The organism is Kitasatospora sp. NEAU-69 (assembly GCF_057158765.1).
Genome location: NZ_JBWXUE010000003.1, coordinates 170,466 through 262,132 on the forward strand (window position 1 = coordinate 170,466; position 91,667 = coordinate 262,132).

At 73.0% G+C, this 91,667-nt stretch carries 76 protein-coding genes (1 of these 76 only partly in view); 41 read left to right on the plus strand and 35 right to left on the minus strand.

Going from position 1 to position 91,667, the window contains the following annotated elements:
• Nucleotides 1-632: the 3' portion of a VOC family protein gene (locus tag AC060L_RS05050; protein WP_483797240.1), read on the plus strand. Its footprint begins 109 nt before the window's first position; only the last 632 of its 741 coding nucleotides appear in the window; the start codon falls outside the window, past its left edge; the stop codon is at nucleotides 630-632.
• A gap of 41 nt (nucleotides 633-673) precedes the next feature.
• Here the strand turns inward: AC060L_RS05050 and AC060L_RS05055 are convergent, their stop codons facing one another.
• On the minus strand, nucleotides 674-1,207 hold the full coding sequence (locus AC060L_RS05055; protein ID WP_483797241.1) for a GNAT family N-acetyltransferase: 534 nt from the start codon (nucleotides 1,205-1,207) through the stop codon (nucleotides 674-676).
• 43 nt (nucleotides 1,208-1,250) lie between these two features.
• Here AC060L_RS05055 and AC060L_RS05060 point away from each other — a divergent pair, with 43 nt between their 5' ends.
• Entirely contained in the window at nucleotides 1,251-1,943 is a 693-nt protein-coding gene (locus tag AC060L_RS05060) for an alpha/beta fold hydrolase (RefSeq protein ID WP_483797243.1), read from the plus strand.
• Between the two features lie 55 nt (nucleotides 1,944-1,998).
• Here AC060L_RS05060 and AC060L_RS05065 read toward each other — a convergent pair whose 3' ends face one another.
• Nucleotides 1,999-2,271, minus strand: coding sequence for a helix-turn-helix domain-containing protein (locus tag AC060L_RS05065; RefSeq protein ID WP_483797244.1), 273 nt, complete (start codon nucleotides 2,269-2,271; stop codon nucleotides 1,999-2,001).
• 111 nt (nucleotides 2,272-2,382) lie between these two features.
• Between AC060L_RS05065 and map the strand changes: the two genes are divergently transcribed.
• Complete coding sequence (map, locus tag AC060L_RS05070) at nucleotides 2,383-3,147, plus strand: type I methionyl aminopeptidase (protein WP_483797245.1); 765 nt, start codon at nucleotides 2,383-2,385, stop codon at nucleotides 3,145-3,147.
• Here map and AC060L_RS05075 read toward each other — a convergent pair.
• The 4 genes from AC060L_RS05075 to AC060L_RS05090 all read right to left on the minus strand — a co-directional run bounded on the left by AC060L_RS05075 (nucleotide 3,144) and on the right by AC060L_RS05090 (nucleotide 8,168).
• Complete coding sequence (locus AC060L_RS05075) at nucleotides 3,144-4,430, minus strand: serine hydrolase domain-containing protein (RefSeq protein ID WP_483797247.1); 1,287 nt, start codon at nucleotides 4,428-4,430, stop codon at nucleotides 3,144-3,146. The two genes, map and AC060L_RS05075, sit on opposite strands and share 4 nt — an antisense overlap.
• A gap of 176 nt (nucleotides 4,431-4,606) precedes the next feature.
• Entirely contained in the window at nucleotides 4,607-6,448 is a 1,842-nt protein-coding gene (locus AC060L_RS05080; protein WP_483797248.1) for an alpha/beta hydrolase, read from the minus strand.
• Complete coding sequence (locus AC060L_RS05085; RefSeq protein ID WP_483797249.1) at nucleotides 6,448-6,894, minus strand: hypothetical protein; 447 nt, start codon at nucleotides 6,892-6,894, stop codon at nucleotides 6,448-6,450. The genes AC060L_RS05080 and AC060L_RS05085 overlap by 1 nt, the downstream gene beginning before the upstream one ends.
• A gap of 83 nt (nucleotides 6,895-6,977) precedes the next feature.
• A complete protein-coding gene (locus tag AC060L_RS05090; protein WP_483797250.1) occupies nucleotides 6,978-8,168 on the minus strand; it encodes a methyltransferase in 1,191 nt (396 codons plus the stop codon).
• 129 nt (nucleotides 8,169-8,297) lie between these two features.
• On the opposite strand from AC060L_RS05090, the gene AC060L_RS05095 reads away from it, so the two are divergent.
• The 3 genes from AC060L_RS05095 (at nucleotide 8,298) to AC060L_RS05105 (ending at nucleotide 11,077) form a co-directional block, all read left to right on the plus strand.
• The gene (locus AC060L_RS05095) at nucleotides 8,298-9,506 is read left to right on the plus strand and encodes a serine hydrolase domain-containing protein (protein WP_483797251.1); all 1,209 of its coding nucleotides are present in this window, start codon (nucleotides 8,298-8,300) and stop codon (nucleotides 9,504-9,506) included.
• Nucleotides 9,507-9,641: 135 nt separating this feature from the next.
• On the plus strand, nucleotides 9,642-10,406 hold the full coding sequence (locus AC060L_RS05100) for an SDR family NAD(P)-dependent oxidoreductase (RefSeq protein WP_483797252.1): 765 nt from the start codon (nucleotides 9,642-9,644) through the stop codon (nucleotides 10,404-10,406).
• Nucleotides 10,403-11,077, plus strand: a complete 675-nt coding sequence (locus AC060L_RS05105) for a YdcF family protein (RefSeq protein ID WP_483797253.1) — start codon at nucleotides 10,403-10,405, stop codon at nucleotides 11,075-11,077. Before AC060L_RS05100 ends, AC060L_RS05105 begins: the two co-directional genes overlap by 4 nt.
• A gap of 39 nt (nucleotides 11,078-11,116) precedes the next feature.
• Here the strand turns inward: AC060L_RS05105 and AC060L_RS05110 are convergent, their stop codons facing one another.
• Both AC060L_RS05110 and AC060L_RS05115 read right to left on the minus strand, forming a co-directional pair.
• On the minus strand, nucleotides 11,117-12,205 hold the full coding sequence (locus AC060L_RS05110) for an S-adenosylmethionine:tRNA ribosyltransferase-isomerase (RefSeq protein WP_483797433.1): 1,089 nt from the start codon (nucleotides 12,203-12,205) through the stop codon (nucleotides 11,117-11,119).
• A 1-nt stretch (nucleotide 12,206) separates the two neighbouring features.
• Nucleotides 12,207-13,040, minus strand: a complete 834-nt coding sequence (locus tag AC060L_RS05115) for an SDR family NAD(P)-dependent oxidoreductase (RefSeq protein WP_483797254.1) — start codon at nucleotides 13,038-13,040, stop codon at nucleotides 12,207-12,209.
• A gap of 177 nt (nucleotides 13,041-13,217) precedes the next feature.
• On the opposite strand from AC060L_RS05115, the gene AC060L_RS05120 reads away from it, so the two are divergent.
• The 4 genes from AC060L_RS05120 to AC060L_RS05135 all read left to right on the plus strand — a co-directional run bounded on the left by AC060L_RS05120 (nucleotide 13,218) and on the right by AC060L_RS05135 (nucleotide 19,852).
• Nucleotides 13,218-14,750, plus strand: a complete 1,533-nt coding sequence (locus tag AC060L_RS05120; protein WP_483797255.1) for an AMP-binding protein — start codon at nucleotides 13,218-13,220, stop codon at nucleotides 14,748-14,750.
• Nucleotides 14,751-14,813: 63 nt separating this feature from the next.
• Nucleotides 14,814-15,623 carry a TIGR03084 family metal-binding protein gene (locus AC060L_RS05125; protein WP_483797256.1) on the plus strand — a complete coding sequence of 270 codons (810 nt, stop codon included), beginning with the start codon at nucleotides 14,814-14,816 and terminating at the stop codon, nucleotides 15,621-15,623.
• A 93-nt stretch (nucleotides 15,624-15,716) separates the two neighbouring features.
• A complete protein-coding gene (locus tag AC060L_RS05130; protein ID WP_483797257.1) occupies nucleotides 15,717-16,676 on the plus strand; it encodes a catalase in 960 nt (319 codons plus the stop codon).
• A 332-nt stretch (nucleotides 16,677-17,008) separates the two neighbouring features.
• On the plus strand, nucleotides 17,009-19,852 hold the full coding sequence (locus AC060L_RS05135; protein ID WP_483797259.1) for a helix-turn-helix transcriptional regulator: 2,844 nt from the start codon (nucleotides 17,009-17,011) through the stop codon (nucleotides 19,850-19,852).
• Between the two features lie 24 nt (nucleotides 19,853-19,876).
• On the opposite strand, the gene AC060L_RS05140 is transcribed toward AC060L_RS05135, so the two are convergent.
• Nucleotides 19,877-20,548 carry a TetR/AcrR family transcriptional regulator C-terminal domain-containing protein gene (locus AC060L_RS05140; protein ID WP_483797260.1) on the minus strand — a complete coding sequence of 224 codons (672 nt, stop codon included), beginning with the start codon at nucleotides 20,546-20,548 and terminating at the stop codon, nucleotides 19,877-19,879.
• A 160-nt stretch (nucleotides 20,549-20,708) separates the two neighbouring features.
• Here AC060L_RS05140 and AC060L_RS05145 point away from each other — a divergent pair, with 160 nt between their 5' ends.
• The 3 genes from AC060L_RS05145 (at nucleotide 20,709) to AC060L_RS05155 (ending at nucleotide 24,607) form a co-directional block, all read left to right on the plus strand.
• Nucleotides 20,709-22,253 (plus strand): APC family permease, encoded by a 1,545-nt coding sequence (locus AC060L_RS05145; protein ID WP_483797261.1) that lies wholly within the window; start codon nucleotides 20,709-20,711, stop codon nucleotides 22,251-22,253.
• Between the two features lie 210 nt (nucleotides 22,254-22,463).
• A complete protein-coding gene (locus AC060L_RS05150) occupies nucleotides 22,464-23,636 on the plus strand; it encodes a nitric oxide synthase oxygenase (protein WP_483797262.1) in 1,173 nt (390 codons plus the stop codon).
• A 137-nt stretch (nucleotides 23,637-23,773) separates the two neighbouring features.
• The gene (locus AC060L_RS05155) at nucleotides 23,774-24,607 is read left to right on the plus strand and encodes a hypothetical protein (RefSeq protein WP_483797263.1); all 834 of its coding nucleotides are present in this window, start codon (nucleotides 23,774-23,776) and stop codon (nucleotides 24,605-24,607) included.
• Between the two features lie 85 nt (nucleotides 24,608-24,692).
• Here the strand turns inward: AC060L_RS05155 and AC060L_RS05160 are convergent, their stop codons facing one another.
• A complete protein-coding gene (locus tag AC060L_RS05160) occupies nucleotides 24,693-25,400 on the minus strand; it encodes a TetR/AcrR family transcriptional regulator (RefSeq protein ID WP_483797264.1) in 708 nt (235 codons plus the stop codon).
• Nucleotides 25,401-25,529: 129 nt separating this feature from the next.
• On the opposite strand from AC060L_RS05160, the gene AC060L_RS05165 reads away from it, so the two are divergent.
• Genes AC060L_RS05165 through fabG form a run of 3 tightly spaced genes read left to right on the plus strand, consistent with a single transcriptional unit; the run spans nucleotide 25,530 to nucleotide 28,668 of the window.
• Nucleotides 25,530-26,693 carry an acyl-CoA dehydrogenase family protein gene (locus tag AC060L_RS05165; protein ID WP_483797266.1) on the plus strand — a complete coding sequence of 388 codons (1,164 nt, stop codon included), beginning with the start codon at nucleotides 25,530-25,532 and terminating at the stop codon, nucleotides 26,691-26,693.
• A gap of 14 nt (nucleotides 26,694-26,707) precedes the next feature.
• Nucleotides 26,708-27,895, plus strand: coding sequence for a thiolase family protein (locus tag AC060L_RS05170; RefSeq protein ID WP_483797267.1), 1,188 nt, complete (start codon nucleotides 26,708-26,710; stop codon nucleotides 27,893-27,895).
• Nucleotides 27,896-27,909: 14 nt separating this feature from the next.
• The gene (gene fabG, locus AC060L_RS05175; RefSeq protein WP_483797268.1) at nucleotides 27,910-28,668 is read left to right on the plus strand and encodes a 3-oxoacyl-ACP reductase FabG; all 759 of its coding nucleotides are present in this window, start codon (nucleotides 27,910-27,912) and stop codon (nucleotides 28,666-28,668) included.
• A 68-nt stretch (nucleotides 28,669-28,736) separates the two neighbouring features.
• On the opposite strand, the gene AC060L_RS05180 is transcribed toward fabG, so the two are convergent.
• Nucleotides 28,737-30,809, minus strand: coding sequence for a hypothetical protein (locus tag AC060L_RS05180; RefSeq protein ID WP_483797269.1), 2,073 nt, complete (start codon nucleotides 30,807-30,809; stop codon nucleotides 28,737-28,739).
• Nucleotides 30,810-31,159: 350 nt separating this feature from the next.
• Between AC060L_RS05180 and AC060L_RS05185 the strand changes: the two genes are divergently transcribed.
• A complete protein-coding gene (locus AC060L_RS05185) occupies nucleotides 31,160-32,542 on the plus strand; it encodes a S53 family peptidase (RefSeq protein WP_483797270.1) in 1,383 nt (460 codons plus the stop codon).
• Between the two features lie 127 nt (nucleotides 32,543-32,669).
• On the opposite strand, the gene AC060L_RS05190 is transcribed toward AC060L_RS05185, so the two are convergent.
• Entirely contained in the window at nucleotides 32,670-34,100 is a 1,431-nt protein-coding gene (locus AC060L_RS05190) for a hypothetical protein (protein ID WP_483797271.1), read from the minus strand.
• A 255-nt stretch (nucleotides 34,101-34,355) separates the two neighbouring features.
• Between AC060L_RS05190 and AC060L_RS05195 the strand changes: the two genes are divergently transcribed.
• On the plus strand, nucleotides 34,356-35,318 hold the full coding sequence (locus AC060L_RS05195) for an AEC family transporter (RefSeq protein WP_483797272.1): 963 nt from the start codon (nucleotides 34,356-34,358) through the stop codon (nucleotides 35,316-35,318).
• Between the two features lie 161 nt (nucleotides 35,319-35,479).
• A complete protein-coding gene (locus tag AC060L_RS05200; RefSeq protein WP_483797273.1) occupies nucleotides 35,480-37,489 on the plus strand; it encodes a putative Ig domain-containing protein in 2,010 nt (669 codons plus the stop codon).
• A 506-nt stretch (nucleotides 37,490-37,995) separates the two neighbouring features.
• Here the strand turns inward: AC060L_RS05200 and AC060L_RS05205 are convergent.
• The 13 genes from AC060L_RS05205 to AC060L_RS05265 all read right to left on the minus strand — a co-directional run bounded on the left by AC060L_RS05205 (nucleotide 37,996) and on the right by AC060L_RS05265 (nucleotide 52,668).
• Entirely contained in the window at nucleotides 37,996-42,072 is a 4,077-nt protein-coding gene (locus tag AC060L_RS05205; protein WP_483797275.1) for a LysM peptidoglycan-binding domain-containing protein, read from the minus strand.
• A complete protein-coding gene (locus tag AC060L_RS05210; RefSeq protein ID WP_483797277.1) occupies nucleotides 42,072-42,497 on the minus strand; it encodes a pilus assembly protein TadG-related protein in 426 nt (141 codons plus the stop codon). Before AC060L_RS05210 ends, AC060L_RS05205 begins: the two co-directional genes overlap by 1 nt.
• 90 nt (nucleotides 42,498-42,587) lie before the next feature.
• Complete coding sequence (locus AC060L_RS05215) at nucleotides 42,588-43,043, minus strand: TadE/TadG family type IV pilus assembly protein (RefSeq protein ID WP_483797278.1); 456 nt, start codon at nucleotides 43,041-43,043, stop codon at nucleotides 42,588-42,590.
• The gene (locus tag AC060L_RS05220; protein ID WP_483797434.1) at nucleotides 43,040-43,456 is read right to left on the minus strand and encodes a TadE/TadG family type IV pilus assembly protein; all 417 of its coding nucleotides are present in this window, start codon (nucleotides 43,454-43,456) and stop codon (nucleotides 43,040-43,042) included. The genes AC060L_RS05215 and AC060L_RS05220 overlap by 4 nt, the downstream gene beginning before the upstream one ends.
• Nucleotides 43,453-43,746, minus strand: a complete 294-nt coding sequence (locus tag AC060L_RS05225) for a hypothetical protein (protein WP_483797446.1) — start codon at nucleotides 43,744-43,746, stop codon at nucleotides 43,453-43,455. Before AC060L_RS05225 ends, AC060L_RS05220 begins: the two co-directional genes overlap by 4 nt.
• Before the next feature lie 47 nt (nucleotides 43,747-43,793).
• Nucleotides 43,794-44,681: a type II secretion system F family protein gene (locus tag AC060L_RS05230; RefSeq protein WP_483797279.1), complete on the minus strand. Its 888-nt coding sequence runs from the start codon at nucleotides 44,679-44,681 to the stop codon at nucleotides 43,794-43,796.
• Entirely contained in the window at nucleotides 44,678-45,634 is a 957-nt protein-coding gene (locus AC060L_RS05235; RefSeq protein ID WP_483797280.1) for a type II secretion system F family protein, read from the minus strand. Before AC060L_RS05235 ends, AC060L_RS05230 begins: the two co-directional genes overlap by 4 nt.
• Complete coding sequence (locus AC060L_RS05240; protein ID WP_483797281.1) at nucleotides 45,634-47,490, minus strand: TadA family conjugal transfer-associated ATPase; 1,857 nt, start codon at nucleotides 47,488-47,490, stop codon at nucleotides 45,634-45,636. Before AC060L_RS05240 ends, AC060L_RS05235 begins: the two co-directional genes overlap by 1 nt.
• On the minus strand, nucleotides 47,480-48,964 hold the full coding sequence (locus tag AC060L_RS05245; RefSeq protein WP_483797282.1) for a CpaE/TadZ family protein: 1,485 nt from the start codon (nucleotides 48,962-48,964) through the stop codon (nucleotides 47,480-47,482). Before AC060L_RS05245 ends, AC060L_RS05240 begins: the two co-directional genes overlap by 11 nt.
• Nucleotides 48,964-49,821: an SAF domain-containing protein gene (locus tag AC060L_RS05250; protein WP_483797283.1), complete on the minus strand. Its 858-nt coding sequence runs from the start codon at nucleotides 49,819-49,821 to the stop codon at nucleotides 48,964-48,966. Before AC060L_RS05250 ends, AC060L_RS05245 begins: the two co-directional genes overlap by 1 nt.
• A gap of 119 nt (nucleotides 49,822-49,940) precedes the next feature.
• The gene (locus AC060L_RS05255; RefSeq protein ID WP_483797285.1) at nucleotides 49,941-50,996 is read right to left on the minus strand and encodes a hypothetical protein; all 1,056 of its coding nucleotides are present in this window, start codon (nucleotides 50,994-50,996) and stop codon (nucleotides 49,941-49,943) included.
• Complete coding sequence (locus tag AC060L_RS05260) at nucleotides 50,990-51,412, minus strand: hypothetical protein (protein WP_483797286.1); 423 nt, start codon at nucleotides 51,410-51,412, stop codon at nucleotides 50,990-50,992. The genes AC060L_RS05255 and AC060L_RS05260 overlap by 7 nt, the downstream gene beginning before the upstream one ends.
• A gap of 410 nt (nucleotides 51,413-51,822) precedes the next feature.
• Nucleotides 51,823-52,668, minus strand: coding sequence for a hypothetical protein (locus AC060L_RS05265; protein WP_483797287.1), 846 nt, complete (start codon nucleotides 52,666-52,668; stop codon nucleotides 51,823-51,825).
• A gap of 422 nt (nucleotides 52,669-53,090) precedes the next feature.
• Here AC060L_RS05265 and AC060L_RS05270 point away from each other — a divergent pair, with 422 nt between their 5' ends.
• From AC060L_RS05270 to AC060L_RS05280, 3 genes are all read left to right on the plus strand, one after another.
• Nucleotides 53,091-53,555 (plus strand): pyridoxamine 5'-phosphate oxidase family protein, encoded by a 465-nt coding sequence (locus tag AC060L_RS05270; RefSeq protein ID WP_483797288.1) that lies wholly within the window; start codon nucleotides 53,091-53,093, stop codon nucleotides 53,553-53,555.
• Between the two features lie 72 nt (nucleotides 53,556-53,627).
• Nucleotides 53,628-54,083 carry a MaoC family dehydratase gene (locus AC060L_RS05275; RefSeq protein WP_483797289.1) on the plus strand — a complete coding sequence of 152 codons (456 nt, stop codon included), beginning with the start codon at nucleotides 53,628-53,630 and terminating at the stop codon, nucleotides 54,081-54,083.
• A gap of 207 nt (nucleotides 54,084-54,290) precedes the next feature.
• On the plus strand, nucleotides 54,291-55,499 hold the full coding sequence (locus tag AC060L_RS05280) for an MBL fold metallo-hydrolase (RefSeq protein ID WP_483797290.1): 1,209 nt from the start codon (nucleotides 54,291-54,293) through the stop codon (nucleotides 55,497-55,499).
• Between the two features lie 41 nt (nucleotides 55,500-55,540).
• Here AC060L_RS05280 and AC060L_RS05285 read toward each other — a convergent pair whose 3' ends face one another.
• Nucleotides 55,541-56,506, minus strand: coding sequence for a DUF389 domain-containing protein (locus tag AC060L_RS05285; RefSeq protein WP_483797291.1), 966 nt, complete (start codon nucleotides 56,504-56,506; stop codon nucleotides 55,541-55,543).
• A 160-nt stretch (nucleotides 56,507-56,666) separates the two neighbouring features.
• Here AC060L_RS05285 and AC060L_RS05290 point away from each other — a divergent pair, with 160 nt between their 5' ends.
• From AC060L_RS05290 to AC060L_RS05300, 3 genes are all read left to right on the plus strand, one after another.
• On the plus strand, nucleotides 56,667-57,590 hold the full coding sequence (locus AC060L_RS05290; RefSeq protein WP_483797292.1) for an acyl-CoA thioesterase: 924 nt from the start codon (nucleotides 56,667-56,669) through the stop codon (nucleotides 57,588-57,590).
• 103 nt (nucleotides 57,591-57,693) lie between these two features.
• On the plus strand, nucleotides 57,694-59,358 hold the full coding sequence (locus tag AC060L_RS05295) for a BCCT family transporter (RefSeq protein WP_483797293.1): 1,665 nt from the start codon (nucleotides 57,694-57,696) through the stop codon (nucleotides 59,356-59,358).
• 521 nt (nucleotides 59,359-59,879) lie between these two features.
• Complete coding sequence (locus AC060L_RS05300) at nucleotides 59,880-60,125, plus strand: hypothetical protein (protein ID WP_483797294.1); 246 nt, start codon at nucleotides 59,880-59,882, stop codon at nucleotides 60,123-60,125.
• Nucleotides 60,126-60,215: 90 nt separating this feature from the next.
• On the opposite strand, the gene AC060L_RS05305 is transcribed toward AC060L_RS05300, so the two are convergent.
• Nucleotides 60,216-62,195, minus strand: coding sequence for a DUF2398 family protein (locus AC060L_RS05305; protein ID WP_483797295.1), 1,980 nt, complete (start codon nucleotides 62,193-62,195; stop codon nucleotides 60,216-60,218).
• Here AC060L_RS05305 and AC060L_RS05310 point away from each other — a divergent pair.
• The 5 genes from AC060L_RS05310 (at nucleotide 62,187) to AC060L_RS05330 (ending at nucleotide 67,142) form a co-directional block, all read left to right on the plus strand.
• Nucleotides 62,187-62,345: a hypothetical protein gene (locus AC060L_RS05310; RefSeq protein ID WP_483797296.1), complete on the plus strand. Its 159-nt coding sequence runs from the start codon at nucleotides 62,187-62,189 to the stop codon at nucleotides 62,343-62,345. The genes AC060L_RS05305 and AC060L_RS05310 overlap by 9 nt on opposite strands.
• An 891-nt stretch (nucleotides 62,346-63,236) precedes the next feature.
• Nucleotides 63,237-64,652, plus strand: coding sequence for a sensor histidine kinase (locus AC060L_RS05315; protein WP_483797297.1), 1,416 nt, complete (start codon nucleotides 63,237-63,239; stop codon nucleotides 64,650-64,652).
• A 30-nt stretch (nucleotides 64,653-64,682) separates the two neighbouring features.
• Nucleotides 64,683-65,342, plus strand: a complete 660-nt coding sequence (locus AC060L_RS05320; RefSeq protein ID WP_483797298.1) for a response regulator transcription factor — start codon at nucleotides 64,683-64,685, stop codon at nucleotides 65,340-65,342.
• Nucleotides 65,343-65,403: 61 nt separating this feature from the next.
• The gene (locus tag AC060L_RS05325) at nucleotides 65,404-66,306 is read left to right on the plus strand and encodes a sterol desaturase family protein (protein WP_483797299.1); all 903 of its coding nucleotides are present in this window, start codon (nucleotides 65,404-65,406) and stop codon (nucleotides 66,304-66,306) included.
• A complete protein-coding gene (locus tag AC060L_RS05330) occupies nucleotides 66,300-67,142 on the plus strand; it encodes a lysoplasmalogenase (RefSeq protein ID WP_483797300.1) in 843 nt (280 codons plus the stop codon). Before AC060L_RS05325 ends, AC060L_RS05330 begins: the two co-directional genes overlap by 7 nt.
• Nucleotides 67,143-67,250: 108 nt before the next feature.
• Here the strand turns inward: AC060L_RS05330 and AC060L_RS05335 are convergent, their stop codons facing one another.
• On the minus strand, nucleotides 67,251-68,054 hold the full coding sequence (locus tag AC060L_RS05335; protein ID WP_483797301.1) for an exodeoxyribonuclease III: 804 nt from the start codon (nucleotides 68,052-68,054) through the stop codon (nucleotides 67,251-67,253).
• Between the two features lie 257 nt (nucleotides 68,055-68,311).
• Here AC060L_RS05335 and qcrB point away from each other — a divergent pair, with 257 nt between their 5' ends.
• Nucleotides 68,312-70,021 carry a cytochrome bc1 complex cytochrome b subunit gene (qcrB, locus tag AC060L_RS05340; protein WP_483797302.1) on the plus strand — a complete coding sequence of 570 codons (1,710 nt, stop codon included), beginning with the start codon at nucleotides 68,312-68,314 and terminating at the stop codon, nucleotides 70,019-70,021.
• Nucleotides 70,022-70,136: 115 nt separating this feature from the next.
• On the opposite strand, the gene ctaF is transcribed toward qcrB, so the two are convergent.
• Complete coding sequence (gene ctaF, locus AC060L_RS05345) at nucleotides 70,137-70,526, minus strand: aa3-type cytochrome oxidase subunit IV (RefSeq protein ID WP_483797303.1); 390 nt, start codon at nucleotides 70,524-70,526, stop codon at nucleotides 70,137-70,139.
• Nucleotides 70,523-72,193 (minus strand): aa3-type cytochrome oxidase subunit I, encoded by a 1,671-nt coding sequence (ctaD, locus tag AC060L_RS05350; RefSeq protein ID WP_483797305.1) that lies wholly within the window; start codon nucleotides 72,191-72,193, stop codon nucleotides 70,523-70,525. Before ctaD ends, ctaF begins: the two co-directional genes overlap by 4 nt.
• A gap of 185 nt (nucleotides 72,194-72,378) precedes the next feature.
• Between ctaD and AC060L_RS05355 the strand changes: the two genes are divergently transcribed.
• Nucleotides 72,379-72,900, plus strand: a complete 522-nt coding sequence (locus tag AC060L_RS05355) for an N-acetyltransferase family protein (protein ID WP_483797306.1) — start codon at nucleotides 72,379-72,381, stop codon at nucleotides 72,898-72,900.
• Nucleotides 72,901-72,947: 47 nt separating this feature from the next.
• Here AC060L_RS05355 and AC060L_RS05360 read toward each other — a convergent pair whose 3' ends face one another.
• The 4 genes from AC060L_RS05360 to AC060L_RS05375 all read right to left on the minus strand — a co-directional run bounded on the left by AC060L_RS05360 (nucleotide 72,948) and on the right by AC060L_RS05375 (nucleotide 77,201).
• A complete protein-coding gene (locus AC060L_RS05360; protein ID WP_483797435.1) occupies nucleotides 72,948-74,057 on the minus strand; it encodes an ROK family glucokinase in 1,110 nt (369 codons plus the stop codon).
• Between the two features lie 32 nt (nucleotides 74,058-74,089).
• Entirely contained in the window at nucleotides 74,090-75,082 is a 993-nt protein-coding gene (locus AC060L_RS05365) for an ATP-binding cassette domain-containing protein (RefSeq protein ID WP_483797436.1), read from the minus strand.
• A 5-nt stretch (nucleotides 75,083-75,087) separates the two neighbouring features.
• Entirely contained in the window at nucleotides 75,088-76,110 is a 1,023-nt protein-coding gene (locus AC060L_RS05370; RefSeq protein ID WP_483797437.1) for an ABC transporter permease, read from the minus strand.
• Between the two features lie 89 nt (nucleotides 76,111-76,199).
• Nucleotides 76,200-77,201, minus strand: a complete 1,002-nt coding sequence (locus tag AC060L_RS05375) for a substrate-binding domain-containing protein (RefSeq protein WP_483797438.1) — start codon at nucleotides 77,199-77,201, stop codon at nucleotides 76,200-76,202.
• Between the two features lie 400 nt (nucleotides 77,202-77,601).
• On the opposite strand from AC060L_RS05375, the gene AC060L_RS05380 reads away from it, so the two are divergent.
• Nucleotides 77,602-78,714, plus strand: a complete 1,113-nt coding sequence (locus AC060L_RS05380; protein WP_483797307.1) for an alpha/beta hydrolase — start codon at nucleotides 77,602-77,604, stop codon at nucleotides 78,712-78,714.
• An 89-nt stretch (nucleotides 78,715-78,803) separates the two neighbouring features.
• Here AC060L_RS05380 and AC060L_RS05385 read toward each other — a convergent pair whose 3' ends face one another.
• Nucleotides 78,804-80,396 carry a PucR family transcriptional regulator gene (locus tag AC060L_RS05385; RefSeq protein WP_483797308.1) on the minus strand — a complete coding sequence of 531 codons (1,593 nt, stop codon included), beginning with the start codon at nucleotides 80,394-80,396 and terminating at the stop codon, nucleotides 78,804-78,806.
• Nucleotides 80,397-80,880: 484 nt separating this feature from the next.
• Between AC060L_RS05385 and AC060L_RS05390 the strand changes: the two genes are divergently transcribed.
• From AC060L_RS05390 to AC060L_RS05425, 8 genes are all read left to right on the plus strand, one after another.
• Nucleotides 80,881-81,768, plus strand: coding sequence for an FAD binding domain-containing protein (locus tag AC060L_RS05390; protein ID WP_483797309.1), 888 nt, complete (start codon nucleotides 80,881-80,883; stop codon nucleotides 81,766-81,768).
• Entirely contained in the window at nucleotides 81,765-82,256 is a 492-nt protein-coding gene (locus AC060L_RS05395; RefSeq protein WP_483797310.1) for a (2Fe-2S)-binding protein, read from the plus strand. The genes AC060L_RS05390 and AC060L_RS05395 overlap by 4 nt, the downstream gene beginning before the upstream one ends.
• A complete protein-coding gene (gene pucD, locus AC060L_RS05400; RefSeq protein WP_483797311.1) occupies nucleotides 82,253-84,613 on the plus strand; it encodes a xanthine dehydrogenase subunit D in 2,361 nt (786 codons plus the stop codon). Before AC060L_RS05395 ends, pucD begins: the two co-directional genes overlap by 4 nt.
• A gap of 285 nt (nucleotides 84,614-84,898) precedes the next feature.
• Nucleotides 84,899-86,374 carry an NCS2 family permease gene (locus AC060L_RS05405; protein ID WP_483797312.1) on the plus strand — a complete coding sequence of 492 codons (1,476 nt, stop codon included), beginning with the start codon at nucleotides 84,899-84,901 and terminating at the stop codon, nucleotides 86,372-86,374.
• Nucleotides 86,375-86,551: 177 nt separating this feature from the next.
• Nucleotides 86,552-87,811: an XdhC family protein gene (locus AC060L_RS05410; RefSeq protein ID WP_483797313.1), complete on the plus strand. Its 1,260-nt coding sequence runs from the start codon at nucleotides 86,552-86,554 to the stop codon at nucleotides 87,809-87,811.
• A gap of 245 nt (nucleotides 87,812-88,056) precedes the next feature.
• Nucleotides 88,057-88,758: an RNA polymerase sigma factor gene (locus AC060L_RS05415; protein WP_483797314.1), complete on the plus strand. Its 702-nt coding sequence runs from the start codon at nucleotides 88,057-88,059 to the stop codon at nucleotides 88,756-88,758.
• Nucleotides 88,755-89,816 carry a hypothetical protein gene (locus tag AC060L_RS05420; RefSeq protein ID WP_483797315.1) on the plus strand — a complete coding sequence of 354 codons (1,062 nt, stop codon included), beginning with the start codon at nucleotides 88,755-88,757 and terminating at the stop codon, nucleotides 89,814-89,816. Before AC060L_RS05415 ends, AC060L_RS05420 begins: the two co-directional genes overlap by 4 nt.
• A 587-nt stretch (nucleotides 89,817-90,403) precedes the next feature.
• Entirely contained in the window at nucleotides 90,404-91,576 is a 1,173-nt protein-coding gene (locus AC060L_RS05425) for a globin domain-containing protein (RefSeq protein ID WP_483797316.1), read from the plus strand.
• The last annotated feature ends 91 nt before the right edge of the window (nucleotides 91,577-91,667 follow it).

Here is a 91,667-nt window from a genome sequence, read left to right on the forward strand (position 1 = left end):
CCTATGTCGGACCGGCCGGCGGCCTCGTCTGGCCGGACCCGGTCGTCGTCGGCATCGACGTCGTCCCGGTCCCGGAGGCCAAGACGGCGACGAAGAACCGCACGCACCTCGATCTCGCCACCACCTCGGCGGCCCACCAGGCGGAGCTGGTCGCGCGCCTGCGGGCTCTCGGCGCGACGCTCGCCGACGTGGGCCAGGGCGACGTCCCGTGGACGGTCATGGCCGACCCCGAGGGCAACGAGTTCTGCGTGCTGGAGCCCCGGGAGGTCTACCGGGACACCGGGCCGATCGCCGCGGTGGTGGTCGACTGCCAGGACCCGCGGGCCATGGCCCGGTTCTGGGACGGGGCGACGGACTGGACGCTGCACGAGGTGACCGACGACCAGGCGGTGCTGCGCTCCGCCGGGGGGACCGGGCCGTATCTCGAGCTCCTCCGCAAGGCCGACGCGAAGACCGTGCCGGACCGCGTCCATCTCGACCTGCTGCCGTATCCCGGTGACGACACGGCGGCGGAGGTGGCCCGGCTGCGGACCCTCGGCGCCACCGACCTCGACGTCGGCCAGGCCGACGTCCCGTGGACGTGCCTGGCCGACCCGGAGGGCCACGAGTTCTGCGTCCTCGCCATGCCCTGACGCGCAGGCAGGATCAGCTGGTCAACAGGTGTCGGGCTGGTTCACATCGGCAGTGAGCGCAGCCGCAGCCGGCCGGCGAGCCGGTCCGCGGGGTCGCGCAGCGGCGTCCACATGGTGCGCAGCGGCATGATCACCGGTCCCGTGGGCTGCTCGACCTGGACGTCCTGGTCGAGGACGGTCCAGCCGAGGCGGCGATAGAGCGGGACGAGCGGCGGGCGGCAGAAGAGCAGGGCGTACTGCGGGCCCATGGTGCGCGCGTGGTCCAGGGCGGCGGTCACGACGAGGCGGGCCAGCCCCTGACCTCGCGCGTCGGGGGCGACCGCGACACCGCCGAGGCCGACCATCTCGGTGTCGGCGCCGTCGATCGACACGGGCAGCCGCAGCAGGCCGGCGTGAGCCACCAGGCGGCCGCCCCGGCTGACGCCGAAGTGCTCCTCCTTCGGCAGCCAGGTGAGGCCGGCGTCGGCGACACCGAAGGGGTCGTCGCCGTCACCGAGGATGGCGGCCTGATCGGCCTTCGTGTACCCCGTGAGCCGCGCCACGATGGGCGCGGCGGAAAGCTGATGATCAGTCATTGCCACAGGATCCCGTATGAGCGCGTACCGGTAGCGTGCGGGCATGGTTGATCATCATTCAGTCGTGGTGGCCGGTGTCCGGCTCGCCTACCAGGTGTCCGGAGCAGCGGACGCGCCGCCGCTCGTCCTGCTGCACGCGACCGGCGAACGGGCGGCGGACTGGGACGTCGTGGCGGCCGACTTCGCGCGTCACTGGCGGGTGTACGCGCTCGATCTGCGCGGGCACGGCCGGAGCGCGTGGCCGGGCACGTACTCGCTGGAGCTCATGCGGGACGACACGCTCGGGCTGCTGGACGCGCTCGGGCTCGACCGGGTGACCGTGATCGGGCACTCGATGGGCGGGGTCGTCGCCTACCTGCTCGCCGCCGAGCAGCCGCACCGGGTGGTGCGGCTGGTCCTGGAGGACGTGCCGGCGCCGCGCCCGCGCGAGGCGACCACACCGCAGCGGCCGGCCGGCGAGCTGGACTTCGACTGGGAGCTGGTACCGGCGATCCGGCGGCAGATCGACACGCCCGACCCGGCCTGGCTGGAGCGGCTCGGCGCGATCAGCGCGCCGACGCTCGTGCTGGCCGGCGGCCCGGACAGCCACATCGACCAGGAGCGCGTGGCGGAGCTGGCCGCGCGGGTGCCGAGCGCCCGGCTCGTCACCATCGCGGCCGGACACCTGATCCACGACGCCGAGCCGGCCGCGTTCACGGCGGCGGTGCTGGAGTTCCTGCGGCCGGACGAGCCCTAGGAAAGGCCCTGGTCAGGCGACGTCAGGCAACGTCAGGCGGCCTCAGGCGACGGCCTCAGGCCGCGTGCTCGGCACCGGCCTCGTCCGGCACGGCGCACGCGGCGTTCAGCTCGTCGAGCGAGACGCCGAGCGCGGCGGCCAGTGCCGCGATCGTGAAGAAGGAGGGGGTCGGGGCGCGGCCGGTCTCGATCTTGCGCAGCGTCTCGGCCGAGACGCCGGCCGTCATCGCGATCTCGACCATGCTGCGCTCGGCGCGGGCCTCCCGGAGCAGGGCGCCGAGCTGCTCGCCGCGTCGGCGCTCCCACGGGGTCAGCGGAGTTCTCACCATGACCGTGATACTAATACCGGTATAAGAATTGGGCCACACCGGCTCGGCATGCCCGGCTCGGTGTGCCCTGTTCGGCATGCCCGGACAGCTGAACCTGGAGGGGAGATCACCATGGTGGAGATCAAGAACGCTGCCGCGATCGCGGCGATGCGCGAGGCCGGCCGAGTGGTGGCGCAAGCGCTGGCCGCGGTGCGGGAGGCCGCGGGCGTCGGGGTGTCGCTGCGCGAGCTCGACGAGGTGGCCCGCGAGGTGCTGGGCGGGGCCGGCGCGCGGTCGCCGTTCCTCGGCTACCAGCCGTCGTTCGCGCCGGCCCCGTTCCCCGCGGTGATCTGCGCGTCCGTCAACGACGCGATCGTGCACGGCATCCCGACCGACTACCGGCTGCGTGACGGCGACCTGGTCAGCATCGACTGCGGCGCCGAACTGGACGGCTGGACCGGCGACGCCGCGATCAGCTTCACGGCGGGCCGGCCGCGCGCCGCCGACACCGCGCTGATCGACGCCACCCAGCGGGCGCTGGACGCCGGCATCGCGGCCGCCCTGCCGGGCAACCGGATCGGCGACATCGCGCACGCGATCGGCTCGGTCGTCACGGCGACCGGATTCGGGGCCCCCGCGGGCTTCGGCGGCCACGGCATCGGCCGCCGGATGCACGAGGACCCGCACGTGCCGAACCACGGCAGGCCGGGCCGCGGCTACCGGCTGCGGCCCGGCCTCGTGCTGGCCATCGAGCCGATGCTGACGGCCGGTGGCAACGGCTCGCACACCGCGCCCGACGGCTGGACGCTGCGCACGGTCGACGGCAGCCGGGCCGCGCACATCGAGCACACGGTCGCGATCACCGATGACGGGCCCCGGGTGCTGACGGCGGTCTAGAAGGCTCCGACCAGCGCATTGTGTTCGGCCGAGGACGGTGCCGAAGGCGACGACGGCGGCGACACGACCGGCGCGCCCGGGCAGAAGGTCTGCCCGATCAGGCCGAACACGTCCGGCAGCAGCGAGGCCGACTTGACCGGGTCGTACGGGGTCACCGAGATCGCGATCTGGCGGGTGCCGCTGCGGTCGCCGAAGACGTACGTGGTGTAGCCGTAGATCCCGCCCGGGTGGCCCCAGACGTCACCACAGGGCAGCGAGAGGCGCATCAGCCCCAGGCCGTACTGGGTGGGCGGATAGACGTCGGCCGGGACGGTCGTGGTCATCGCGGCCAGCTGCGCCGGGCCGAGCAGCCGCCCGCCCATCAGCGCGGCGTTGAACCTGGCCAGGTCGTCGGTGGTGGAGATGAGTTCGCCCGCGGCGCCCGCCACCGAGGGGTTGAGGTCGGTGATGTCGGCGGGACCGCCGGTCAGCGGGAGGTAGCCGTGGCTGTGCGGCCCGGGGATCGAGGTGGCGGTCCCGGGGAGGGAGGTGTGGTTCAGCCCGAGCGGCTGCAGGATCCGCTGCCGGACCTCGCTGCGCCAGGACCGGCCGGTCACCTTGTCGATCACCTCACCGATCAGCAGGTAGTCGGTGTTGGAGTAGTGCCAGCCCTGCCCGGGGGCGAAGTACGGCGGGTGGCTGGTGGCGACCGCGACCAACTGCTGCGGGGTGTAGGTCTTCCAGCGGTCGGTGGCGACGAGCTGCTCCTGCTCGGCCTCGGTGTCCTCGGCGAACTGGGGATCCTCGGTGAAGTCGAAGATGCCGGCGGTGTGGCCGAGGATCTGGCGCACGGTGATCGCGCCGCCGTTCGGGACGACCCCGGGCAGGTAACGCTCGATCGGATCGTCCAGGCCGACCTTGCCCTCGGCGGAGAGCTGCAGCAGGACCGTGGCCAGGAAGGTCTTGGTCACGCTGCCGGCCCGGAACCGACCGTCGACCGGCGCCGGCGCCTTGTCGCCGAGCTCCCGCACGCCGGACGTGCCACGCCAGGCGACCTTGCCGTTCTCCCGCACCTCGGCGATCGCGCTGGTGGCGCCGGCCTGCGTGGTGATCGCGTCCAGCGCCTGCTGGAGCGCGGCACCGTCGGTGCGGGACGCCGCCGTGGCGGCGGGCGGCGGGGTGCTCGCGCCGCCCGGCGCCGCGCTGGCACCGGCCGCCGGTGCGAGCGCGAGGACGGTGGCGCCCGCGATCAGCCCGGCGGCGAGGCGCAGACCGCGCTGCGGCATGGTCCTGCCGTTCGTCATGGAGTTCTCCTTGTCAACGGTCACCGGAGCGTCCGGCTCACGCCAGCTTCACGGTTCTCTCACCGTTCCCGCGTCACTCTCTGGGGGGAGGAGCCAGGGGGGAGAAACCAGGGGGGATCTCATCCTTTCGGATTGAGTGACCTGGCCTCAACTCCTGCGACCAGCGGCTTGGTTCTTCAGCGCGGGGCCTGCCTGGTCACGTCCTCATAGCTGCCCGACACGATCCGGCCGACGTTGCTGACGGACTCCGTGGCGCCGCCAGCGGGGGTGTCGACCCTGCCCAGGTACTCGGAGTGCGACTCCATCGAGAGGAACGGCCCGTCGGCGACTGCGAACCGGTTGGCACCGAACGGCGCGCTGGCCGGGTCCTGCCCGAAGTGCAACCGGTCACCGCTGGCAGCCTGGTACACCTGATCGCCGAAGTAGCCGCCGGCCAGCGCCCCGACCGGGCCGAGCGTGCCGAAGGCGGCCGCCGCCCGGACGTCGGTCGTGGCACGGTCGGCCGACGGCACATGGGTGACCGGGTCGTTGTCCGCGGCGCCGACCCAGACGTGGCCGGGATCGATGCCGAGGTTGGCCGCCCGGTCCGTACCGGCGCCGGGGCTGCCGATCAGCACGATGTCGTCGGCGCCGGTGCCGCCCGGCAGTTGGGCCGCCAGGCCGACCGTGGTCGATCCGTAGCTGTGGCCGATCGCCGTGAGCCGCGCCGGAGCGCCCTGGTGGGTGGCCCGCAGGCCGTCCAGGAAGCGGTCGTAGGCGACGGCGCCGCGCTCGGCGCGGCCGGTGCCCCGCACGTCGAGCACGGCCAGGTCGCCCGCCGCCAGCTTGTCGAAGCCCGGCGGCGGGTCGTAGCCGAGCCAGACGATCGAGGCGACCGGTGACGCGGCGGTCCGGCCGCCCGCCGCCGTCCAGAGGTTGTGGGCGCGGATAGCGTCCTTGCCACCGAGGTTGGCGAGCACCGTGCTCATGCCGGGGACGTACGCGCCGATCTGCTGCGCGGTGTCCGGATCGCCGTACGACAGGATGCCGCGGCCCTGTCCCTCGTCACCGACGCCGAGCAGCAGGAGCGGCGCCCGGTCGGGCGTGAGCTCGGCCAACTTGTCCCGGATCGCGCGGAACCCGGCCAGCTTCGCCTGGTCCGGCGCGGCGAGCGGGTGCGTCCGTTCGTAGCGGTCGATCAGCCGGTCCAGGTTGATCCGGTTCGCCTGGTCCCGGGCGGCCGCGGGGATGCCGTCCCGGTTGCCGATCAGCTCCGGGCGGGTCCGGATCAGCCGCTGCTGCCCGGCCGGGGTCAGCCCGCGCCACCAGGCCAGGACCTGGGCCGGTGGCGCATCGGCCGACGGCAGGGACTGCGTCAGCAGGTCCGCCGCCAGCAGGTCGACCGACTCGCGGTCTGCGGCGGCCTGTTGCCCGTCCGGGCCGGCGCCGGTGCGAGCGGTGCGGGCCAGCGCGTCCAGCTGATCGGCGACCCGCCGGTCGGCCGTGTCGGCCGTGCTCAGCGCGGCGGCGATCCGGTCGGCGAGGGCCTGGGCCTGCTGCCGGGCGTCGCGGGGCGGGTCGTCGGACGGGTTGCGGAACGGGTCGGCGCCGGGGGCGGGGTCGGCGCCGGGCTGCTCGGCGGCGGGCGGTGGCGCACTGGGCGACGGCACGGCGAGCGGTGGCGGGCAGCCGACCGAGCCGTCGGCGGCGACCGTGAAGCCCGCGGCCGCCGCCTCCTGCAGCGTCTCCAGCAGCTCGGACTGGGCGAGCCGCAGGTCGTCCGAGGCGGCCCGGAGCAGCGTGCCGACCGAGGCCAGCTCGGCGTGGGCCGCTTCGAGCCGGTTGCCGGTCGCCTGGAGCGAGGCATGGGCGGCGCCCGCGGCCGCGCCGCTCCAGGCGCTGTCCAGCAGCTGCCGGATCAGCTGGGCGTTGACCTGGTCCAGCCGGGTCCTGAGCTCGCCCGCCAGCGCGTCGAAGGCGGTGGCGGCGGTGTCCAGCGGGTCGAAGGCGGCGTCCCGGAGCCGGGCGAGCGCCGGCATCAGCGGGGCGCGAGCAGGTCGCGGCCGCTCGGCGAGAGCAGCACCGGCGGGGGCGGCGCCGGGCGGACCAGCGGCGCCCGGAACCCGTCCGCGCCGCTGCTGTCGGCGGTGCGGTAGTTGTGCGCGGTGCCGGTCAGCTTGTCGGCCACGCCGTCCAGCTCGGCGGCGAGCTTGCGCAGGCGGTCCTCCCAGCCCGCGCTGCAGCCGCCGAGCGCGGCCGCGATTCGCCAGCCGGAGAGCGCGGCGACGGCCTCGTCGCTGGGGTGCCGGAGCTGCCGCAGGGCCTCCGGCAGCGCCGCCCCGGCGGCGCGGGCGACCTCCGCGGCCGCGTCCAGCTCGGCCGGGACCACCGTGAAGGCGCCCGTGGGGGCGCCCGTGGGGGCGCCCGCCGGGGCGCTCGCGGGAGCGTTCGCGCCCCGGCCGACCTGGTTGACGTTGTTGCCCATCCCTGCCTGCCCCCGCACTCGCCGGCGCCACGGTCAGCGGTGAAGCTAGCAGAGCGCCGGACAGCCGCCGGACCGCAGGACCGCTACCGCCGGACGGCCCGCAGGATCACGAACTTCGGGTTGCCGCTCACCAGTTCGCAGTTCCCGAAGAGCCGGCGCAGCTTCACGTGGTAGCCCAGGTGACGGTTGCCAACGACCCAGAGCTCGCCGCCGGGACGCAGCGCGCGGCGGGCACCGCTGAACATCCGCCAGGCGGTGGCGTCCGTGGTGGCCTGGTGCGAGTGGAACGGCGGGTTGTTGAGCACCAGGTCCACCGAGCCCGCGGGCACTGCCGAGAGCGCGTCGCCGGCCAGGAAGTGCGCCCTCTGCCCGTCCGCCGCGGCGTTCGCCCGAAAGGTGGCCTCGGCGGAGGCGACGGCCTGGAAGGACTCGTCAATGAAGGTGACCTCGGCCGCCGGGTTGACGAGCGCGGCGGCGGTGCCGACCACGCCGTTGCCGCAGCCCAGGTCGACCACCTGCTCGGGGCCCTGGCGGTGCGGCAGGTGCTGGAGCAGGAACCGGGTGCCGATGTCGAGGCGGTCGGCGCAGAAGACGCCGGCGTGGTTGACGACGGTCCGGCCGGAGAGCTTGCCGAGGCCCACCGGCAGCGGGTAGCGCAGCGGCCACGGGTTGACCGGGCGGGTGGCGGCCACCGCCTCGTCCGGGGTGCAGAAGATCAGCCGCGCCTTCTTCCGGGCGAGCGAGGTGCGGGTCGGGCCGAGGATCCGCTCGAAGAGCTGCAGCGTGGAGGTGTGGATCTCGGTGACCATCCCGGCGCCGACCACCAGCGTGCCGGGGTGCACGGCCGGGGCCAGCCGGTGCAGCTGGTCCTCCAGCAGCGCGAGGCTCTTCGGGATCCGGACCAGCAGCACGTCGATCCGGGACGGCGGTGCGTCGGCCGTGGTCAGCAGCTCGACGGCGCCGGGCGCGACGCCGTGGCGGTCCAGGTTGGCGCGGGTCGCCTGCTGGCCGAGGTAGGAGTCGGTGATCTGGGTCAGCCCGCTCGCCTCGGTGCTCGGCGCAGCCGCCAGCGCGGTGCTCAGCGCGCCCCAGCGGTCGCCGAGCAGCACGACGGCGCCGCCCAGGTCGGCCGGCCCGGCGGCGGTCTCGGGATCGCCGTGCAGGTGGCGCAGCAGGTACTCGTCGGCGGCGTCCCAGGCGCGCAGCTGCTCGCGCGGGTCCTCGGGGAATCGGGTGAGGCGGAGCTCGCCCCAGGGGGTGGTGAAGCTGTCCATGGTGCGATCAGGCTAGCCGAGCCGGCGCGCCGCCCGGCCGGTGCGGGTTCGTCCGCATTGTCGGACCCGGGTGCGACGATCGTCCTGGCAGAGCTGACAGGCAGTCAACGATCGTGAGGACGGCGCCTCGTGACCAAGATCGAATTCGCCCCGGACCGACTGAAGCGGCTGGACGACGTACTCGCCGGCCACGTCGAGCGGGGCGGCGTGCCCGGGCTGGTCGCGCTGGTCGCACGCGGCGAGCAGGTGCACGTCGCCGCGCTCGGCGCCACCGCGCTCGGCGGGCCGCCGGTGGCGCGCGACACGCTCTTCCGGGTCGCCTCGATGAGCAAACCGGTCACCGCGGCGGCCGCGATGGTCCTGGTCGAGGAGTGCCGGCTGCGGCTGGACGATCCGGTGGACGAGCTGCTGCCCGAGCTGGCCGACCGCCGGGTGCTGCGCCGGCTGGACGGCCCGCTGGAGGACACCGTGCCGGCCGAGCGGCCGATCACCGTGCGCGATCTGCTCACCTTCCGGTTCGGCACCGGCATCCTGATGGCCCCGCCCGGCACGTACCCGATCCAGCGGGCGATGGACGAGCTCGACCTCGGTCAGGGCCTCCCGCGCCCGAGCGTGCCGCCGGCGCCGGACGAGTGGGTGCGCCGCCTCGGCACGCTGCCGCTGATGTACCAGCCGGGCGAGCGGTGGGTCTATCACACCGGCTCCGACGTGCTCGGCGTGCTGATCGCGCGGGCCGCCGGGCAGCCGTTCGAGGCCTTCCTGCGCGAGCGGATCTTCGAGCCGCTGGGCATGAAGGACACCGGCTTCGCCGTCCCGGCCGATCGGCTGGACCGGTTCGCCACCGCCTACCTCGCCGACCCGGCGACCGGTGACCTCACGGTGTTCGACGAGCCGGCGACCGGCCAGTGGCGCACTCCCCCGGCCTTCCCGTCCGGCGGTGGCGGCATGGTCTCCACAGTGGACGACTACCTCGCGTTCGGCCGGATGATGCTCGGCGGCGGGCAGCTCGACGGGCGGCGCGTCCTCTCCCGCTCCTCGGTCGCGGTGATGACGAGTGATCAGCTGACGCCGGCCCAGAAGGCCCTCTCCACGCACACGGCCGGTTTCTTCGAGAACAACGGCTGGGGCTTCGGCCTGTCGGTGGTGCACCGGCAGACCGATCCCGGGCACCCGGCCGGGCAGTTCGGCTGGGACGGCGGGCTCGGCAGCTCCTGGGCGGTGGATCCGGCCGATCGGGTGGTCGGCGTGCTGCTGACCCAGCGCTCCTGGACCTCGCCGGTGCCACCGCTGGTCTGCCAGGACTTCTGGACGGGCGCGTACCAGGCGCTCGCGGACTGAGCCGGCCGGCGGAAACGGTCGGCGGCCGCGCTCTTCCGACGACATCCGTGAGAGAGGCCCTATGCTGCGCCGGGGGCGCCGACGATCATGGCGGCGCCCCCGGCGCAGCATAGGGCCACCGAAGGGGACCGGGTGATGGACGAGCGGCTGGCAGTGGTGTCGGGTGGCGGGACGGGCATCGGCAAGGCGATCGCGCGGGAGCTGGCGGCCGACGGCTGCCGGGTGGTCATCCTGGGCCGGCGTCCGGAAGTGCTGGAGCAGGCCCGCGCGGAGATCGACGCGGCCGTCGGCGCGCCCCGGGTGCTGCCGGTTCCGGTCGACCTGACCGATCCGCACCAGGTCACCGCCGCAGCGGCCCGGATCATCGAACTGGGCCCGGTGGACGTCCTGGTCAACAACGCGGGCGCGGTGATCACCCCGCCCGCCGACGACACGCTGCCCGCGCTGGCCGACGCCTGGCGCCGCGACCTGGACACCAACCTGCTGACCGCCGTGCTGCTCACCACAGCGCTGCAGGACGCGCTGTGCCGCCCGGGCGGCCGGCTGATCGTGATCAGCTCGGCCGCCGCCCAGCGCGGCGGCGCCGGCTCGCACTCGGCCGGCTCCTACGCGGCCGCGAAGGCCGCGCTGCACGGCTGGGCGTTCGGGCTGGCCCGGCTGCTCGGGCCGGACGGGATCACGGTGAACGTGCTCGCACCGGGGTACGTCGAGGAGACCGAGATCTTCGGTGCGCGCTGGAGCGAGGGCTTCCACCAGGAGAAGATCGCCGACACGCTGGTCGGCCGGGCCGGCACGCCGCAGGACGTGGCCTCGGCGGTCCGGTACATCGCCTCGCCGACCGCCGGCTACCTGACCGGTCAGGTGATCGGACTGAACGGCGGCGCGGTGCTGGGCCGATGAGCGGCTTCACCGGCGTCACCGGCGTCACCGGCGAGCAGCGGCGCGACGCCGAGTTGCTGTGGGAGTACCTCCAGCTGGGGCATCGCCTGCGCCGCTGCGACGCGGCGATCGGCCTGGGCAGTCACGATCTCGGGGTCCCGGACCGGGCGGCCGAGCTGTACCGGGCCGACTGCTTCCCCGTGATCGTCTTCACCGGCGGCCGCAACGCCGTGCACCCCGAGCTCTTCCCCGACGGCGAGGCCATCCGGTACCGCGAACAGGCGATCGCGCACGGCATGCCGGCCGCGGCCGTCCTGCTGGAGCCCCGGGCCGCGAACACCGGCGAGAACATCACCTTCTCCCGCGCGGTGCTGGCCACCGCGGGGATCGCGGTCGAGTCCGTCCTGCTGATCTCCAAGCCGTACGCGCAGCGCCGCGCCTTCGCGACCTGCCGCCGGCTCTGGCCGGAGGTCGAGGTGGTCTGCGCAGCGCAGCAGGTGGCGTTCGCACCGTACACGGCCGGGATCGGCGACGAGCGGCTGGTGGTCGACATGCTGGTCGGCGAGGTGCAGCGGATCATCGCCTACCCGGCGCTGGGGTTCACCATCGAGCAGCAGGTGCCCGGCGAGGTGCTGGCCGCGTTCGAGCGGCTGGCGGCGGGCGGATTCGAGCGGCGGCCGACCCGGCTCTGACCGCCACGGCTGCGTGGCGCTCGGGGGTGGGGTTGCGCGTCAGTCCGGCAGCAGCAGGTTGACGTCGCCGAACTCGTGCCAGAGGTAGCGGTGTTCCAGCGCCTGCGCGTAACAGCGGTCGAGCAGCGGCCGGCCGGCGATCGCCGCCAGCATCAGCAGGTGCGAGGCGCGCGGCTCGTGCCAGCCGGTGAGCAGGCCGTCCACCAGGCGGACCCCGCGCTCGGGCGTGATCACCAGGTCGGTCCAGCCGTCTGCGGCCCGCGCCCGGCCCGAGGGTGCGACGGCGGACTCCAGCGCCCGGACGGCCGTGGTGCCGACCGCGATCACCCGCCCGCCGCCGGAGCGGACGTGTTCGACCAGCCGGGCGGTGGTCTCCGGCACCCGGAAGCGCTCGGGGTACGGCGCCTCGTGCAGCTCCGGGGAGGCGACGCCGGTGTGCAGCGTGATCGGCGCGATCAGGATCCCGCGCGCGACCAGCGCACTGACCAGCTGGGCCGTGAACGGCCGGGCGGCGCTGGGCATCTCGCTGCTGCCGGGCTCGGTGGCGAAGACGGTCTGGTAGGCGGCGATCGGCCAGTCGCGGTCCACATAGCCGTACCGGATCGCCTTGCCGTGCCGGGCCAGGTAGCCGGTGAGCGAGCCGGGCAGTACGAGGCGGGCGTGCCAGAGGCGAGCGGTGTAGGCGGTGGTGAGCACGGCCTCGCCGCCCATCGGGAGGCTCAGCCGCAGCCCGGGTCGGGCCGGGGTCTCGGCGGGCGGGAAGTACTCCGGCGCCGTGGCGGTGGGCCGGCGCAGCTCGACCAGGTGGAGCCCGCGCGGGTCCGGCTGGGCCGAGCCGAGGTGCAGCGCGACCGGGCGGCCGTCGGGCAGCCGGGCCGGTAGCGCGGCCGGGAGGGTGGCGGAGTTGTTGACCACGAGCAGGTCACCCGGGCGCAGGACGGCGGGCAGATCGGTGAACGCGCGGTGCTTGGTCGCCGGGCCGGCCGGACCGTCCCGGTGCCCGACCAGCATCCGGACGCCGTCCCGGGCCAGCCCACGGGCCTCGGCCGGGGCGTGCGCGGACAGCTCGGGTGGGACCGTGAAGTCGAGGTCGAGCCGGAGGCCGGGGCCGCCGGAGGCCGCCGCCATCTCAGTCACCCACCGCGCTGAGCGTGCCGGCGGGCTCGGCCGGCACGTCGGCGGCCGGCGCGGCGAGCGGTGCGGTGAGCAGGTCGGCGGCGCGGAGGCGGCCGGAGGCGGGGCGCTCGCGCAGCAGCGTCCGGAACGCGGGGACCACCGTGCCCGGCAGCGGCCGGTCGGAGATGTCCTCGCCGGGGAACGCCTCCTGGTGCATCCGGGTCCGCATGTCACCGGGATCGACCGCCCAGACCCGCAGCTGCGGCTCCTCCGCGGCGAGCACGGCCGAGGCGTGGTCGAGCGCCGCCTTGCTGGCGCCGTAACCGCCCCAGCCCGGGTAGGCCGCCACCGCGGCGTCCGAGCTGACGTTGAGCACCGCGCCCTGGTGCTCGCGCAGCTGCGGCAGCACCAGCTGGGTCAGCGCGATCGGGGCGAGGACGTTGACCTCGAAGGTCTCCAGCAGTCCGGGCAGCGGGAAGTCCGCGAGCGTCGGCAGCGGCGCACCGCCGAGGTCGTACCCGGTCAGCGTGGAGGCGTTGTTGATCAGGAGCGTGGCGCCACCGAGCTCGGAGGCGGCCGCCGCGAGGTCGGCCCGGTGATCGTCGTCCACGACCGAGCCGGGCAGTGCGACGACCGGGCCGAGCGGGCGCAGCGCCGCCGCCGCGGCTGCGAGTTCGCCCTGGTGGCGCGCGGTGATCACCAGCTGCCAGCCGTCGATGGCGAGGGCGCGGGCGAGTTCGAGCCCGAGACCGCGCGAGGCACCGGTGACGACCGCGACCGGGCGTGCGGCGCTGCCGGAGTGGGCGGTGGGTGCTGAGTTCGGTGTGGTGGTCGGTGTGGTGGTCATGGGGGAACTGTCGCTCCACGAGGGGCCCGGACGGATCGGGCATCGGCCGGGGAACGGGGTGGTTCCTTGGGCGTAGGGCGCGCGACGCAGGTCCGAGGGTCTCGGCCGTACCCGCACGGTCAACGCGGTGCGCGCGTCCTCTAGCGCGAGGCGGACGGGCGGGGCCAGAGTGGCGGAATGCAGACTCCACTGTCCGTCATGGACTTCCTCGACCGGGCCGAGCTGGTGTACGGGGACCGGATCGGGATCATCGACGAGCCGGTGCAGCCGGCCGAGTCCTGGGGCTCCTTGACCTACCGTCAACTCGCCGCCCGGGCACGGGCTCAGGCGGCCGGCCTGGACCGGCTCGGGATCGGTCCCGGCGAGCGGGTGGCGATCGTCTCGCAGAACTCGGCCCGCCTGATGACCGCCATGTTCGGCGTGAGCGGCTTCGGCCGGGTGCTGGTCCCGGTGAACTTCCGGCTGAAGGCCGAGGAGGTCGCCTACATCGTCGAGCAGAGCGGCGCGAGCCTGCTGCTCGTCGATCCCGAGCTGGACGAGGCACTGGCCGGGGTCGCCTGTGCCAGGCGGTACGTGCTCGGCGCCGCGAGCGATGCCGAGCTGTACGACTTCGAGCACGAACCGGTCCGCTACCCGATCGACGAGAACGACACCGCCACGATCAACTACACCAGCGGAACCACCGCTCGCCCCAAGGGCGTTCGGCTCACCCACCGGAACAACTGGCTGAACGCCACGCTGATGGCGCTGCACTTCGGCGCGAGTGATCGTGACGTGTACCTGCACACATTGCCCATGTTCCACGCGAACGGCTGGGGCATGCCCTTCGGCCTGACCGGGCTCGGCGCCCGGCACATCGTGCTGCGCAAGGTGGACGGCCCGGAGATCCTGCGCCGCGTCGAGCAGCACGGCGTGACGTTCCTCAGCGGGGCACCGGCCGTGGTCGCCACCGTGCTGGACGCGGCGGCCGACTGGGACGGTCCGATCCCCGGCCGCGACCGGGTCCGGATGATCGTGGCCGGCGCGCCGCCGCCGAGCAGCGTGATCGAGCGGGTCGAGGCCGAACTGGGCTGGGAGTTCATGCAGATCTACGGCCTGACCGAGACGTCCCCGGTGGTCACGGTGAACCGCTCGCGCGCCGAATGGGACCACCTGCCCCCCGCTGAGCGGGCCGAGAAGCTGGTCCGGGCCGGCGCGCCGGCGCTCGGCACCCAACTGCGGGTGGACGACTCGGGCGAGGTGCTGGTCCGCTCCAACACCGTGCTCGACGGCTACTGGGCGCAGCCGGAGGCCACCGCCGAGGCACTGGAAGCCGGCTGGTTCCACACCGGCGACGGCGGCAGGCTGGAGGACGGCTACCTGACCATCTCGGACCGCAAGAAGGACGTCATCATCACCGGCGGCGAGAACGTCAGCTCGATCGAGGTCGAGGACGTGCTGTACCGCCACCCCGACGTCGCCGAGGTCGCGGTGATCGGCGTGCCGGACCGGAAGTGGGGTGAGACGGTCAAGGCGCTGGTGGTTCTCAAGCCGGGCCGCAGCGCCGATCAGGCAGCGCTGATCGCGCACTGCAAGACGCTGCTGGCCGGCTACAAGGCGCCCACCAGCGTGGAGTTCCGCGACGTGCTGCCGCGCACCAGCACCGGCAAGCTGCAGAAGTTCCGGCTCCGCGAGCCGTACTGGGCGGCACACACGCGCGGCGTCAACTGAGGCAACCCCGTCAAACCGAGGCAATCCCTGGAACCGAGCTACTCACAACCGAGGAGGTTCGCGATGGCCGAGATCAGCGCACTGCTCTCCGATCTGCGCGAGGAGGGCGACGAACTCGACGCCCTGGTAGCTGAACTGGACGAGAAGGGGTGGAGCACCGGCACCCCGGCACCGGGCTGGACGATCGCCCACCAGATCGCGCACCTGGCCTGGACCGACGACTGGTCACTGCGGGCCGTCCGCGAGCCGGCCGGGTTCCACCCGGCGGCGACCGAACTACTCAGCGGCCCGGCCGAGTTCGACGCGATCGTGGACCACGGCGCGGCCGTCGGTGCGGCGCTCGCACCGGCGGCGCTGCTGGCCGACTGGCGGGCCGGGCGGGCCGAGCTGCTCTCCGCGCTGGCCGAGGTGCCGGCCGGCACCAGGCTGCCGTGGTTCGGCCCGCCGATGAAGGCACCCTCGATGGCCACCGCGCGGATCATGGAGACCTGGGCGCACGGCGAGGACGTCGCCGAAGCGCTCGGCGTCACCCGGGCGCCGACCGCCCGGCTGCGGCACATCGCGCATCTGGGCGTGCGGACCATGGGCTTCGCGTTCTCGGCGCACGGACTGGCGGTGCCGAGCGAGCCGATCCGGGTCGAGCTGACCGGACCCGGCGGCGAGGAGTGGAGCTGGGGGCCGGAGGAGGCCGAGGACCGGATCAGCGGGCCGGCACTGGACTTCTGCCTGCTGGTCGCGCAGCGCCGCCACCCGGCGGACCTCGCGCTGACCGCGCGCGGGCCGGTCGCCACCGCCTGGGTGCCGATCGCCCAGGTCTTCGCGGGGCCGCCCGGCATCGGCCGGGAGCCACAGGGGTGGACCCAGTCGTCCTGACGGATCCGCGCGCGGGCGGGCAGCGGTGAGGCTGGGGTCTGACGACAGGCCCCAGGGCCAGCCCCTGCCCGCACGCGACGCCGAAGGACCGTCATGCCCCACTCCCCCGAGACCAGTGCTGCTCTCGTGGACCGGATCGCCGCGGCCACCGGCCAGGACGCCGCGCCCGGCGGCCGGGATGCCCGCACCCGGCTGCTGCACGCCCGCGGTGTCTGGGCGGCCGGCCGCTTCACCGCCACCGCGCAGGCCGGGCGCTGGAGCACCGCCGCGCTCTTCGACGGCGCGCCGGTGCCGGCCACCGTGCGGTTCTCCAGCACGCTCGGCGGGCCGGGCGGGCACGACGCGGCGCCCGGGGACCAGGGGATGGCGGTACGCCTGCGGCCGGTCCGCGGCGGGCCGGCCGACCTGCTCGCGTTCACGCTGCCGGTCTTCTTCGTCCGGCGCGGGGCCGACCTGGTCGCCTTCCTGCAGGCCACCGCGCCGCTCGCCGCGACCGGTGCCCCGGACCCGGCCGCCATCGAGGGCTTCCTGGCGGCGCACCCCGAGGCGCGCTATGCCTGGCGGTACGCGCAGGCGCGGGCGCAGGGCGGACCGGTCGTCTCGTTCGCGGGTCTGACGTACCACGCGGTGCACGCGTTCGGCCTGCGGGACGGCGCGCAGGCGGTGCGCTGGGCGCGGCTGAGCTGGGCGCCGGAACAGCCGCCGCCCGCACAGCCGCCGCCGGCCGCAGGCGCCGCTCGCGGACCCGCCACCGGCCCGGCCGCCGACCACCTGCGCACCGAGCTGGTGCAGCGACTGCCGGCCAGGTTCCGGCTGACCGCGCAGCTGCCCGCCCCGCAGGACCCGCTGCACGATCCGACCACGCCGTGGTGCGGCGTGGACCGGGTGCCGCTCGGCACCCTGGAGCTGACCGAGGTGCTGCGCGAACCGCCGCTGCCGGAGCCGGAGTTCGACCCGCTGCGACTGCCGGGCGGGATCTGCCCGCCACAGGACCGGCTGGCCGCCGACCGCAGTGCGCTGTACGCGGCCGCCCGGGCCCGCCGCCGAGCCTGACCGGCGCGGATCCGGGCTCAGGCCCGCGGCCGTGCCCGAGCACGCGCCCGCGTCCCGCGTCCGTGCTTCGCAGGCCCGGTGCCGGCCGGGGCGGCTGCTCCCCTCGCGGCAGCCGCACCGGCCCGCACCGGCCCGCACCGCGCCAAGCTAGCCACCAGGTGACCGGCACGTGATCAGTCATCGAATCTGTCACTCCGCCCGGCGCCCGCTCGGCATGCCCACAGATCCCCAGGTCAGCGCCGCCGGGCGCCCCCTGGTCCAGACCTGGCGTGTCCCAGATCACCCCCGATTGCCGAGCCGGGTTGACGGTGATCACTTAGGCTCAGGTCGAGATGTGGGGAAGACGTGCAGAGTACGACCGGGTCGCGGAGCTGACCGAACGGGTCCGCGGCGGTTCCGGCGGGGTGCTGGCCGTCACCGGCGAGGCGGGGATGGGCAAGTCCTTCCTGCTCGACCGGGTGGCAGCGGCGGCATCGGCAGAAGGAGCAGCAGAGGTAGCGGCAGAGGCACCGGCACCGGCCACGGAGCTGACGGTGCTGCGCTGCCGGGGGCTGCGCAGCGAGGCCGACCTGCCGTTCGCCGGGCTGCACGAGCTGTTCTGGACGCACGAGCCGGTGATCGACGAGCTCGCGCCGGCCCAGCGCACGGCACTGCGCGCCGCGCTCGGGCTCGGCGACGGCCGCACCGACCGGCTGGCCGTCTCGGTCGCGGTGCTCCGGCTGCTGACCCGGCTGGCCGAGCAGCGCCCGGTACTGGTGCTGGTGGACGATCTGCACCGGCTGGACCCGGACTCGGTGGCCGCGCTGCTCTTCGCCGCGCGCCGGCTCGCCCACGACCCGGTGGCCCTGGTGGTCACCGCGCGGGACGGCACCGACTGGGACCCGACCGCCTGGGGCCTGCCGGTGGTGGAGCTGGCGCCGCTCAGCCACGCGGACTCGCTGGCGCTGCTCGCGGGTGACGGCTTCTCGGGCCCGCCGGAGCAGCTGGACCGGCTGGTCGCCGCGGCGGGCGGCAATCCGCTGCTGCTCGTGGAGCTCGCCGCGCAGGGCCCGGACGGCGCGCCGACCAGCCGCCGGGTGCGCGGCAGCCTGCTCGCCGACGTCCCCGCGCTCTCGCCCCGGGCCGGCCGCTTGCTGCTGCTCGCGGCGACCGAGGAGGAGCAGGAGGTCGGCGTCCTGCTCCGGGCGGCGGCCGGCGAGGGCATCGAGCCCGAGGTGCTGGACGAGCTCACCACGACCCGGCTGCTGGAGTCCCGGGAGGGCAGGATCGGTTTTCGGCTGCCCCTCGCCCGGCAGGCGGTCTACGAGGAGGCCGGCCCCGCGGCCCGCGCCGCCGCGCACCGCGCGCTGGCCGCGGTGACCGAGGGCGATCGGCGGATCTGGCATCTGGCCGCGGCCGCGGGCGGGCCGGACGAGCAGGTCGCCGGGCTGCTGACCACGCACGCGGGCGACTGCCTGCGCCGTGGCGCGCCGTCCACGGCCGTCCGGGCGCTGGTCCGGGCGGCCGAGATCGGCCTGGCCGGCGAACCGCAGGCGCGCCGGCTGACCGCCGCTGCCGAGGCCGCCTGGCAGGCCGGCGACCAGGCGGCGGTGCGGCGACTGGTCGGGCAGATCGGGCCGGAGTGGTCGGACGGCCCCGAATGGTCGAGCCCGCCGGCCGAGCCGGCCGACGCCGCGAGCCACCCCGGCGACACCGGCAACGCGGGTGGCACCAGCGAAGCCCGCCAAGCGCTGCACGGCCGGGTGCTGGCACTGCGCGGCCTGGGCGAGTACTTCGCCGGCGACGCCCGCGCCGCCCGCGCCCTGCTGACCCGCGCCGCCCGTGCGCTGGCCGCCCCCGATCCCGACCGGGCCGCCGAGCTGCTGGCCATCGCGCTGCGCGCCGCCTGGGCCGCCGACGCCTACCAGTCGGTCGCCGAACTCGGCCGGCTGGCAGGCACGTTGTTCGATCCGGCCGGCCCCAATGCGGCCCGGCTGCGGGCCCTGGTCACGATGAGCGCCGGACGGCCGCCGGAGACCGACGGCGGGCCCGGCCCGGATGTCGCCGGAATCTCCCGCTGGATGGTCGCACCCGCGCCGCTGCTCGCGGTGCACGGCGCCGAGGCGCCGGCCCTGGACCGCTACGCCGAGCAGGAGGAACGGCTGCGCGGCGCGGGCGCGTTGGGCCCGCTCTCGGTGCTGCTCAGTCAGCGGGCCAGCCTGGAGGTGGTCAGCGGCCGTTGGAGCTCGGCCGTCGGCCACGCCGACGAGGCCGTCCGGCTGGCGCAGCAGGCCGGCCAGCACGGCACGGTCGCGGTGGCGGAGAACGTGCTCTCCTGGGTGGCCGCGCTGCAGGGCCGGGCGGCGGACTGCCGGGAGCCGGCCGAGCGGGCCGTCCGGTACGGCACGGCGCACGGCAACAACGCGATCGTCGCAGCCGCGTACTCGCACCTCGGCCTGCTGGAACTGGGTGCCGGGCGACCGGACGCGGCCGTGGAGCTGCTGCTGCCGATCACCCGGCCGCACCACCCGGGCGCGCACCGGGTGTTCGCCGCGCTGACCGGCGTGGATCTGGCCACGGCGGCGCTCTGGTCCGGCCGCCGCGGGGAAGTCCGCGAGCAGCTCGGCAGGTTGGCCGAGCTCGGCGTCGTCTCCCCACTGCCCTGGGCCCGTTCGGCCGCGCACTGCGTGCTGGCGCTGCTCGCCATGGAGAGCGGCGAGGACGAGCCGACCGGGATCGGGGACGGCGACGAGCTGGTGGCCGATCACTTCGCGGCGGCACTGGCGGCCGGAGCCCTGGCCGGACGGCCGTTCGAGCTGGCCCGGGTCCGACTGCTGCACGGCGAGTGGCTGCGCCGCCGTCGGCGCCGGGCGCAGGCGCTGGTCGGCCTGCGCGCCGCGTTCGAGACCTTCGACCGGCTCGGCGCAGCCCCCTGGCGCGACCGCGCCCGCCGGGAACTCGGCCTGGCCGGCGAGCAGTTGGGCACCAGCACGGCCGGCCCGATGGACGGGCTGACGCCGCAGGAGCGGCAGATCAGCCGGCTGGCCGCCCGCGGCTTCACCAACCGGCAGATCGCGGACCGGCTGTTCCTGAGCCCGCGCACCGTCGGGTACCACCTGTACAACGTCTTCCCGAAGCTGGGCGTGCGCTCGCGCGCCCAACTGCGCGAGCTGCCTGGCCTGCTCGGCGAGGACTGACCCTCCCTCTGAGCTGATCCTCCGTCAGATCTTCTCGACAACCAGCCCGTTGAGCAGCAGCCGCAGCGCCAGCTCGAAGCCGCGGTCGTCCAGGCCGCCCGGTCCGCCGCCTCGGGCGGCCGAGGCGTCCAGTGCGCCGGCCAGCGCCGGATACTCGGGCCGGTAGTCCGCGGCCGGGCGGGTGAAGCCCTCGGTGAAGGTCTCCAGCGCCGAGCCGAGCACCAGGTAGTCCAGCGCGGCCGCGGCCTCGGCGGCGTCGGCCGGGGCCAGCCCGGCCCGGCCGAGCGCGGCGAGCAGCGCGTCGTAGCCGAGCAGCTGGCGATCCGCCTCGACCCGGCGACGGGCCAGCAGCGCGATCGTGTTCGGGTGCCGCAGGAAGACCCGCCGGTAGCCGCGCGCGTACTCGGCGATCGCGGCCCGCCAGTCGGCACCGCCACTGTCGACACCACCACCGTCTCCACCGCTACCGACCGCAGTCGCGGCCACATGCAGCGGACCGTGGTCGATCTCGGCGTTGACCAGCTCGGCGAGCGCGTCCAGCAGCTCGTCCTTGCCGGCCACGTGGTTGTAGAGCGAGGCAGCCTTCACCCCCAGCCGGTCGGCGAGCGCCCGCATGGTGAGACCGCCCGGGCCGTCCTGATCGACCACCGCGAGCGCCGCCCGGGCGATGTTCTCCCTGCTCAGCAGCGCTTTCACCGGCCGCCCCACGCCCCACCCCCACTCCTGGTGCCACTCCTGATTCCCGGCGCCAGATTACAGCCCGGTGTCGCCCCTTCCCCTCGCCCGGCCCGGTGCTCTACCGTCCCGGACTAACTAAGTTAGTTTTACGCCCCCACCCACCCCCAGGCGGACCCGCATGACAGAACACCTCCCGCACCGGCAGCCCGGCGACAGCGAACGGCTGGCCGCCCTCGGCTACCGCCAGGAACTGCGCCGCAGCCTCGGCGTCCTCGGCAACATCGCGATGGGCTTCGCCGTCGTCTCCCCCGTCGTCGGCCTCTACGCCGTCGCCCAACTCGGCCTGAGCATCGACGGCGGCGCCTGGGTCTGGGCACTGCCGGTCTGCCTGCTCGGCCAGGTCCTGGTGGTCTGCGTCTACTCCGAGCTCGCCTCGCAGTGGCCGCTGGCCGGCGGTGCGTACCAGTGGACCCGCCGGCTCGCCAGGCCGTCCTTCGCCTGGCTGAGCGGCTGGCTCTGGCAGTTCGCGGTGATGTTCGCGAACACCACGGTCGCCTACCTCGCCTCCCCCTGGGTCTTCGCGCTGTTCGGCGCGACCCCGACACCGGCCCTGCTCGTGCTGGTCTCGGCCGGCTTCACGCTGCTCTGCGCGCTGGTCAACGCCTACGGGATCAACCTGCTGCGCTGGTTCGTCTCGCTCGGCATCGCGGCCGAGGCGATCGCCTCGGTGCTGGTCGGCGTCTCGCTGCTGCTCCTCTTCCGCAAGCACGGCTTCGCGTTGCTCACCGACACGCTCGGCGCACCGGCCGCGAACGGCACCACCGGCCTGGCGGCCTTCCTGGCCGTGGTCGCGGTCGGCGGCTGGGCCTTCATCGGCTTCGACGCCTGTGTGTCGACCGCCGAGGAGACCAAGGACGCGGGCCGCCAGGTGCCGCGCGCGATGTGGTACGCGCTGCTGAGCGTCGGCGCGGTGGTGATCCTGAACGCGGTCGGGGTCGCGCTGGCCCATCCGGACCCGGCCGCGGTGGTGGCCGGCAAGGACCTCGACCCGGTCACCACGGCCGTCACCAGCTCGTTCGGCGACTGGTCGGCCAAGCCGTTCGTCCTGGTCGTGCTGGTCAGCTTCACCGCCTGCCTGATGGCCTCGCAGGGCGGCGCGGCCCGCGGGCTGTACTCGCTGGCCCGGGACGGCGTCTTCCCGTTCTCGGCGAAGGTGCGCAAGGTCAACAAGCACCAGGCGCCGATCGGCGGGCTGGTCGCGGCCACCCTGATCAGCTGTGCGGCACTGCCGCTCGGGCTGAAGGCGACCGCGATGGGCAGCCTGATCACCTTCGGCAGCGCGGCGACCTTCCTGCCGTTCTTCCTGCTGACGCTCGCCGCACTGCTCGCCCGGCTGCGCGGCTGGCGGCCGTCCGGCGAGGTCGTCTACGGCCGGGCGGGTACCGTGCTGAACGCGCTCGCAGTGCTCTGGACCGGCCTGGAGGTGGTCAACATCTGCTGGCCGCGGGCGATTCTGGCCCCGCCCGGAGCGCCCTGGTACCAGGTCTGGGCCGCGCTGCTCGGGGTCGGCACGGTGACCCTGATCGGAGTCGCCTACCTGCTGGTGCGCCGGCCGCACGAGCGGATGGCGGCTGCCGACGCGACCATCGCGGAGCAGGGGCAGGAGTCGGAGCAGGGCCAGGACCAGCGCTCTGACCAGCGCCCGGAGAGTCGGATGGCATGAGCATTACAAAAACTCCGCAAGATCCGCCAGCATAGCGCGTGCCGGGTGGACCCCGTGCAGACTTCGGTCACTCCGGCACACTCATGCGATTACCTGCGGTATTCATAAGGCCGGAAACCGCTGGGGGGCGGGAAAGGACGTCCTGTGATCTTCAGCCGGATACGCACCGGAAGGCGCGCCACGGCCCCTGCGGCAGCAGCGGTCTGCCCGATGGGCCATGGCAGCGGCCCCGTCGGCGGCGGCCCGACCGTCCGCGAGCAGGAACGGCGGGTGTCGGCCGGCCTGTTCACGCCGCCCTTCACCGACTCCGGCGAGGCGGAGGCCTTCATCCGGCAGTTCTACACCGAGCAGCCGGAGGCCGGCGACCCGCAGCCGCGCGTGCGCGAGGTGCTCGACGAGATCGACCGGACCGGCACCTACCAGCACACCTCCGAGGAGCTGACCTTCGGCGCCAAGGTGGCCTGGCGCAACGCCGCCCGCTGCATCGGCCGGCTGTACTGGCGCAGCCTGGTGGTCCGCGACATGCGCGCGCACTCCTCGGCGGACGACATCGCCGAGCAGTGCTTCGAGCACCTGCGGATCGCCGGCAACGGCGGCCGGATCCGGCCGGTGATCAGCATCTTCGCCCCCGACCGCCCGGGCCGCCCCGCACCCCGGATCCTGAACAACCAGCTGGTCCGCTACGCCGGCCACCCGGACCCCTCCGGCACCGGCTGGATCGGCGACCCGGCCGGCGGGCCGCTCGCCGCCCGCGCCGCCGAGCTGGGCTGGAAGCGCGGCGACGGCCGGTTCGACGTGCTGCCGCTGCTGATCCAGGAGCGGCCGGACGAGCAGCCGCACTGGTACGAACTGCCGGACGACAGCACGCTGGAGGTGCCGCTCAGCCACCCCTCGTACGCCTGGTTCGCCGAGCTGGGCCTGCGCTGGTACGCGGTGCCCGCGATCAGCGACACCACGCTGGAGATCGGCGGCATCCGCTACCCGGCCGCGCCGTTCAACGGCTGGTACATGGGCACCGAGATCGGCGCCCGCAACCTCGTCGACGCGGACCGCTACGACCTGCTCGGCGAGGTGGCCGAGCGGCTCGGCCTGGACACCTCGCACGAGCGCACGCTCTGGCGGGACCGGGCGCTGGTCGAGATCAACGTGGCCGTGCTGCACTCCTACCACCGGGCCGGCGTGACGATCGCCGACCACCACACCGAGTCGGCGCGGTTCCTCAAGCACCTGGCCCGGGAGGAGGAGCTGGGTCGGTCCACCCCGGTGGACTGGAGCTGGATCGTGCCGCCGGTGTCGGGCGGACTGACCCCCGTCTACCACCGGTACTACGACCCGGTGGACCCCGCGCTGCGCCCGGCCTTCGTGGCCCGCACGCCCTGGTAGCGCTGGTGACCCCGGCGACCACCGGGGCTCCCCGGTGGTCGCCCCGGGCAACCACCCCGACGTCGTGGCAGGTCAGAGCATCCTCTACGTTTGGATCACACATCCTACGTATTCCAATGCCTGGGGGGATTCTGACCATGCGTAAGACCATCAACCGCCGGATCGCCGGCGCCGCACTCGTGGTGGGCCTGCTCGGCGCGGGCGCACCGGTGCTCGCCGCACCCGCTTTCGCCGACACCGCGTCGACCACCGCCACGAAGACCACCACCACCACCACCACCGACGGTGGCGTGCCCTCGTTCAGCGACCTGCTGCGCGGCGTCGAGGTCAACTGGGCCGAGAGCCACTGGAACTGGACGGCGTGGAACGACAGCACGCCGGTCGCGTTCGGTGCCGACCAGGACAACTACCAGTGCGCCGAGTACGTCGCCCGCGCGCTCGCCGCGGCCGGCCTGGTGCCCGGGCTCGGCCCGGACGACTCGCAGGACGCCTACTTCAACTACACCGCGCCGAACGGCAAGACGTACGACCTGCTGCTGATCAGCGATCTTCCGCAGTACCACAACCTGTACGACTACCTGATGGACAGCCACCTCGGCACCGATGTCGGCGACCACCCCGAGCAGGCCCGTCCGGGCGACGTCGTCGTCACGTACGCCGGCCCGGGTGTCACCAAGAGCCACACCGGCCTGGTCGCGACCGCCGCCGACGGCACGAACGAGCCGACCGTCGACGCGCACAACCGCGCGCGCCTGCACTACGGCTACCACTTCTACGCGCCCTCGCACCTGATCCGGATCGAGCCGCTCGGCCTGCTGGACGGCTTCGCCCCGACCACCTCGCTGTTCGACAGCAAGCTGGCCGTCACGCCGAACAGCGCGGCGCCGAAGGCTGCCACGCCGAAGCTGAACGCCCCGAAGCTGAACGCGCCGCTGTACGGCCGCCAGGACCCGGCGGGCCCGCAGGTCTGACGCATTCTCAGCAATAGCGCCGGCGGCGGCCGCGATCCGGGTGACCCCGGGTCGCGGCCGCCGCCGGTTCCGCCCTCAGTCGCCCTCAGTCGTCCTCGGCAGCGGGCGGACCAGCGGACGGGGCATCGACGGCCGGCTGGGCACCGGCCGCGACGGTCCGCAGGTAGCGCAGCTCCAGACCGTCGAGCAGCGCCTCCAGACCGGTCTCGAACGCGCCCTCGTCGATCTGCCGCCGATGCTCGGCCAGCCGGTGCGCCTCGCCCAGGTGTGGGTACTCCCCCGCGTACAGCTCGGCGTCCTCCGGGAACCCGGCCGCGAACGAGCCGAGCGCCGAGCCGGTGATGAAGTAGCGCATCAGCGCGCCGATCCTGGTCGCCTGCCCGCGCGGCCAGCCGGCCGCGACCAGGCAGCCGAAGACCGCGTCGGCCAGCCGCAGCGCGTTCGGCCGCCGGCCGGGCCCCTGCGCGAGCACCGGCACGATGTGCGGGTGCGCGGCCAGCGCGGCCCGGTAGGAGCGGGCCCAGTCGCGCAGCGCCGTCCGCCAGTCCGTCCCACCCACAGCCCGGTCGGCGCCGAACATCCCCAGGTCCACCTCGCCCATCACGCTGTCGACCACCGCGTCGAGCAGCTCGTCCTTGGTCGCGAAGTGGTTGTAGAGCGAGGGCCCGCTGACCGAGAGCTCGGTCGCCAGCCGCCGGGTGGAGAGCGCGTCCAGCCCGTCGGCGTCCACCAGCGCCAGTGCGGCGCCGACGATCCGCTCGCGGCTGAGCAGCGGAGTGCGGGGCCGGGCCATGACGCTGACTCCTCCGGTCGGGTGGCGGGACGGTCATTCTCGCAGGGCTTCCCAGAGCGCCCCTTCCCAGATCGGTCCCGGGCGGGCTAGAGTCCAAAAAACTTGCACCGCTAGTTTAAGGGGCTGACGATGAACCTGGAACTCTCCGAGGAACAGGTCGCGGTCCGGGCGCTCGCGGCGGACTTCACCGATCGCGAGATCACGCCGTTCGCCGCCGACTGGGACCGCGCCGAGTCGGTCGACCGGGCGGTCATCGGCAAACTCGGCAAACTCGGTTTCCTCGGCCTGACCATCCCGGAGCAGTACGGCGGCAGCGGCGGCGACCACCTCGCCTACTGCCTGGTGCTGGAGGAGCTCGGCCGCGGCGACTCCTCGGTGCGCGGCATCGTCTCGGTCTCGCTCGGGCTGGTCGGCAAGTCGATCAACAGCTTCGGCACCGAGGAGCAGAAGCGGTACTGGCTGCCCCGGCTCTGCTCCGGCGACGCGCTCGCCTGCTTCGCGCTCACCGAGCCCGGCACCGGCTCGGACGCCGCCAACCTGACCACGAAGGCCGTCCGCGACGGCGACAGCTGGCTGATCAGCGGCTCGAAGATGTTCATCACGAACGGCACCTGGGCCGAGGTCGCGCTGGTCTTCGCCCGCACCGGCGGCACCGACCCGGAGAAGCTCGGCCACCGCGGCGTGACCGCCTTCCTGGTCCCGACCGCGACCCCCGGCTTCGAGCGCCGGGAGATCCACGGCAAGCTCGGCCTGCGCGGCCAGGCCACCGCCGAGCTGACCTTCGACCAGGTCCGGGTGCCCGACAGCGCGCGGCTCGGCCCCGAGGGCAAGGGCTTCACGGTCGCCATGGCCGCGCTCGCCAAGGGGCGGATGTCGGTCGCGGCCGGCTGTGTCGGCATCGTCCAGGCCTGCCTGGACGCGGCGGTGCGCTACGCCACCGAGCGCGAGCAGTTCGGCAAGCCGATCGCCTCCTACCAGCTGGTGCAGGAGCTGATCTCGGACATCTCGGTGGACCTGGACGCGGCCCGACTGCTGACCTGGCGGGTCGCCGACCACATCGAGCGCGGACTGCCGTTCGCCACCGAGTCCTCGGTCGCCAAGCTCTTCGCGAGCGAGGCCGCGGTGCGCGCCGCGAACAACGCGCTGCAGGTGTTCGGCGGCTACGGCTTCATCGACGAGTACCCGGTCGGCAAGCTGCTGCGCGACGCCCGCGTGATGACGCTCTACGAGGGCACCAGCCAGGTGCACAAACTCCTGATCGGCCGGTCGCTGACCGGCGTCAACGCGTTCTAGAACGGAGCCCAACGTTGCGTCCCGTCTACTTCGCCGCCGCCCGCCGTACCCCGATCGGGCGGCTGCGCGGTGCGCTCTCCACGGTCCGCCCTGACGACCTCTCGGCCGCCGTGCTGCGCCAACTGCTCGCCGACGTCCCCACCCTGGACCCGGCCCGGATCGACGACGTCTACTGGGGCGCCGCGAACCAGGCCGGCGAGGACAACCGCAACGCGGCCCGGATGGCCGTGCTGCTGGCCGGTCTGCCGGACAGCGTGCCCGGCGCCACCGTCAACCGGCTCTGCGCCTCCGGCCTGGAGGCCGTCACGATGGCGGCCCGCACGATCGCGGCCGGCGAGGCGGAGATCGTCGTCGCGGGCGGCTGCGAGTCGATGACCCGCGCGCCGTTCGTGCTGCCCCGCCCTGACGAGGCGCTGCCGCACAAGCTGGAGACCTTCGACACCAGGCTCGGCTGGCGCCTGACCAACCCCCGGATGCACGAGCTGCACGGCGTGCTGAGCATGGGCGAGACCGCCGAGCAGGTGGCCGAGCGCTACGCGATCAGCCGCGAGCGGCAGGACGCCTTCGCGCTGCGCAGTCACCAGCGCGCGGCGGCGGCCCGCAAGGACGGCCACTTCGACGCCGAGCTGTTCCCGGTGGTCCGCCCCGACGGCGTGACGGTCGATCAGGACGAGTGCATCCGCGAGGACACCAGCCTGGAGCGGCTCGCCAAGCTGAAGCCGGTCTTCAAGGCCGGCGGCACGGTGACCGCCGGCAACGCCTCGCCGATGAACGACGGCGCGGCCGGCCTGCTGCTGGTCAGCGAGGCGGCGCTGCACGAGCTCGGCCTGGAGCCGCTCGGCCGGTACGCCGCCGGTGCCTCGGCCGGTGTGCACCCGGACGTGATGGGCATCGGCCCGGTGCCGGCCACCCGCAAGGTGCTGGACCGGCTCGGCTGGCGGATCGAGGACGTGCAGGAGGCCGAGTTCAACGAGGCGTTCGCCGCCCAGGCGCTGGCCTGCGTGGAGCAGCTCGGCGTCGATCCGGAGCTGGTCAACCCGACCGGCGGCGCGATCGCGCTCGGCCACCCGCTGGGCGGCTCCGGCGCCCGGATCCTGACCACGCTGCTGCACCGGATGCGCCGCACCGGCGCCCGGCGCGGACTGGCCACCATGTGCGTCGGTGTCGGTCAGGGCACCGCCGTTCTCATCGACAACAGCTGAGGAGCAGTCGCAAGATGTCTCGTTTCAACGGTAAGGTCGCCGTCGTCACCGGCGCGGCGCAGGGCATCGGCGCGGCGACCGCCCAGCGGCTCGCCGAGGAGGGCGCCACGGTCGCCGTCGTCGACCTGACGGCCGAGCGGGCGCAGCAGACGGTGGACGCGATCACCGCGAAGGGCGGCACGGCGCGCGCCTACGGCTGCGACGTCGCCGACTACGACGCGGTGGCGGCCGTCTTCGAGCGGGTCAACACCGAGCTGGGCGGGCTGCACATCCTGGTGAACAACGCCGGGATCACCCGCGACAACCTGTTCTTCAAGATGCCCAAGGCCGACTGGGACGCGGTGCTGACGGTCAACCTGACCAGCGCCTACAACTGCAGCCACGTGGCGCAGAAGTACATGGTCGCGCAGCAGTACGGCAAGATCGTCTCGCTCAGCTCGCGCTCCGCGCTCGGCAACCGCGGCCAGGCCAACTACGCCGCCGCGAAGGCCGGCATCCAGGGCCTGACCGCCACGCTGGCGATCGAGCTCGGCCCGTTCAACATCAACGTGAACGCGGTGGCGCCCGGTTACATCGTCACCTCGATGACCGCCGCGACCGCCGAGCGGGTCGGTGCGACGCCCGAGGAGCACCAGGCCGAGGTGGCCGCGCGCACGCCGCTGCGCCGCGCAGGCAGGCCGGAGGAGATCGCCTCGGTGGTGGTCTTCCTGGCCAGCGAGGAGGCGTCCTACGTCAGCGGCCAGACGCTGTACGTCAACGGCGGCGCCCGCTGAGGCCGTTACGCGGGAGTGGGCGGTGGCCGAGGCCACCGCCCACTCCTTTCTTCAGTTATGACTCGGCGTCAGTTCCCGTAGTGCGGGCGCAGCGTGACGCTCAGGATGGTGCGGTACTCGGCGGGCTGGGCGGCCGGCACGGTGTACCGGGCGGCCGGGTCGGTGCCGTACGTCGCGCCGGTGCCCGGCAGCGGCTTCGGGGTGGAGTAGCCGGCGAAGAGCATGGTGAGCGTGCCGTTGTCGTTCTTCACCACGGTCGGGTCGTAGACGCGGCCGGAGTAGTAGCCGGAGACGTCCAGAGCGCCGCCGCCGGCCGCCTGCTTGGCGAGCGCCGAGAAGGTGTAGTCGGTGCCGATCAGCTTCTGCGGGGCGGACCAGGTCTGCCCGTCCTTCGAGGAGGAGTAGAAGATCTGGTTGAACGCGTCGCTGTCACCGTCGGCGGCGTAGGCGCCGGAGAGGAAGAGGCCGTAGCTGCCGTCCGGGTTGGTGACCACGGTGCCGCGCGAGCCAATCCAGCGCAGCACCGAGCCGCTGTTGCTGCCCGGGTCGCCGAGGCCGTTCACCTGGCCGAGGTCGGTGAAGTGCAGGCCGTCGGTGGTGTAGGCGGCGCGGACCACGGTGTAGTCCTCGTTGTTGCCGAAGAGCGACTTCGGCTTGTTCTTGCCCTCGCCGATCGCCGCCAGCTGCGCGTACGGGACGGTCGCGGCGCCCGGTGCGCCGACGCTGCTGCCCTTGGCCACCGTGCCGGTGCCGCCGGTGCAGCCGGTCAGGTCGGTGGCGTCGGCGCCGGTGCAGCTGACCTGCACGATGCCGGCCGGGGTGCCCAGGCTGACCGTCACCGAGCCGCCGGCGGGCTTCAGCTGCGAGGTGTCGCCGACCGGCAGCGTCGCGGCGGGCAGCGTGACGGCGGCCGTGGTGGCGGTCGGCGTGTAGTAGTTGACGATCTTCTCGGTGTACAGCACCGCGACGCTGCCCTTCGGCGCACCCGGGTAGTGCGGGACGGTGCTGATGATGCCGTCGGGCGAGACCAGGCCGGAGGTCTGCATCGCGGTGGCCGGGATCACGGCGTCGGCCTTGATCGCGTCGCCGGCCGCGATGGCCACGCCGCCCGGGGTGCGGGTGGTGCAGCCGGTGAACGCGGTCGCGGTGGCGGCGTTGTCGTTGCAGTCCACGGTCACGCCGTCGACCGAGAAGTGGCCGGGCTGCTCGAAGTTCGCGGTGCTGCCGACGCTGATCGTCACGCCGTCGCCGCCCGGACCGGCCGGCACGCTCACCGCGGCGGTGGCGGCCGTCGCGCCGCCCTGACCGACCGGATCGGCGGCCGGCAGGCCCGCCAGCGGGTCGCCGTCCTTCGGGGTGAGGTGGTGGACGATCAGGTTGGTGCCGAGCGCGTCACCGGACGGGCGGGAGAGCGTGTAGAGCAGCTCGCCGCGGTGGCCGGTGCCGGCGTAGTCGGGCACGGTCAGCGTGAAGGCGTGGCCCTGGCCGTCGTCGTTGGTGTTGCCGTTCGGGCACAGGCCCGCGTTCTGCTCCAGCGCCTCGCCCGCGTACTTCCAGGTCTTGCCGTGGTCGGTGGAGGTGGCGGCGACCACCGCCTCGTCGCCGTCCTTCGGGCGGTAGTCGAACAGGCCGTGCAGCGTGTCGCCGCCGTCCTGGCTGGTCACGAACGGGAAGTAGTACGGCTGCATCGGCAGCGTGGTGCCCTTGGGCTGGCGGACCACGCTCCCGGTCTCCGGCGTGGCGCCACCGCTCGCGCAGTAGCCGGTGAGCGGGCCGGGGCTGCCGGTGACACCGCTGGCGGCCGGCACGCTGCCGGAGCCGGCCGGGTCCACGGCCAGGTTCGGGTAGGTGGTGCCGCCGGCCGTGATGGTGCCGGTGCCGCCGCCCGCGTAGACCGGCAGGCTGTTGCTGTACGAGGAGCCGAGCGTCAGGTCGCCCTGGGCGAGCGTCCACGGGCCGCCCTTGACCTTGTCCACCACCGGGGTGCCGACGCTCCAGCTGACGGCGCCGTGGCCGTGGTGCCGGCCCCAGAGACCGGCGTCGTCCTGACCGTTGGCGAGCGCGGGGGCGGCGGTGGCGGTGAGTGCGGCGAGCGTCGTGACGCCGATGGCGGCAGCGGTCGCGATCGGGCGACGTGGCATGGCTGTTCCCTCCCGGTAGCGGGCCGTGCGGGGGGAACCGCACGGGTCAGCGAGATCCTGGCCGGTGGTTCGGACCATTGGGAGTGGGTCGATCGAGAGTTCACCAGGCGTTCGCCGACGCCCCGAAGGAGCCTTTACCTCGACTTGACGGCACGTCCGATTCACTGATGGTCACGATCACGTCGCTGACCTGCTCCGTTCGAGTGGGCTCCGAACGGCTTTGCGGCATTTGTCGGCATGTCATGCGGGCATGTCAAGACTCCAAAATGACTATAGCTTCATCGGCTCTCCACACGATGGGATATCCGGGCCGACCCCGGTCGGATCCCCCCTCCATCTTGAGGAGTTCCATGGGCACCTCCCCCGCCACCGCGGGTCCCCGACGCTCCGTGACCGCTCGTGCGCTGGCACTGCTCGCCGTCGGGGCCACCGCCCTGACCGCCGGCACCGTCACCGCGCAGAGCGCGGTCGCCTCCGCCGCGCCGGTTCCGGCCACGTTCAAGCTGCACCCCGCGTCCGAGGGGCACATCGACGCTGTCGGGCGCACCGCCCCCATCAGCACCAGCGACTGTGTGACGCAGATCGGCATCCACTGCTACTCGCCGCTGCAGTACCGCAACGCGTACAACCTGAACCCGCTGTACTCGCAGGGGATCACCGGCAAGGGCCGGACGATCGTGATCGTGGACTCGTACGGCTCGCCGACGATCCAGAACGACCTGAACACGTTCGACAAGCAGTGGGGCATCCAGGACACCAATGTCGAGGTGGTCAAGTGGGGCAACGTCCCCACCTTCGACCCGAAGAACTCGGACATGACGAGCTGGGCCGGCGAGACCACGCTGGACGTCGAGTACGCCCACTCCATCGCCCCGGACGCCCACATCGTCCTGGTCGAGACCGCGGTCGCCGAGACCGAGGGCGTCACCGGCCTGCCCGAGATGATGGACGCCGAGCAGGCGATGATCAAGCAGGGCAAGGGCGACGTCATCACCCAGAGCTTCGGGGCCACCGAGAACACGTTCCCGGGCTTCGACAAGGGCGACTACTCCTCGCTGACCAACCTGCGCTACGCCTTCAAGGAGGCCGCGGAGCACAACGTCACCGTGCTCGCCTCCTCCGGCGACAACGGGGTGACCGACTCCGACAACAACAACAACCTGTACCCGTACAAGGTCAACTCCTGGCCTTCGTCGGACCCGCTGGTCACCTCGGTCGGCGGCACCGAGCTGACGCTGGACAACAACGGCACCCGCACGGCAGCGGACAAGGTCTGGCACGACGCGTACGGCGCCGGCGGCGGTGGCACCTCGGCCGTCTTCGACCGCCCGTGGTACCAGACCGGTGTGGCCAACGTGGTCGGCTCGCACCGTGGCACCCCGGACATCAGCATGAGCGCCGCGGTGGACGGCGCGGCCTGGACGTACGAGTCGTACGACCCGACCGCCGTCGGCTGGCACCTGACCGGTGGCACCAGCGAGGCCTCGCCGCTCTTCTCCGGCGTCGTCGCGCTCGCCGACCAGGCCGCCGGCTACCGCCTCGGCCAGATCAACTGGCGGATGTACGGTCTCTCGCTGCTGCCCTCGCAGTGGAGCGGCATCAGCGACGTCACCACCGGTGACAACGGCTGGAACAACGTGACCGGCTACCAGGCCACCAAGGGTTACGACCTGGCCTCGGGCCTGGGCACGATCGACGGCAACAAGTTCGTCCACGCGCTCGCGGGACGCTGACAGCTCGTCGGATTCGTTTGCTGAACGGCCAGTTCGGCAGGAGCGGGGCATCCGCGGCGGTTCACACCGCTGCGGGTGCCCCGCTCGCTTGCTGCCGGAGGGGCCGGGCCCGGTCCGAGGGCGGCTGCTACCGGGCCGCCACGGCGGCGGCGAGCCGGGCGCGGTAGCGTTCGGCCGCGCGCAGCCGGCGCTGCTCCAGGCCCGGTAGCCGGGTCCGCAGTTCGAGGATCCGCGGGGCCAGCTCCAGCGCACGGGCGGGATCGGCGACCGCGCGCCAGCAGGCCTCGGCGTTGGCCACGACCTGCTCGATCTCAGGGACTTGAGCAGGCTGAGCGGGCTGCGGGTCCTGTGCCCCGCGCCCGGCCAGCAGCGCCATCGCCACCCCGTGGTAGAGGTCCGCCGCGGCGGCCGGATCGCCGGCCAGCCTGGCCACGTGAGCCCGGACTTGACGGATCATCAGTACTGCCGCGCCGTCCGGCCCGTCGGCCGCCACGGCCTTCTGCTCCAGCACGAGCGCGAGTTCGGCGGCCGCGGCGTGCGCTCCGGCCTCGGCGGTCCGGACGATCCGGGCGAGCGCGGCACGGTAGTCGGCCGGCGGCTCAGCGGTAGGAACGGCTGCTGGTACGGGAGTTGGCGCGGGGACCGGGATCGGGGCCGCCTTCGCGAGTGAGACCCAGCGCACCTCGCGGACCGTCGGCGGTACACCCGCCTTGACCAGCGTCACCGGCCCACGCGGCACGGCCGGCGCTCGGCCCGCCGGCGGTCCGAGCTGCGGTTCGAGGCGCGGTCCGACCGGCTCGCGCGCCGCGTTGCGGAAGATCGGCCGGCCGGCCGGGTACGAGGCGAAGAGCAGCACGTCCGGCCGCAGCACCGCGTGCACCTGGCCGCGCAGGTGCTCCGGCGCCAGCAGCACCCCGGCCCCCGGCCGGCCGCCGTGCAGCGCCTCGGTCAGCGCCCGGGTGAACGTCCCGATCCGCTCCGGGTCCGGGCTGACCACCGCCCACAGCGGCAGACCGTCCGCCAGCGGTCCCGGGACGTCCCGCAGCAGCGGCCAGGCGGCCGGCTCGGCGCTGAGGTCGGCGATCACCAGGGTGTCCAAGTCGGCCGGGCGCGAACGTAGTTCGGCAGCGATGGCGGCCCAGCTCAGCCCGTCCTGGCGGAGCCCGCCGGGCCTGGCCTCGCGCAGCGTCAGGTACAGTCCGCCGCCGCGCCGGTCGGCGACCAGGTGGCCGCTCAGGTGCAGCAGCAGTGGTCCCGGGTGCCGGGCCGCCGCGCGCAGGTGGGCGAGCACGGTCGGCGGGTCGCAGGCAGCCGGCAGGTGCACGGCGTCCACCGCCGCGGCGGCGAGCAGCGTCTGCGGCGCGACGGCGGCGAGCAGCGTGGCGAGCAGTTGGCCGGAGCCGCCCGCGCCACCCGAGCCGCCGGTGCTCCGGCTCCAACCGCGCCGCCCCGCACCGCCGTAGCCACCCTCGACCGCGAGGATCCGCCCGCGCAGCCCGCCACCGACCACCGCGGATCCGTCCCCGGAGGTCCCGGAGGTCGCTGCACCGTCGGCCACCACCGGTCACCACCCGCCCGCCGCGCTCGGCGCTCACTGTCCGCAGGTCGCGGCGGCCAGCACACCGCTCCCCCTCGCGCGCCACCTTACCGGGGGCGGGCATGCGCGGTCCGGCATCCGGCCGGGCCACTGGCCGAGTCCCCGACCGGGCATCCGACCAGGCATCCGGCGCCAGCTCCTGACCGACCGTTTGGTTGACTGCACACGTCCCACGTCCCACGTGTCCCATGCACCCCACTGGCGAACCGAGGAACCATGCATTCGCTTCAGCCACTGCTGTCCGGTTTCGTGCCGATCTGGCTGCTCACCGCCGTCGGCTACCTGGTCGGCCGGACCGGCCTGCTCGGCCCGGAGGCCGAGGCGGTGCTGGGCCGGTTCGTCTTCCACGTCGCGATGCCGGCCGCTCTCTTCAGCATGCTCGCCAAGGCACCGCTGCGGACCTTCGCCAACACCTCGATGCTGGCCTTCGCCGCCGGAACGCTGGTCGCCTCGCTGCTCGGCTGGGCGGCCGGGCGCTGGCTGTTCGGCCGCCCGCTCGCCGACCAGGCGATAAGCGGGATGGCCTCCGGCTACGTGAACTCCGCGAACCTCGGGATACCCGTCGCGATGCAGGTGCTCGGCGACGCCTCGTTCGTCGGCCCGGTGCTGCTCTTCCAGGTGCTGCTGGTGACGCCGGTCATCCTCGCCACGCTCGACGCCGGAACCGCCGCCGCCACCGACCGGCGGACCCAGCTCCGCCGGATGCTGAAGCTGCCGCTGCGCAACCCGATCATCCTGGCCTCGGCGCTCGGCGCACTGTGCTCCGCCGCCGGCTGGCGGCTGCCCACCGCGCTCGGGCACTCCTGTGACCTGCTCGGCGGCGCCGGCGTGCCGGCCGCGCTGGTCACGCTCGGCATGTCGCTGCACGCCAGGCCCGGCGCGGCGGACGTCACGCCGACGCGGCAGCGCGGCGAACTCGGCGTCGCCGTCGTCACGAAGAACCTGGTGCAGCCGCTCGTCGCCTACACCGTCGGCAGCCTGGTGCTGCACCTGACCTCGCACCAGCTGCTCGCGGTGGTGATCTGCTCGGCGCTGCCGACCGCGCAGAACGTCTTCATCTACGCCCGCCAGTACGGGCTGAGCACCGCGCTGCCGCGCGACTCGGTGCTCTGGTCGACGCTGCTGTCGATGGGCACGCTCTCCGCCATCGACTGGGCCCTGGCACCGACCGGGCACTGACCGCGCACTGCTCGGCGGCGCCCGCAACAGGCCACCACGGTAGATCGTTTGTTCAGGATTTTGTCATGTTCGCGGGCTTCACTCGGCGTCAGATGCCGTGCCTTACTGGGAGGCGCTACGCGCGTTGCTCCCGCCCGACTCCCCCGTCCGGAGGCACCTGAATGAGCGTCACCCGCCGTCTCAGACTCGCCATTGCCGCTGGCGTCACCACCGCTGCCACGGTGCTGGTCCCCGTCACCGCCGCACACGCGGCCAGCCCGTACTCGCTGGTCGTCCTGCCCGACCAGGGCGAGAGCGCGATCTACGACTTCGTCAACTCGGCCACCAAGTCGATCGATGTGACGATCTACGAGCTCCGCGACACCACGCTGGTCAACGACCTGGTGGCGAAGGAGAAGGCCGGCATACCGGTCCGCGTCATCATGGACGCGAAGCAGACCTCGGTGAACTCCGCCGCGTACAGCGCGCTCCAGGCGGGCGGCGTCGGCGTCACGTACTCCTCCTCGGCCTTCGTCTACACGCACCAGAAGACGATCACCGTGAACGGCGCCAAGTCCTACATCAGCACCGGCAACTTCGACACGGTGTACTACGCGACCTCGCGCGACTACGGCGTCTTCGACAACGACGCGAACGACGTCTCCGCGATCGAGGCGGTCTTCAACGCCGACTACGCGAAGACCTCCATCACGCCGAGCGACGGCGACGACCTGGTCTGGTCGCCGACCGACTCGCAGTCGCACCTGCTCGCGCTGGTCAACGGCGCCCAGCACAGCCTCGACGTCGAGGAGGAGGAGTTCGGCGACACCGCCCTGGTCAACGCGATCGTCGCGGACGAGCAGCGCGGCGTGACCGTCCGGGTGGTCGCGGAGAACGAGAACTCCACCTACACCTCGGAGCTCAACCAGGTCACCGCGGCCGGCGGCAAGGTGACCACCTACACCAGCTCCACCGGCTTCTACGTGCACGCCAAGGCGATCGTCGCCGACTACGGCACCTCGACCGCGAAGGTCTTCGCCGGCTCGGAGAACTTCTCCGACAACTCGCTCAACTCCAACCGCGAGCTGGGCCTGATCATCAGCGACCCGGCCGTGCTGAACGGCATCGAGGCGACGTTCACCGCCGACTTCAACCAGACCAGCAGCGCCGGCGTGACCGTGGCCGACCCGGGCACCCAGACCGGCACCGTCGGCACCGCCACCAGCCTGCAGATCAACGCGACCGACACCGCGGGCGGCACGCTCTCCTACAGCGCCACCGGTTTGCCGGCCGGCCTGTCGATCAACTCCTCGACCGGCCTCATCTCCGGCACCCCGACCGCCGCGGGCACCTCCAGCGTCTCGGTCACCGCCAAGGACTCCACCGGCCCGTCCGGCTCCGCCTCGTTCAGCTGGACGGTCAACCCCGTCGCCGCCGGCAACACCGTGACCGTGACCAACCCGGGCACCCAGACCGGCACCGTCGGCACCGTCACCAGCCTGCAGATCAACGCGGCCGACAGCGCCTCCGGCCAGACCCTGACCTACAGCGCCACCGGCCTGCCCGCCGGCCTCTCGATCAACTCCTCGACCGGCCTCGTCTCCGGCACCCCCACCACCGCCGGCGCCTCCACCGCCTCCGTCACCGCCAAGGACACCACCGGCGCCACCGGATCCACCACCTTCAGCTGGACCATGAAGTCCCCCTCCGGCGGCTGCACCTCGGCCCAGCTGCTGGGCAACCCCGGCTTCGAGACCGGTAGCGCCTCGCCGTGGACCGCCTCCTCCGGCCTGATCAGCAACAGCAGCAGCGAGCCGCCGCACAGCGGCAGCTGGGACGCCTGGCTGGACGGCTACGGCACCACGACCACCGACACGCTCGCGCAGACCGTCACGGTGCCGAGCGGCTGCAGCAACTACCAGCTGAGCTTCTGGCTGCACGTGGACACCACCGACCCCAGCACCACCACGGCCTACCACACGCTCAAGGTCCAGGTCCTGAACAGCGCGGGCACCGTGCTCAGCACGCTGCACACCTACTCGAACCTCGACGCCAACACCGGCTACGCACAGCACAGCTTCGACCTGTCGGCCTACGCCGGACAGACCGTCACGCTGAAGTTCACCGGCTACGAGAACGCCTACTACTCCACCTCCTTCGTACTCGACGACACCGCCTTCAACGTGAGCTGACGACTCACCGGAAGCCGGCGTGACCCCCTGCTCCCCGCCTCGACTCGCCCGAGGCGGGGAGCACCCATATCCGGGCCCGCCCGGACACGTCGGCGAGGGCGCGGCCAAGGAGCGGCTCCCGGCTCCGGGTCCACCAGGTCGCCGTCGACCGCGTAGCCCATCCTTTCGCCACCGTTCACGTCGCTACTGACGCTGAACACCCGTTCGCCCTTCGACAACTCCCGGAGGACGCCGGGCACTGCGGAGGTACGGCTGTCCTCCACGATGAAGACCAAGCCGCCCAGCGCTCCCACCCCGACCAGGTCAGCGGCGCGAGTTCCACCAGCGAACTCCAGCGCCTGCCGCACAGTCATCGGCCGGGCCGACTCTGGAAGACCGCCAAGCCGACGGATCACCTCGTCCTCTGCGACGCCTTCGACAAGCGCGACAGTCGGCATTACCCGGGGTGGTGGCCCGTTCTCCAACCGGACCGGCTACCTCCCGGACCCTTCAGAGCGATCATCGGCTCACGGGCTCGCGAGCAGGTCGCGCAGGAGGGCGACGGTGTCCGGGTCGAGGCTGCGGCCGGTGCGGCGGCTGAGGGCGTCCAGGCGGTTGACGGCCTTGAGGAGTTGGTCGCGGGCGCCGGCCGAGGCGTACGCGTAGAAGAGGTCGCGGTGCAGGAGTTCGACGTCCGGGGCGACGGCCAGGCCGCGGAAGACCGCGGCCTCGGCGCAGCGGTGGTCGCCGTACTGGAGGCGGCGGGCGGCGAGTTCGTGGGCGGTGTCGACGATGGTGGCGAGCATGTCCTGGCGGTCGGCCTCCGCCCAGCCGTAGCCGATCGGTGAGGCCTCGGCGAACGGGGCGCCGCGGACCAGGGCGAGGGCGTGGGCCAGGGCCGCGTCGGCGGTGGTGCTGGTGCTGCGCATGCCGCGGCGGTAGAGACTGCGGAACTCGTCCCAGTCGCAGGTGACGGTCGGTGCGAAGGTGGCGCTGTCCGGGGTGTCCTGGCGCAGGAAGGCGCGGCCGTCGGGGTCGCTGCCGACCCAGCCGGCCAGGTCGGCGAGCGAGACCGGCGCGGCCTGGTCGGGCCGGGCGTGGTCGCCGGGGCGCAGCACGCCTTCGATGGTGGCGCCGTCGCTGCCCGGGTGCAGCGCCAGGTAGGCGGCGAGTTCGGTCAGCGCCGGGACGGTGGCCGGGTCGGCCGGACCGGTCGCGCCGAGCACGTCGACCGGGCCGAGCAGCCGGATCCGCGGCGTGGTGCGGATCGCATGCGCCTCCGGGGAGCGGAGGATCGCGAGCAGGTCGTCGGCATCGGTGCGGGTGATGGCGGGGCCGGGGGCGACGAGCGTGGCGGAGGTGCCGTGCGGCGCGGTGGCCGGGACGGGCTCCGGACGGAACGGGACGCGTGGGTCGGCGAGTGTGGCGGCGGGGGCGATGTCGTGGGTCGGGACGGGTTCGGGGCCCGGCGAGGGGGCCGGAGAGGGAGCCTCCGGCGTAACCGCGTCCTGTGTGGGCTCGGTCGGCGGCTCGGCGGGGGGCTCGGTGGGAGGGACCGCGAACGGGTCGGTGGGCGGCTCGGTGAAGGGTTCGACGGCCGACTCGGCAGGCGGTTCGGCCGGGTACGGGCCGTCCGTCGGCGGCAGTTCGGCGGGCGGCTGCGGCGTGGTCGGCTGACTGGTCGCCTGCAGACCGCGGTTGTTGAAGCTGTGCCGGGACCCGTTGGACTCGGCCGAGGGCAGAGAGGGCAGAGAGGGCGGATATGACGGCACGTCAGCACCGGTCATCGCGGTAGGCATCGGCGGCACCGGGAACACGGGCATGACCGGCGAGATCGCCGAGACCGGCGCGGAGGCCGGGTTGATCGTCGCGAACGGGCTGCTGCCGGTACCGATCAGCCGGGCGACCAGCCGCGGCCCGACCTCCGTCTCACCGTCCGGCAGCGAGGCGCCGACGAACGGCGCACTGGCCGCCGAGCCCAGCGCACCGACCCCGGCCAGCACCGGCACGGGCTTGGGCAGGTCGGCCGGCTCCAGCTCCTCGCCGTCCAGCGTCCAGGCGGGCGCCGGCTGCTGTGCCGAGGAGCCGGTGCTGCGGATCAACTCGGTCCAGTGGCCGTACTGTTCGTCCGTCAGGCGCTGGAGCTGCAGCGACAGGTGCAGGCCCGGCAGGGTGGCGGGGCCGGTGCTCGGCAGCGTCCAGCGGGCCACCGGCCCGGCGCCGCGCTCGGGCGCCCGGGCGATCACCGCGAGGCAGGTGCGCGGGCGGCCGTCCAGCAGCCGGCCGAGCTCCGCCGGCACGTCGCCGATCGGCGGCTGGGCCGAGAGCACGATCTCCGGCGTCCAGGACTCGTCCGCGTGGCCGCGGCTGCGGGCGTCGCGCGGGTGCGTGGCGCCGGCGGCGAGCAGGCCGGCCCTGGCCTTGGCGGTCCGCGGTGCGAGGGCGGTGAGCGCCGCCTCCAGCGTCGGGTAGCGGTGCACCCGGTCGACCACCGTGTCGGAGACCGGAAGATCGTCGGGGAACCCGATCAGGTGCAGGTTGAGCCGGTCGGCGAGCGGACTGTGGGCGAGTTCGAGCGCGATGGTGCGCAGCACGCCGCGCGCATCGTCGGGGTGACCGGAGAGGTGCATCAGCCGGACCGTCTCCAGGTCGGCGAGCACCGCCGCACCGTCGGCCGCGGTGCCCAGGGTGACCAGCGCCGGGTACGGCGCCGGCACCTTGGCGGCCTGCTGGACGGAGAGCAGGTCGGTGCTGTCCGCCGAGCACCACCACACGTTCGCGGCGTGGGCGGCGCGGAACGGCGCGATCGGGGCGGCGGCGGCCGCCAGGTGCAGCTCGACCGTGCCGCCGACGGTGACGCGCACCGCGGCGAGCGCGGGCAGCCGCTTGCCCGTGCGGGTGACGTTACGGGCAAGCGTGCGCAGCGACCGGTTCAGCAGGTCGAGCCCGGCACTGCTCTGACGCGCCCTCAGCTCGGACTCGAAGGTCGCGGCGGGCACCGCCGGCATCGGGATCCGGTGCCGCGGGCGGCGGGCCCGCAGCTGCGCGCCGCGCCGGTGCGCCACGGCTCCGATCAGGACGGCGGCGAGCAGCACGCCGACGCCGGAGGCGGCGAGCGCGGCGGTGTAGTCACCGCTCGGATCCTCGGCCTTGGCGACGGGTTCGGCCGCCACCTTGGGCGCCGCGTCGGGGGCCGCGTGCGGGGCGGTGTCGGCGGAGGCGTGCGGGGCGGCATCGGCAGACGCGTGCGGCGCCGGGTCGGCGGAGGCGTGCGGCGCCGCATCGGCGGATACGTGCGGTGCCGAGTCGGCAGACGCTGCCGCGTGCGGGGCGGCTTCGGGGGCGGTCACCGGTGCCGCCCGCGGCACCGGGTGCGGCGGCAGCTGCTCGACCGGCGCGGTGGCGGACGGTCCGGCGGGCAGTGCGGCCTGCGCCGAAGCGGCAGGCGCGGGCGCAGGTGCGGGTGCCGGAGCGGGCGCGGGCGCCGCGGCAGGGGCCGACGCCCCCGGGATCACCAGCACCATGCCCGGCACCAGCACGTCCGGGTCGGTCAGCCGCTCGCCGTCCGGCGCCTGCACGCCCTTGTTCGCGTCGAAGAGCTTCGGCCAGGCGTCCGAACTCCCCAGCTCCCGCTGGGCGATCCCGGAGAGCGACTCGCCGTCCTTGACCGTCACCGTGCTCGCGCCCCCCGCTCCCCCGGACGGCTGCGCGGCCGCCGGGGCCGGGGCGGCGGCCGGAGCCGGCGCGGCGCCGTCCGGCTTGGCACCGGCCGGCATGAAGAGCTGCCAACCCGGCTGGATCGGCCGGTCGGCGTCGAAGACCGTTCCCGAACCGTCCATCGTGCGGCCGGCATTGAGCTTGGCGATCTCCTGCCAGCGGTCCCCGGAGCCGAGTTGGCGCTCGGCGATCGACCAGAGACTGTCCGCGGGCCGGCTGTCCTTCACCGTGTAGGTGGGCTGCTGCGGCTGCGGATCCGCGGCCGGCAACGCGAGCGTGGGCGAGCCGACCGGCCCGGCGGCCAGCGCGGCGAACTGCGGCGCGGCGGCGAGCTGCGCGGGCGCGGTGACCGAGGTCAGCTGCCCGGGCCCGGCGGTCGCGGCGAACGACGCCCCGGCCACCGGCAGCAGCGCCAGCACCGCGCCGACCAGCCCGGCCGCCATCCGCTGGCTCCACCCGAAGGCCGGCAGCCGCGGTGAAACCCGGCCGCGCAGCTGCGCCGGGATCTCCAGCAGCACCGAGAAGGCGAAGCACGCCCAGCCGATCCAGCCGATCCCGACCAGCGCCCAGAGGAAGAGCCGCCCGTCGTCGGGCGTGGTGAGCAGCTCGCGCAGACTGCGGTGCCCCTCCCCGCCCATCCCGGCGACCGCGTGCATACCGTCCAGCAGCAGCGCGGGCACCCCGACCAGCAGCAGGGCCAGCAACAGCAGCGCGCCGAGCGCGGCCGGCAGCGAGCGCAGCGGACTGCGCCGACGGCCCGGCGGGCGGGCGGCACTGCCGCGCGGCGTGCCCCAGGAGGGGCGCGAGGTGCCCGCGCCACCGTCCGGGCCACGGCCCGCGGCCGAGCCGCCAGGACGAGCGTGCACCTTGGCTCGTGGCGCGGCCATCAGGGCCCCACTTTCTGGTTGTTCTGCACCAGCGTGGCAACGCCGGAGCCGGATACGCCGAGGGTCGGATTCCCGAACAGGGCCAGCAGGCCGGTCGGGTACGTGCCGGTGACGGAGACGGAGACGCTGGTCGGGGTGGTCGTCGTGACGGGCGTGAGCCCGGAGCCGGCGAGGTAGGCGGTCACCGCGGCCACGGCGTCCGCAGGCTTGATCTGGATCGCCCCGGTGCTGTCCAGCACGTCCAGGTCGATCTGCTGGCCGCCGACCCGCGCCGCCTCCTCGGCGAGCGCGTCCGCCCGTTCCTCGGCACGCAACTGGCCGCCGCAGTCCAGCACGATGCCGCTGAACAGCAGAATCGGCAACATGCTGAGTGCGACGAAGATCGAGATGGTGCCGCGGTCGCGGCCCCCCCGACGGACCCTCACATCCCCTCCCCGGGCGAACGGTGTCCTGCTACCCACTACTGCTACTGCACTGCCCCTGCGCCGCCAGCGCCACTGTCGGTGCCACGTGCGCTACTTCGCCCGGAAGCGGTCGATCACCGAGGTGAAGGTTCCGCTCACCGGCACCCTGGCCACTTCCCACTGGGAGAAGAGATCATCCACCGGAACCTCACAACTCACGGTCACTTTCACCGCATCGAGCGGCCCGACGGCCGTTCCCGCGTAGATCTTCGTCAGCCGCGCGTGCACTGTCGGGTGCTGGCAGTCGACGCCCTGGTTCTTCAACTCCTCGGTGGCCGCGCTCGTGGCGACGTCCAGGTAGGCATCCGAACGGTCCAGCGAGCCGGCCCTGGCACCGGTCCGGGCCGCCTGGTCGAAGGCGCTGCCGGCCGTCTCCAGCCGCCCGATGCCGATCACCAGCCCGACGAACAGCAGCACCGCCGGCACCAGGATCGCCGCCTCGATCGCCAGACTGCCGCGGTCCGCTGCCCGCGGGTCCGCCGCGTCACCCCGCCGTCGCTCGTTCATGGCTGGTCGACGTACCTCTCCATCGGCGCCTGCGCACTCTGCGAGACGGTCATGCCGTCGAAGAAGGGCAGCAGGATCAGCGGGTGGAAGTGCACGGTGACCGTGATCGACGCTGGGACGCCCGCCGGCGTGTGAACCGGCTGGTCCACCGTCGCGGTGCCGAGCACGCTCTTGCACTGGTCGGCGAAGGCCTGGGCCCGCTGCACCGCGGCGTCGTCGCTGCCGCCGACCACGCGTCCCGCGTCAGCACCCTCCCGGGCCGCGGCCAGGGCCACGCTGTCCGAGTACCAGAGCAGCGCGGCCTGGACCACGAGCAGGACGACGAAGAGCACCGCCGGGAACACCATCGCGAACGAGAGGGCGAGGACCCCGCGATCGCGTTCCCGGCGGCCCGGACCCTGGCGCCGACTCAGTTGCCGGCGGGGGCGGCCGGCTGGGACGTGGTGATGTTGTTGGGCAGCGTGGTGGGCACGGTCTTGGTGACCTTGTCGCCCAGCGTGGACACCGCGGCCAGCACGCCGCCGGCGATCGCGATCACCACGATCACGATCAGCGCCATCTCGATGCTCAGCGCACCGCGGTCGCCCTCGCCGCGCGCCTTCGTCAGCCGTCCGACACGGGCGGGCATCATGGTCGCAAGCAGCCGCAGCGGCAACAGCATCGGTACCAGGAGCAGCAGGCACAGACTGCGCAGGTTCTTCATGGTTCGCTCTCTTCTGAGGACGGGGATCCGGTGGGCCGGACGTGATGTCAGAACGCATGGAGCATCTGGTACAGCGCGGGAAAGACGATCAGGACCGTCATGAGCATGGTGAGCGCCGCGCCCGGCGCCACCATCAACTCGCTGCTGGAGCCGGCCTTGGCCTGCTCGTCGGCGAGAAGTTCGTCGCGCAGGGCCTTGGACCGGGCCCGCAGCGTGTCGTACACGGCCGCACCGTCGGTGCCGGAGAGCCGCATGATGTCGGCGACGTCCTGGAGCGGCGTCAGGCCCAGCTCCTCGGCCAGCGCCTCCAGCCCCTCCCAGGGCGGCAGCCGGTCGGTGGCCGCCCGGTCCAGCGCGTCCCGGATCCGGCGGAAGACGTTGCCCCGGCCGACCGCCGCCGCGCGGCGCATCGCCTCGGCCGGGCCGTGGTCCGAAGCCCGCTCCAGCGCCACCAGTTCGAGGTACGCGGCGATGCCGTGCAGGTACTCGGTGCGGGCCTCCTTGGCCTCGCCCTGGACGATCCCGTCCGGCAGCAGCCAGCCGCCGACCGCCAGCGCGAGGCTGAGCACCACCGGTAGCGCGAACGGCAGGTTGAGGCCGGCCGCGGCGGCCATCGCCGTGATGTAACCGGGCAGCATCAGGCCGATCAGCGCGAAGAGCAGCTTGTGCGCCATGAACCGGGCGGGGGTACGGCCGATCAGCGCCAGCGAGCGCAGCGGTACCCGTGAGCCGACCAGCGCGAGCGAGCGGTCGCCCATCCGGTCGTACCACTTCTCCTCACCGTCGACGACGGTCGCCAGGTGCTCCACCGGCGTCCGGTGCAGCCGTTCCAGTGCCTGTCCCAAGTCGGGCGGCGCCGGCCGCAGTTCGGCGATCAGCAGGGCGAGGCCGGCGGCCACCACGCAGCCGGCCAGGATCGCCCACGGCGAGATCATCGGGTCTCCTCCACCAACGCGCTCCCGAACTCCGCCGCCGCATCGCCGCGTTCGGGCAGTGCGCCGACCTTGCTGCGCCGGTCGCGCTCCAGCAGCCGGGGCAGCGGCGGGTTGGCCGCCAGCGCGCGCATCCAGGCGATGACGCCGACGAACGCGGCGACCAGCACGCTCAGCACGATCTGGCCCAGGAAGGTCGCGTACGGCGCGGTGTACCGCGCGTTGAAGGAGCCGACCACGACCACGCCGAGGATGATGATGATCATCCACCGCATGGTGGTCCGGTGCTTGGCCCGGTCCGCCTCGATCGAGCGACGCTGGCGGACCTCCTCGCGGACCGAGTCGGCCAGGTCGCTGAGCGCCCGGGCCAGCCCGGGGCCCGAGTCGCCGGCCCGCAGCAGCAGGGCGGCCAGCACCTTGTCCGCGGTAGCGTCGTCGAGCTCGTCGGCGAAGACGCGCAGCGCGTCCTCGGCTCGCCAGCGCGCCTGGAGGCGGTCGGCGAGGTCCTCGATCTCGGTGCGCAGCGCGGCCGGGGCGGTGCGCCGGCTGGTGACCAGGGCCTGGTTGAGCCCGGTGCCGAGCAGCAGCACGTCGGAGAGCCGCTTGGTCCAGTCGGCCAGCGCCTCCAGTCGGACGATCTGCCGGGTGTCCGAACGGGTCACCGCGATCAGCCACGGCACCCCGAAGACCAGCAGCGGCGCAAAGACCACGGTGATCGGGATCCCGGTGAACAGCCAGGCGGCCGGCCCGGCCATCAGCGACAAGGCGAGCTGGACCCGGCGCAGTCGGGCCGTGCCGGGCGTCCCGCTCCCCGGGCCGCCGTACCAGAACGAGTGCAGCCGCAGACCCAGCCGACTGGGCGCGGCGGGCTCGGTGTCGGCCGAACCGCGCAGCCCGACGACCAGCCCCACCAGCCCGCCGGCCAGCAGCAGTCCGCACAGCGCGAAGAGCAACATCAGCGCAGCCCACCGATCCGCAGCGCGAGCGGTGCGCTCCAACTGCCGTACGCGGACTGCAGCAGCCCCGCGTCGAAACCGGTCCGGCGCAGGTCGTCCAGGCAGTTCGGCGGCGTGTGCGGCACGGCCCGCGGCTCCCCGAGATCCGGGCGCGGGCCGAAGACGGTGTTCAGCGCGGGCCGGCCGTGCTCACCGAGGCCGGTGACCTCCAGCACGTGCGAGACGAAGCGGTGGCGCCGCCCGCCGACAGCCGTCTCGTCCACCATCGACACGTGCACGATCAGGTCCACCGCGTTGGCGGTGAGCCGGTAGGCGAGCGTGTCGGTCATGTGCGCGCCGTACTCCAGGCAGAGTTCGGCGATCCGGTCGATCACCATGTGCGGGCCGCGGGCGTGCAGTGTGCACATCGAGCCGCCCTCGCCGTTGGTCATCACCCGCAGCATCGGCACCACCTCGCCGGAGCGAACCTCGCCGACGATGATCCGGGAGAGCGTCATCCGCAGCGCGGCCGGGATGAGCTCGCCGATCGTCAGCTCGCCGGCGGACTTGCCGTCGATCCGCTCGCCGTTGCCCTCCCGCGCCTCCATCGGCACCACCTGGCGCAGGTGGCCGAGGGTGTGCAGCCAGAGCTCGAACTCCGACTCCAGCGTGCCGATCCGCTCGTCCGGCGGGATCTCGGCCGCCATCGCGCGCAGCAGGCTGGTCTTGCCGACGCCCTGGGTGCCGGTGATCATCACGTTCTTGCGGGCCCGGATCGCCGAGGCCAGGAAGGCCGCGATCGTCGAGTCCACGGTGCCGAGCGCGACCATGTCGGCGAGCGTCGCGGAGGCGACCCGGTGGCGGCGGATCGCGACGTACGGGCGCGGCGTCACCTCGGTCATCGCCTGCAGGCGCATGCCGCCCTCCAGGCGCAGCGCCAGCGTCGGGTTGGCGGTGCTCAGGCTGCGCTCGCCGCCACCGTGCTGGCGGGCCAGGTCCTGGAGCAGCTCGATGAGTTCGGCATCGGTCTCGGCGACCGGCGGGACCTTGCGCAACGGCTGGTGGACCCGGGAGATCCAGACGTCGTCGCAGCCGTTGATCAGGATGTTCTCGATCTCCGGGTCGTCCAGGTACGGCTGGAGGCGGCCGGCCCGGAAGAGCAGGTCGTAGACGGCCTCGGCGAGCGCCCGGTCGTGCTCCCTGGTCGGGCTGACGCCGTGCGCGAGCGCGTACCCGTCGGACCAGCGGGCGACGGCCTCCTCGATCAGCGCCCGGCCGCGCTGACGGCGGGTCGCCCGGTCGGCGTCCGCGCCCTGGCCGAAGGTCAGCCCGGCGAGCTGCTGGTGCAGATCGGCGGCGACCTGGCGCTTGAGCTCGCGCACCACCTGCGGGTCGAGCACCGGCGCGGTGCCGGCGCCCCACGGGTCCAGGCTCGGCAGCACCGGCAGGCCGCCGGGGCCCACGGCGGCGGCGCCGGCGGGCGCGGGCGCCGGCGCGGACGGCACCGGCCGGGACGGCGGGACAGCCGTCAACGGGACGGCCTGCGGCTGCGCGTACGGGGGTTGGGGCTGCGCGTGGGCCTGCGGCGGCGCGGCCCACGGCTGGTTCGGCAGCAGGCTCGTGGGCCGGCCCGAGGGCTGGCCGGCCGGGTGCGTGCCGGGACGGACCGGGCCGGGGATCACCTGACCGGGAGTCGACAGGCCAGGAGTCGACAGGCCAGGAGTCGGCAGCCCCGGCGTGCTGAACCGGGGCACACCCGGGCGCCGGCCCGCCGCCGGTTCGTCCGGCTCCGTGTGCGGCCGGTCCTGCTGGCTCTGCGGCTCGTCGTCCACAGCCGGATCGGTGGCGGGACGGTCCCGCATCGGGCTACCGCGCACGGAGCACCTCCCCCTGGGTCTCGGCGGCCTCGGTCGGCGCGCGGAACTGTTCGGGCACCGCCGGGTGCGGCGCTATCCCGGCGAGCGGCGGGTACGGCTGCCCGGGGTGTCCGGGCTGCGCTGGCTGCACTGGCTGCGCCTGTTGTCCTGCCTGTCCTGCCTGTCCTGTCGGGGACGGCCGGGCCGACTCCTCAGACGCCGGGTGCACCAGGACCGGGCCGGTCCGCGGCACGTACACCTGACCGACCGCGGGCGCGGCCTGCGGGGCGTACACCGAGGACCCGGTCACCCCGGTGGCCCCGTACGGCACGCCCTGCTGGTCCATCGGCCCGTACGCCATGGTCTGCTGCTCCTCCGGGGGTGCGTACACCTCGCCGGACGGCGGTGCGTACGCCTGCCCGGGCTGATAGCCGGCTCCCCCGCCGTACGGCTGCTGCTCGGCGTCGGCGGACGGCGGCAGATAGACCTCGCCGGACGGCGGCGCGTACGCCTGTCCGTACGCCTGCTGCCCCTGCGACTGCTGCTGTCCCTGAGGCTGCTGCTGCCCCTGAATCTGCTGCGCCTCCGCGGGCCCGTGGGGCGTCTGGTAGCGGGGCTCGTACGGCGCCGGGTACCCCCGTCCGCCCGGCTCCTCGCGCGGCCCGGCCGGCGCGCCGGCGGTCTCCGCCGTGCCCGCGCTGTCCGGCGCCTCCAGCCGGGCGCGCCGGCGCTGCACCACGGCCTGGATCTGGTCGGCCGCCGTACGCGCGGTGCGCATCAGCTCGGACCTGATGAACCGCCGGTCCGTGCTGTCCCCGCCGTCCGAGAGCACCCGGGCGGTGCGCGGCGCGAACGGCAGCAGGCCGAGCACCGGCAGGTCGAACTCCCGGATGACGTCCGCCGCCGGGTACGGCCCCTCGGCGATCAGCAGCAGGCCGAGCGCGTCGGCGCCGCTGCCGGCGGCTTCCAGGTCGGCCCGCAGCGCGGCCAGCCGGGGCCGGGCCGAGCTGAGGCCGCGCAGCGTGGTGCGCACGATCGTGACCACCGCGTCCGCCCGCCGGGCGAGCACCGCGCCGGCGCCCTGCGCGCCGGACCGGCCGAGGTCGAGCAGCACGTCGTAGCCCCGCGCGTCCAGCGCGCGCAGCGTCTCGACGAGCGGCTCCCAGGTGTAGGCGAGCCCGGCCGCCTGGGCCGGATCGGTCAGCCCGGGCAGCAGCAGCCGCACCCCGTCACCGGCCGGTGAGACGTCGACGAGCTGGTCCCAGAGGCTCTGCGCGAGCAAGCCGCGCCGGTCGGCGATCGCGAGGTTGCGCAGCCCGTACACCGCCTCGACCCTGCCCTCCAGCGCGCCGGCCAGCACCGCTCCGCCATCCGGGTCGCACTCGACCAGCAGCGCCTTGCGCCCGGCGGCCAGCGGCCAGGAGAGCAGCAGCGCGAGTGAGGTGCTGGTGGCCCCAGGAGCGCCGGGACCACCGGTGACCGCGATCACCGCCATCAGGCACCCCCGCCCGAGCCGCTCGACGGGTTCGCGCCGGACGGTGTCGCCGATGCCGAACCACCGGGCGAAGCCGAGGCACCGGCGGACGCACCGGCCGAGGCCCCCGCCGACGCACCGCCGGCCGGCGCACCGGCCTTCGGGGCCGAGATGACCTGGTAATGGCCGACCGCGGCCCAGAGCGCCAGCTTCGGCGCGTCGGCGGGCGGGACCGCGAGGTCGATCACCTGGCTGTCCCCGTCGGCCAGGCCGACCTTCGCGACGATCGCGGTCATGATGTCCGGGCCGTGCGGGGTGGTGCCGGTCGCCGTGTCGGTCGAGACGAGTTCGATCTGCTGCCCCACCTGCACGCCCTCCGCCGGCAGCTGGTTGCGGTGCACCGGCAGCCCGACCACCTGCTGCCCCGGCTGCACGACCAGCGCCCGGGTGAGGTCGGCGACCAGCAGCAGCGCGCCGCGGTGCAGGTCGGTGGTGGCCCGCTGACCGACCGCGAGGTCCCGGTCGGCAGCGGTGACGGGCGCGAGCGCCGGGTCGCTGGCGATCCGCGCGACGACCAGGTCGGCGGGGGTGAGCGCCTGGCCGTACGGGACGTCACGGGCCAGCGCCAGGACGGCGATCCGCTGCCCGGTGCTGTTGTAGAGCACCGCGCCGCCGAGCCCGCCGGCCGCGATCAGCGCGGCGGCCATCGCGATCACCGCCGGCCGACGCCGGCGGGCCCGCAGCGAGCGCGAGGGTGCGACCGGACGGCCCGAGGATCCCTCGCCCCGCGCCGAACCACCGGACGTGGCCGCCGGGTCGGCGCGGTAGCCGGGTGCTGACGTGCCGAGTGTCGGCGACGGGAAGGTGCGGTTCTCCATCGGACTTCGGCCTTTCTGGCGATCGGTGCGGAGTGCGCGGTGCTGGGTGTTCGGTGCGCTGTTCGGAGTGCGTGGTGTGGAGTGCCTGGTGCGGACGGTGGAGCGGCGGCGCGGGTGCGTCAGTTGAGCACTTGCAGTTCGTCCACCTGGAGCTGGATCGGCTGGCTGGAGACCGTGAACGTGAAGTCCGGCCCGACGGCCGTACCGCCCGGCGCGAGGGTCGCGTGGACGTGCCAGCTCTCGGTGACCGTCAGGGCGAAGCTCTTGACGGTGCTGCCACCCGCCGACCCAGCCGAGCCGGACGGCGTCGCAGTGGCCGGCGTGGTGGGCACGCTGCCTGCCGTCGCCGACAGCTTGTCGAAGGTGGCGATGCACGCGTCCCTAGGTGTTGTTCCGGGTGCGTACGGAGCTCCAGGAGTCGCCGTCGGGCAGTCCTTCGTCACCTCTTTCCCGGCGGCGTCCTTGTAGCCGAGATCCCAGCTCACGTCCGACAGCGTGGCCGTGGCGGTGACCGCGCCGGCCGTGCTGTCCACCGTCTTGCTCTGCGGCCCGGCCGTCACCGCCTTGGTGGCGTCCGAGGTTTCGTACCAGAGCCAGACCGGCATCCCGACCACCGCGCTGCCGGGCGGCGCACTGTGCGGAACCGGCCGGACGAACCGGAGCAGCCCGACGGCGTACGCGGCGGCGGTCCCCGGGTCCGGCGGCGGCGGGTTGGCGGCCAGCTTCGGGTCGTACACGCTCCCCAGGAGCGTCAGCCCGGGCGGCGGCGCGAACTTCTGGTAGACCGTGCCGATGGGGAACGTGTGGCCGGCCCATGCCTGATCGCCGGAGTCGGGCGGCTGCTCGGGGTCGTAGTAGAGGCCGTCGTCGGTGTTGAACATGCCCAGCTCAGGATCCCAGCACGGGTACTGCTTGGTCTGGTACGTGCACATCGTGGGAGTACTGCTGCCCGAACCGCCGGTGCTGCTGCCGCCGGTGGTCGAACCCCCGGTGGTCCCGGTCGAACCGCCCGTCCCGGGGTCCTGGATCCCGATGCAGATCGCGGTCACCGTGCAGGGGTTGATCCAGGCACTCGGGCCCGGGCTCGGGTCGGCCTGCGCCGGCACCGTGGCGCCGGCCACCAGGCCGGTCAGCAGCACCAGTTGGCCACCATAACGACGTACTGCCCTCAACATGTCCGACCTGCCTCACGGTTGAACTCGGCCACTCTCCAGGTATCGCCGATGATCCGCAGCACGACCTGCGCCGGATAGCGGGTGAGCCGCTGCGGCGGGTCCTTGAGCGTTCCGTTCGCGGCATCGGCCTGATGCCAACCACTGACATCCACGCAATCCGCGATCACCGCGGACTGTGGACTCGCGGTGGTGTTTACGCTCTGCACCACCGGGGAATTGACTGGGGTTCCGGTCATCACGAGCTTTGCGTCGTGCAGGGAATGCAGGCTCACCAGCACATTCGCGAGCGCCGTTCCGCCGGAGTAGAGCCGCACTTCGACGCCACTCGGATCATTACCGTTGTAGGCCTGCACCTGCGCCGCCCACCATGCCTGATAGGCCGTCACCACCTCGCGCGCGACGGCAAGATCGGCCACGCTGGTCGGTGCACTGCCGACCGCGATGCTCGGGTCACCGGTCGAACCACCGTCGGCAGTCGAACTCCCCGACGCACCAGGACTCACACCCGGCACAGGTGCCGCGGCGGCCCCGCCTCCCGCACCCGGAACAGCAGTTGAGAGCTGTTGCGCCGAGCCGGCAGAGGTGGCGCAGCCGGCCGCCAGAAGTGTGAGCAGAGCCGCCGCACCGACCCCAATCGCCCGGAGGCGTAACAAAGCCCTGCTACGGCGCATAGCCCCACCTTGTCGCCGACTGCTCTACGGCTGGCCGAAGTTGGCAAAAGTTGGCAGAAAAATCCTGTCAGATGCCGATGTTATGCCGTTGTGCGGTGCGGTGACCGATTCTTCGCCAACTCGCCCGCTCTCGGCAACACCCTGGGCCCCTGACCTTACGCGGAAGGCGGATCCGTTGGGGTGCTTTCGCGCCACAGGACCGCCAACAGTTCTTCAGAAACAGACAATCCGGCCAATGCGCCCCGCACCGCGGCCCGATTACGCATCAACAACCGGCCACCCGAAGGAGGTACCAGGAGTCTCGCCTCGATCCCCGATGCGAGTTCACCCCACGCGAGTTCGGCGGCGACGGCGGGCTGCAGGTCAGCCGGGCCGACGGCGGGCGGCGCGCCCGGCACACCGCGCGCCAGCACCCGGCCGAGCGCCCAGCTGAACGAGCCCTCGCCACCGGGCAGCACGGCCGACTTGCCGCGCCGCCCGCCCGGGTACGGACCGACCCGTCCCCAGAGCGGCACCCGCGAGTGGGCGAGCAACTCGGCCACCCCCTGGTCGCCGTCCAGCCCACCGATCGCCGTCCAGGTCTCCGGCGCGGCCACCGCGTCGACCAGCAGCAGTGCCTCCTCCTGCGAGCCGTGCACCATGGTGCTCACCACCCAGTCCCAGGCCAGCCCGCGCCGGTAGGCGTTCTCCGGCGTGCTGCCGGCCGTGACCAGGGCGAGCCGGCGGCCGCGCGGGTCGGAGACCAGCTGCCCGAGCAGGCAGACCACCAGCCAGCGGCCGTCCTGCCGGGCCGCGTCGCGCAGCGCGGTGAGCATCGTGTTGGCGTCCGCCTCCGCCGGCACCACGGTGAGCCGGCTGCCCCGGTTGCCGGTGTCGAAGCAGACCGCAGGCAGCGCCTCTGCCAGCACCGCGGCGCCTTGAGCGGCCTGCGCGGAGCCGCCGTAACTGCGCTCCGGCCCGCCGTTCGCGCCGATCACCACCAGTTCCACCCCACCGGTCATTCCCGTACCCCTCGTCGCCGTGCTCATCCATCCCACCCGCTGTCTGCCGCCGTGCCGCCGTACGTACCGCCGCGCGGCCGCCGCTCCGACCGGTGCCCACCGCTGCCACCGATGCCTGCCATTCCCGTGCCGATCCGCGTCGTGACGCGGTGGACGCCGTCGGTGCCACCGGAGCCACCGATGCCCACCAGCAGGACGCGCGGCCCGCGGCCGCCACTCTGCCGCAGTACCGCCGAGAACGTGCGGGAATGCGCCAGATCACCCACGATCGGGTGGCCAGGTCCGGACCAGGTTGCCCCAGCCCGGAGCTTCGGCCGGCGCCGCCGGCACCAGCAGCCCTGGCGGCACCGGCGGCATCACCCGGCCCGTTCCGGGACCATGGGCCCTACTGGCCCACCCCATGACAAGCGCACCATCGGGGTATGGACCATGCGGACCGGATCGAGGACCTGGGCGAGGCCGAGTGCCTGCGGCTGCTCAGCACCGTGCCCATCGGGCGCCTCGTGTACACCGAGCACGCGCTGCCGGCCGTTCTGCCGGTGCTCTTCGAGGTCAGGGCGGACGACCGGCTGGTGCTCGCGCTGCTCGCCGACAGCGCCCGGTCCCGGGCGCTGGACGGCACGGTCACCGCGTTCCAGGCCGACCACCTGGACGAGCCGAGCCGCACCGGCTGGAGCGTGCTGGCGCACGGGCGGACCGAGGTGGTCCGCGCACCCGACCTGCGCGGCGAGCTGCTCCGCAGCGGCCCCGGCCTCTGGGTGGCCGATCCGGAGCCGATGTTCGTCCTGTTCACCCCCGAGCTGCTCACCGGCCGCCGCCTGCTGCCGCCCACTGCTGCGCCCGCCACCGGGCAAGAGCTACCCACCGGTCACCTGAGCGGCCGATAGGGCTACGCTCCCGGGAACGGACGGCAGGGCGTCCGCCCATCCCGGAGTCCATCGGCCCTCAGGAGCGCAAGCATGACGAACTTCGCCACCCTCGACGAGCTGACCGCAGCGGTCGGTACCGAGCTGGGCAGCAGCGAATGGCACACGGTCACCCAGGAGCAGGTCAACCTGTTCGCCGAGGCGACCGGCGACCACCAGTGGATCCACGTGGACCCGGAGCGGGCCAAGTCCGGCCCGTTCGGCGGCCCGATCGCGCACGGCTACCTGACGCTCTCGCTGATCCCGATCCTGGCGAAGGAGTGCTTCAGCGTCGGCGCGGTCAGGATGGCCGTGAACTACGGCTCCGACAAGGTGCGCTTCCCCGCGCCGCTGCCGGTCGGCACCCCGATCCGGGCCACCGCCGAGCTGCTCTCGGTGACCGAGGTACCGGGCGGCCGGCAGGCCGTGGTGCGCTACACCATCACGAGCGAAGGCAGCGCCAAGCCGCACTGCGTGGCCGAGGCGATCACCCGGTTCTTCCACGCCTGACGGTCCGTCGCGGCGCCTCGAACGACAGGCACCTCCAACGGGGGCACCTCGAACGGCGGGCCGTCAGCGGATCCGACGCGCCCGGCGCAGGGCTGACCGGTAGTCTCCCGATGAGGTGTTGATCGTACCGAGCGGGCACGTGGCCACGGTGCCCGCTCAGCGTCGTGCCGCTGACGCCCCGCCGGCGTCCCGTCTTTAGGAGGCGCCGTGCTCGGCTCCGTCCCCAGCTCTCCGTCTCCCCGAGCCGCCCGTCTGCGCGACCTGACGATCGCCGGCTGGCGCCGGGCCCGGACGGATGCCTTCGGCGCCGAGCCCGCGGGCGAGCGGCTGGCGCGCATCCTGCGCAGCCCGAACTTCCGGGACGGCGCTTTCCAGAACCCGGTGCCGACCCGCCGACTGGTCTACGAGCGCACCCCGCTGGAGATCACCCGCGCCCAGCTGACCGCCGACCGGACCCGCCGGGTGCCCGCCGGCCCGATCCCGGTGCACCCGCTGAAGTCCACCGAACTCAGCCTGCCGCCCGCGTCCGGCCTGCGTCTGAGCTGGCTCGGCCACGCCACCGTGCTCGCCGAGCTGGACGGCCGCCGGGTGCTCTTCGACCCGGTCTGGGGCGTGCGCTGTTCGCCCTTCCCCGGGATCGGCCCGAAGCGGCTGCACCCGGTGCCGATCCGACTCGCCGATCTGGGCCCGGTCGATCTGGTGGTGATCTCGCACGACCACTACGACCACCTGGACATGACCACCATCCGCGCGCTGATCGGCACCGGCGCGCAGTTCGCCGTCCCGCTCGGCGTCGGCGCGCACCTGGAGCACTGGGGCGTGCCGGCCGACCGGATCACCGAGCTGGACTGGTGGGAGTCGGCCCGGGTGGCCGGGCTCACGCTGACCGCGACGCCGGCCCGGCACTACTGCAGCCGCGGCCCGAAGACCAACCCGCACCTGCTCTGGGCCTCCTGGGCGGTGGCCGGCCCCGAGCACCGGATCTTCCACAGCGGCGACACCGGGTACTTCCCGGGCATGCGCCAGATCGGCGAACGGCTCGGCCCGTTCGACGCGACGATGATGCAGATCGGCGCGTACAGCGGCTTCTGGCCCGAGGTGCACATGACCCCCGAGGAGGGCGTCCGGGCCCACCTGGACGTCCGCGGCGAGCTCCTGTTGCCGATCCACTGGGCCACCTTCAACCTCGCCCAGCACCCGTGGGAGGAGCCGGCCGAGCGGACCGTGACGGCGGCTCAGGCGCTCGCCGCCACCGTCGCCATGCCGCGCCCGGGGGTACCGTTCGAGCCCGCCGACCCACCGGCGCTGCAACTCTGGTGGCGCGCGGTCGCGGCGACGCCGACCAGCGGCGAGCCGCTGGCGCCGGAGCCGGTCGCGGCGGCGGTGCGGGCGCACGACGACGAGGTGCCCGCCTGACCGGAGCCGGTCGGCTCGGGAGCCCGCCCCACCGGCGGCGCTCACTCGGACGGCGCGGACGGCACGGTCGTACGGGCGGCGTGGCGGCGCAGCAGGTCCCGCCACGCCGCCTGCTGCACCAGCAGCGTCAGCACCCCGGCGAGCACGATCCCGGACAGGTTGAGCCCGAGCTGAACGCTCGACCCGCGCCACTGCGCGACCTTCCCGAAGGCCAGCGCGACCGCCGCGTTGGCCGCCGCCGGGACCGTGGTCACCGAGATCGCCACGCCCACCAACGCGCCCGACTTCGCCGAGGTGAGTGAGAGCACGCCCGCGATCCCGGCCAGGAACGCCACCACGAACGAGAGCGCGTCCGGCTGCCAGACGAACGAGGTGTTCGGCCGCGGCCCGCCGAACTCCGTCTCGGTGAACAGGCCGAGGCCGTCCATCATCAGCGCGAACAGCACCGTGAGTGCCATCGCCACCGCGAAGCCCACGACCAGGGCGGTCAGCGAGCGCCACGCCGGCCGGGCCCGGCGCTGCACGAGCGCCACGCTGAGGCCGGCCAGCGGACCGAACTCCGGCCCGACCACCATCGCGCCGACGATCAGCACCGCGCTGTCCAGCACCACCCCGCAGGCGGCCAGCATGGTGGCCACCGTCAGGAAGACCAGGTAGGTGTAGGAGAGCGAGGACTCCTCGTGGGTCACCTCGGTGACGGTCTCCCAGACCAGCGCGTCCGCCCCGATGCCCGGCGCCCGGCGCTCGGCCTCGTCGGCCGCCGTCGAGATCGCCAGGTCGAGCCGGGAGACGTCGATCGCACCGCGCTCGGGCAGTCCGATGGCGCGCAACTGCCCGAGCACCTCGTCCGCCGCCTCACGGGCCACGTCGCACATCAGCACGTCGCCCGGCGGGCTCAGCGCGCTGTCGGGCAGCACGATCAGGTGGGTCACGCCGACACTGCCGCGCAGCACGTCGAGCACCGGCCGGCGCAGCTCGGCGGGGACGATCAGGCGCAGGTGCAGCACGGCGGCTCCAGTGAGTGATCTGTCGAATTCGGTTGATGCGGCTCAATTGGCTCGATCAGCCCTGTTGGCAAGCTTTGATCACCTTATGTACACATTCCGGTCGAACCGGTGAGTAACCCAGCTCACTGTGCCGTCCACCCGGTTCTGCCAGGATGAACGGATGACCGACGCACCGGCCCGGGACGAGACCCCACAGGCGGCGGCCCCGCCGGCCGCCCCGGACGGCGGCGGCTTCCTCGACCTGCTGCGGATCGAGCAGCTGGACGAGAACCTGTTCCGTGGCCGGTGCCACGCCGGCGCCCCGATGCGCGCGTTCGGCGGCCAGGTCGCCGCCCAGGCACTGACCGCCGGGGGCCGGACGATGCCCGCGTGGCGCCGGGTGCACTCGCTGCACGGCTACTTCCTGCGCCCCGGTGACCCGAGCCGCCCGATCACCTACGAGGTGGACCGGGTCCGCGACGGCCTCGGCTATGCCACCCGCCGGGTGACGGCCGTCCAGCGCGACGAGGTGATCTTCACGCTCTCCGCCTCGTTCAAGCGGCCCGAGGAGACGACCGGGCGCCAGCGCACCATGCCGCCCGTGCCCGGCCCGAGCGAGCTGCCGGACCCGCTGCCGGTCTGGGCCCAGGCCGCGCCCGAGGACTTCGACCGGGCCGGCGACTTCCACTCGCTGCAGCTGCGCTTCGTCCCGACCGGCGCGCCCGGCCTGCCGCCGGAGATCCCCGGCGTGCCGCAGCAGTTCGTCTGGCTGCGCACCGGCTCGCCACTGCCGACCGATGACCCGCTCGTCCATGCCTGCGCGCTGACCTACCTGTCCGACCTGACGCTGGCCTCCACCACCGCGCTGCACCTGCAGCCGCACCGGTTCCAGCGCAGCGAGCCGACCAGGGTCGCACTCGCCTCGCTGGACCACGCGATGTGGTTCCACCGACCGTTCCGCGCGGACGACTGGCTGCTGTTCGCCCAGCGCAGCCCGTCCGCCGGGGACGGGCGCGGGCTGGCGATGGGTGAGTTCTACGACCAGGACGGCGTGCTGGTCGCCTCGGCAGTGCAGGAGACACTGCTGCGCGAACGCAAGCGATAGGGCCCGTCCCGCTGGGAACGCAGGCCGCCGCAGGCCGAGGTGAGCCGACGCGAGCCTCGGACGGAGCCCGCGCGTCGGCGGCTGTCCGCGTGGACTGCCAGAGATGGTGCGATATGTGACAAATCATCCGGAACACCCGACGGCCACTCTCCCCACCGATCGGGTGGTCTTCGGGATCAGCGCCGTCCTGGTACTCGCCGTGGTCTCCTGGGGCGTCTTCGCCAAGGACTCGCTCGGCCGCACCTCCAGCACCGCGCTCGCCTGGGTGCTGCACAGCTTCGGCTGGCTCTTCGTGGTCGCGGCGGACGTTTTCCTGGTGCTCACCGTGCTGCTCGCCGTCAGCCGGTTCGGCCGGATCAGGCTGGGCCGGGACGAGGAGCGCCCCGAGTTCAGCACGCTGGCCTGGATCGCGATGATGTTCAGTGCGGGCATGGGCATCGGCCTGATGTTCTACGGCGTCGGCGAGCCACTGCAGCTCTACGCCGAGCCGCAGCCCGGCTCCGGTCTGACCCCGCAGACGCCGGCGGCCGCACAGTCGGCGCTGGAGTTCTCGCTCTTCCACTGGACGCTGCACCCCTGGGCGATCTACGCCGTCAGCGGCCTCGCGCTCGCCTACACCACCTTCCGCAAGGGCCGGGGCAACCGGATCAGCGCCGCCTTCGTCCCACTGATCGGCGAGCGCGGCGCGAACGGCTGGCCGGGGCGGGCGATCGACCTGCTCGCCGTCTTCGCCACCGTCTTCGGTTCCGCGACCAGCCTGGGCCTGGGCGCACTCCAGGTGGCCGACGGCCTCGGCTTCATCTCCTCGGTGCGCAGCACGCAGAACGTCCAGCTGATCATCATCGGTTCGCTGAGCGCCGCCTTCGTGCTCTCCGCGTTCTCCGGTGTCCACAAGGGCGTCAAGTGGCTCAGCACCGCGAACGTGGTGCTGGCCTCGGCAATCATGGTCTTCGTCTTCGTGGCCGGCCCGTCGGTCTTCATCCTGGACGCGATCCCGGCCACCGTCGGCGGCTACCTACACGACCTGCTGCCGCTGGCGACCCAGACCAGCGCGTTCACCGACGAGAAGTGGCTCGGCACCTGGACCATCTTCTACTGGGCCTGGTGGCTCTCCTGGGCGCCGTTCGTCGGCACCTTCATCGCCCGTATCTCGCGCGGCCGGACAGTGCGCCAGTTCCTGGTCGGCGTGCTGCTGGTGCCGAGCGGAGCCACGGTCATCTGGTTCTGCGTCATGGGCGGCACGGCGATCCGGCTGAGCGCGACCGGCGCGGCCGACCTGGTCGGCACCATCGCACAGGGTCCGGAGGCCTCGCTCTTCGAGATGATGAAGTCGCTGCCGCTGGGCTCGGTGACCAGCGTGGTCTGCGTGCTTCTGGTGATGACGTACTTCATCACGAGCGCCGACTCGGCCTCGCTCGTACTCGGCTCGCTCTGCAGCGGCGGCTCGCTGCACCCTCGGACCTGGCTGGTGGTGGTCTGGGGCCTGCTCATGGGTGGTGTGGCCGCCGCACTGCTGCTGGCGGGCGGCCTGACCGCGCTGCAGAACGCGACCGTACTGGTCGCACTGCCGTTCGTGGTGGTGATGCTGGCTCTCTGCGTCTCACTGGTCAAGGAACTGCGGGCCGACCCGGCCGCCGGGCCCAGCCGCTTCCACCCGGCGCACGGACTGCGGGATGCCGTCCGGGTCGCGGTGGGCGACGCGACGGTGGAGCCGGGACCTGCGGTTGCCAAAGAGCCGGCGGTGGCCGAACAGGCGGGCCCGGAGTAGGGCGGAAGTTCCGCCGTCCGGGTGAAATCCGGTCGGGGGCGGCCGAGCACGTTCGGCTTGGCGCGACCGGGCTCCGGCACCCCGGAGAGGCATCACACACTGTTGCACTGCGCATGCGAAATGTGATCGGCGCATGGCATGCTGGCAGACGCTCTCCGCACGGGCGCGCCGATTCGGACCCGCCCTGCGGCCCTGTTCACTCGAAGGTTCAGCCCGTCATGTCCGTGCAGTCGGCCGGCGCGATCGCCCTCGCGATCGTCTTGGGGCGCCACCCGCCATCGCGGCTCCACCCGCCACGGTGGTGTCTGCCGCTGCTGCGATCGGCGTCGGCCCGAGGGCCGGCAGGGCCGCTGGCCTGGGCGGCGCCCCGGCGTTAGCGGGCAGAGAGCGAAATTAGAGGCACCCTCGGGACGCTCCGAAAGGCCTGCGCCGAGTCACTGCGCCGAATCGCCGCGTCCCACGTGTGCGGCGTTCACCCCTGTGTAGTCATCGTTTAACACCTGACTGGAATCCTCACCATCATGGACGAACCGCTCTTCCCCGGCCGCCGCCCGGCGGACCTGCCCGACCCGGGATCCCCGGCCTCACCAGGCGCTTCCTGCTCCTCGGCCGACGACGCCCCCCGGTTCCCGCTCCCCAAGCGCCACCGGCGACTTCTCGCCTGTGCCGCCGTGGCCGCCTCGGTCGCGCTGGGTGGACTCGGCGTCGGCGCCACCGTGGAAACCGTCCAGCAGCAGACCGTCACGGCCGCCTCCGGGTCGCACTGACGGCGTCCGCGACCTGCACGGCCGCCGCGCCCGCGGGCCTGTCGTCACCGCATCCGTCGTCACTGCATCGCAAGATCCCCGCGTGCTCCGCTACCGATCGGCGAGCGGCCCGGAGTACCGCTCCCGACGGGAGTGGCGCCCGGTCCCCGCTGCCGGACGCAGCTCGAGTTCGGCGGCGTACCGGGCGGCCGGGGCGAGCAGCATCCAGCCACTGACCGTGCGACCACGAGCGGCAGCTGCCGTCACACCGGCGGCAACAGGACCGTTGGGCCCGGCTGGGGCCTGGGCCGCCGGGCCGGCCAGGGCCGCACTCGGCGCCGGCGCGATCAACCGCATCCGGTGCAACAGGTCGAGCACCTCACGGCGGAAGGCGGCCCGGTCGGCCAGGTGGTCCCAGCCCCAGCCCGCACCGGCTCCGTACTCGTCGGCGACGTCACCGAGAATGCCGTCTATCAGGGCCTCGGCGATCGGCACGCCGGTCACCGGCGTGCCGAGGCCGGCGGCCGGCTCCGACGGCAGCGGGCGCAACTCCTCCACCAGCCGCTCCACCAGCAGCAGCGCCGCATGCGCCGGCGCGTCGGGGCCTGGCAACCGAAGGTCGGTCAGCTCGCCCGCCGGGTCGAGCAGGGCGATGCCCTCGCTGCGGACCTCGGCGGTCAGGCCGAGGAACTCCGCGAAGCTCTCGGCCTCCTGCTGCCGGGCCTGCCACAGCCACTCGCGCTCCAGCGCGGTGAGGTCCTCGAACAGCACCACCGGCGTCTCCACGAGCCGGCGGCGGACCGCCACCGGGACCTCCGCGCCCCGGCCTGCCCCGGTGTCGGCGCCGTCCGCCGGCAGCTCGTCAGTACTGCCACCCGCACCGATGGCGAGCACGGCGGCGAGGTCCTGATCCACCGTGAGGCAGCCCTCGGCCGTGCAGTGCGAAGCGAGGACCTGCCACTCGGTCAGCAGCCGAAGCGCGGCCCCGATCGCGGCCCGCCCGACCGCCGCTCGACCGCTCCCGGTCATGGCATCGGGCTCGGCCTCATCGCCCGCCTCCAGTGCCCCGGCCTGCGGGCCGTCCACGCCATCGGCGCCGTTCGCCAGACCGGCGCCCGCTGCCGCCTGCTCGATCCCAGCGGTCAACTGCTCGGTCGGCCAGAGGTGGGGGCCGGTCAGCAGTACCGCGAGCGCGAGGGCGAGCGCCGCATAGCGCTCGGGCGTCAGGGGGGTGTGGTCCACCGAGAGCCGGCGCATCGCTCCGGCCCCCAAGCCCGCCTTCAGCAGCCGAGCGAAGCTCTCGGTCACCATCAGCGGATAGCCGAGCAGCTCCCCGAAGCGATCGCTGAGCCACGGAGCGTGACGCTGGATCAGCGGCAGTGCAGCCGCGTGCGGCCCGGCAGCGGTCACCAAAGGGTGCGCGAGCAGGATTCGTGCGGCAGCACGACGCTCCGCCGCGACGGCCACGTCGTACGGGCCCGACTCGCCCGGGCCGCCGCTCCCGCTGGTACCGGGAGGCTCGGGCTTGCGGTGCCGGCCGGCATTGGCGCGGGCCGCCGGTATCGCGCCGCCGAGCACATCGCCGACCGCCCCGGCCCCCGCCACACCGGCTGCGGCTCCCGCCACAGCACCTGGCGCCCCGTCGGCCGACTCACCCACCGGAAGCTCGCGCATCCGCCGCCGTGCACGGCGAACGCGGGGAACGGCGCCGTCCTGCACCGTGGGCAACGGCTGGCGGACCGTCGGGCCGTGCCACCAGCTGAGCTCGGGCCGGTCGGCGTCGGCCGGCTCCGGAGCGACCCCGAAGTGCCGTGCCCCGTGCAGACCGAAGGCATCGGTGAACAGATCGTGGGCTTCTTCCGCGCTGGAGTGTGCGAATCGCCGAGCGAGCCGGATCAGGCGCTCGGTGTCCGGCTGCCGGGACTGTGTCAACCGCGCCACCGCCTGGAGAGTCACATCCGACGGCCCACCCATGCAGAATCCGCCCTCGGGGTACTCCGCACCGCAACTGCCGGGCCTCTCGGCCCGGACCGCGTCCTCGGACGCCTGCCGCAGTTCCGAAGGCGGCGAGGCGGCCTGCTGATGGTCCACCAGGTGTTCCGGCCAGGGAGCGGCCTGCGCCGGCGGCCGGTTCCCGGGCGCCGGACGGCCGGCTCGCTCTCGTGGCTGATCGGCCGACGGACCGCCGGTCGCACCGCCGAGCGGACCACCCGACCCGCCGCCGCCCGCCAGGCCTGCTGACGGTGACTCCGGCCCCTCCGCCGACTGCAGCTCGGATTCGAACAGAGTCAGGACGCTCCCCAGGTGCTCCGCAAGGCACTCCGCGTGGACGCTGGTGGTACCCCCGGAACGGCCGGCCACTGCGGTGCCGGGCGCGTCGGTGCTGCCCAGCGCTCCGCCCCCGTTCACGCGCCCCTCCGCCGTGCCGCCGGGCGGCCTGTCCGCCCGACTCTGCCTGTCCTGTTCCACCGTGTCAGGAACAGCCTAAGACACCCGGGAGGGGGTGGCACCGCAGCCTCGGCGCACGGCCCGCCGAGTAGTCCGCCGCCGGGCGCCTGGCTACCGGACAGCGCCGGCCCGGCAACAGCGAGCTGGGCTTATCCACGGGCCGGCGCGGTGCACTCGCCTGCCTCGCGAGCACCTGTGTGGATTTCTTCACTTTCGGCAGCAGCAATCCGATTTTCAGTTGTCAAAGATCGCGACGCATGGAGACTCACGGCCACCGGTCATGGCAGCAGCGCCCGGCGGCCCTCTCGATGTCCTGGAGACTGGGGAGTTCGTGGGCGAGGCCGTCGCCCTTGGATCCGCACCGGGAACCGCCGGCCACACCGGCACCGCACGAGCAGTCGCCAGTCGAACTGTCAGAGGTCGAACAGCGGTCGTCATGATGTTCTCCATCCTCCGTCGCTCCCCTGTCGAGCCGGACGAGCGAATCCTTGAGCCGGTCGAGCCGCGTGATCGGCACGGCAGCTACGGTCGCAGGGCCCGGGTGTCTGGCGAATCTGGCTACGGACAGATCTTCAACTCCGTCTCTGGGAGGACCATCGGGGCCGTATCTGTCTCAGGACAGAGGTCCGAGCTCCTTCCACAGCCGGATCCGGGCAAGCTCGTGAGCGAACTAGGCTCGCCGTCATGAACCCGCACCTGCGCCCGCCGCTCGTTCGTCGCCTGACCCAGCCTCAGCTGGTCGGCGCCGACGTCGCCTTCGCGCTGCTGTGCGCCTGGCTCATCTGGGCGGACCGGGGGTTCAGCATGCGCCTGCTGGCGCTGCCGGGCCCGCTGCTCCTGGTGATCGGTCTCGGCTTCTGCGTGGGCGTCGGGCTTCGCAGATTCCGGCCGATCGGCATGCTCTGGCTGGCCGCGCCGGGCCTGCCGGTGATCGGGTTCTCCCCCGGTGCGCCACTGGCCCTCCTCGCGATGGCGTTGCTCGCCTACCAGGTCGGCTTGGCCAGAGCTCCACAGCGGGCCGTTCCAGCGCTGGTGGCCGCGTTCGCAGTGGAGTGGTTGAGCGGGTACTGCATCGACCTGCACGCGGGGCACAGCCGGTTTGCCGGGCTGTGGCTGGTGGGGATCGGGGTGGCACAGCTCGCCGGCTGGTCGATGGGCTGGGCTTCGGCTCGCGGCCGGGCCTATGCCGAGGGACTGCGGGAGCAGGCCGAGCAGCGGTCGGCGGCCCGCCTGGCCGAGGCTCAGCGCACCGTGGTCGAGGAGCGCCTGCGGATCGCCCGCGAGCTGCATGACGTCGTCGCGCACAGCATGAGCATCATCGCGGTCCAGGCCGGCGTCGGGCACCACGTGAGCCGCAATCAGCCCGAGGAGGCTGCACAGGCACTCTCGGTGATCGAGGCGACCAGCCGGGAGACCCTGCGCGAGCTGCGCTCGCTGCTCGGTGTCCTCCGCGAGGACGACGCGGCCGAGCTGCGCCCGGGCGGCCTGGCCGACATCGAGGCGCTCGCGGCGCAGACCCGCAAGGGCGGCGTCCACGTCGATGTCGTCTTCGACGCACTCGACGCCCACCAGCCGGAGCTGCCACACGGCATAGAGCGGGCGCTCTACCGAATCGCGCAGGAGAGCCTGACGAACGTCGTCAAGCACGCCCGCACCGACCGCGCTCGACTGGTGATCACCCGAACCGAGGAGGAGGTGACGATGGAGGTCAGCGACAAGGGCATCGGCCACATCGGCCACGCCGCCACGGAGGGCACACTCGCCGACCGCAGCGCCCCACGCCACCGAACGCCGCCGGCAGCGGGGCAGCGCGGGCAGGAGCGATACGAGAACCACCAGAGCCGCGAGGACTACAGGGGCCACGAGGGCCACGGTCTGATCGGTATCCGCGAGCGCGCTGCGCTCTACGGCGGCGCGGTGACGGTCGGCCCGGGCCCAGACGGTGGCTACCGCGTCTCGGTCCGCCTGCCGCTCACCGAGCCCGCCTCGCAGACAACACCGGCATCAGCACGGCCCAGCACGGCCACTCCGGAGCACCGGCTCAAACCCACGGCTGCGGCGCGGCCGGCCGCAGCCGATCCAGCACGCACGGGTCAGTAAGCCTAGGCACCCACACCACCGGAGAACCTCATGACCCTACGAGTCGTCATCGCCGACGATGAAGCCCTGGTCCGATCGGCCTTTCGCGTGCTGATCAATTCCGCTCCGGATCTGACGGTGGTCGGGGAAGCGGCGAACGGCCGAGAGGCGGTCGAGGTCATCCGAGCGCTGCGGCCGGACGTCGCCTTGATGGACATCCGGATGCCGCTGCTCGACGGGATCGAGGCCACCCGTCTGGTTCTCTCCGGGAAGGATCAACCGTCCGTGCGGATCGTGGTCCTGACCACCTTCGCGCTGGACGAGTACGCCTTCGGCGCGATCCGGGCGGGCGCCAGCGGCTTCCTCCTCAAGGACACGCTGCCGGCCGAGTTGCTCAGTGCCATCCGGGTGGTCGCCGCCGGAGACGCGCTGCTGGCTCCCAGGATCACCAGACGGCTGATGGAGGAGTTCGTCCGGCAGGACATCGCCCCCGCGCCTGCGAAGGACCTGGACGGAGTGACACAGCGCGAGTGCGAGGTACTGCACCTCGTCGGGCGAGGGCTGTCCAACGCCGAGATCTCACAACAGCTCTGTCTCTCCGTCGGCACGGTGAAGTCACATGTCAGCAGACTGCTCACCAAGCTCGGAGCACGGGACCGGGCTCAGCTGGTGATCGCCGCCTACGAGAGCGGGGCCCTGGTGGTCGGATAGCACCGCTACGCATGAGTAACAACTCTTCCGGTGCCGCCCGGTGTCGCCTATCGTGCCGGTCATGCCGAACCTGCCCAACGTCGTGCTCTGGTCGATACCGGCCTTTGTGCTGCTCGCTGTGCTGGAGGCAGTCTCCTACCGGTTCCATCCGGACGACGAGGAGCAGGGTTACGGTGGGAAGGACACGGCGACCAGTCTCGGCATGGGCCTGGGCAGCCTGTTCTTCGACGCCGGCTGGAAGATCCCGATCGTCATGGTCTACTCGGCGCTGTACTCACTGGCACCGGTCCACCTCCCGGTGACCTGGTGGACGCTGCCGCTCATGCTGCTCGCCCAGGACTTCTGCTACTACTGGCAGCATCGCGGTCACCACGTGATCCGCATTCTCTGGGCCTGCCATGTGGTCCACCACTCCAGCCGGAACTACAACCTGTCCACGGCGCTGCGCCAGCCGTGGACGGGCGCGACCAACTGGGTGTTCTACGTACCGATGATCCTGGCCGGGGTCCACCCGGCGGCGCTCGCGTTCTGCACCTCGGTCGGTCTGCTGTACCAGTTCTGGATCCACACCGAGCGGATCGACCGGCTGCCGGCGCCGGTCGAACTGATCCTCAACACACCGTCGCACCACCGGGTGCACCACGCCTCCCAGGGCGGCTACCTGGACCGCAACTTCGGCGGCATCCTGATCGTCTGGGACCGGCTGTTCGGCTCCTTCACACCGGAGACCGTCCGCCCGGTCTACGGCCTGACGAAGAACATCGACTCGTTCAACCCCCTGCGGGTCGCGACGCACGAGTACGCGGCGATCGCCCGGGACGTGGCGGCAGCCACGAACTGGCGCGACCGCGTTCGCCACCTCGCCAAGGGCCCCGGCTGGCAGCCCGGGTCACCGGGCAGCACCGTCCCCACCACTACTCTGGCCACCACCCCCAGTACCTCGGAAGGCTCCATCGCATGCTGAACAGCCTCAGCTCTCCCACCGGACAGCTCACCGGACGCCTCACCGGACGCCTCGCGGAGCGGCTCACCGGGCGGGCGCGCGGTCTGCTCGGCACCTTCGCCGCCACCTCGGCGGCGCACCTGGGCGCGCTGCTGGTGGAGGGCAAGGCCGTCGAGCTGGTCACCAAGCCCGTGCTGATGCCGCTGCTCGCCGCCCATGTGGTCGCCTCCGGCAAGCGGTCCGCGCTGGTCGCCTCGCCCGCAGCAACCGCGCCGAGGCTGCCGGAGCCGGCCGGACCGAGCACCGCCGAGCAGAACGGCACGAGCAGCCCCGCCACCGGCACCGGCAGCGCCACCGGCGACAGCACCCGCCTGCTGGTCCCCGCGCTGATCGCCAGCACGGCGGGCGACGCGCTGCTCCAGATCGACAGCGAGGCGGCGTTCCTGGCGGGGATGGGCTCGTTCGCGACCGCGCACGTCTGCTACATCGCGATGTTCGCCAAGCAGGGGGCGCTGACGGACCGTCGTCGCACCGCACTGGTCGCCGGCGCGTACGCGGCGACCTGGGCGGTGATGATGAACCAGCTCTGGCCCGGCCTCGGGGCGCTCAAGATCCCGGTGGCCGGCTACAGCCTGCTGCTGGCCTCCACCGCGGTGACCTCCGCCGGCCTGGGCCTGCGCGGCGGACTGGGCGGTGCGCTCTTCCTGCTCTCCGACACGCTGATCGCCACCCGGCTGGCCGGGTGGCGGGAGCTGCCGGGACACGAGCTCTGGATCATGTCCACGTACATCGCCGCGCAGTACCTGCTCGCGACCGCCGCGATGCAGGCCGAGGAGCGGCAGGCCGAGAACCGGTAGACCGAGGAGCGGCAAGCGGAGGGCCGGTAGGCCCAGAACCAGCAGACCGAGGAACGGCAAGCGGAGGGCCGGTAGGCCCAGAACCAGCAGACCGAGGAGCGGCCGAGCTCAGAGCGCGAGGTCCACGACCACCGGCGCGTGGTCGGAGGTTCCCTTGCCCTTCCGCGCCTCGCGGTCCACGTAACTGTCCGTCACCGCTGCGACGAACGGCGCGTTCGCGTAGGTCAGATCGATCCGCATGCCGCGGTTCTTCGGGAAAGCGAGCTGCCGGTAGTCCCAGTAGGTGTACGGGCGGTCGTACTTGAGCGGGCGCGGGACGACGTCCTCAAGGCCGGCCTCGCGCAGCGCGGCCAGCGCGGCGCGCTCGACCGGTGTCACGTGCGTGGCACCCTCGAAGGCGGCGAGGTCGAAGACGTCCTCGTCGGCCGGGGCGATGTTGAAGTCACCGAGCACGGCGAACGGGCGCTCGCCAGCCGCGTCCGCCAGCACCGCCTGGCGCAGCGCCTCCAGCCAGTCGAGCTTGTAGCGGAAGTGCGCGTGCTCCACCTCGCGCCCGTTCGGGACGTAGACCGACCAGACCCGGACCGGCCCGCAGGTGGCCGCGATGGCGCGCGGTTCCTGTTCGGGCAGCAGCGCGCCGTCCGCCAGGAAGCCGGGCTGACCGGGCAGGTCGCGCACGACGTCCTCGAAACCGAGCTTGGAGATGATCGCCACACCGTTCCACCGCCCGGTGCCGTACGCCTCGGTCTCGTAGCCGAGCTCGCGGACCTCCTCGAACGGGAAGGCAGCCGTGGCGCACTTGAGCTCTTGCAGGCAGAGCACGTCGGGCTTGGCGCTCTCCAGCCACTCCAGCAGCTTGGGCAGCCGCGCGGTGACGGAGTTGATGTTCCAGGTGGCGATGCGGACGGTCACAACGGGCCTTCCCGGGGTGGTGCGGACGGGGGCGGGTGCCGAGCCGGCAGACCCGGCCAGACACCCGCCCCCGAAGATACCCGCCGTCACCGACAGCAGCGGCTCAAGGCGTCAGCCGGGGCCGTGCTGGCGCGACGGAGTGAACCGGGCCCGGCACGCGCGGGTCGCGCCGCCGCGGGACGCGGGTCGCACGGTATGGCTAGCAGGTCGGGGGCCCACCCCGGGAACCTCACGCGACGGGACGAGGTGCGGGTCGGATGCCCCTGGAGCAGCCGGAGCGGCGGCGGCCGCCGGACAACTGGGCCGCCCAACACCCGGTGGCCGCCGCCCGCGCCGAGGCCGCGGCGGACGCGCTGGACGGCCGACTGCCGTTCCTGGACGCCGCGAAGGGCCTGCTGCGCAAGATCTTCCCCGACCACTGGTCGTTCCTGCTCGGCGAGTTGGCCCTCTACAGCTTCGTGGTGCTGCTGGCCACCGGCGTCTTCCTGACCTTCTTCTTCAAGCCCGCGATGGGCGAGACCATCTACACCGGCAGCTACGCGCCGCTGCACGGGATCCGGATGACCGAGGCCTACGCGTCCACGCTGGCGATCAGCTTCGACGTGCGCGGCGGCCTGCTGGTCCGCCAGATCCACCACTGGGCCGCGCTGGTCTTCGCCGCCTCGGTCGGCGCGCACCTGCTGCGGATCTTCTTCACCGGTGCGTTCCGCCGCCCGCGCGAGCTCAACTGGGTGATCGGCCTGACGCTGTTCCAGTTGGTGCTGATCGAGGGCTTCGCCGGCTACTCGCTCCCCGACGACCTGCTCTCCGGCACCGGCCTGCGCACCGCGCAGGGCTTCATGCTGGCGGTCCCGCTGGTCGGCTCGTACCTGGCGTTCTTCGCGTTCGGCGGCGAGTGGCCCGGCCAGGACATCGTGTCGCGCCTGTACACCACGCACATCTTGCTGCTGCCCGGCCTGCTGCTGGCGCTGATCACGGCACACCTGATCCTGGTCTTCCACCTGAAGCACACGCACTGGGCCGGCCCCGGGCGGACCAACCGCAACGTGGTCGGCAAGCCGATGTTCCCGCAGTTCGCCGCGCAGACCGGCGGCCTGCTGGTACTGGTCTCCGGGGTGCTGGTGGCGCTCGCCGCGCTCGCGCAGATCAACCCGATCTGGCTGTACGGGCCGTACCGCGCCGACCAGGCGTCCACCGACGCGCAGCCGGACTTCTACATGGGCTTCCTGGAGGGGGCGCTGCGGCTGATGCCGGGCACCGAGACCCGGCTGTGGGGCCACACCATCGCGTGGAACCCGCTGCTGCCGGCGGTGGTCTTCCCGGTGCTGCTCTTCACGGCGTTGTACGCGTACCCGTTCCTGGAGCAGTGGATCACCGGCGAGCGCGGTGAGCACCACCTCTGCGACCGTCCGCGCAACCGGCCGGCCCGCACCGCGGTCGGGACGGCCGGCGTGACGGCGTACGCGGTGCTGCTGCTGGCCGGCGGGCAGGACGTGATCGCGCTGACCTTCCACGTCTCGGTCAACGTGCTCGACTGGACGCTGCGGGTGGCGCTCTTCGTCGCTCCGGTGCTGGTCTTCTGGCTGACCCGGCGGCTCTGTCTGGCGCTCCAGGCCCACGACCGCGACCGGTTCACGGACGGCGCCGCGCCGACCGGCTTCGTCCGCCAGACGGCCGAAGGCGGGTTCGAGCAGGAGCACCAGCCGCTGACGGTGCGCCAGCGCTACACGCTGACACTGCGCGAGGTGCCGGCGCCGCTCGAAGCGCCGACTCCACCGACTCCGCCGACCGTGCCGGCCCCGCCGACCGCGGGCGGCCCGTCACGCGCCGAGCGACTGCGCTCGCGGCTGGAACGGCTGCGGGCGGCACTCAGTGGTTGGTACTACCGCGACCGGGTCGAGCTGCCGGAGCCACCGGAGCCGCCGAAGGTCCACGCGGAGGAGCCGAAGGAACCCGCCCGGGACTGACCGGGCCGGACCGACGCGGCCGGACCGACGGAACGAGCCCCGGGCGGACCCCGAACGGACCGACCCGCCGGAGCAGCCGACAGGCAGGCCGGCAAGCAAGCAGGGCCCGGCTGGCTCACTGCTCCCGCGACGCGTACTGGAAGACGAACCCGCCGACCCCGGGAAAGAGCAGCCCCACCCCGATCAGCATCAGCCAGAGCCCGAACACGACGCCCAGCGCCAGCACCGCAACGCCGACCGCGGTCAGCAACGGGTAGCCGCTGCCGGGCGCGAAGAACTCCAACGGGCCGGCCCCATCGGCGATCTCGGCCTCGGCGCTGTCCTGCGGCCGCCGGTCGCGGCGCAGGTACTGGCCCCAGAAGAACGCCGCGACCAGGGCGGACATCAGGAACGAGACGACCAGCGCCGCCTTCCCCGCCGGCTCGCGGGCCAGCACGCCGTAGACGGCGGCGAGCGCGCCGAAGAACGCCGCCCAGCCGGTGAACAGGTAGGCCTCGGCCTTCATTGCGCACGCTCCTCGGCGTCCAGGACGGCCCGCGAGTGCAGCGGGTGGTGCAGGTCGAAGGCCGGGCACTCCGAGCGGATCCGCGGCATGGCGTGGAAGTTGTGCCGCGGCGGCGGGCACGAGGTGGCCCACTCCAGCGAGCGGCCGAAGCCCCAAGGGTCGTCCTCGGTGACCTTCGGCGCGTACCTGGCGGTGTGCCAGACGTTGTAGAGGAACGGCAGGATGGAGACCCCGAGCAGCAGCGAGCCCGCCGAGGAGACCTCGTTCAGCGTGGTGAACCCGTCGGACGGCAGGTAGTCGGCGTACCGGCGCGGCATGCCCATCGCGCCCAGCCAGTGCTGCACCAGGAAGGTGGCCTGGAACCCGGGGAAGAGCAGCCAGAAGTGCACCTTGGCGAGCCGCTCGTCGAGCATCCGCCCGGTCATCTTCGGCCACCAGAAGTAGAAGCCGGCGAAGGTCGCGAAGACGACCGTGCCGAAGAGCACGTAGTGCAGGTGGGCCACCACGAAGAAGCTGTCCGAGACGTGGAAGTCGATCGGCGGCGCCGCGAGCAGCACCCCGGTCAGGCCGCCGAACAGGAACGTGGTCAGGAACCCGATCGAGAAGAGCATCGGCGACTCGAAGGAGAGCGAGCCGCCCCACATGGTGCCGACCCAGTTGAAGAACTTCACGCCCGTCGGCACCGCGATCAGCAGCGAGGTGAGCGAGAAGAACGGCAGCAGCACCTGCCCGGTGACGAACATGTGGTGCGCCCAGACCACGGCCGAGAGCGCGGTGATCGCGATGGTCGCGCCGATCAGCCCGTAGTAGCCGAAGATCGGCTTACGGCTGAAGACCGGCAGGATCTCGCTGACGATCCCGAAGAACGGCAGCGCCACGATGTAGACCTCGGGGTGCCCGAAGAACCAGAACAGGTGCTGCCAGAGCAGCGCGCCACCGCCGTTGGCCGGATCGAAGACGTGCGCGCCGAACTTGCGGTCCGCCTCCAGCGCGAGCAGCGCGGCGGTCAGCACCGGGAAGGCCAGCAGCGCCAGGATCGAGGTGAAGAGCACGTTCCAGGTGAAGATCGGCATCCGGAACAGCGTCATCCCGGGTGCGCGCAGGCAGACGATGGTGGTGATGAAGTTGACCGCGCCCAGGATCGTGCTCAGCCCGGCCACCACCAGCCCCATCACCCACAGGTCGCCGCCCGCTCCGGGGCTGCGCACCGCGTCGTTCAGCGGCGCGTAGGCGAACCAGCCGAACGCGGCTGCGCCCGAGCCGGTGAAGAAGCCGCTGACCACCATCAGCCCGCCGAACAGGAACACCCAGTAGGTGAACGCGTTCAGCCGCGGGAAGGCCACGTCCGGCGAGCCGATCTGCAGCGGCATCACCGCGTTCGCGAAGCCGGCGAAGGTCGGGGTGGCGAAGAGCAGCATCATCACGGTGCCGTGGATCGTGAAGAGCTGGTTGTACTGCTCGTGGCTGAACAGCTGGGCCCCCGGCCGGGCCAGCTGGGCGCGCATCAGCAAGGCCAGGATGCCGGCGAAGAGGAAGAAGCCGAACGAGGTGGCCAGGTACAGGTTGCCGATCACCTTGTGGTCGGTGGTGGTCAGCCAGCGCAGCACGACCGAGCCCTGACGCACCGGCAGCGCGTCCGGCGCGGGTGCCTGTACGACTTCCGTCATCCGACCCTCTCCCTCACCGACACCGCCCCCCAATGAGCACAGAACGTGCCCATGCAACCACCGAACGCAGCGGCGGCGGGTCAGCCACACGGCGAGCCGAAGGACTTCTGAATGTGCGGCGACGCCCGCGAAAAATCCCGTCAAACCGCTTGAGCCCACGTCGTGCCTGTGTCAAAAATCACAGCATGGATGTGCGAAGGGCACGTGAAGCGGAGTTCACCCTGCGGCCGGCCGGCGCCGATGACGCGGGCTTCCTCGCCGAGATGCTGGTCGAGGCCGTCAACTGGCGGCCCGCTGTGGCCGGGCCGCGCGAGCGGGTGCCGGCCGGGGCCGGCGGGCCCGCCGCCGGGCACTACGTGGCGGGGTGGCCGCGGGCCGGCGACCTCGGGGTGGTCGCCGCGGCGGCGGACGGGCGGGCGCTCGGCGCGGCCTGGCTGCGGCTCTTCCCCGCCGGTGAGCCCGGGTACGGGTTCGTCGGGCCGCAGGTGCCGGAGCTCTCGATCGGGGTGCTGCCGGGCTGGCGGGACCGCGGCGTCGGCCGGGCGCTGCTGCGCGAGCTGCTCCGGCGGGCCTGCCAGGCCGGCCACCACCAGATCTCGCTGAGCGTGGAGCGGGCCGACCGCGCGGCGGCGCTGTACGCGGCGGAGGGCTTCGTCACCGTCGAGACCGGCCCGGACGTCGCGACCATGGTCCGCGAGCTCTGCTGAACTCAACGGCTCAGCAGCTCAGCCGCAGCTCAGCACCCCGAACAGCCTCAGCGCTCGGCCCGGCTCCGCTTGACCGTACGGAACCGCCGGGCCACCGCACGGGCCAGGTCGGCGGCACCGATCAGCCCGGCCTCGTTGCCGAGTGCGGCCCGGACGATCTGCGCCTCCGGCCGGAAGCCGCGCCCGGTCAGCGTGCGCCGGAACGCGTCCTGGGCCGGCGCCAGCAGCAGGTCACCGGCCGCGGAGACGCCGCCGCCGACGACGAACCGTCCGGGGTCCAGCGCGGCCGCCAGGTTCGCCAGGCCGACGCCGAGCCAGGTGCCGATGTCGTGCAGCAGCTCGACGGCCATCGGGTCGCCGCCCTGTGCGGCCTCGGTGACCAGCGGCCCGGTGATCGCGGCGACATCGCCGGCGGCCATCGCCAGCAGCGACTGGGCGACCGGGGACTCGGCGGCGGCCAGCTCGCGCGCCTCGCGGACCAGCGCGTTGCCCGAGGAGTACTGCTCCCAGCAGCCCCGGTTGCCACACGGGCAGCGGTGCCCGCTCGGCACCACCTGCATGTGGCCGAACTCGCCGGCCAGCCCGTGCCGGCCGCGGTCCACGTATCCGTGCCGGACGACCGCGCCGCCGATCCCGGTACCCAGGGTGATCATCACCAGCAGGTCCTCGCCGCGCCCGGCGCCGAAGCGCCACTCGGCCCAGGCGGCGGCGTTCGCGTCGTTCTCCACCACCACCGGGAACTTCAGCCGGTCCGTCAGCGCGTCCCGCAGCGGCTCGTTGCGCCAGTTGAGGTGCGGCGCGAAGAGCACCCGGGAGCGGTCGGCGTCCACCCAGCCGGCCGCGCCGATGCCGACCGCGTGCACGTCGTGCCGGTCCGCCAGCTCCAGCACCAGCTCGACGATGACGTCCTCGACCACCTTGGGGCTCTTGCTCTTGTGCGGCGTCTCGGTGCGCAGCTGCTCGACGATCCGGCCCTCGCCGTCCACCACGCCGGCGACCACCTTGGTGCCGCCGATGTCGATCCCGATGGTGGGCAGCCGCAGCACGCCGGCGGGCAGCGTGCGGCGCCGGCGGTCGGCGCCGTAGCGGTCAGCCCCGCGCGGACCGAGTCCGCGCTGGCCGAGGCCCCGTTGGCCGAGGCCGAGGAGAGCGGGCAGGACGGGCTGGCCGGTGCGGCCGTTGGGGTTCGTCACGACGGCGGGGGCTCCTGATCAGACGGCGGGTCAGACGACAAGTCGGACGGCGGTTCGGGCAATGGGTCGGACGGTGGCTCGGACGGTGGGTCAGCCGGTGGCTCGGACGGTGAGTCAGTCGGCGGTTCGGACAACAGGTCGGGCAACAGGTCGGGCGGTAGATCCGGTGGCAGGTCGGCCGGGTGGGCGAGCTCGTGGCGCAGCTCGGCCAGCTCCGAGCCGCCCGCCATCTCGCTGGTGAGCTGCTCCAGGCCGATCGCACCACGGGCATAGCTGCCCGCCATCCTCCCTCTTTTCAGCAGCACGAAGTGATCCGCGACCAGATGAGCATGGTGCGGATTGTGCGTGATCAGCACCACGCCCAGCCCCTCGGCCCGGGCCGCGGCCACATAGGAGAGCACCACGCCGGACTGCTTGACGCCGAGCGCGGCCGTCGGCTCGTCGAGGATCAGCACCCGGGCGCCGAAGTGCACGGCCCGGGCGATCGCCACGCACTGGCGCTGGCCGCCGGAGAGCGTGCCGATCGGGCGGTCGACGTCGGCCAGCTCGATGCCCATCCGGGCCAGCGCCTGCCGGGTGGTCGTCCGCATGTGGGCCACGTCGAGCCGCCCGTAGCGCCCGAACGGGCCGGTGGTCCGCTCGGCACCGAGGAAGAAGTTGCGCCAGACCGGCATCAGCGGGACGACCGCGAGGTCCTGGTAGACGGTGGCGATGCCGAGATCCAGGGCCTGCCGGGGCGAGCCGAGGTGCACCGGCCGGCCGTCGATCAGGTAGTCGCCGCGGTCGTGCCGGTGCAGTCCAGCGATGATCTTGATCAGGGTGGACTTGCCCGCGCCGTTGTCGCCGAGCACGCAGACGATCCGCCCGGCGTCCACGGTCAGCGAGACCTCGTCGAGCGCGGTGACCGCGCCGTACTGCTTGCCGACCCCGCGCAGCTCCACCAGCGGAGAGGAGGAAGTCGAGGAAGGGGAGATCGAGGAGGAGGAGATCGCGCTCACCGCCCGGCCTCCGCCCGCCGCCGGACGAAGGAGTTCAGCAGCGCCGCGAGCAGCAGCAGCGCGCCGAGGAAGAACTTGAACCAGTCCGGATCCCACTGCGCGTACACGATCCCCTTGCTGGTCATGCCGAAGATCAGCGCGCCGAGTGCGGACCCGGCCGCCGAGCCGTAACCGCCGGTGATCAGGCAGCCGCCGATCACCGCCGCGACGATGTAGATCAGCTCGTTGCCCACGCCCTCCCCCGACTGCACGGTGTCGAAGGAGAAGAGCAGGTGCTGGCCGAGCACCCAGGCGCCGAAGCCGACGCCCAGGTAGAGCAGGGTCTTGGTCCGGGCGACCGGCACCCCGACCGCCCGGGCCGCGGCCGCGTCGCCGCCGACCGCGAAGATCCAGTTGCCGAGGCGGGTGCGCAGCAGCACCCAGCTGGCCACCACGAGCAGGCCGAGCCACCACCAGACCGTCGCCTTCACGGTCAGCCCGCCGATGGTGACCTCGGAGGCGAAGAGCCAGTGGCAGGACGCGAAGCCCTGCATGTCGGCGATCGACTTGGTGCTGACCGAGCCGGTGACCAGCTTGGTGACGCCCAGGTTGGCGCCGGTCAGCATCAGGAAGGTGCCGAGGGTGACGATGAAACTGGGCAGCCGGGTGCGGGTGAGCATCCAGCCGTTGAACCCGCCGATCGCGAGCGCCACCAGCAGCGACACCGCCACCCCCACCCAGGTCACCGCGGTGAACTGGTAGGAGACCATCGACGAGGTCAGCGCGGCGGTGGTGACCAGCACGCCGGCCGAGAGGTCGAACTCGCCGCCGATCATCAGCAGCGCGACCGGAACCGCCATGATCCCGATGGTCGAGGACGCGTACAGCACGGTGCCCAGCGAGGAGACCCGCAGGAAGCTGTCCGCGGCGACCGAGAAGAAGCCGAAGACGGCGACCGCGCCGATCAGCGCGCCGAATTCGGGCCGGGAGAGCAGCCGGTGCAGCCACCGGCCGCGCGGCGCGCCGGTGGGGCCGGCCAGCACGTCCCGCGCACCCGGCGAGCCCGGCGAGCCCGGTGAGTCCGGCGCCTGCGGCCCGCCCGGCCCGCCCGGCACGTCCGGCGGTGCGCTCACCGGGTACCGCCGGCGACGTACTGGGCCAGCTTGTCCGCGTCCTTGGCGGTCAGCAGCTGCGGACCGGTCAGCACCGGTTGCCCGCCGCCCAGCACGTCCAGGTTCGAGCGGTAGAGCCAGAGCAGGTCCACGCCCTCGTAGCCCTGCAGGTACGGCTGCTGATCGACCGCGAAGCCGATCGAGCCGCTCTTCAGGCCGTCCACCACGGCGCTGCTCAGGTCGAAGGTGTCCACCTCCACGCCGCGCCGGGCGTCCTGCACCGACTGCAGCGCGGTCGCGGCGAGCGGTGCGCTGAGCGTGAGCACGGTGTCCACCGACTGGTCGGCCTGGAGCTTCGCGGAGATCGCGGCCTTGGCGTCCGGCAGATTGACGCCGTCCACGTAGAGCGTCTGCAGACTGCCCGGGAACGTCGCCTTCGCGCCGGCGCAGCGCTGCTCCTGCCCGACGTTGCCCTGCTCGTGGATCACGCAGAGCACGCTGTGCCGGCTGCGGCCGCCGAGCGCCGTGCCCGCCGCCCGGCCGGCCGTGCTCTCGTCCTGGCCGATGTGGGTGAGCGCGCCGAACGGCGCGGAGAACTCGGCGCCCGAGTTGATGCTGATCACCGGGATGCCGGCCGCCTCGGCCTTGGCCAGCACGTCCTTCAGCGCCGGGCCCTTGGCGAGGGTGACCAGCAGGCCGTCCACCCGCTGGTCGATCGCGGCCTGCACCAGCTGGACCTGGTTCGCGGTCTGCGCGTCGTTGGAGTAGAGGAAGTTGATGTTGTCCTTCGCCGCGGCCTGCTCGGCGCCCTTGCGGACGGTGTCCCAGAACGAGTCGCCGGCGCCCGCGTGGGTGACCATCGCGACCGTCCAGCGCGGGGTGCTCACCGCGCCGCCGGCGGTCGCCGCGCGGGTGCGGGCGTGCTCGGCGCGCAGCCCGCCGGTCCGGCTGCACCCGGGCAGACCGGACAGCAGCAGGAGCATGAGGAGGAGCACCGCGCACCCCTGGGCCCTGCGCACCCGGCCACCGCCTTCCGACGCCACGTCAGATCCCTGCCAGTGTCGGGCGCCCGGCTCTCCGTGGCATCCCGGGAGGGGCCGTCCGGCGTTTCGACGAAGTATTAAGGAAACTCCGAGGGCGCCCCAGGGTGCCGTACAGTTCCTGAGTGTTCGCCGGGCCGCTGCGCCGCGTACACCCGAGCAGGTGACACACTAGGGTCGGTAAAAAGACGGGGTTCTCATGCCCGCGTGAGCCGGCTCTCAGGTTTCCTTCAGAGTCGACGAAACCGATCACGCGTCCATGTCGTCCCCTCTCATTGAAAGCGCGCCGGGCAAGCGGGGTCCGGGCGAGTCGCAACGCGGATACGAGAACTTGATGCAACTGACAGGTCAGCCCTTCCTGATCCTTACGATCATCCTGGTGCCGGTCTCCATCGTGGTGACCCTCCTGCTCTGGGGAAGGGTCGGGGGGCCGAAGGCCGTGCAGCTGCTGGCCCGGCTGGTGATGCTGCTGTTCTGCCAGGCCACGGCGGTGACCATGATCTTCGTCATGGTGAACAACGCCAACCTGATCTACGGCAGCTGGGGCGACCTGCTCGGTGACGACAGCCACATCAGCGCGGTGCCGAACCCGCCGGCCGCCGACGCCGCGGTCGGTGGCAAGCCCGGACAGGCCGGGCAGAGCGGACAGCCCAGCCCCGAGGCCACCAAGCCCAAGATGCTCCAGCAGTTCAAGAAGGTGGACGACCCGCTGGTGCCCGGCGACGTCCAGACCACCGAGCTGAAGGGCCAGGCCTCCGGCGTCGACGGCGAGGTCAACGTCTGGCTGCCGCCGCAGTACAACGACCCGGCGTACAAGAACGTCAAGTTCCCCGTGGTCGAGCTGCTGCCCGGGTTCCCCGGCTCCTCGAAGGCCTGGTTCGGCTCGCTGAACGTCTCCACGCAGCTCAAGCCGCTGATGCAGTCCGGCCAGGTGACGCCGTTCATCCTGATCTCGCCGCGCACCCAGCTGATCAGCACCACCGTGGACACCGGCTGCGCGAACGTCCCGGGCAAGGTCAACGCCGACACCTGGACCTCCCAGGACGTTCCGCAGATGATCCTGGACAACTTCCGCGCCGACCCGTCGCCGGACGCCTGGGCGATCGGCGGCTTCTCGGCCGGCGCGCACTGCGCCGACCGGATGGCGCTGCTGCACCCGGACCGGTACCGCGCGGCGATCAGCCTCTCGGGCTACAGCGACCCGATCAACGAGGGGCAGTCGCTGACCGCGAAGGACCCCGCGCTGCGCAAGACCTCCAACCCGCTCTACATCCTGGAGCACGCCGCGACCCCGCCGAAGGTCGCGCTGTACCAGACCGGTGCCACCGGCGACGGCTACCAGGACGGGCAGGCGCTGGCCAACGCCGCCAAGGCCCCGACCACGGTGACGGTGCTGGAGACCCCGGGGCCGCACACCGTCTCGACCTGGCGTCCGATGATCCCGGCCGTGTTCAAGTGGCTGAGCACGATCATCCCGGCGCCGAAGCCCTGACCGTCCGTTCGTAACGCGGAACGCCCCCGGACCACACGGTCCGGGGGCGTTCAGCGTTACGGGGTTTCGGGGCTTCGGGGCGCACGGCCTCAGGCCAGTTCGAGCGCCAGGTAGAAGTCCACCCGGTCCTCCAGGCGCGACAGGTCGCGCCCGGTCAGCTCCTCGATCCGCCCGATCCGGTAGCGCAGCGTGTTCACGTGGACGTGCAGCTGCGCGGCGCACCTGGTCCACGAGCCGTCCGAGCGCAGGAACGCCTCCAGCGTGCGGACCAGGTCGGCCTGGTGCTCGATGTCGTAGGCGATCACCGTGTCCAGCAGCCGGCTGCGGAAGGCGCGGCGCACCTCGTCCGGCACGGCGGCCAGCAGCAGCACGTGCGAGGCCAGCTCCTCGGGGCCGGCCACGCAGACCCGGCCGACCCGGGCGGCGGCGATCCGGCGGGCGTGCCGGGCCTCCTCCAGCGCACCGCGCAGTCCGCCGGCCTCCAGCGCGGGCGCCGAGACGCCGAGCGTGATCCGGCCCTCCGAGCCGAGCCCCGCCTCCAGCGGCGCGAGCAGCTCGCGCAGCGCGTCGGCGGGCACCGCGGCCGCGGGCGCGGGCAGCACGACCACCGCGCCGGTCCCGGAGCCGGCCACCAGCACGCGGTCGGTGGTGTCGGTGAGGGCTTCCTCCAGGATCGTCCGCACCGCTCCGTCCGGCAGGCCGGTGCCCTCGGCGCTGAGTACCAGCCAGGAACCCTCGGCCGGCTGCGGCTTGACCGCGCCGCTCTCGTAACGGGCGGCCATCGCGGAGGAGGCGTAGAGCGTGCGGCTGATCTCGGCCGGGTCGGCGTCGCGCTGAAGGAGCGTCAGCACCTCGTCGCCGAGCCGGCGACGCAGCCGGCGGCTCTCGTCACGGCGGGTCCGCTCGGCAGCGACCAGCCGGGCCAGGTTCTCGGCGAGCTGCTGGCGCTTGGTCGTCCACTCGGTGACGTCACCGGCCACCGCGAGCACCCAGTCGGCCAGCGGGGCCTCCTCCTCGGGGTGCGCGGGCGCGGGCAGCAGCGAGTAGGCGCCGGAGGCGAGCCGCGCGCGGTGCGGCGGGCGGCGGCGCTGGCGCTGGGCGGCCAGGTGGGCGCGGACCAGCTGGTCGCGGTCGGCCGCCGAGAGGTGGTCGGCGGGTCCGGCGACCACCTGGCCGGTCGGCGTGAGCACCCAGCAGTCCAGGTCGAGGTCGCCGCCGAGCAGGTCGAGCACCGCGTCCAGCCCACCGGCGCCGGCAGCCGAGACCAGCTGCCGGTGCCGGTCGACCAGCGCGGCCAGGTCGGCGGCCCGGTCGGCGGAGACCTGGCGGCCGATGAACTCGGTCAGCGTCGAGAAGGCGATGTCGTCGGGGACCGCGAGCAGCGGCATCCGGTGCCGGCGACACGCCTCGATCAGGTCCGTCGGCACCGGGCCGACCTCGGCCTCGCCGGCCGCCAGCGCGACCGCGCCGCCGGCCGCCAGGGTGCGCACGAAGCGCTCGGAGTCCTCCGGGCCGGTGCGCCAGAGCATGCCGGTGAGCACCAGCTCACCGCCGTGCAGGTAGCGGCCCGGGTCGTGCAGGTCCGTCGTCATCACTCCGCTGACCTGCCGGTCGAGCTCGTCCTCCGCGGCGAGCAGCCGAAGTCTCGGCGCACCGGGGGCGAGCAGGTCACGGACGCGCATCCGCGGACTCCTTCGTCTGGACAGGGCGGGCCGCGAGGGCTACCCGGGTAAGCAACGGGGGGACAGTGTGCCCGAAATCGGGCCATGGCGTGGGCCAGGTTTTACGTATCAGCACTCCGCCGGGGTCACGGCGCCATCGCTTCGTCGTCACGGCCGGATTACGGTCGCAAGGGGCGGTTGGGAAACCGCTCAGCTGGGAGTTCATCTCCCTTAGAGGAACGTACAGGATGCCGGGCGACACCGGAGCACGGGCTTCATGCCATCGGTGACTGCCTCGGGAGGGTCCGGCAGCGGTTCACTGGCCACACGCCGCCGGACACACCCCGGTGACCAGGACTCAACAGGGCGGCAACGACCCGGTAGCACAGTCCGAACACCGGAGGTTGGAAATCCTGCGCAGTCGCCCCCATATGGGCGAGGCCCTGCGGATTTCCGGGCACAGTGCCCAAAAGTTCGATTGGCGACGACTTGAGGAGAGACCCGCATGGAGTTCCTGCGGCCCGCTAGCTGGGACGAGGCGCTCGCGGCGAAGGCTGAGTTCCCGACCGCGCTGCCGATCTCAGGCGGTACGGACGTGATGGTCGAGATGAATTTCGACGTGCACCGGCCGTCCGCGTTGCTCGATCTGAACCGTGTCGCCGAGCTGACCGAATGGTCGATCGCGGACGGTGTGGTGCGCCTGGGGGCGGCCGTCTCGTACAGCCGGATCATCGCGGAGCTGTCCGGTCCGCTGCCGGGGCTGGCGCTGGCGGCGCACACGGTCGGTTCGCCGCAGATCCGCAATCGTGGCGGGGTGGGCGGGAACCTCGGCGGTGCCTCGCCGGCCGGCGACGCGCACCCGGCCCTGCTGGCGGCGGGGCGGGACGTCTTCGTGGAGGCCTGCTCGGTGCGCGGGACGCGGATGATCCCGATCGACGAGTTCTACGTCGGCGTGAAGCGCAACAGCCTGGAGCGGGACGAGCTGATCCGGGCGGTGCACATCCCCGTGGCGGACGGTCCGCAGCAGTTCTCGAAGATCGGCACCCGCAACGCGATGGTGATCGCGGTGTGTGCCTTCGGGTTCGCGCTGCACCCGAAGAACGGCACGGTGGGCACCGGGATCGGGTCGGCGGCGCCGACGCCGCGTCGCGCGGTGGAGGCGGAGGAGTACCTCCAGGGCGTCCTCGCCGAGCGGGGGCTGTGGGAGTCCGGCGACGTGCTGGGCAGCGAGGTGATCCAGCGGTTCGGGGAGCTGGTGAAGGCGGCCGCGTCGCCGATCGACGACGTGCGCGGCACCGCCGACTACCGGCGGCACTCGCTCGCCGTGATGGCGCGGCGCACGTTGACCTGGACCTGGAACGACTACGGCAAGCAGATCAGGAGCGCGGCATGAGGGTCACTTTCACCGCCAACGGCAAGCCCGTCGAGGCGGATGACGTGTGGGAGGGCGAGAGCCTGCTCTACGTGCTGCGTGAGCGGGTGGGTCTGCCGGGCTCGAAGAACGCGTGCGAGCAGGGCGAGTGCGGTTCCTGCACGGTCTACCTGGACGGCACGCCGGTCTGTTCGTGTCTGGTGGCGGCCGGGCAGGTGCAGGGCCGCGAGGTCCGCACCGTGGAGGGGCTCGCCGACGAGGAGAGCGGCGAGCTCGGACTGGTGCAGCAGGCGTTCGTGGACGCGGGCGCCGTGCAGTGCGGGTTCTGCACGCCGGGTCTGCTGGTGCAGACGGACGCGCTGCTGGCGCAGGATCCGCAGCCGAGCGACACGGACATCCGTGAGGCGCTGAGCGGGAACCTGTGCCGGTGCACCGGCTACGAGAAGATCATGGACGCGGTGCGGCTCGCCTCCGCCCGCACGTGCCAGAAGGCGGGGACCCCCGAATGACCACACGCACGATCCAGGGTCAGAAGAACCTGCAGGACATCCGCCAGGCGAGCGCGGACGGCATCGGCGGCTCCCCGCTGCGTCCGGACGGCACGCTGAAGGTCAAGGGCGAGTTCGCCTACTCCTCCGACCTGTGGCACGAGGACATGCTCTGGGGCATGGCGCTGCGCTCCCCGCACCCGCGCGCCACCATCCTCTCGGTGGACATCTCCGAGGCCGTGAAGACCCCGGGCGTCTACGCGGTGCTGACCCACGACGACATCCCGGGCACGAAGTTCTACGGCCTGGAGATCCAGGACCAGCCGGCCCTGGCGATCGACAAGGTCCGCTACCACGGCGAGGCGATCGCCATCGTCGCCGCCGACCACCCCGAGACGGCCCGCCGCGCGGTCAAGAAGATCAAGGTCGAGTACGAGGTGCTCACCCCGATCACGACCGAGGAGCAGGCCCTCAACCCCGAGGTGCACGGCTACGTCCACGAGCCGCACGAGTACAAGTCGCACGGCTCCGGCAACATCTGCCACAGCCAGAAGCTGGTCTCCGGGCTCGGCGTCACCGACGAGGTCCGCGCGATGGCGGACGTGATCGTCAAGGGCGAGTACGAGGTCGGCATGCAGGACCAGGCCTTCCTCGGCCCGGAGTCCGGCCTGGCCGTGCCCGCCGAGGACGGCGGCATGGACCTCTACGTCGCCACCCAGTGGCTGCACGTGGACCGCCAGCAGATCGCCCCGGTTCTCGGCCTGCCCGAGGAGAAGGTCCGGCTCACGCTCGCCGGCGTCGGCGGCGCGTTCGGCGGCCGCGAGGACCTCTCGATGCAGATCCACGCCTGCCTGCTCGCGCAGCGCACCGGCAAGCCGGTCAAGATCGTCTACGCCCGTGACGAGTCCTTCTTCGGCCACGTGCACCGCCACCCGGCGAAGATGTTCTACGAGCACGGCGCGACCCGTGACGGCAAGCTGGTCTACGCGGACGCCCGGATCGTGCTGGACGGCGGCGCGTACGCCTCCGCCTCGCCCGCGGTGGTCGGCAACGCCGCCTCGCTCGGCCACGGCCCGTACGTCATCCCGAACGTGCGGATGAACGCGATCGCGCTCTACACCAACAACCCGTCCTGCGGTGCGATGCGCGGCTTCGGCGCGGTCCAGGCCTGCTTCGGCTACGAGACCCAGATGGACAAGCTCGCCGCCGAACTGAACATGGACCCGGTGGAGCTGCGCCAGCTGAACGCGATGGCCGAGGGCGACCACATGCCCACCGGCCAGCTGATCGACTCCCCGGCGCCGGTCGCCGAGCTCCTCCAGCGGGTCAAGGACATGCCGCTGCCGCCGCCGCTGGACCTCGACAACCTCGACGTCCGCACGCTGCCCGGCGCGCTCTCCAACACCTCGCACGGTGAGGGCATCGTGCGCGGCATCGGCTACTCGGTCGGGATCAAGAACGTCGGCTTCTCCGAGGGCTTCGACGACTACTCCACCGCCCGGGTCCGGCTGGAGGTGATCGGCGGCGAACCCGTCGCCATGGTGCACACCGCGATGGCCGAGGTCGGCCAGGGCGGCATCACCGTGCACGCCCAGATCGCCCGCACCGAGCTCGGCGTCGAGCAGGTCACCATCCACCCGGCCAACACCGAGGTCGGCTCGGCCGGCTCCACCTCCGCCTCCCGCCAGACCTACATGACCGGCGGCGCCGTCAAGCTGGCGGCGGAGGCCGTGAAGGCGGCGCTGATCGAGAAGGGCCGCAAGCGCTACGGCTGGACCCAGGGCGACCTGACGCTGGCCGGCGGCAAGGTGGTCTCGCAGTCGCAGGGCGCCCTGGTCTCGATGGTCGACCTGCTCGGCGACGAGGCGATCGACCTGACCCGCGAACACCACCACCGCCCGACCGAGGCGTTCGACAAGGAGACCGGTCAGGGCTTCGGCCACGTCCAGTACACCTTCTGCGCGAACCGCGCGGTCGTTGACGTGGACGTCGAGCTCGGCCTGGTCAAGGTGGTCGAACTGACGGCGGCCCAGGACGTCGGCAAGGCGCTCAACCCGCTCTCGGCGATCGGCCAGATCCAGGGCGGCTGCACGCAGGCGCTGGGCCTGGCCGTGATGGAGGAGATCATCGTGAAGGACGGCAAGGTGCGCAACGCCTCCTTCACCGACTACCTGATCCCGACCATCCTGGACACCCCGCCGATCCCGGTGGACATGCTGGAGCTGCCCGACCCGAACGCCCCGTACGGGCTGCGCGGGCTCGGCGAGGCGCCCACCGTCTCGGCCACCCCGTCCATCGTGGCGGCGATCCGGCAGGCCACCGGCATCGCGCTCAACCGGATCCCGGTCCGGCCCGAGCACCTCACCGGAACGCTCTAGTCCCGGTCCCAGACCCCCTGGGGCGGCGGCCACGTCTTCCCCCGCCGCCCCGGGGAGCTCCGAAGGCAGTACCAGCTCCAAAGGCAGTACAGGCAGTACCCGTTCACGTGCACCATCCCGCTGCCTCTCCCACGCCGGGGCTCTGCAGCGGTGCGCTCCACCCACACGCACCGCAGGCACCTCAGAGTGCACCTCGTGAGTCGAGCAAGTCCCCCTGTGCCGCCACCCCTCAGGCGGCAAGGTCGGCTCGCCCACCCCAACCCCCTATGAACCTTGGGAGTGGACATGACCCGGATCCCCACGGAGACCGGCACCACTGAACAGATCCCCGCCCAGGCCGGCACCCCCACGCCGGCCCCGGCGCCGAAGAACGCGCTGGACGCGTACTTCAAGATCTCCGCGAGAGGCTCGACCTTCGGGAACGAGATCAGAGGTGGTCTGACCACCTTCATGGCGATGGCGTACATCGTCCTGCTCAACCCGCTCATCCTGAGCGGCGCCGACGTGACCGGCGCGAAGCTGGACCACGCCCAGCTGACCACCGCGACCGCACTCGCCGCCGCCGTCACCACGATCCTGATGGGCGTGGTCGGCAACGTGCCACTGGCGGTCGCGGCCGGGCTGTCGGTCTCCGGCGCGGTCTCCGCGCTGGTCGTACCGCACACCACCTGGGCGCAGGCCTTCGGCCTCTGTGTCATCTACGGTCTGCTGATCGTGCTACTGGTCGTCTCCGGACTCCGCGAGAAGATCATGAACGGCATTCCACTGCCGCTCAAGCACGCGATCACCATCGGCATCGGTCTGTTCGTCGCACTGATCGGCCTGCACAAGGCGGGCTTCGTGCAGAGCGGCGGGCCCACCCTGGTCTCGCTCGGTCCGGAGGGCCAGCTGACCGGCTGGCCGGTGGTCTGCTTCGCGGTGACCCTGCTGGCGATCTTCGTCCTGATGGCCCGCAACGTGCGCGGGGCGATCCTGATCGGCATCGCCGGCGGCACCGTCTTCGCGTTCATCGTCAACGCGATCGCGCACATCCCGGCCAAGGCCTGGGGCAGCGCGGCGCCGGTCTGGCCGGGCAGCCCGGTCTCCACGCCGAACTTCGGCCTGGTCGGCCACGTCGATCTGTTCGGCGCGTTCGGCAGCAAGGGCATGGGGGCGATCAGCGCCTCGGTCGCCGTCTTCACCCTGGTGCTGGCGGGCTTCTTCGACGCGATGGCAACCATCATCGGCGTCGGCACCGAGGCCGGCCTGGCCGACAAGCAGGGCCGGATGCCCGGGCTCTCGAAGGCGCTCTTCATCGACGGCTCCGGCGGTGCGATCGGCGGCCTGGTCGGCGCGTCCGGCCAGACGGTCTTCGTGGAGTCCGCGACCGGGGTCGGCGAAGGCGCCCGGACCGGTCTCGCCTCCACGGTCACCGGCGGCGTCTTCGCGCTGATGCTCTTCTTCTCCCCGCTGGCCGGCATCGTGCCGGTCGAGGTGGCCTCGGCCGCGCTGGTCGTCATCGGCTCGATGATGATGAGCCAGGCCCGGCACATCGACTGGGCGGACCGCGAGATCGCCATCCCGGCCTTCCTGACCTGCGTGATGATGCCGTTCACCTACAGCATCACGGCCGGTGTGGCGTCGGGTGTCATCTCGTACACCGTGATCAAGGCCGGCCAGGGCAAGTGGCGCGAGCCGGGTCCGCTGATGTGGATCCTGACCGGTGTCTTCGTCGTGTACTTCGCGCTCACTCCGGTCAAGGAATGGCTCGGCGTCCACTAGTCGGAGTCCACTAGTCCCACTGGTAGTACTGCCGTTGTACGGGGGCTGACGGTCAGCACCCGTGCAACGGCTTTCCCTTACTGATAGCCCTGTACCAGCCGTACCGGCCCGAACCGGCCACGCCGCCGACATCGCCGACACCGACCATCCCTTCGCACCTCGACAGGAGCCACGGACATGCAGGACATCGCCGAACAGTTGCAGGCCTGGCACGCCTCCGGGCGCTCCTTCGCGGTGGCGACGGTGGTCGGCGTCTCGGGCAGCGCGCCGCGCGACCCGGGCGCGGCGCTGGCCGTGGACGCGGCCGGCGAGGCGATCGGCAGCGTCTCCGGCGGTTGTGTCGAGGGCGCGGTCTACGAGCTGTGCCGGGACGCGATCGAATCCGGCGAGGCCGTGTTGGAGCGGTTCGGCTACAGCGACGAGGACGCCTTCGCGGTCGGCCTGACCTGCGGCGGGATCCTGGACGTCTTCGTGCAGCCGATCGTGCCGGGCGAGGACGCCGGGCTGGACGCCGGGATCGCCTACATCGCCTCCGGCACCCCGGTCGCGCTCGCCCGGGTGGTCGAAGGGCCGGCCGGACTGCTCGGCGCCACCGTCGCGGTGACCGCCGGCGCACACCACGGCACGCTCTCCCCCGGCGGCCCGACGACCACCGGCGCGCTGGAGCGCGCGGCCGTCGCCGAGGCCCGGGCGATGCTGGACGCGGGCAAGACCGGCAAGGTGACGCTCGCGCTGGACGGCCGGCCGTGCGACCCGACCGCCGCCGGCACGGTGACCTTCTTCGTCGAGTCCTACGTGCCGGCGCCGCGGATGCTGGTGTTCGGCGCGATCGACTTCGCGGCCGCCGTGGTGCGGGTCGGCAAGTTCCTCGGCTACCACGTCACGGTCTGCGACGCCCGCCCGGTCTTCGCCACCGAGAGACGGTTCCCGGACGCCGACGAGGTGGTCGTCGACTGGCCGCACCGCTACCTGGACTCCCAGCTCGCGACGCCGGACGGGCGCTCGCTGATCGACGGCCGCACCGTGCTCTGCGTGCTCACCCACGACGCCAAGTTCGACATCCCGCTGCTGGAGCGCGCGCTACGGCTGCCGGTCGGCTTCGTCGGCGCGATGGGCTCGCGCCGCACCCACCTGGACCGCAACGCCAAGCTGCGCGAGGTGGGCCTGTCCGAGGCGGAGATCGCCCGGCTGCGCTCACCGATCGGCCTCGACCTCGGCGCCCGCACGCCCGAGGAGACCGCCGTCGCGGTCGCCGCCGAGATCGTCGCGAGCCGGCGCGGCGGCGGTTGCCTGCCGCTCTCGGCCGGCAGCGGGCCGATCCACCACGACCTGGGCCGGCCGGCCGTGGCGCGGGCCGACCACCGGCCGGGCGCGGCACAGCCGGGCGCCGAGCAGCCGGTCACCGAGCACCCGACCCCGCTGCGCCGCGTGGTCTGACAGAAGCTCTGACGGGGGGTCCGACGGGGGCCGACCGAGCGGTAGTCGAACGGCACTCGAACACCGCTCGTGGGCCGACTCGACGCAGTACCCGGGCGACGCCGCCCACCCGCCACCGACGGCCGTCGGCAGCGGCGTTCGCGCTCCGCCATGCGCTGCCGCGTGCCAGGCTTCAGCCTTGCCACTCCCGCCGATCGGCGGGGGTCACGGGCATCGGTACCCCCCGAATGGCGGATGATGGCGCAGTGCAGAACGCAGATCAGTTCGGTGCCGACGACGCCGTCGGCCCCCCAGAGCCCCTGACGCCCGACCTCTCGGCAGCCGTGGACGCGGCCCAGAGAGGTGACGAGGAGGCCTTCCGAACGGTCTTTCGCACCGTGCAGCCGCTGCTGCTGCGCTACCTGCGCGTCCTGGTCGGCGGGGACGGCTCGGACGCCGAGGACATCGCCTCCGAGGCGTGGCTGCAGATCGCCCGCGACCTCGCGAAGTTCCGCGGCGACGGCGACGGCTTCCGCGGCTGGGCCGCGACCATCGCCCGCAACCGCGCCATGGACCACCTGCGGGCCAGACGCCGCAGACCGACCTCCGACCTGCCGGTCGAGTACCTCACCGAAATCCCCGCCCCCGACGACACCGAGCACTCGGCGCTCGCCACCGTCGGCACCCAGGAGGCGCTGGCGCTGATCGCCGGCCTGCCGAAGGACCAGGCGGAGGCGGTGCTGCTGCGGGTGGTCCTTCAACTGGACGCGGAGAGCGCCGCCCGGGTGCTCGGCAAGCGGGCCGGCACCGTGCGGATGGCGGCCCACCGAGGCCTGCGCCGGCTCGCCAAGATGCTCGAAGCACCACCCGGAGTCCCTGCTCAGCGAACGCCCGGACGCGGTCCGAAAAAAATTTCTCCAGAAGGTGTGACACAACCCGGAGCCGCGACGCTGAAGGACATGAGATGAGCACCAACCGATCCCGTCGGATCGACCGCGAGGCCGCCGAGCAGTTGCTCGCAGGCGCCACGTGCGGTCCGCAGGGCGGTCACGGGGCCGTCGCCGAACTGCTCGCCGCCGCGGCCGCTGCTGCGACCGAGCGCGAGCTGGTCGGCGAGCAGGCGGCCGTGACGGCGTTTCGGGAGGCTGCACGACTCAAGCCGGCCGTGCTGTCCAGCCCGTCAGCCCAGTCGGTCCGCTCCGTCCGATCAGTCCTTCCAGTACCGTCCGAGCCCCGGAGACGAACGATGGCCAGCTGCGCACCGAGGAGGTTCCACGCTTCCGCGCGGTTCCTCAGCGCGAAGGCCGCCGCTGCCGCGATCGCGGTGACCGCGCTGAGCGGAGTCGCCGTCGCGGCCGGGACCGGTCACCTTCCCCAGGTGCTGGGTGGCAGCTCGGACAGCGGACCGACCGAGCGAACGGCGCCGGTGGGCACGGTGGCTTCGGTCGGTGCGACCACCGGTCCGCACGACGGCGCGAGTGGCCGTCCGCCCGGCCGCGGCACCGCACCGGGTGCCGCGACACCCCTGACCGGCCAGCCGGTCACCCCCGGCCTGGTTCCGCTCTGCCGGCTCTGGCCGGCCGACGGGACGGCCTCCGCCGACCCCCGGTTCGGGCCGCTGACGCGCGCGGCGGGCGGCCCGGACCGGGTCCCGGCGTACTGTGCGGGCGTGCTGCACCCGGCCGGCGGGGCCGGCGGCACGGCCGACCCGGCGCCGGACGGCAGCGCCCGGCCGACCGGCGGTCCGCCGGACCGGTCCGCCGGACCCACCCCGGTCCGTGGCCGACCCGATCCGGACCCGAGCCGCCAGCAGGACGGCGGCCGGGGCGGGCAACCGACCGACCGGCCCAGCGACCTGCCCGGTGACCGGCCGACCGACCGTCCCACCGACCAGGGCTCCGCACCGCCTGGCCGGCCCGACAAGCCCTCGCCGACCCCCGGCGGGGACGACCGCTCCCACCCGGCCCAGCCGCCGGGCACGTCGGATCCGCACCCCGGCGCCGACGGCGGTCACGTCAAGCAGTAACCCAAAGACTCCGGTCGGGTGGTGGTCTCCCCGGGCACACCACCCGTCCGGATACTCCGGCAGCCCTGACTGTGCATGAGTTGGCTGCCGGTTCCGCAGGATCGAAGGGCTCCCCCGGGTCCGGAGGTCCGAGGCGGACGCCTGGGCCCGACCCCGTTGGGGTCGGCTGGGTCGGGTCCAGGCCGCCTGCTCACCGCCGCGCGGCCCGCCACAGGCGGGCCCTGCCGGCCGCGCACCCGTCGGCCGCGCACCGCCGCGCCCGTTCCTTGCCGCACACGTGGCGACGCGCGATGGCGGAGGGGAAGGACTCGACGCGCGCTCGCGGCGACCGGCAAGGCCCATGCGCTCGACACCTCCTGGGCCTGACCTGGAATTCGCACAGCCTCTGCACACAACCAGCTGACCACCCGTCGCACTACGTGTAGGGTGCGATGGGTGGTCGAACGCCGTTTCGCCTCACCGCACTTCTCTCTCCACATCTGCCACAGTCGTGCCATTCCGGGGGAAATATTGTCATGCTCTTGACATAGCCGGGCTCCCGTGAGCAGTCGGCCCCCTTCCGAGAACCGAGCAGCGACACAGAGACGATGACTGAGACTGACGACCTGACCTTGATCCGGCAGAGCTTCGCGCTGCTCCGGGAGCAAGGGGAGAAACTCACCGGCCACTTCTACGCGACGCTCTTCCTGCACCACCCCGAGGCCCGCGAGTTCTTCCCGCCCGCGATGGACCTGCAGCGCGACCGGCTCTTCCGGGCGCTGGCCGGGGCGGTGCGGATGCTCGACCGGCCCGAGGAACTGACGCCGTTCCTCCAGCAGTTGGGTCGCGACCACCGCAAGTACGGCGTCCAGGCGGCGCATTACGAGGCCGTCGGGAGCGCGCTGCTGGCCACCCTGCGCCGGTTCGCCGGCGAGGCGTGGACGCCGGCGCTGGAGCGGGCCTGGACCGGCGCCTACGGGCAGATCGCCGCCACGATGAGCGGCGCCGCCGAGCGGGACTCCGGTCACACGCCGGCGAGTTGGCTGGGCGAGGTGGTCGGCCACGAGAAGCGCGGCCCGGACCTGGCGGTCCTGACGCTGCGCCCGGACGCGCCGTTCCCGTACCGGGCCGGCCAGTACACCACCGTGGAGACCGCCCGGTGGCCCCGGGTCTGGCGCCCGTACTCGATCGCCAACGCGCCGCGCCGCGACGGCCTGCTGACGCTGCACGTCCGGGCGGTGCCGGCGGGCTGGGTGAGCAACGCGCTGGTCCACCACACCGCCGTCGGCGACGTCCTGCGGCTCGGCCCCGGGCGCGGCGGCATGGTGCTGCCCGAGCAGCCCGCCCGCCGGGTGGTCTGCGTGGCCGGCGGCACGGGGCTGGCCCCGATGAAGGCGCTGGTCGAGGAGATGATCACTCGGCACCGGCCGCTCACGCTGCACCTGTTCGTCGGCGCGCGCCACGAGCGCGACCTGTACGACCTGACCGCGCTACGCCAACTGGCGAGCGTCTTCCCCCGGTTGCTCCTGGTGCCGGTGGTCTCGGAGGAGATCGGCTACAGCGGTCTGCAGGGCCGGCTGCCCGATCTGGTGCCGAGCCAGGGCCACTGGAGCGAGCACGAGGTCTTCGTCAGCGGTCCGGACGACATGGTGGTCGCCATGGTCGAGCGGTTCCACCGGGCGGGCGTGCCGGCCGCCCGGCTGCACTACGAGCTCTCCACCACACCGGCGGAGTTGGACATCACCTCGGGCCTGCTGGAGGCCGAGGCGCACCGGCCCTGAGGGCCCGACTCCGACGGCCCCGCTCTGACGGCCCGGGGGGGGGGGGGGGGGGGGTTGCTCTTCGCCCGTGCACGGGGTGTCGCGGGGTGGG

Coding starts and splice junctions, on each gene's coding strand:
- AC060L_RS05195 (WP_483797272.1), top strand. CDS start 34,356: ATGCATTCGCTTCAGCCACTGCTGTCCGGTTTCGTGCCGATCTGGCTG.
- ctaD (WP_483797305.1), bottom strand. CDS start 72,193: ATGACGGAAGTCGTACAGGCACCCGCGCCGGACGCGCTGCCGGTGCGT.
- pucD (WP_483797311.1), top strand. CDS start 82,253: ATGACCACACGCACGATCCAGGGTCAGAAGAACCTGCAGGACATCCGC.
- AC060L_RS05125 (WP_483797256.1), top strand. CDS start 14,814: ATGGCCGAGATCAGCGCACTGCTCTCCGATCTGCGCGAGGAGGGCGAC.
- AC060L_RS05320 (WP_483797298.1), top strand. CDS start 64,683: ATGACCCTACGAGTCGTCATCGCCGACGATGAAGCCCTGGTCCGATCG.
- qcrB (WP_483797302.1), top strand. CDS start 68,312: ATGCCCCTGGAGCAGCCGGAGCGGCGGCGGCCGCCGGACAACTGGGCC.
- AC060L_RS05385 (WP_483797308.1), bottom strand. CDS start 80,396: ATGCGCGTCCGTGACCTGCTCGCCCCCGGTGCGCCGAGACTTCGGCTG.
- AC060L_RS05245 (WP_483797282.1), bottom strand. CDS start 48,964: ATGGCGGTGATCGCGGTCACCGGTGGTCCCGGCGCTCCTGGGGCCACC.
- AC060L_RS05160 (WP_483797264.1), bottom strand. CDS start 25,400: ATGGCCCGGCCCCGCACTCCGCTGCTCAGCCGCGAGCGGATCGTCGGC.
- AC060L_RS05205 (WP_483797275.1), bottom strand. CDS start 42,072: ATGGCCGCGCCACGAGCCAAGGTGCACGCTCGTCCTGGCGGCTCGGCC.
- AC060L_RS05185 (WP_483797270.1), top strand. CDS start 31,160: ATGGGCACCTCCCCCGCCACCGCGGGTCCCCGACGCTCCGTGACCGCT.
- AC060L_RS05090 (WP_483797250.1), bottom strand. CDS start 8,168: ATGGACAGCTTCACCACCCCCTGGGGCGAGCTCCGCCTCACCCGATTC.
- AC060L_RS05270 (WP_483797288.1), top strand. CDS start 53,091: ATGGACCATGCGGACCGGATCGAGGACCTGGGCGAGGCCGAGTGCCTG.
- AC060L_RS05235 (WP_483797280.1), bottom strand. CDS start 45,634: ATGTTGCTCTTCGCGCTGTGCGGACTGCTGCTGGCCGGCGGGCTGGTG.
- AC060L_RS05215 (WP_483797278.1), bottom strand. CDS start 43,043: ATGAACGAGCGACGGCGGGGTGACGCGGCGGACCCGCGGGCAGCGGAC.
- AC060L_RS05405 (WP_483797312.1), top strand. CDS start 84,899: ATGACCCGGATCCCCACGGAGACCGGCACCACTGAACAGATCCCCGCC.
- AC060L_RS05275 (WP_483797289.1), top strand. CDS start 53,628: ATGACGAACTTCGCCACCCTCGACGAGCTGACCGCAGCGGTCGGTACC.
- AC060L_RS05060 (WP_483797243.1), top strand. CDS start 1,251: ATGGTTGATCATCATTCAGTCGTGGTGGCCGGTGTCCGGCTCGCCTAC.
- AC060L_RS05265 (WP_483797287.1), bottom strand. CDS start 52,668: ATGACCGGTGGGGTGGAACTGGTGGTGATCGGCGCGAACGGCGGGCCG.
- AC060L_RS05390 (WP_483797309.1), top strand. CDS start 80,881: ATGGAGTTCCTGCGGCCCGCTAGCTGGGACGAGGCGCTCGCGGCGAAG.
- AC060L_RS05300 (WP_483797294.1), top strand. CDS start 59,880: ATGGACGAACCGCTCTTCCCCGGCCGCCGCCCGGCGGACCTGCCCGAC.
- AC060L_RS05355 (WP_483797306.1), top strand. CDS start 72,379: ATGGATGTGCGAAGGGCACGTGAAGCGGAGTTCACCCTGCGGCCGGCC.
- AC060L_RS05315 (WP_483797297.1), top strand. CDS start 63,237: ATGAACCCGCACCTGCGCCCGCCGCTCGTTCGTCGCCTGACCCAGCCT.
- AC060L_RS05100 (WP_483797252.1), top strand. CDS start 9,642: ATGGACGAGCGGCTGGCAGTGGTGTCGGGTGGCGGGACGGGCATCGGC.
- ctaF (WP_483797303.1), bottom strand. CDS start 70,526: ATGAAGGCCGAGGCCTACCTGTTCACCGGCTGGGCGGCGTTCTTCGGC.
- AC060L_RS05055 (WP_483797241.1), bottom strand. CDS start 1,207: ATGACTGATCATCAGCTTTCCGCCGCGCCCATCGTGGCGCGGCTCACG.
- AC060L_RS05330 (WP_483797300.1), top strand. CDS start 66,300: ATGCTGAACAGCCTCAGCTCTCCCACCGGACAGCTCACCGGACGCCTC.
- AC060L_RS05085 (WP_483797249.1), bottom strand. CDS start 6,894: ATGGGCAACAACGTCAACCAGGTCGGCCGGGGCGCGAACGCTCCCGCG.
- AC060L_RS05080 (WP_483797248.1), bottom strand. CDS start 6,448: ATGCCGGCGCTCGCCCGGCTCCGGGACGCCGCCTTCGACCCGCTGGAC.
- AC060L_RS05165 (WP_483797266.1), top strand. CDS start 25,530: ATGAACCTGGAACTCTCCGAGGAACAGGTCGCGGTCCGGGCGCTCGCG.
- AC060L_RS05325 (WP_483797299.1), top strand. CDS start 65,404: ATGCCGAACCTGCCCAACGTCGTGCTCTGGTCGATACCGGCCTTTGTG.
- map (WP_483797245.1), top strand. CDS start 2,383: ATGGTGGAGATCAAGAACGCTGCCGCGATCGCGGCGATGCGCGAGGCC.
- AC060L_RS05155 (WP_483797263.1), top strand. CDS start 23,774: ATGCGTAAGACCATCAACCGCCGGATCGCCGGCGCCGCACTCGTGGTG.
- AC060L_RS05250 (WP_483797283.1), bottom strand. CDS start 49,821: ATGGAGAACCGCACCTTCCCGTCGCCGACACTCGGCACGTCAGCACCC.
- AC060L_RS05180 (WP_483797269.1), bottom strand. CDS start 30,809: ATGCCACGTCGCCCGATCGCGACCGCTGCCGCCATCGGCGTCACGACG.
- fabG (WP_483797268.1), top strand. CDS start 27,910: ATGTCTCGTTTCAACGGTAAGGTCGCCGTCGTCACCGGCGCGGCGCAG.
- AC060L_RS05135 (WP_483797259.1), top strand. CDS start 17,009: ATGTGGGGAAGACGTGCAGAGTACGACCGGGTCGCGGAGCTGACCGAA.
- AC060L_RS05225 (WP_483797446.1), bottom strand. CDS start 43,746: ATGAAGAACCTGCGCAGTCTGTGCCTGCTGCTCCTGGTACCGATGCTG.
- AC060L_RS05110 (WP_483797433.1), bottom strand. CDS start 12,205: ATGGCGGCGGCCTCCGGCGGCCCCGGCCTCCGGCTCGACCTCGACTTC.
- AC060L_RS05200 (WP_483797273.1), top strand. CDS start 35,480: ATGAGCGTCACCCGCCGTCTCAGACTCGCCATTGCCGCTGGCGTCACC.
- AC060L_RS05145 (WP_483797261.1), top strand. CDS start 20,709: ATGACAGAACACCTCCCGCACCGGCAGCCCGGCGACAGCGAACGGCTG.
- AC060L_RS05065 (WP_483797244.1), bottom strand. CDS start 2,271: ATGGTGAGAACTCCGCTGACCCCGTGGGAGCGCCGACGCGGCGAGCAG.
- AC060L_RS05230 (WP_483797279.1), bottom strand. CDS start 44,681: ATGATCTCGCCGTGGGCGATCCTGGCCGGCTGCGTGGTGGCCGCCGGC.
- AC060L_RS05255 (WP_483797285.1), bottom strand. CDS start 50,996: ATGTTGAGGGCAGTACGTCGTTATGGTGGCCAACTGGTGCTGCTGACC.
- AC060L_RS05395 (WP_483797310.1), top strand. CDS start 81,765: ATGAGGGTCACTTTCACCGCCAACGGCAAGCCCGTCGAGGCGGATGAC.
- AC060L_RS05105 (WP_483797253.1), top strand. CDS start 10,403: ATGAGCGGCTTCACCGGCGTCACCGGCGTCACCGGCGAGCAGCGGCGC.
- AC060L_RS05310 (WP_483797296.1), top strand. CDS start 62,187: ATGGTCCACCAGGTGTTCCGGCCAGGGAGCGGCCTGCGCCGGCGGCCG.
- AC060L_RS05425 (WP_483797316.1), top strand. CDS start 90,404: ATGACTGAGACTGACGACCTGACCTTGATCCGGCAGAGCTTCGCGCTG.
- AC060L_RS05410 (WP_483797313.1), top strand. CDS start 86,552: ATGCAGGACATCGCCGAACAGTTGCAGGCCTGGCACGCCTCCGGGCGC.
- AC060L_RS05295 (WP_483797293.1), top strand. CDS start 57,694: ATGGTGCGATATGTGACAAATCATCCGGAACACCCGACGGCCACTCTC.
- AC060L_RS05120 (WP_483797255.1), top strand. CDS start 13,218: ATGCAGACTCCACTGTCCGTCATGGACTTCCTCGACCGGGCCGAGCTG.
- AC060L_RS05150 (WP_483797262.1), top strand. CDS start 22,464: ATGGGCCATGGCAGCGGCCCCGTCGGCGGCGGCCCGACCGTCCGCGAG.
- AC060L_RS05130 (WP_483797257.1), top strand. CDS start 15,717: ATGCCCCACTCCCCCGAGACCAGTGCTGCTCTCGTGGACCGGATCGCC.
- AC060L_RS05420 (WP_483797315.1), top strand. CDS start 88,755: ATGAGCACCAACCGATCCCGTCGGATCGACCGCGAGGCCGCCGAGCAG.
- AC060L_RS05115 (WP_483797254.1), bottom strand. CDS start 13,040: ATGACCACCACACCGACCACCACACCGAACTCAGCACCCACCGCCCAC.
- AC060L_RS05290 (WP_483797292.1), top strand. CDS start 56,667: ATGACCGACGCACCGGCCCGGGACGAGACCCCACAGGCGGCGGCCCCG.
- AC060L_RS05075 (WP_483797247.1), bottom strand. CDS start 4,430: ATGACGAACGGCAGGACCATGCCGCAGCGCGGTCTGCGCCTCGCCGCC.